Raw genomic sequence first — 97,174 nt, 5'->3', positions numbered from 1 at the left:
GGGTCGAACCGATCTCACGCGGCATCCGGCGTGAACTGTCTTCTGGGGGAAGCGACTCAGCCGAGGCGCTGCTTCAGTGCCTCGAACTCGTCACGGATACCCGACGGCACCTTCTCGCCGAGGAACTCGAACCACTCCTCGATGAGGGGAAGTTCCTGCTTCCACTCCTCGACGTCGACTTTCAGTGCCTCGTCGACATCGGCGGTCTCGACGTCGAGTCCGTCGAGGGTCAGGTCGGCGGCGGTCGGCACGTAGCCGATCGGCGTGGACTGCGCGTCAGCCTTGTGCTCGATACGGTCCACGATCCACTTCAGGACGCGCGAGTTCTCGCCGAAACCGGGCCACAGGAAGCGGCCGTCTTCGCCGCGACGGAACCAGTTCACGTAGAAGATCTTCGGGAGCTTGGTCTCGTCGGCGTTCTTACCCAGGTTGATCCAGTGGTTCAGGTAATCGCCGGCGTTGTAGCCGAGGAACGGCAGCATCGCCATCGGGTCGCGGCGGACGGTTCCGACCGTGCCTTCGGCGGCAGCGGTCTGCTCCGACGACAGGGTCGCGCCGAGGAAGGTGCCGTGCTGCCAGTCGAAGGACTCGCTCACCAGCGGAACGGTCGTCTTGCGACGTCCACCGAACAGGATCGCGGAGATCGGCACACCCTGCGGGTCGTCCCACTCCGGGGCGAGGATCGGGCACTGCGACATCGGGGTGCAGTACCGCGAGTTCGGGTGCGCGGCCTTGGTGCCGGACTCGGGCGTCCAGTCGTTGCCGAGCCAGTCGGTCAGGTGCGACGGGGTCTCGCCGCCGATGCCCTCCCACCAGATGTCGCCGTCGTCGGTCTTGGCAACGTTGGTGTAGATGGTGTTGCCGGCCTCGATGGTGGCCATCGCGTTGGGGTTGGAGTCGGCGCTCGTACCCGGTGCGACACCGAAGAAACCGAACTCGGGGTTCACCGCGTAGAGGCGGCCGTCTTCGCCGAAGCGCATCCAGGCGATGTCGTCGCCGAGGGTCTCGGCGCGCCAGCCCGGAATGGTCGGCTGGATCATCGCGAGGTTTGTCTTACCGCATGCCGACGGGAAGGCCGCGGCCACGTAGTAAGGCTTGTTCTCAGGGGAGATCAGCTTGAGGATGAGCATGTGCTCGGCGAGCCAGCCCTCGTCGTGGGCCATGGCCGACGCGATGCGCAGCGAGTAGCACTTCTTACCGAGGAGCGCATTGCCGCCGTAGCCGGAACCGAAGCTCCAGATCTCGCGGGTTTCCGGGAAGTGGGTGATGTACTTCGTGTCGTTGCACGGCCACGCGACATCCTGCTGACCGGCTTCGAGGGGCGCACCGACGGAGTGCAGCGCCTTCACGAAGGGGCGGTCGGTGCCCAGCTTCTCGAGGGCGGCGGTGCCCATGCGGGTCATGATCCGCATGGAGACGACGACGTACTCCGAGTCCGTGAGCTCGACGCCGAGCTTCGGGTCGTCGGCACCGAGCGGACCCATGCAGAAGGGCACCACGAAGAGCGTGCGTCCGCGCATGCAGCCGCGGTACAGCTCCGTCATGAGGGCGCGCATCTCGTCCGGCGCCATCCAGTTGTTCGTGGGGCCAGCGCCGATCTCGTCCTCGGTGCAGATGTAGGTGCGGGACTCGACACGCGCCACATCCGACGGGTCGGAGTTGGCGAGGAACGAGTTCGGCTTCTTCTCGTCGTTGAGACGGGTGAACGTTCCCGCCTCGACCAGTTGAGCGGTCAGCCGGTCCCATTCCTCGTCGGATCCGTCGGCCCACACGACGCGATCGGGCTGGGTGAGCTCGGCAACCTCCTGGACCCAGGCAAGCAGCTCGGCATGCTGGGTCGGGAGCTTGTCGTCGGTACCGTTCAAACCGGGAATGGTCGCTGAGGTCATCAAACTCTCCTGGGGTGTGCCCGGAACCGGATCCCTCCCCCGACCTGCGCCGATGACGCAGGGACAGTGGCAGACCCGGGCTTTTCCCCTCTCGGCAGGGGTACCACCAGCTTCATCCGTGGCCGGACGGCGAAGCGGGCGCCGGAAGTCCTATTCGTAGAGGCTAACTGTGGATGTCCTACCGGTAACACTCGGGGCCGGTCGGAAATGTCACATGAACGATTCAGAGAGCGCGCAGAATACCTTCACCTACCCCCCACGTACAGACGGTGGCGCTCACTCGCCACCGTTTTCGTGATCCACATCGCCTTCCAGATTACCGTGGTCGACGCGTGTCCAGCGTGTTGTTCCGTCGAGGTCGCGGTGTAACTCCCACACGCCGTAGTCGCCGTCGTCCTCCACAGCGGTGAGCCTGTCGGTGTGCCCGTCGAGGTCGGTATCGGTGGCGACGATCAGAGCTCCACCTGCGGACAGGCCGCTGTCGAACACCTCGCTGCCGAAGATCACCGTGTCGTAGATTCCGTCCCCGTCCAGATCCGCGGCGGGTTCCGTTCCGTCTGCCCAGACGGACGCGGCCACCGGGTCGAACACGTCGGTCCTCGGCCCACTCGGGCTGTCGTCACCCGGAAACGTTTCCATCATCCGATCGATCCCCCATCCCCGGCACGGTCGCTCCCGGCCGATTCGCCGTTCGATCGGTTCGACGCACCGGACGCCCTCCCGGTTCCCTGGGCTGCCCGAGCGCCGCGAGGTCCCGCTCGCACGCCGCAATTCGCGCGCGCCTTTCGCCGGTGAGCCGTCCTATCTCCTCGTCGAGCGCGGAGACGCGTTCCCGCCGTCGGCTCGTCTGTGCGTCGTGTGCGCTCCGAGCCGCCGAAAGGACGCGTGACTCCACCTCGTAAGTGCACGCGCGCACCCATGCCTCGAGGTCGGCACGGGCGGTCGCCAGCTCTTCACCGACCCAGCGCCGCACGCGTTCGCGGTGCGCGATCCGGCGCCGCGCGTGAACGAGCCACCATCCCGCCGGGACTGCACCGCCGAGAGCGACGGCCACCACCGCCACGCCGGGGATCTCACCGAACGGGGTGACGAGCAGCCGCCCGAGGCCCGCACCGGCCGATGCGCCGACCACCAGTGTCAGCCGGTCCTCGAAGGTGCGCGCGGGCTCCGGCAGCGGTGAACGTGTCCACTCGGGCGGTCTTCCGTCGCTGTCGTGCAGCGCCGCGCCGGCCCGTGAGGCGAGAGCGGCGGCGAGGCGGGCGCGCACTCCCTCGAGGTGTGCGTCCAGTGCACCGGCCACGTCGTCGGCGGGCCGTCCGGTGTCGTCGAGCACATCACGGATCGACGCGGCCACTCCCCGGATCTCCTTTGCGACGTCCTGGAGTAGTTCGACCCGCACGCGCTGGAGGTCCGGTGGGGCCGCGGGCATGGGTGTCAGCGCCAGTCGTTGCCGCTCGGCGCGGAGACCGGCTGTGTCGTCACCGGCACGCAGCGCGTCCACCTCGTCGTAGATCATGCGGCGGGTCTGGGACACGACAGCTCCGCGCGCACGTCGCGGGTCGCTCGCGGAATCGACCGCTGCGGCGAGCACATCGCGTAGCTCGACGATTCCGGTTTCCAGCAACAGCACCGAACCCGCGTCGCCGCCGACCTCCCGTGCGCGGCGCGACATCTCCGCCGACACCGGGAGGACGGTGACGCGCGGGAGGTACGTCGCGTGCCGGTGCAACAGGGCGACATCGCGGTCGCGCACCGTGCGCCACCCCGGATACCGGTCCGTACCGGTCAGGGCGCACACCACCTCGGTCGCGTCGGCGGCGGCGTCGGCGATCATCTCCAGTTCGGTGCGCCCGATCACCGCCGACGCGTCGAACGCCACCAGCACCACCGACGCCGGCCCGTCGCGGACCACGTCCACACCGCCGAGCCGGCCGAGTTCACCGCACAGTGCTCCGACTCCCGAGCCCGCGAGACCCACGACGCGCACGGCCCGCGACGAAGGTTCGTGGAGCCGCGCCCAGCCCCGGGGGTTCCAGCGGCGCACCACATCGTCGGCACCGGTCGTCATGAGACCCGGCGCGAGAGGTTCGCCGCGTCGAGTGCCGCCTCGATCAGGTCGCGGGCGGCGGGTGTGGCGGCGATCCCCGCGACCATCCGCACAAGGTGCTCGTCGCGGAGACGAGAGGCCGCGGCCAGTCGTGCGGCAATCGCGTCGGTGAGCGCGGGATCACCGACGGCGAACGCCCCGAGGCCGAGTGTCGCGGCGATCGGATCGACATGTTCGACCGTGCCGCCGGCGACCACCACGACGACACGTCGTGCGTCGATGTGAGACAGAGCGGACCGGTCGGCGGGATGCACGGACGCGGGATCGAGCCGGACCGGCACGGCGTAGACGACGACGTCCCCGTCGAACACGGGATCGGCTGTGTCCGGCACGTCGACGGCCACACTCTCGACCTCGACGGTGCCGTCGGCACCGGCCGAGGCCCGGACGGCGTCCCGTACGGACCGGAATCCGGTGCCGACTCGTCCGGCAACCTGGATCCGCAGCGGTGCGGCGCGGTCGCGCACCACGGCGTGCAGAGCGCGGCCGGCGACACTGTCGACGCGCTCCACGTCTCCTGCGAGCCGGTGCCAGAGGTCCCCCGTCATCGACATCCCCCGATCGTCGGCGCGGATTGTGTCAGAAGACACCCTGTCGTGCAGGGGTAACACTCGACGCAATTCTGAGAATGTGAGGGGATCTCGGTGGGAAGAAAAGCGACCGCGGGCCGGAAAACTGTGCAAAATCCCGGGTAAACGAGGCTCAGACCCTGAAAATCCCGGTGCAAGCCTGAGAAAACACTGTGGTCCCTTCCGTCACTCCTGCCACCCACTCGCCGGATACGTGACAATGGTCGGGTGAACGACGCCGATCAAGACACGACCGAGCTGCTCGACGAGCAGCCCACCCGCGGGAATCGCCTCTACCCGAGGGTGACGAGCTTCCGGTCCCGACGGGGAGCGTTGACCGAACCCCAGCAGCTGACGTGGGACCGGCTCTGGCCCCAGCTCGGCCGGGACGTCGGCGACGACCAGCTCGACATCGACGCGTGGTTCGGGCGTTCGGCACCCGTGGTGCTCGAGATCGGATCCGGAACGGGAACCGCCGCCGTCTCGATGGCGCGGGCCGAACCCGACGTGAATCTGATCGCCGTCGAGGTCTACCGGCCCGGCCTCGCCCAGACACTGCAGCGCATCGAGCGCACCCTCGACACCGACTCCCCGGTCACGAACCTGCGCATCCTGCGCGGCGACGCCGTGGAGGTGCTCGAGAAGATGGTTGCTCCCGGATCGCTGACCGGGGTGCGGGTCTTCTTTCCGGACCCGTGGCCCAAGGCCCGGCACCACAAGCGCCGGCTGCTGCAGGCCCCCACCTTCTCCCTGATCGCCGATCGCCTCGTGCCCGGCGGTGTGCTGCATGTCGCCACCGACCACGCCGAATACGCCGAAGCGATCCGGGAAACCGGAGACGCCGAGCCGCTGCTGAAGCCCCTGTCGGGGGAGTCGCCGATCAGCCTCGAGCGACCCGTGACCAAGTTCGAGGGGAAGGCCCACCAGGTGGGCAGCACCATCGCCGAAATGGTCTGGGGGAAGATCGGAGCATGAGCGTCCACGAAGAGCTGTCCGATACGACCGACCCCACCGCCATCGACAGCGGGCCTGTCGGCGGCAGCGACCAGCCCGGTCGTGTCCTTCTCGTGTGGGATGCTCCCAACCTCGATATGGGTCTCGGCGCCATCCTCGGCGGCCGGCCCACCGCCGCATACCGTCCCCGGTTCGACGCACTCGGCCGCTGGCTTCTCGGCCGCACCGCCGATCTGTCCCGCCGGACCGGTACTCCGCTCGAACCCGAGGCGACGGTCTTCACCAACATCGCCCCGGGCAGCGCCGACGTGGTGCGCCCGTGGGTGGAAGCCCTGCGCAATGTGGGCTTCGCGGTGTTCGCCAAGCCCAAGATCGACGAGGACAGCGACGTCGACTCCGATATGCTCGAGCACATCGAGTTGCGCCGGCGTGGCGGCCTTGCCGGCGTCATGGTGGCGTCGGCGGACGGGCAGGCGTTCCGCGAACCTCTCGAAGAGCTCGCAGCTGCGGGCATCGCGGTGCAGGTGCTGGGTTTCCGCGAGCACGCCAGCTGGGCGGTCACGTCCGAGATCCTCGACTTCGTCGATCTCGAGGACATCCCCGGGGTGTTCCGTGAACCGCTGCCCCGCGTCAGCCTGGAATCGCTGCCCGACGAAGGAGCCTGGCTGCAGCCGTTCCGACCGCTGTCCGCCCTCCTCGTGGGGCGCAAGAGCGTCGCCGAATAGGAGATCTAGTGTTCGACCGTTGGGGAACGCTCGTCTATCGCGCGCGCTTCACCGTCATTGCGGTGATGGTGGCGGCGCTGCTCGGGCTCGCCGGGTACGGACTGAGCCTGAACGACCATCTCAGCCAGAGCGGCTGGGACGATCCCGGCTCACAGTCCGTCGCCGCGGCGAAGCTGGCAGACGGCACGTTCGGCCGCGACACCAACGGTGACGTGCTGGTTCTGTACACGGCGCCCGAGGGCAAGACCGTCGACGACCCGGAGTTCGCCGCGAAGGTCACCGACAACCTCAACGCTCTGGTTTCCGAAAATCCCGAACACATTCTCAAGATCAACGGTGCGTACTGGCCCACCGAGACCGCGCCGTCGCTGCCGAGCCTGGCCGACGAGTCACGTCAGCACGCCCTCGCGTCGGTCGCCATCGCCGGCGCGAACGACACGGAGCTGACCGGGAACTTCCGCGACATCAAGGACAAGTTCTACATCGACGGTGTCGACGTCCAGCTCGCCGGTCTGCAGCCCATCTCCGGCGCGCTCAACGACACGATGGCCAACGACATCAAGCGCATGGAGATCCTGGCGATCCCGGCCGTCGGCATCCTCCTGTTCTTCGTGTTCGGTGGCGTCATCGCGGCAGCGCTGCCGCTGATCACCGGTGGTCTGACGATCGTCGCCGCGAACGGCGTCGTGCGGCTGATCACCAATTTCACCGAGGTCAACTCGTTCGTCGCGCCCGTCGTCTCGCTGATCGGACTGGGTCTGGCGATCGACTACGGCCTGTTCATGGTGTCCCGTTTCCGAGAAGAACTGGCCGAGGGCTACGACACCCCCGCGGCCGTCCGGCGCACCGTCATGACGGCCGGGCGCACCGTCATCTTCTCCGCGACGATGGTGGTCACCAGCCTCGGCGGCCTGCTCCTCTTCCCACAGGGCTTCCTCAAATCCGTCTCCTATGGCGCGATCGCTGCGATTTCTCTCGCCGCCTTGCTGTCGGTGACGGTGCTGCCCGCCATTCTCGGCATCCTCGGCAAGCGCATCGACAAGTTCGGCATGAAGAAGTTCGGCCAGATCCAGTCGAACGAACAGGTCGAGAACAGTTACATCGGTCGGCTCACCCGCTGGGTCATGCTCAATCCGATGAAGGTGACCATCCCGACGGTCATCGGCCTGTTGCTGCTCATCACGCCGCTGACCGGCATCAAGTTCGGCGGCATCAACGAGACCTACCTGCCACCCGACCACCCGACCCGCGTCGCGCAGGAACAGTTCGACGAGTTGTTCCCGGGACAGCGTGCCGAACCCGTCCGACTGGTGATCCAGGGCGCCCAGGGCGGCGACCTGAACAAGATCATGGAGACGGCGAACGCCGCACCGGGTCTCGTCGAGGACTTCACGATCACGGGCCCGGCCAAGGACGGCGTGCGCGTCTTGAAGGCCGGTCTGACGGACCGCAACGAGACCGCTCCGACCATCGACTACCTGCATTCCGCGGAGTGGCCAGAGGGCGTCGAAGTGCTCGTCGGCGGTACGCCGGCAATCGAGCAGGATTCGATCGCCGCCCTCCTCGACACGCTGCCGCTGATGGTGCTGGTCGTGGTGTCGCTGACGATCATTCTCATGTTCCTGGCCTTCGGATCGCTGGTGTTGCCGATCAAGGCCGTCCTCATGAGCGCGTTGGGTCTCGGCTCGACACTCGGCATCCTCACCTGGATCTTCATCAACGGCAACGGCGCAGAGCTACTCAATTTCACGCCGGGACCGATCATGTCTCCGGTGCTCGTGCTGATCATCGCGATCGTGTACGGGCTGTCCACCGACTACGAAGTCTTCCTGCTCTCCCGGATGGTCGAAGCCCGGGCACAGGGCGCGAGCACCACCGAATCCATCCGCGTGGGCACGTCGCACACCGGCCGCATCATCACCGCCGCCGCGCTGATCCTGATCGTGGTCACCGGTGCGTTCGCGTTCTCGGAACTGGTGATGATGAAGTACATCGCCTACGGCATGATCGCCGCTCTCGTCATCGACGCGACGGTCATCCGTATGTTCCTGGTACCGGCAGTGATGAAGTTGCTCGGCGACGACTGCTGGTGGGCACCTGCGTGGATGAAGCGGATCCAGGAGAAGGCCGGCCTCGCCGAACCGATTCTCGCCGACGAACTGATGCCCGAGGACGTGCCCGAACTCATCACCGTCGGCATGTTCGGTCCCGCGACCGTCTCGGCCACCGGTTCACATCGTTTCCCGGCAGGGATGTTCGGCGACGCAACCGACCTCACTCAGCCGCTGCCCAAGATCGCGGCGCCGCGACCGGCGTCCGAGCAGCGCAAGTTCCGCGATCTCACGCCGCAGCCGCGTCGCCAGGGTCCCGGGCGTCCGGTTCCCCGTCCCCCGGCCCAGCGGCCACGTCCGGATCAGCAGCGGGCAGGCGACCCACGTCACCGGGCTGTCGACGGCCGTCCGATGCCGCGCGCAGGTGAGCCGGCGGCTCCGGGCCACGGCTCCCCGCAGCAACTGCCGCCGCAGCGTCGGCCGCAGGGCCCGGCCGGCGTGGGCGACGAACGTCAGGGTCCGCCGCTGCCCCCTCGGCGCCCCCGGGCGCCGCAGGGCCAGGTTCCGGATCAGCTTCCGCCGATGCCGCAGCGACGGGGCGCAGACACGCCTCCCGTCGACCCGGCGCAGGCACAGCCGCCGCAGGGCCGGCCTACGGCAGCGTCCCAGCCGCCCACGGCGGCCATGCCCCCGCTCCCCAGGCGCCGACGGGGCGACGTTCCCCCGCCGCTGCCGCAGAACTTCGTGCGGCCGTCCGCCACGAACCCGGATCCGGCCGGCAACCCGCCGGTGAACGGTGGTGCCGAGGGAACGCGACAGGACGGAGAGCCGTCGACGGGTCCCGGGCGGGCACGCGATCCGCAGGCGATCGAGAGCTGGCTGTCGCAGCTGCGCCGAGCTGCTCCCGGGTCGGGACAGCACGCGCATCGCCCGCCGGAAACCGGACCGCGGCCGCAAGCCGGTCCGCGGCCGGAGCCGGGTTCCCGCCCACCGGCGGGGCTGTTTCCGCAGGCCGAACCGCGCCCACCGGCGGGACAGCAGCCGCAGGGCGGACCGCGCCCACCGGCGGGACAGCACCCGCAGCCCCGGCCGCGTCCGCGGGCGGGGCAGTACCCGCAGCAGCCGCCGAACCCGCAGCAGCGCCCGCAACCCGGGCAGTATTCGCAGCAGTCACCTCAGCGGCCGGTGCCACGGAACGGTGCCACGGAACGGTCGCCCGAGGCGCCCACCGATTCGGAGCCCGATTACGCGGACGATCCGAACGATCCGCACCGTCGGCGGCACGGCACCGACACCGGCGGGTCGATCAGTGTGAGTGAACTGATCGCGCGCCGGCAGCAGCCCTGAGCCGGACGGACGGAACGGCGGTGCGGGCGGGTTCTACGCGCCGTTGATGAACTTGCGCAGCCGCATGCCGAACGGGTGCGTGACGTTGAGGTTGCCGCAGAAGATCTTCCCGACCACGACGACGTGCAACGGGCCGAACGGCGCGCCGCCGCGCACTTTCGTGGTGGCGCTCGACGCGACGGTTTCGACACCGTTGATATCGGCGGTGGCTTCGGCGGGCAGCAGGATCGAGATCGAACTGAACGAGTCGTTCACCTCGATTCGCACGACCTGCGTCTGCATCACCGCCTCGGTGAAGTCCAGGTTGACCGAGGACGCGAACGTATCGAGCCGGAGAACCGGCGCGACCTCCCACCGGCCCTTGCGGGTCAGGGACGACAAACGTCCCTTGAGCACGAGCGGACCACCCGGCCCGGTCGCCGGGTACGCGGGGGCGGCGGCGGTCGCCTGCTGCTGGGGCAGGAACGCCGGTGCGGCCTGCGGGAGGTACTCGGGCCGCATCTGGATGCCGGGCAGGTCCACGAGAACCTGATTGAGATCACCACGCGTTTTCGCTGCCAGGACGGTGTCCATCCGTTCGGTGAACTCGCCGAGCGAGAGCATTCCCTGTCCGACGGCTCGCTGGAGAAGCTCGCCCACATGTTCACGTTCCGCGTCCGAAACGCGCAGATCCTTCGGGTCCATACGTACAGAATAGGATCTGTGACACTCTTCGTCCCGACCGGAAGCGCGCGGCCTCCTGCCGGATCGCGGAACCGCAAGTGCCGCCGCGCCGAGCGACTTCTCACCTCTCAGTGGTGCCGAAGGTGACCACGACGCGCTGTGACCGTCCATACAGTGGTTTGATCTGAAGTCGTGCTGAGGTCCTATCGAGCCGTCGCCGCGACACTGCGTAGTCGCTGGCCGCTCTATATGGCCTCGATGGGCGCCTCCAACCTGTTCGGCGCCATGCTGGTGTTCGCCTTCGTGCGCTACGGCGTTCCGTTCGCGGACGACGACTTCGACACCGTCGACCGGGTTCAGAACTTCACCGTGTTCGCGGTGTACCTCGTCTTCGCCGGCATCGTGAGTCTCACCGCTGCGGCGCTGATGCTTCGTTCGGTGGTGCGCTGGCAACTCCGCGGTGGCCCGCCCACCCGGTCCGAGCAGATGGCGGCACTGCACGCGCCGTTGCGTCAGGCGATCGTGCACCTCGGACTGTGGTTGCTCGGCGGCGTCTTGTTCGTGTTCCTCACCGCCGGGGAGACGCCTTCCCTCGCCGTCGCGGTCGCGATCACCGTGGCGATGGCCGCGACGAGCACGTTCGGGTTCACCTACATGCTCGGCGAGCGGATTCTGCGCCCCGTCGCGGCCCGTGCACTGAGCGAAGGCAACTTCGATCGCACCATGGCTCCGGGCGTCGGCACCCGTCTCGCGATGACGTGGGGACTGGGCACCTTGATGCCCGTCGCGGGGATCGTCCTGCTGTGCGTCACCCAGATCACCACCGACTCCGCGTTCTCGTCCGACGCACTCGCCTACGCGGTACTCGCGCTTGCGGTCACGTCCATCCTGCTGGCCCTCGTGCTGTCGTTGCTGACCTCGGCGCAGATCTCGGACCCGATCAAGCAGTTGCGCTGGGCGATCGAACGCGTGCAGCGCGGCGCGTCGGCCGTGCAGGTGGAGGTGTTCGACGGCAGCGAGATCGGACGCCTGCAAGTGGGCTTCAACCGGATGATGGCGGAGGCCGACGAGCGCCGCCGGCTCCGCGAGTTGTTCGGTCAGCACGTCGGTGAAGACGTGGCCCGGCGGGCACTGCAGTACGGCACCGAACTCGGCGGTGAGACCCGCTACGTGGCCGTGCTGTTCGTGGACATGGTGGGGTCGACCGCCACCGCGGCCGAGCGTCCTCCCAACGAGGTCGTCGATCTCCTCAACGAGTTCTTCCGGGTCGTGGTGGAGGTCGTCGATCGGCACCACGGCTTCGTCAACAAGTTCATGGGCGACGCCGCCCTGGTGATTTTCGGGGCGCCTCTCGACCGGCCCGATGCACCCACCGCTGCGCTGGGTGCAGCACGCGAACTGCGCTTCGCGCTCGACGACATCACCGGTCTCGACGTCGGTATCGGTGTCTCGGCCGGACTCGCGGTGGCAGGAAACATCGGCGCAGCCGAACGCTTCGAATACACCGTCATCGGCGACCCGGTCAACGAGGCGTCGCGCCTGACGGAACTGGCCAAGCTCCGTCCGAGCCGCGTTCTCGCGTCGTCGAGCGCACTCTATTTCGCCGACGACGACGAGCGTGGGCACTGGGAACTCGGCGACGAGGTGCAGCTTCGCGGGCGGCGCAGGGTCACGCAGCTCGCCTCGCCCGTCCATTATCCGAGCGGGCCGCGTCCGGGTGACGACTCCGCGGATCGGGTGGGTTAGCACAGGGAGGTACGTCACGGGCGGACGCTAATTGCGGCACCTACATACCTGCGTCGGTTACGGTGAATGGCGTGGCGCAGCCGCAGGACGACCTCTCTGGCCCCGACGCCACACCGCGCCGGGGCCGTTTCCTGTGGATCAAATGGCTGGTCGCGGCGGCTCTGATCGCGTTGCTCACCGCCGAAGCCATCTACCTGTGGCCCACGATGAGCGATTCCTGGAAAGCGCTCACCGGCATCCACTGGGGCTGGTTCGCAGCGTGTGTCGCCGCTCAGATGATCTCCCTGAGCGGTTTCGCGGGAGTCCAGCAGCAGCTGTTGCACGCCGGCGGTGTGCGAGTAGGTCACTTCCGCTCGGCATCCGTGATCTACGGCAGTACCGCCATGGCGGTCACGCTGCCGGCAGGCCCGGTGTTCTCGACCGCGTTCACCTACAGGCAGACCCGCAAGTGGGGCGCGACCCCCGTGGTGGCGTCCTGGCAGCTCGCGGTATCCGGCGTCATCGCGGCGGCCACGCTGGCCTCCGTCGGGGTCGCGGGAGCGTTCGCGGTGGGCACGCGGATCAGTCCGGTGACGCTGGTCCTGTCGCTGGCGGGCCTCATCGCCATGTTCTACGGGCTGCGGTATGTCGCCCGTAACCCGTCGTCGATCGAGGCAGCCGGCACCTGGGTGCTCACCCGTGTCAACAGGGTGTCCGGAAAGCCCGCGGATACCGGCTTCGGCCTCTTCGATCGGGTGCTCGCCCAACTCGAGGCTGTCGAACTCGCGCGACGCGACGCAGTCGCGGCGATCGCGTGGTCGGCCGTGCACCGGGTCTTCGATGTCGCATGCCTCGGTCTCGCGTGCTGGGCGGTGGGAGGTTCCCCGTCGCTCGCAGGTCTGTGCATCGCGTTCGCCGCTGCCAAGGCGGTGGGCAGCGTGCCGTTGGCGCCCGGCGGGCTGGGGTTCGTCGACGGCACACTGATCGCCACGCTCACCGCGGCGGGTCTGACCGCTCCCCAGTCGCTGGCCGCGGTGTTCGTGTACCGCGCGGTGAGTTTCGGTTTCGTCGCGCTCACCGGCTGGGGCACGATCGCGGCGATGTACCGCGGGGGCAACGCGGGTGAGGACATCGACCCTGCCGCCGAACGTGAGGAACAGGATCGCAGCGCCGTCGCGCGGCGGCGTAAGCCTGCGGACACCTCGGACAACACCGACCTTCTGTGATCTGCGCCACCAAGTAGTTGCGCGCGCAACAAAGTCGTGTCATGGTTGTCGCATCAAGTTGAAGTTTCAATAATCTACGAGGAGACAACGCGATGACGACCGCCACCACCACCTTTCCCGGCCTCACCACAGGGATCTGGGCCCTCGATCCGGTCCACTCCAACGTCGGCTTCACCGTCCGGCACCTCATGGTGAGCAAGGTGCGCGGAAGCTTCGAGAGCTTCTCCGGCGCGATCACCGTCGCCGAGGACGGCACCGCATCGGTTCGCGCCGACATCGACGTCGCGTCGATCAGCACCAAGAACGCCGATCGCGACGCCCACATCCGGTCGGCCGACTTCTTCGACGCCGAGCAGTTCCCCGTCGCGACCTTCGTCTCCACCGGTGTCCGCGCGGACGGCGACGACTACATCGTCGACGGCGACTTCACGCTCCGCGGCGTCACCAAGCCGGTCGAGCTGCGCCTCGAGTACAACGGCGTCAACGCCGGAATGGGCAACGGCCCGGTCGCCGGGTTCGACGCCACGACCGTGATCAACCGCAAGGACTTCGGCATCTCCATCGACATGCCGCTCGAGGGCGGCGGCGCCGTCGTCGGCGACAAGATCACTCTCCACCTCGAGATCGAGGCCGGCCTGCAGGCCTGATCCCCCCGACATCTCCCGCGCCATCGCCCTCGGGCGTCCCTCCGCACGGAGGGGCGCCCGTCGGTGCATTCGGACACGTTCGCCACGGCGCTACCCTGAAGCCGTGAAAAAGTACGCCCCCGCGCTGGTTGCCGACGTGGTCCTGATCCTCGTGTTCGCAGCCCTCGGCCGATCCAGCCACGAAGAAGTCCTCGATCTCGTCGGCCTGGCACGCACCGCGTGGCCGTTCCTCGGCGGGCTGACCGTCGGCTGGTTCCTCGTCGCGTGGCTCTACCGCGACAAGTTCGACGCGTTCGCCGCAGCACCCACCGGCCTTCTCGTCTGGGTGAGCACGCTTGTCGGCGGCATGCTGCTCCGCGCGGCGACCGGTCAGGGAACCGCCACCGCCTTCATTCTCGTCGCCACCGGCTTCCTCGGCGTGACTCTGATCGGCTGGCGACTTCTCGCCCGTGTGGTCCGACGGTCCGATTCTCGGGTCGCGTGAGAACAACCACTGTGTGATTTTTCGAGATCGATTGGCTCGAGGGTGTCCCACGGTGAAACAGTGGATATATGACTGACACCGCTTCAGTGCCGGAGTCGCGATCCGATACGAGGTTTTTCGGCCAGCCTCTGGCGCTGGCCAACCTGTTCGGCGTCGAGATGTGGGAGCGATTCTCCTTCTACGGCATGCAGGGCATCCTCATCTACTACCTGTACTACTCGGTTGCCGAGGGTGGTCTGGGGATCAGCAATGCCGCCGCAACCTCGATCGTCGGCGCGTACGGCGGCACGGTCTATCTGTCGACGATCCTCGGGGGATGGATCGCCGACCGTCTCCTCGGCTCCGAACGGACACTGTTCTACAGCGCGATCCTGATCATGTTCGGCCACATCGCGCTCGCGCTGCTGCCGGGCTTCATCGGTGTCGGCGTGGGCCTCATCCTCGTGGCCGTGGGCAGTGGCGGACTCAAAGCGACCGCAACCTCGATCGTCGGTGACCTCTACGACGAGAAGGACCAGCGCCGCGACGCCGGATTCTCCATCTTCTACATGGGCATCAACATCGGCGCCCTCGTCGGTCCGCTGCTCACGGGGTTCCTGCAGGTCCGGTACGGGTTCCACTGGGGATTCGGACTCGCCGCGATCGGCATGTTCCTCGGCCTGTTGCAGTACACGCTCTACCGCAAGCACCTCGGTGACATCGGCAAGGTTCCGCCGAACCCGTTGCCGGCGGAAAGCCGGATGCGTGTCGGCGGAATCGCACTGGCCGCGCTCGTTCTGGTCGTGATCCTCGCCTCCACCGGCATCATCTCCGCGAACAGTCTGTCCGACATCGTCGTCACCCTGACGGTCATCGCGGCAATCACCTACTTCGTGGTCATCCTCTCGAGCAAGAACATCACCTCGGTCGAACGCAGCCGGGTGCTGTCCTTCATCCCGATGTTCGTGGCGAGCGCCGTGTTCTGGTCGCTGTTCCAGCAGCAGTTCACGATGGTCGCGGTGTACGCCGATACCCGCCTGAACCGCGACCTGTTCGGGTGGGAGTTCCCGCCCTCGTGGGTGCAGTCCATCAACCCGGTGTTCATCATCGCGTTCGCCGGTGTCTTCGCGGCTGTGTGGACCAAGCTCGGGCCGCGCCAGCCGTCGTCGCCGATCAAGTTCGCTGCCGGCACGATCATCATGGGCATCGCGTTCCTGTGCTTCATCCCGATGGCGGGTGGCGGTGCCAACAGCGCCCCGCTGCTCGGCCTGGTCGGCATCCTGCTGCTCTTCACCTTTGCCGAGTTGCTGCTGTCGCCGGTCGGCCTGTCGCTGACCACGAAGCTCGCCCCGAAGAGCTTCCATACACAGATGGTCGCGTTGTTCTATCTGTCGGTCGCCCTCGGCAGCGCGATGGCCGGCACGCTGGCGGGTTTCTACGACGAGACCAACGAAGTGCCGTACTACCTGTGGATCGGCGGCGCCTCGATCGCGGTCGGCGTTGTCCTTGCCGTGGGTTCGCCCTGGATCAAGAAGCTGATGCACGGCGTGAACTGAGTGCCGCCCGGAGGTCTCGCCGCGTTGCCACGGACGCGGTTCACGTGAGCGCGAGCCACGCGGCGAGACCGAATCCTGCCGTCGCGACACCTACGCGAAGCGCGGTCGGCGGGATCCGCGCGACCAGTGGGGGTCCGCACCAGCCGCCGGCGAACGCGCCGAGAGCCATCGCGAGGGCCGCCGGCCAGTGCACCGGCCCGAACACGGCGAATCCGATCGCGGCGACGAGGTTCGCGGTACCCAGCAGATAACTCTTGAGGATGCTGGCCCGCCATATGCTCTCGGACGTACAGATCAAGGTCACGGCCAGAATCATGACGCCGGCGCCCGCACCGAAGTAGCCGCCGTACACGGCCACGACGAACAACGCAGCGGCGTACGCACGCGGCAGGTCGCGGCCGCGCGCCAAAGCGCGGATACGGGGCTGAAGCAGCAATGCGAGAGAGGCGAGTGCCACCAGATACGGCACGACCGCCTCGAACGAACCGGCCGGTGCGACGAGCAGCACCCCGGCTCCGATGGCGCCGCCCAACGCGGCGTAGGCCGTCCACCTCCACACCCGCGGCCCGGTATCGACGACTTCACGAACGGAGTTGGTGAGCGCTCCGACGCCGACGCCGACCATCGCGACCGTGTTCGTCACGTTCGCCGCGACCGGCGGCAAACCGACGGCGAGCAGTGCCGGATACGACACCAATGATGCGAGCCCCGAGACGAATCCGACCACTCCCGCGAAGAAACCCGCAACCACGAGCAGCAGCAGTTCCAGGACCGTCACGATCGCCGAACCTACCGCCTGCCGCCCCCGGGCGCCCGGACCGGCGTTTCGCCGGGCGAGGTCAGAAAGCCTCGTCGGGCTGCGCGAGTTTGCTGAGGAATGTATCCGCGACCGTGATCGCCCGGTCTCCTCCGTCGGCGTCGGCGACGAATACCGCGAAGGCGATATCGCCGCTGTAACCGTAGAACCACCGGTCGTCCCCGCTCGCGGCGGCGACTCCCGACAGTCCCGCGTGCTTACGCAGGAAGGACGCTGGTCCCTTCTGTACGTTGTCGGCCATCATGCCGCGCAGGGCGTCGACGACGTGCGGGGGCAACGCGTCGACCGGGTCGTTGATCGTCGCGGGCTGACCCTGCACGATCGACGGCGCCACAGCCTCGCCGCGCGCAACGGAGGCGGCCAGAACAGCTGCTCCGAGGGGGCTGATCAGCGCGTCGTCGTTGCCGGATCCGGCGAACTGCACCACTCCGGAGCGCGTATTGCCGATCTGGCTGGTCTCGAAATCGAAGCCGGGCACGGTGACGTCGAGGCCGAGTCCGAGCCGGCGGGCCGTCTCTGCGAGATCTTCCGAGCTCACATCGGCGCCGTCGATGCCCTTGTCGAGTCCGGCGGCCAACCGGACCGGGTCGAGCGTGCCTCCGGCCGGGTACATGCCGTGGGTCGCGACCGGACCGAGTTCCATCGCCCAGTTGTTCACGTCGGCGGCAAGGACGCCGCCCGTGGACGGCTGGATCGCGACGAGCGCGGTGGGCGTTCCCGTGGTGACCACCGCTTCCTTCGCGGCAAGCTGCACCTTCGAGTCCACCATGGCATTGAGGTCCGGGGGCGGCGGCCCCTGGAAGCCCGCAACCTGGATCGGACCTTCCTCGGGATCTTCGAGGGTGACCGCCCAACCCGCGGTACGGTCGCGTTCGAGTTGCCACGCCGAGCGAAGCGTATCGAGCAACGGCGTGGAGATCCGTCGGTCGGCGCTGATCAGCGTGGGAGTCTGGATCACTTCGACACCGGGGATCGACTCGATGTCGCTCCCGAGGAACTGATAGTCCTGGTCCCGCAGTTTGACGGCGGTGATCCGGTTGCCGGGGTCGTTCGCGAGCCGGTCCTGCATCAGTTGCGCGGTGATGACCGGAGCGACAGGTGCGAGCACCTCGGCCAGCCGGGTCGTGGTCGCGCCGGGGTCGGGCATGGCGGCGGGATCGAGCACGACGGCGTTGATCGTCTGTTCCTCCATGAGGAGGCGGCCCGTGCGGTCGAAGATCTTCGGGGGCGCGGCGTCGGTGCGGACGTGGTGAACGGTTCGTCCGCCGCCGAGGTCGGGCACGATGATGTCCGGGTCCCACGACACTCGCCAGCCCACGCCGAGTTTCCTGACCGCACCGTCGACCTGGTAGCCCCAGTCCATGCCCTCGCCGAAATTCCAGGCGGCGGAGAGCGTGAAATACCCGGACTCACTGTTCAGTTCGACGAATTGCGAGACCTCGTAGTCGACCGTGCCGTCGGACAGGCCGTCGAACATCTGCCCGATGGTGCTTTCTGCTGCGCTGGGGTACGACGTGAGCGAGGCCGCTGAGGCAGGGTCACGGGCGTCGAGAGCGGCGACGAAATCGTCGACCAGGCCACGCGCGTCGGTCCGTGAGCCGTTGACCACGAAGGCAGTGACCGCCACGGCGACAACCAGAACGACGACCGCTGTGAGGGCGAGCACGCGCATCCGCCCCCTGCGCCGCCACTCACGAAATCCCATGACAACCAACCTTCACTTCAGCCACAGGAGGAACAAGCACGGCGTGCCTACGAACGAATCACAATTACGCCACACGTCCGATTACCCCCTCAACCACCTGCCGGCGGCTTCGACTGCGGGAGCCGAACCGTTCGCCCCTGCCACGAACACTGCGAAGGCCAGATTATCGCGTGATCCGATGAACCATCCGTGCGCCCCGTCGTTTTCACCGTACTCTGCGGTCCCGGTCTTACCCGTCAGATCGGGGATGTCTCGCAACATACTTGCTGTACCGCCGGTTATCGTCTCGCGCATCATGGTTCGCAGCGCAGCGGTCACTTCGGCCGGTGCCGGAGCGATTTCCTCGTCCACGGTCGTCGCACTCCCCTCGACGAGTACCGGCAGCGGAGCGCTCCCGTTCGCCACGGCCGCCGCGACGAGGGCCATGCCGAAGGGTGTCGCGGTGACCTGTCCCTGTCCGATCGCCGATTCGACGAGGGCTGCGGGAGTGTCCGTTTCCGGTACCGATCCGGTGACGGTCACAAGTCCGGGCGTGACATAGTCGGCGCCGAGCCCGAACTGACGAGCCGCGTCCGTCAGTGCGGTCGGAGGCAGGTTCACGGCGAGCTGTCCCATCGTGGTGTTGCACGAGAACGCGAACGCTGTGTGCAACGGCACCGCCCCCAGATCGAAGCTCTCGTCGTTCGGGATCGTGCGGTCCTCGATCGTCGCCACTCCGGGACACGGCAGGACCGTGTCCGGGTCCGCGAGCCCGGCCTGAAGCGCAGCCGAGGTGGTGACGACCTTGAAGGTCGAGCCCGGCGGATACAGGCCGGTGAGCGCGAGCGGACCTTCGCGGTCGGCGGCGGCGTTCTGCGCGATCGTGCGCACTGCGCCCGTCGAGGGCTCGATGCCGACGATCACCGCGGGAGTGTCGAGGGAGGCGAGCGCAGCTTCCGCCCCGATCTGCAATTGCGGATCGATCGTGGTGGACAGGTCGGGCGCCTCGGGCCCTGTCTCGCCGGCCACCTGCTGCGCGGTCCCGTCCGGCTCGACCCGCTGGACCACCCACCCCGCGGATTCGGCCTGTCCCTGTTCCCACAACTCCACCAGGCCGGACCACACCGGCGAGGCCAGCGCCCGGTCTGCGACCAGCAATCTCGATTGCGGAACGAGCGTGACGCCGGGCAGGGCGGTCAGCTGCTGCTCGATCGGAGCCAGGTCGTCCTCGCGCAGCGAGATCGCGGTCAGCGACTGTCCGGGCGCTTTCGCCCGATCGGCGGCGAGAGACTCTGCGGTGATCGTCGGGGCAACGGGCGCGAGCAGCGGTGCGACTGCCGCGGGGTCGGCGTTCGCATCGAGATTTACCAGCGTGACGACCTGCTCGCTGAACAGGGTGCCGCCCGCCCGGTCGTAGATCGTCGGCGGCGCACCCGCGGTGGTCACCAGACGCACTGCTGCCCCGTCCGCGAGTTCCGGGGAGAGCACAGCCGGATCCCAGCGCACTCTCCACGAGTCGGAGTCCTCCACAGCCGACCCCGTCGTCCGGTACGCCCAGTCGCGTCCCTCCCCGAAATTCCACGAGACATCGAGGTCGAAGGTGTTGCCGTCGCCCGTGCCCGCAACGCCGACCACCGGATCGCTGGTGCCGAGGCCGTCGAACATGCCGGTGATCGCGGCGGCCGCGGCCTGCGGGTCGGTGGTGAGCGCGGCCGCTGCCTGCACATCGCCCGCGTCGAGCGCGGATGCGAACTCCGCGGCCACCGTCTCGGGCTGGTCCGGCCCCAACAAGCCGCATCCGGCTGTCACGAGCACGAGGATCGGTGCCACGCCTGCGGAAACCCACTGCCGTCGAATACGCACGACGTCGATCATGCCCAAATTCTCGACGACGTGCCGGACAGTGCGCGCCGCCGGGAGCGTCGGGGAGGTGTCGATATTCGGTTGCACGACCGTCGCCACACGACCTACCGTGGTACTCGGCCCTGTCACCGAACGAGTGGAGAACTGCGTTGCTCCGGTAGTGGTTGTCGACCACGCGGCACACCCGCGATCGATCCACCTCTCAGGAGCACTCATGTCTTCCCTCTCGGGCATCACGCTGTCCGGCCTCACGTACGACCATCCCGACGGCACCCGCGTCTTCGAGAACCTCGACGCGACTTTCACACTCGGGCGCACCGGTCTCGTCGGGCGCAACGGAACCGGGAAAAGCACACTTCTCCGTCTCGTCGCCGGGCACCTCCGGCCGCGGAGCGGTGCGCTGACCGTCCGGGGCCGAGTCGCCTTTCTCCAGCAGGACGTCACGCTCGATCCGTCGGTAACCGTCGCGGCGGTACTCGGGTTGGACGAGATTCGAAGGGCCCTGCGGCGAATCGAATCCGGCGTCGGAGACGCCGGCGACTTCGGCATCGTGGGCGACCGCTGGGACATCGAGGAGCGCGCGCTCGCACTCGTGCACCGGCTCGGTCTGGAACGAATCGTGCACGACGAAGGCGACTTCGACCGCACCGTGGGTGGCCTCTCCGGGGGAGAAACGATGCTGCTCGCCTTCACGGCACGGTTGCTCGACGAACCGGACGTGCTGTTGCTCGACGAACCCACCAACAATCTCGACGCGGAGGGACGCGCGCGACTGCAGGAGGCCCTCGACCGTTTCGCCGGCACCGTCGTCGTCGCCGGTCACGACCGCGACCTCCTCGACCGGATGGACACGATCGCCGAACTCCGCGACGGGCAACTCCGGCTGTTCGGTTGCCGATACAGCGAATACGAGCAGATCGTCGCTGCGGAACAGGAGGCGGCGCGTGCCGCCGTGCGCGACGCGCGCAACGACGTCCGGCGTCAAACACGAGATCTCGCAGCCGCGCAGGCGACCCTCGCGCAACGACAACGGTACGGACGCAAGATGTTCGAGCAGAAACGCGAACCGAAGATCATCATGGGTGCGCGTAAACGGCAGGCTCAGGAATCGGCGGGACGGTACCGCCGTGAACACGAGGCGAATCTCGACTCCGCGCGAGCGCACCTCGCACACGCGCAGGACGCCGTGCGCGACGACCGGGAGATTCGTGTCGACCTTCCGGAAACCACCGTGCATCCGGGTAGTCGCGTGGTGGAAGGGCCACTCGAGATCGTCGGACCGGAACGTATCGCTCTCGGCGGCCCCAACGGTTCCGGCAAGACGACACTGCTCGACCGCATCGTCGAGGCCGGCCCTCTTGTGCCGTTCGCGCTGCTCCCCCAGCGACTCGACATCTTCGACGACACGCTGTCGGTGGTGGAGAACGCAGAACAGCGGGCACCTCATCTGCCTCCACAGGAGATCAGGGCGCGACTGGCCCGGTTCCTGTTCCGGGGCAGCGACGGCGACGTGCCGGTCGGTGCGCTGTCGGGCGGAGAACGGCTGCGGGCCGCATTCGCGATCGTCCTCGCGGCAGATCCGCCGCCCCGCCTGCTGCTGCTCGACGAGCCGACCAACAACCTGGATCTGCCGAGCCTCGATCATCTGACGCAGGCGCTGCACGGATTCGCGGGCGCGCTCGTGGTCGTCTCGCACGACAAGCGGTTCCTCGACGACATCGGGATCACCCGGTCGGTCACACTGGGCACATGAGTGTCACGACCAACCCCGCCGACGGAATCCGTCTCTCGTACTCCATTGCCGGCTCGGACGAGAAGAACGCTCCCGATGTGATGCTCGTGCACGGGAGCGCGCTGTCCTCCTCGGTGTGGCGAGGTTTCGGCTACGTGCGCGCGCTCGGCGACCGGTACCGCCTGATCCTTCCGGACCTGCGTGGACACGGCCGCAGCGACACCCCGCACGAGCCCGACGCGTACGCGATGGATCGCATCGTCGGTGATCTGCTGGCCGTGCTCGACGCCGCGGACGTCGAGCGCGTGCACTACGTCGGGTACTCGTTCGGCGCGAGGGCGGGGCTGGCGCTGGCCCTGGCCGCTCCGGACCGGGTCGCCGGCCTGGTCCTGCTCGGCGGCAGCGCACGACCACAGCGCGGGGCGATGGACGCGATGTTCTTTCGCGGCTGCGTCGACGTGCTCGAGCGCGACGGCATGGAGGGTTTCGTCCGCGAGTGGGAACGACAGCGGCAGGAACCGGTGGACGCGGCCACGCGGGCGGCGTTCCTCGCGAACGACCCACTCGCGCTGGCCGCGTACTTCCGGCGCTCCGACCTCGAGCCCGGGATCGACGACGAGGCCCTCGCGGCACTCGATGTTCCGACGATCGCGGTCGCCGGGTCCGAGGACCACATGCGCGTGGACGACACCCGCGCGATATCGCGCTCGATCCCGGGCGCGCGTCTGGCCGTGCTGCGTGGGTTCGACCACGCGACGACGGTGGCGGCGCTACCGGAGGTTCTCTCCGTCATCGAGCCGTTTCTCGAGGCCCGGACCGTGCGCTGACCGGGCCTCGCGCTCAGCTCACGGCTGCGGGACGACGGGCAGCCATTGCTTCGCAGATGAGCGCCTTGACCGCGCGTTTCATCACTTCGACGGCGTCGGGCACGGGTAGACGCAGCACGTCGCGGAGCGAAACCCACATCGGCCACGTCGTGCTGATCGCGATCGAACTCTCGATCTGGCAGCGCACTTCGCTTCCCACACCGTCGAGTTCCCGCGCGAACAACACTTGCGCTTCGAACGCCGCCCGCTCGAAGTAGCGCAGACGATTGTGCTGGAGTTCCCGCGAGAACGGCGCCCGAATCTCCGACGATCGGGCGAACGGCGCAATGAATTCGAGCAGTTCGGCCCGCTGGCGGCAATACGCATCGATCCGCTCGGAGAGTGGCAACGACGGATCCACGGGCTCGTACGCGTCGTCCTGGCGCCGTAAGAGTTCGGCGCCGGTCGCCTCGAACAGCTTCTCGAGATCTCCGAAATGACCCCACAGGGACCGCAACGACACACCTGCGCGCGCCGCGATCTGCGCTCCTGTGGGTTTGAGTTCACCGGCACGGATCAACGCAATATGCGCGTCGATCACGGCCTGCCGCGTGCGTTCGGCACGCGCCGACCGCCCGTCGACATGGCCTGGTGGCCTGATTCCGGTGTCCATATCGTACGCGTACATCGCTCCCCCGATTTCCGCTCGATAACTATGTACCGGCCACTCCCCTCGTCGGTGGCCGGATTGTTGTAGTGCCGAGAATAGACGACACGCCGGGCGAATTTGAGAATGCCCGACGTGTCGTTATCGAAACCAGCGAAATTACCTGGACAGCAATCCCTTCGCGATGTGCGTCACCTGAATCTCGTTGCTCCCCGCGTAGATCATCAGTGATTTCGCATCGCGGGCGAGCTGCTCCACGCGGTACTCGGCCATATAGCCGTTTCCGCCGAACAACTGCACCGCCTCCATCGCGACATCGGTCGCGGCGCGCGACGAGTAGAGCTTCATCGCCGATGCCTCGGACAGGCTCACAGGCTTCCCGGCCTCTGCGCGTTCGATGGCACTGAACACCATGTTCTGCACGTTCACCCGCGCGATCTCCATCTCCGCGAGCTTGAGCTGGATCAGCTGGAACCGGCCGATTTCGCTGCCCCAGAGCTTGCGCGACTTGGAGTACTCGACACACAGCTTCAGGCACTGCTCGATGATGCCCAGCGACAGGTACGCGATCCCGATGCGTTCTGCCGCGAACGATTCCTTCGCGCTGTCCTTGCCGTCGCTCTTGCCGCTGTCCTCGGTCTCCCCGAGGAGTCGGTCCCGGGTGATGCGCACATTGTCGAAGAACAATTCGCCGGTGGGCGAGGAGTTCATGCCCATCTTCTTGAACGGCGGGCTCTGGGTGAGCCCCTCCATTCCCTTGTCGAGCACGAACGCGAGCACTTTGCGATCGCGCCGGTCGACGGAGGGGTTTCCTTCGTCGAGCTTCGCGTAGACGATGATGACGTCGGCGTACGGCCCGTTGGTGATGAACGTCTTCTGTCCGTTGAGGATGTAGTCGTCACCGTCCCGGCGGACCGTGGTCTTCATTCCGCCGAAGGCGTCCGAGCCGGAATCGGGTTCGGTGATCGCCCACGCGCCGACCTTCTCGAAGGTCACGAGTTCGGGCAGCCACCGCTTCTTCTGTGCGAGCGTTCCGCGGCTGCGAATCGTACCGGCGGTAAGACCCAGGCTGACACCGAGAGACGCCACGAGACCGAGACTGACCCCCGCGATCTCGATGTTGAGCAATGCCGCCATTCCGGGAGAACCGCCCATGCCGCCCGATCCGGACGACTTCTCACCCGATTCTTCCTTCGCGAGTGCCCGTTCGAGCGATTCCCGAGCCATCTCGTCGATGCCGAACGTCGAGTACAACTTGCGAATGATGTCGTAGGGCGGCAACTCACCCGACTCGAGCCTGTCGACATGCGGACGGAGTTCCTTCTCGATGAATCCGCGCAGTGCATCGCGGAACATGAGGTCTGTATCTGACCACTCGTACATCTCCGAAATATAGAACACGTTCCGGTTTCTGTATATGCTCCGCATCGTCGGCAGCCTCTCCGAAACCCACCCGGACGGCGGGTAGCCGGGGTTACTGTTTCGTCCCGAACACGCTGCCGGGGAGGTCTCGAAGTGGATGTCGTGGCACTTCACATGAGCGACGGATTGATCGATCCGCGCGCCTCCGTCTTGTTCTATGTCGTGGCAGCGATCGGTGTGTGCCTTGCCGCCTGGTGCGCACGCAGCGATCTCCACGTGCGGACAGTGCCCTTCGCCGCGCTGGTCACGGCGCTGATCTTCGCTCTGCACACGGTTGCCGTCCCGATCCTGCCCGGCGTGAGCGGGTACGTCGTCGGGGCGGCGATCGCCGCCATCCTGCTCGGCCCCTTCGTCGGCGCCCTGAGTATGGCCATCGTGCTCACCGTGCAGGCGTTCGTCTTCGCGGACGGTGGGCTTTCCGCACTCGGTGCGAACGTCACCAACATGGCGCTCGCCGCGGTCGCCGCCGGATTCGTGGTCGCGGTGGCCGCGCGGGCACTTCTTGTGCGTCGCGAGGTTCGCTCGCCGCTCCTGACGCCGGCGCTCGTGTCCCTCGCCGCAGGATTCGTCTCCGTGTTCGCCGCGACCGCAAGTTTCGTCGTCGAATACGCGCTGGGAGGAGCCACCGCCACGCCCGTGGAGAACGTGGCGTACCTGTTCGCGGTGCACATCCCGGTCGCGCTCGTCGACGGGTTGGTGACTGCCCTCGTGGTCGTCGCCGTGACCCTGGTCCACCCGGCGTCCGTCTTCCTGTTGCGAGACCAGTCCCTAGCGGCCCGCCCCGCCGCACATCCGCGCGGGGTGTTGCTCGCCGGGCTGGCATTCGCAGCACTGGTGATCGCGGGCCTCGTCTCCCCGCTCGGTGCGTCCGGGCCCGATGCACTGGAAGCGGCGACTCTGCGGGGGTGCACACGGGGCCCGGACACCGATACCGGCGAATGCATGGCACGCCGGGTCGAAGAACACCGCTTCGCCGGGAGTGCGCTCGCCGGGTACACGGTCGGCGATCGGCCCGGATCCGCCGGCGTCGCGGCACTGATCGGGACTCTGGGCACCTTCGTCGTCGCGGGTGTCTGTTTCCGGGTCCTCGCGCCGCGGGAGGAAAAGCGCACCATGGCAAGTGCTGCGTGAGCGACTGCCCCTACCCGGGTTCCGGGGTCAGCACGAACACGGGCAGCGTCCGGTCGGTCCGGCGCGCGTACAGGTCGTAGTTGGGCCACGTCTTCAGCAACTCGGGCCACAACCGTTCGCGCTCTTCACCTTCGGCGACCCGCACCGACACCGGAGTCCGGTGACCCTCGAACAGCACGACCGCCTCGTCTGCCTCGCTCAGATTCAGCGCCCAGACCGGAGGCTTGGGGTGGCCCCAGTTCGAGCCGACGACGAGCCAGCCGCCGTCGTGCGGCACGCACAGCAGCGGAGTGGTGTGTGGCTCACCGGTTTTCCGTCCCCGCACCGTCAGCGCCAGCGACGGCAAGTCCGCGATCTTCAGGAGCGTGAACTTTCCACGGGTGACGCGCTGAATCGTCTTGTCCACGGCAATGATCGGGCGTGAGTAGTTCGGGAGCCAGGGCAGCGCACCGATCCGGATGGCGACCGGACGGAAGGGATTCACGGCGCTACCCTTCCCAGCCGGCCAGCACGGTACGTGCGGCGGTGACGACGGCCAGTGGCTGATCGATCATGGGATGGTGGCCCGCCGCAGGAAGTTCGACCATGAGAGTGTCCGGGCCGAGTTGCCGGCGGATCTTCGCAGCGAGCGCGTCGTCGACGATGCCGTGCTCGCTCCGGAAATAGGCCAGCCGCGATCGGGGCGTCATGTTCTCGAGGCTGCCGCGTCCCTCGCGACCCATCCGGAGATTGTCGAACTTCCACGACCACCCGCCTTCGACCTGCTTCAAGGATTCGCGAGCGATGTGTTCCAGGACGAAAGGCTCGGCTGTGTCCTGCGGTGGGACGAGGCGGAACCGCGCCACCGCCGCCTCCACCGACGGATACACCTTCGGCGGACCGGCATTCGCGGCGATCTTGGCTCGCATCTCGAGTTCTTCGGGAGTCATGTCGCGGATCGGGGAATCGAGGATGATCACACCCCCGAGCCGGTCGCCGTGGAAATGCGCGGTCGCGAAGGACACGATCCCGCCCATGCTGTGCCCGAGCAGCACCGGGCGTCCGGTTATCCCCCCTGCTGCCGCTGCGGCAAGCACCTCTGCGGACCACGCCTCCAGAGAGTAGTGCTCACGGTGGGTGCTGTCCCCGTGTCCGCTGAGATCGAGCGCGACCACTCGGCGTCCCCGGGCCAGTTGCGGTCCGATGTGGTCCCACCAGCCGGAATGCGCCATGCCGCCGTGCACGAGCACCACACCGGGGCCCCCCGCTTCACCCCACGCGCGATAGGCGATGGTCGCACCGTCGACATCGACGGTGCCCTTGTCGACGGGTGTCGCGAGAGCGTCGACAAACCAACCGGGAGCAGCTTCGTTATCGATCATCGTCCGAACTTATGCGAGATGTGACGCCGGTGAGCATTCGGGCCAGCATTTCGATTCGCGGATCCTCCAGTTCGGGCTGGGGATGCACGATCGACGACACCGCCTCGCCGTCGAACATGTGCACGAGCGAGAACAGGACCAGATCGAACTGCGCAGGCGGCAACCGATCTGCGACCGGCAGCGACCTGCCGAAGTCGGCGATCTGCGCGTGGTAGCGGGCGGCCATCGGAGAGAGGTGATCACGCAGTGCCGGATCGGTGCGGGCCGCGCCGAGAAGTTCGTACCACGCGGAATTCATCGGCGCCCGGCATGCGCGGCGCAACAACAGCAGGCAGGTACGCACCACGTCGACGGTGGTATCGGCACCGCTGCGTTCCTCGAGGCGGCCGAGCACCGCGAGTCCCGCCCGGAAGTTCACGAACTGGCGTTCGCTCACCTCTTCGGCAGCCGCGACCATCAGGTCGAGGCGCGTGGGGAAGTGCCGGAAAACCCCGCCCGACGACACTCCCGAACGACGGCACACCTCCCCGATGGTCGTGGAGGTGTAACCGCGTTCGGCGAGTGAGGCGATCGTCGCGTCGAGGATCCGGCCGATCGTTTCCTCGCGTCGTTCCTTCTGGGTGCGCCGGGGCAGACGCTCACCGTGCAGGACGGGCACTCCTACCCCACCGACGCCTCCGTCGTCCGTACCGGTGCGGGACCGCGCTCCTCCACACCCGCCTTCAGGAAGCGGCCGGTGCCGACGGTGCGCCCGTATCCGTCCACGAACTGCCCGTCACGGAAGACGACCTTGCCCGCCACAGCGGTCGCGGTGACCGCCCGGTCGTTGCGGTTGACCATCCGCCGCAGTCCGCCGAATTGTTCCAGCGGCGCTTCGTGATACCGGTCCGTGTCCTCGTCGAGGCCGGCGGGATCGATGACGACGAAGTCGGCACGGTCGCCGATCCGCAGATGTCCGGCGTCGATCCCGTAGAAGTCCGCGAGTTCTCCGGTGAGCTTGTGGACAGCGGTGTGCAAGGGCAACACCGGCTTTCCGCGTTGCTCACCTTCGTGGATTCGTCGCAGCAGGCAGATGCCGAAGTTGTAGAACGCCATGTTGCGCAGGTGTGCACCGGCGTCGGAGAAACCGAGGGTGATGCCTTCCGTCCGGATGAGCCGGTCGGCCACCGCGGGTCGATCGTTGGCGATCACGGTGTGCCAGCGGAATTCCCGGCCGTATTCCACGACGAGGTCGAGGAACGTGTCCACCGGGTGGAGCTTCCGTTCCCGCGCGACGTCACCGATGGACCGGCCGACGAGCGACTCGTCGGGGCATTCCACGATGCGGGTGTCGTCGAAGTCCCGGTGCCAGACCCTCGGCGAGAACTTCTTCTCGAAATCACGACGGAACCAGCGGCGATAGGCCTCGTCGCGCAGCAGGTCGTTGCGCCCCATCTCCTCCTGGAGATGCAGTGCCGCCCGCCCCGAACCGAACTCCTCGAATACGACGAGATCGATCCCGTCGGAATAGACCTCGAAGGTCGTCGGCAGGTGCTGCCAGCGGAACGCGCCCTTACCGATCTTGTTGGCCGCGTACGCGATCGGGCCGAAGATTCGATTGACCCACCGCTCCGCCTTGGTGTCGGCCGCTGCGAGGACGGAGGTCTTCATCGGCTTGCGCCCGAGTCCGGTGCTCGCCGCCGCGAAGAACGCCACGTCGTACTTCGTGTTGAGATTGGGGACGGCCTGCAGCACACGTCCACGCCTGCGCAGGATCCTGTGCAGGCGACGGAATTCCGACCACGAGGCATGCGTCGAGGGCAATGTGCGGGAGCGGTAGCGGTCGCCGTCCATCTTGTCCCACGGATTCGTCATCGTGGAGACGCCGAGGAAACCCGCGTCCAGAGCCTCCGATACCCGCGCGTCGATCGCGGCGAGTTCGTCGCGGGTCGGCCGATTGGCACCGTCCGTCGAACGCCCCAGACCCATCACCGAGGCACGGATGTCCGAGTGTCCGACGAATGCGGTGATGTTGGGGCCGAGCGGCAGTTCGTTGAGGGTATCGATGTACTCACGCGGCGAGTTCCACGTCTTGGAGCGCTCGAGTGCCGCGAGCACGTGTTCGCGGGGCAGCGCCTCCACGCGGCTGAACAGGTCGGCGGCGTCGACGGGCGGAACGTACACCGTGGAGATCGAGCAGTTTCCCATCAGCACCGTGGTGACGCCGTGTCGCACCGACTCGGGCAGACCCGGGCCGACGAGCACCTCGGCGTCGTAGTGCGTGTGCGTGTCGACGAAGCCCGGCATGACCCAGCGGCCGGCCGCCTCGACCACCTCGGTGCCGGCCCCGACGGGCAGGTCGTCCGACGTCACCGCAGCGACGACACCATCTCGGATACCGAGGTTGCGGACGGCTCCGGGCGAACCCGTTCCGTCGAACCACAGGCCGCCGCGCACGACGACATCGAAATCCTCGTTCTTGTGATCCACACCACTCATGCGGCCGAGTGTAACCCCAAATAGAGGTTGCGCACTCTCCAAATCCCGATGTGCTCCCCCGGGACCCCACTCACCCCCGATAGGCTGCGGAAATGACCTCGTTCCCCGACCTCGACGCGACTCCGGTTCTCGTCGTCGATACCGATGTCCTCGACCGCAACGTCACGCGGATGGCGCAGTCGGCCGACGCGCGCGGGCTTCACCTGCGACCGCACGTCAAGACACACAAGTGCGTCGAGATCGCTCGGCGTCAGCTCGCCGCGGGTGCCTGTGGGCTGACGGTGGCGACGGTGTCCGAGGCCGAGGTATTCGCGGACGCGGGTGCCGACGACCTCTTCGTGGCGTACCCCTTGTGGGTGGACGCCGCCCGCGGCGCGCGGCTTCGGGCACTCGCCGCACGCGTCCGGCTCACGGTCGGGGTCGAGTCCACCGCCGGCGTCCGGGCACTCGCGGCGCATGCCGGCACCGGCGTCGGCGTGCTCGTCGAGATCGACAGCGGGCATCACCGCACCGGAGTTCCTCCCGAGCGGGCCGGCGCCGTCGCCGCGTCCGCCCGCGACGAAGGCCTCGAGGTACACGGCGTCTTCACCTTTCCCGGTCACTCGTATGGTCCGGGCGTTCCGCCGGTGGCCGCCGCCGAAGAATCGGTTGCGCTCGCGGCCGCGGCCGCCTCGCTGCGCGCAGTGGGCATCGAACCGGCGGTGATCAGCGGCGGCTCCTCACCCACGGTGATGATCGAGGCCCCGACCGAAGCCACGGAATTGCGGCCGGGCGTATACGTCTTCGGCGATGCGCAGCAACTCGAACTCGAGGCGATCACCGAGCAAGACCTCGCGCTCACCGCGCTCGCGACGGTGGTCTCGGCACGCGGCGATGTCGTGGTCCTCGACGCCGGGAGCAAGATTCTCGGTGCCGACCGGGCGTCGTGGGCAACCGGATACGGCCGTATTCTGGGGACGCCCGATGCCCGGATCGTCGCGCTGTCCGAACACCACGCCACCGTGCAGTGGCCGGGTCACACCTCCCCGCCCGCGCTCGGTGAGCGGGTGCGAGTGGTGCCGAACCACGCATGCAACGCCGTGAACCTGGTCGACGAGTTGGTGGCGGTCTCCGGCGACGCGGTGGTCGGCAGGTGGCCGGTCGCAGCGCGGGGATGCACCACCTGACCCGTCCGCCGTTCACCGTTACGCTCCGTGGATGCCACCACTGAATCCCGACTTGAGCGGACGGGTCTTCCCTGCGACGTCGTATCTCGTCGGACGCGAGAAAACCCGCGAGTTCGCTCGTGCCGTGCGATCGAAGAACCCGATCCACCACGATGTCGATGCCGCTCGTGCCGCAGGTTTCGCGGACGTCGTCGCACCGACCACCTTCACCACCGTCGTCCAGAGCCCGGCGGTTGTGCAACTTCTGGAAACTCCGGGCACCGGCCTCGAGCTACATCGGACGGTGCACGGCTCGGAGAAGATCGAGTATCACCGCCCGATCGTCGCCGGCGACGAGCTGGCCACCACACTCACCATCACCGACGTCACCGAACGCGCCGGCAGTTCCATCCTCGCCACGGTGTGCGAGATCCGGGATACCGCCGGGGATCCGGTCGCCACGATCACATCGACACTGCTGCACCGGGGAGACGACGCATGACGCGGAGCACGGCACCACGTTTCGACGATCTCGAACTCGGGGCGATCGTCGCGAAGTCGGACCTGAAGGTGACTCGGGCGGATCTGGTTCGCTACGCGGGCGCGTCGGGCGACTTCAACCCGATCCACTTCGACGACGCGGTCGCCGCCGGGGAAGGCCTGCCCGGCGTGCTGTGCCAGGGAATGCTGACAGCGGCACTGGGACTGCAGGCCGTCGTCGACTGGGCCGGGGATCCGACCTCGGTGATCTCGTACGAAGCGCGCTTCACGCGGCCGGTCGTCGTCGACCCGCTGGACGGGGCCGACCTGTCGATCTCCGCGAAGGTCGCCCGCCTCGACGACGTGGAGCGTGTGGCACGCGTCGACATCACCGTGTCGGCAGCGGGCCGGACGGTCCTCGGGAAGACGCAAGCCCGCATCCGTTTCTCGTCCTGACCCGGCAGAATCGCGCGCGCCGCGAGAGGATGTACGACGTGACCAGAACTCTCCTGGCTCGGCTCGCCGTCACCGCTGTGGCGGTGCCCCTCGTGGCGTGCGCGTCGCCGTCCACTCCCGCGATCGACGAGGAACCCACCCGGGCGAGCACCGCCACGGCCGAGTCGCCGGCACCCGACGCGGGCGACCCGCGTGTCACCGGAACCGTCGCATCCGGGCTCGAGACTCCGTGGGGGATCGCGTTCCTGCCCGGCGGTTCCGCGCTGGTGACCGAACGGGACTCGGGGCGGGTACTCGATATCGCCCCCGACGGCACCGTCCGCGAGGTGGGCCGCATCGGCGATGTGGTCGCGCAGGGTGAATCGGGGTTGCTCGGCATCGCGGTCTCCCCAACCTTCGACGCCGACGGCCTCGTCTTCCTGTACGCGACGACCGGCGCGGACAACCGCATCCTGCGCGCCGTCTACGACGGCACGGCCCTGTCGGAACCGTCCGTGATCGTCGACGGCATTCCCGCGGCCCGGATCCACGACGGCGGACGGCTGGTCTTCGGTCCGGACGGCATGTTGTACGCCGCGACGGGTGAAGCCGGTGACGCCGAACTCGCTCAGGACCCCGCGTCGCTCGGCGGCAAGATCCTCAGGATCACGCCGGACGGCGCGCCCGCTCCGGGCAACCCCGATCCCGCATCGCCGGTCTATTCGCTCGGCCACCGCAACGTGCAAGGACTCGCGTTCGACGGACCGGGCCGCCTGTGGGCGTCGGAGTTCGGCCAGAACGACGTCGACGAGCTGAATCTCGTCACGCCCGGAGCGAACTACGGCTGGCCCGACGTGGAAGGGACCGGCGGCGCTCCGGAGTTCGTCGACCCCGTCACGACCTGGCCGGTATCCGACGCCTCCCCGTCCGGGCTCACCTTCGCCGACGACCGGCTCTGGATGGCAGCCCTCCGCGGAGAAAGACTGTGGAGCATCACGATCCGGCCGGACGACACGGTGGACGCGCGGGAATTCTTCGTCGGCGAGTACGGACGGCTCAGGACCGTCGCCGCCGCGCCGGACGGTTCGCTGTGGTTGACCACCTCGAACCGCGACGGCCGCGGGCAGCCCGGCGACGACGACGATCGCATCCTGCGCGTCGAAATATCCTGAGACGGATCAGGGAACGAGTACGACGACCGTTTCGGCGACCAGCGCCGGCTTGGTTCCGCCCTCGACCTCGACGGTGTAGTTCACCACCAGATTCGCGCCTTTCGCGGTGCGTTCGAGCGACGTGAACTCGGCGCCGGCACGAATCCTCGAACCGACGGGCACCGGAGCGGGGAAACGCACCTTGTTCGCGCCGTAATTGATCTTCATCGTCACGCCGTCGAGTGAGAAGATCTTCGCGCCGAGGACCGGCAGCAGCGACAAGGTCAGATACCCGTGTGCGATCGTCGTGCCGTACGGGCCGTTCTTCGCCTTGTCCGGATCGACGTGGATCCACTGGTGATCACCGGTGGCGTCGGCGAACAGGTTCACGCGCTCCTGGGTGATCTCCATCCACTCACTGTGGCCGAGGTCCTCCCCGACCGCCTTCTCGACCTCATCGATTCCGTGGAAAACTCGCATTTGTGCTCCTGTTCGGGTAGTTGTGGCGGTCAATGCCCGGTCCGCCTGAGGGTGACGCGATACGTGTAGTGCTCCGGCAGAAAGTAACTCACCGACAGCTCCGCCGGTAGTCCCTCGGCGTTCGAGTACAGGCGGTCCACTCTCAGCAGCGGATGCCCTACCGCACAGTTCAACTCGGCCGCGACCTGCTCGGATGCCGATGCCACGGTGATCGACTGTGCGGCTTCGACGATCGGGCTGTCGAGATGAGGCTCGAGCAGGCCGATCACGGTGTTACGGCTCGACGCGCCCGCCCGCAACGCCGGTGCGTCCAGCACGTGCGCCGCGATCTCGTCGGGGAGATGAATGGTGGTGAGCACGAAAGGGGTGGCCCCGTGCACCCGCCGGAGCACGACCGAGTAGAGCAGATCGGTGTCGAGCCGCAACCGGCTCGCCGCATCGATGTCGACTCCCCTGTGTAGCGGGGTGACGATCTCCATGACGGTGTCGGCGGACAACGCGAGGAGGTCCTCGATCGACCCGAGTTGCCGCCGGTAACGCCTGCCCGACTCGTCCGCGAACGTGCCACGCCCCGGGACGCGGTAGACGATGCCGTCCGCCACGAGATCCTGGAACGCACGCCGAACCGTCTGCCTGCTCACCCGGTGCTGCTCGGCCAATTCGGCTTCGGTAGGCAGGCGCGTCCCGTTGCTGTACCGGCCGGCTTCCACCTCGTCCCGTAGCCGACGGGCGAGCTGCGCGTAGGCCGGTTCCGTCCCTCGTGCTCTGCCGTCCATGACCGCCGATCCCGGTGGTACCGGTCAGATTCCGCCGCGGGCCACGAGTTGGCTCGCGATCACGTTGCGCTGGATCTCGTTGGTCCCCTCACCGACGATCATCAGGGGTGCGTCACGGAAGTAGCGTTCGACGTCGTACTCGGTCGAGTACCCGTAACCCCCGTGGATGCGCACCGCGTTCAGGGCGATCTCCATCGCAATCTCCGAGCAGTACAGCTTCGCCATGCCTGCTTCCATGTCGCATCGTTCGCCGCTGTCGTACTTTTCCGCCGCATAGCGGGTGAGTTGCCGAGCTGCGGTCAGTTTGGTGGCCATGTCGGCGAGGTAGTTGCCGATCGACTGGTGTTTCCAGATGGGCACCCCGAAGCTCTCGCGATGTTGCGCATAGGCCAGCGAATCCTCGAGTGCCGCGGCCGCAACACCGAGCGCGCGGGAGGCGACCTGCAGACGGCCGGTCTCGAGGCCCTTCATCATGTGTCCGAAACCTTTGCCCGGGTCGCCTCCGAGGATCGCCTCGGCCGGAATCCGGTAGTTGTCGAAGCTCAGTTCGCACGACTCGACGCCCTTGTAGCCGAGTTTCGGCAGATCCCGTGAGACCGTCAGGCCGGGGCCGTGTTCGACGAGAACGACGGAGATGCCCTTGTGCCGCGGGGTGGCCTGCGGATCGGTCTTGCACAACAGCGCGATCAGCCCCGCACGTCGCGCATTGGTGATCCAGGTCTTCGCGCCGTTGATCACCAGATCGTCGCCGTCGCGCTTCGCGGTGGTCGTCATCGCCTGGAGGTCGGAGCCACCGCCCGGTTCGGTGAGCGCCATCGTCGCGCGGATCTCTCCGGTGGCAAGCTTGGGCAGGTACCTGCGCTTCTGCTCCTCGGTGCCGTACAGCGCAAGCAGTTTCGCCACGACCGTGTGGCCGCCCATCGCGCCCGCAAGACTCATCCAGCCGCGCGAGAGTTCCTCGGTCACCTGCACGTAGCAGGGCATCGACACCGGGGATCCGCCGTACTCCTCGGGTACCGCGAGGCCGTAGATGCCGATCTGCTTCATCTGCTCGATCCAGCGTTCCGGGTACTCGTTGGCGTGCTCGACTTCCTGCACGGTGGGCTTGACCTCGCGGTCGACGAAGTCGCGGACCGTCTCGATCAGAAAAGTCTCTTCGTCGTTCAGAGTGCTCACGCGGATCCTTCGATCGGTGCCGGGTGGCGACCCGACCAAACTTTGTACGGCCATTTTGTTGACCACGCGTAGCCGTGTCAATGCCTGCCCCTTCGAATCCGCCCGAAATTCCAGAGTTTTCAGCAATACGTGTGGCTGCATCTGCCTATAACTCTGGCGCAGCACCCCACAATGGCCGTACATTCACCGCGTTCCCCGCTGTCCCGAAATCCACGAGGTTCTCCGTGACGTCCGAGCCACACTCTTCCGGCGGCGAGCAGCGCCCGTCGCACCCTGTCGAAAGCCGGAGCCTGACATGACCACGAATCCCGTTTCTGTCGGCGGCCCATATTTCGACGAACTCACCGTCGGCCGCGTCTTCGACACCGCACCCGCAGTCACCCTCACCGACGGACTCGCGGCGACCCACCAAGCGATCCTCGGCGACCGGTTCCGTCTTCCCCTCGACCGGCACCTCTCGACCGCGGTCGCGGGCGGCGCTCTCGCACACGCCGGTTTCGTCACCGACATCGCGATCGGCCAGTCGACGCTGGTGACGCACCACGTCAAGGCCAACCTGTTCTACCGAGGATTGCGTTTCCACCGATTCCCCTTCATCGGCGACACGCTCTACACGACCACCGAAGTAGTGGGCCTGAAAGAGAATTCGGCGAAGCCGGGTCGTCGACCCACCGGCCTGGCGGCGCTGCGCGTGAACACCGTGGACCAGGACGGCAGGACAGTGCTCGATTTCTACCGATGTGCGATGCTGCCGTTGAGCGAGACTCCAGATCCCGGCCGGATCGTCCACGCGGAAGACCTGTCCGTAATCGGACCTCGGGACCAGCCGATCTGGTCCTCACCCGGCAACTGGGACCTCGATCTGTATCGGAGTCGAGTTCCCGGAACCCATTTCGATCCCGCGCTCGCCGGCGCCGTGCTGCGATCGAGTGGAGACGTCGTGTCCGGTGCACCCGAACTCGCGCGCCTGAGCCTGAATATCGCTGCGACACACCATGACGAGCGTGTCGGGTCGGCGGGGCGACTGGTGTACGGCGGGCACACGATCGGGATCGCACTGTCCCAGGCGACGCGTGCACTGCCGAATATGGTGACCGTGCTCGGGTGGCGGTCGTGCGACCACACCGGTCCCGTGCACGAGGGCGACACCCTCACCAGCGACCTGCACGTCGAGTCCGCCGAACCGCTCCCACAGGGCGGAGGTGTGCTCGCACTGCGGTCTCTCGTGTACGCACAACGTGCGACCACCGAGCCGGCGCCCGTCCTGGATTGGCGTTTCACCGTCCTTATGGCCTGACCGGTCACGGAGGGGTCAGTCGGCGCGGATCTCGTCGATCAAGCCCCACGCCAACGCGCGATCCGCGTCCAGCGGCAGCGCCGTGACGAACAGATGCATCGCGCGCCACCGCCCGATGCGACGGGGAATGCTCACCGTGCCGCCTGCTCCAGGGATCAGCCCCATCGACACTTCGGGAAGCCGGAACACCGTCGCCGGATGGGCCACCACTCTGCCCGCGAACGCCGGAATCTCGATGCCGGCACCGACGCAGTGACCGTGCAGACGCACCTCGATCCGGTCTGCGAGCTGCGCGACGACTCGTCCCGCGCCCCCGCGGGTACGGATCAGGTGCGCGGTCGCCGCGTCAGGGGTGCGCCCGAACTCGTCGAGGTCTCCGCCCGCGCAGAACGACGGTCCCGCGCCGTCGAGGACGACACGCTCGATGCTCTCGTCCATCAGCGGCAACCGGAGCGCGTCGACCAATGCGTCGCGCAACTGCGTCCCGTACGCGTTGCGCCGTTCCGGGCGATTGAGCGTCACGTGCAGCGTCACGCCGTCGCGCACGAGGAGCACGGGATCCCCGGACGCGGGCGGGGGCAGCGGGCGGAGTCCCCGGTCGTCGAGCCACCGGGCGAACTCGGGTCCGCTCTGCAGCGTGGAATATCCCAGTGACTCGACATCGAGCGCGCCGGATACCGCAAGGGTGTCGGCGGTGCGCAACACCTGCCGCAACACCAGCGCCGCGAGCGGATTGTCTGTCACGGCGTCGAGCACGGTTGCGGCGCTCGCGCCGGGATCGGGCGTGCCGACCACCGTCGTCGTGACCGGATCGGGGCCGGTGGCATATGTGAGGTCGAGCGCGCCGAGCAATGGGGACAAGGCGCCGGAATCGAGCGGCACCGTCGCCCGGCCGACCAGCAGTCGATCGGACATCGCGGCCCGGTGAGCCGCCCGCTCGAGCACCGACGCGGGGACATCGTCGAGGTCGACGATCAGCATCGGACGGTCGGCCGCGCCCCCGTCCGCGAAGAAAGGCTCGTCGGCTGCCCCGTCCGCGAGATCGGCAACGGAAATCGTGACGGCTGTCGTCGGGTCCATATGTTGTGCCTTCACGCTCGACTCCGGCCCCCTCGCGTTGGAATGTAGCATCACGCTCATGTCCTCCTCTTCCGCCGGCGACCCGGTCAGGGACTGGGCGGAGAGCGGAATTGCTTCTCTCACGGGGAGAGTCGACGGCCCTCCTTTGATCCCACCGGGCCGGGCGGCAACCACGGCGAGGGAACTGACGGCACGGATCGCGTCCGCGACCGCCGGTTCGGTACAACTCGACGGCGCCCACCTGCTGTCCGAGCGTGCCGCATTCACCGGCGCCCGCAGGGCCGGCGCCACGTCGGTGGGCGGCGCGTGCCGACTGTTGCCCACCGCAGACGGGTGGGCAGCGGTGTCGTGCGCACGTCCCGGCGACCCCCTGCTCCTGGGCGCCCTCGTCGGCGCCGACGTGGCCGACGACCCGTGGCCCGCCGTCACGGCCTGGGTCGCCGGCCACACCGGCGCCGAACTCGCCGACCGCGCGGAACTGCTCGGCATCGCCGCCGGACCGGTGACGCCGCCCACCGGTACGCCGCCCGTACCACTGGAACCACGGCAGGTCGACGGACTGCTCGTCGTCGATTTCAGCGCTCTGTGGGCCGGTCCGCTGTGCGCTCACGTGCTGGGACTGGCGGGGGCGCGCGTCGTGAAGGTCGAGACGCCCGACCGGCCCGACGGAGCACGACGCGGCAACTCCGAGTTCTATCGCTTGCTGCACGGCGGCCACGAGTCGGTGGTGCTGGACCCGTCCGACGACCGGCAACGCCGGGAACTGGCCGCCCTGGTCGATGCTGCGGACATCGTCGTCGAGGCGTCGCGTCCCCGCGCCCTCGCCGGTTTCGGGCTCGACGCCGAAACAGTGGTGGCGCGCGGCGGCACGTGGGTGTCGATCACCGCGCACGGTCGCGGGTCGATGCGCGTCGGCTTCGGTGACGATGTCGCCGGAAGCGCCGGATTGCTCGCCCACGACGCGCACGGTCCGGTCTTCGTGGGCGATGCGCTGGCCGATCCCCTCACCGGCCTGACCGCCGCAACCCTTGCACTGTCGGCCCCCGCAGACGGGTCCGGTGTGCTGTGGGACGTGTCGATGTCGGCCGTCGTCGCGGCGACTCTGAACGCATCGCATTCTCCTGCACCGCAGGCATATCGGCGCGGCGGCCGGTGGTGGGTGGACACGGGTCCGGCCCCCGTGGAGATCGTCCCGCCGCGCCCACGCGAACCGCACGGGGAAGCCGCTCGCTCGGGACGGGACACCGCACAGCTACTGGGCGAACTGGGGATCCGGCGATGACGCCGCTGATGCTGCGCGATGTCGAACTCGGCGGCGTTCCCGGTTCGGCAGTGGTGATCCGGGACGGGGTGATCGCCGAGGTGGGGGTCGGACTCGAACCGACCGGGAACATCGACGTGATCGACGGCGCCGGCGGAGCACTCGTACCGGGCCTGCACGACCACCACATCCACCTGCACGCAACGGCTGCCGAACGGTCGTCGGTGCGCTGCGGACCCCCGCATGTTCGTACCCCCGACGACCTCGCACGAGTGCTGCGGACGGCACCGGGTGACTCGGTCCGTGGAGTCGGATACTTCGAATCCGTAGCGGGGGAGCTCGATTCCGAGGCTCTCGACCGGATGCACGCGCGGCGCCCTGTGCGGGTGCAGCATCGCAGCGGCGCGCTCTGGGTCCTGAACTCCGCGGCCGCGGCGCTCGCCGGACTCGACGCCGCCGACCATCCCGGCGTCGAACGGTACGGCGACGGGCGCCCGACGGGACGCGTGTGGCGGGCCGATACGTGGCTACGCGACCGGTTGCCGCCGACCGCGCCGCCCCCGCTCGACGCGATCGGCGCTCAGCTCGCGGCGTACGGGATCACCGGTCTCACCGACGCGACACCGGACCTGTCACCGAGTTCGCTCGCGGCTCTGGTGGACGCGCACGGAGGCGGTGCGCTCCCCCAGCGCCTGCATCTTCTCGGTGCACCGGCCGGATTCGTCTCCCCCAGCGGCACTCTGAGCTCCGGTCCCTACAAGATCGTGCTCGCCGACTCCGGGCTCCCCGACCTCGACGTGCTCGCCGAGACGATCCGGGACGTGCACGCCGCCGGGCGCGCGGTCGCGGTGCACTGTGTGAGCAGAGAAGCGTTCGCAATCCTGCTCGCCGCCTTCGCCGAGGTGGGTGCCCGTCCCGGCGACCGGATCGAGCACGGTGCTCTCATACCCCCCGAATCGATCGACGATCTGCGCCGGCTCGGCCTGCGGGTCGTGTCGCAGCCCGGGTTCCTCTCCGATCGTGGCGACAGCTACCTGCGCGACGTGGATCCCCGGGACCGCGGCGACCTGTATCGATGCCGCAGCCTGCTCGACGGGGGCGTACCTCTCGCGCTGTCGAGCGACGCCCCGTACGGGCCGCTCGACCCGTGGGCCATCATCGCAGCCGCCACGACACGGACGACGGAGTCGGGTGCGGTCCTCGGCCACTCCGAGATTCTCGATCCTTCCCAGGCGCTCGCCGGGTTCCTCTCGGCCGCAGACGATCCGGGCGGGAAGCCGAGGACGATCCGGGTCGGGCAACCCGGAGATCTGGTGCTCCTCCACGCTCCTCTCGCCGACGTTCTCGCAGCGCCGTCGTCATCAGCGGTGCGCACCACCGTCATCGGCGGCCGTGTCGTGCACGGATGATGCCGGAAGGCGCGGGGAGTCGTCAGGTCGTCAGGACACGGTCCAGGTGTGGGGACCGTCGAGGAGTTGCTGGAGGTCTGCCGGCGCTTCGGCTTTCGCCCGCGCCACCTGGTCGCGCGCACCGTCGTCGTATGCCGGCCGCTGTCCTGCTCGCACGATTCCGGTGACCGTGTACTCGAGGTTCTGGTCCGACAGTCGCGACAGGGCGTAGGCGTACTCGAGGTCCTCGGTGTGCGCATCGTGGACCACGATGTCGCCGGGGTCCACGTCGGCGCGCTGCGCCACCCGCAGACCGAAACCGCGGCGCACGACGCACAGTTCGTCGTCGGTTCCGAAGATGATCGGCTCGCCGTGCCGCACGTGGATCAACCGGGAGCCGGCGCCGTCCTTCCGGAGCACGTCGAACGAACCGTCGTTGAAGATCGGGCAGTCCTGCAAAATCTCGACGAACGCCGCGCCGCGGTGATGCGCCGCGGCGCGCAGCACCTCCGTCAATCCCTCCCGGTCCGAATCCAGCGCGCGGGCAACGAAACTCGCGTCCGCTCCGAGTGCCAGCGACATCGTGTTGAACGGGGCGTCGACCGAGCCCATCGGTGTGGACTTGGTGACCTTGCCGACCTCGGAGGTCGGTGAGTACTGCCCCTTGGTCAGTCCGTAGATCCTGTTGTTGAACAACAGGATCCGCATGTTCACATTGCGGCGTAGCGCGTGGATCAGGTGGTTGCCGCCGATCGACAGCGCGTCGCCGTCACCGGTGACCACCCACACCGACAGGTCGGGCCGGGTGACGGCCAGTCCGGTGGCCAGTGTCGGCGCGCGGCCGTGGATGGAATGCACGCCGTAGGTGTCGAGGTAGTACGGGAACCTCGACGAACATCCGATACCCGACACGAAGACGATGTTCTCCCTCGCGAGCCCCAACTGCGGCAGCATGCTGCGCACGGTCGCGAGGATGACGTAGTCGCCGCATCCGGGACACCACCGGACCTCCTGGTCGGTGGTGAAGTCCTTCGCCTTCTGTGGCACGTCGGTGCGGGGTACATGGGCGAGGCCACTGAGACCCAGATCCCTGCCGACCGCGCCGGTCTCGTGGGCCGTGCCGTTGTGCATCGTTCCCGTCATCTGTCGGATCTCCGATCTTCGGTGGCGCGTCAGCGTGTCACGGCTGCCGCCACCGCGGCTGGGGTCTTTGCGGATTCGGCGCTGCGCAGTCCGTCCTCGAACTCGTCGAGCAGCGCCTCGTGGAGTTCGTCGGCGAGGAACGCCATGCCGGCAACTTTGGTCACCGGCTGGATGTCCGCGTCGTACCGTGCCCGAAGCAACATGGACAGCTGACCGAGGTTCATCTCCGGTACCAGTACCCGCCGGTACCGGGCGAGCACGTCACCGAGGTTCGCGGGCATCGGGTTGAGATGACGAAGGTGTGCCCGCGCGACCGGACGGCCCCCGCGACGTGCCCGGCGGACGGCCTCCCCGATAGGTCCGTACGACGAACCCCAGCCGAGGACCAGGATGTCCGCGTCGTCACCAGGATCGTCGACCTCGAGATCGGGTACGGCGATACCCGCGATGCGGGCGACCCGAACCCGGGTCATCAGTTCGTGATTGGTGTGGTGGTACGAGATGTCGCCGGTGCCGTTGGCCTTCTCGAGACCGCCGATGCGGTGTTCCCGCCCCGGGGTACCCGGGATCGCCCAGTCTCGGGCAAGCGTCTCCGGATCCCGCGCGTAGGGCAGATGACCGGGGCCTTCCTCCCCCGGCGGTGTCGCAAATCCGGGTTCGATCGCGGGGAGGTCCGCGGCGTCGGGAATGCGCCACGGCTCGGACCCGTTCGCGATGGCGCCGTCGGACAGCAGCAGCACCGGTGTCCGGTAGGTGACGGCGATGCGCGCCGCTTCCCGTGCCGCCTCGAAGCAGTCGGACGGGGACTGCGGCGCAACGACGGCGACCGGAGATTCCCCGTTGCGGCCGAAGAGCGCCTGGAGCAGGTCGGCCTGCTCGGTCTTGGTGGGCAGGCCCGTCGAGGGTCCACCGCGCTGCACGTCGATGACGATCAACGGCAGTTCGGTCATCACGGCCAGTCCGATGGCTTCCGACTTCAGAGCAAGACCCGGTCCCGACGTACTCGTCACCCCGAGGGAACCGCCGTACGACGCACCGATCGCAGCACCGATCCCCGCGATCTCGTCCTCGGCCTGGAAGGTGTGCACGCCGAACCGCTTGAGTTTGCTCAGTTCGTGCAGGATGTCGGACGCCGGGGTGATCGGATAGGTCCCGAGGAACACGTCCATCCCCGCGGACCGTCCGGCCGAGACGAGGCCATACGCAAGCGCGGTGTTTCCGGTGATCTGCCGGTATCGCCCGGGCGGTAACGCGGCTTTGCCCACCTCGTAGGTGGTGGCGAACGCCTCGGTGGTCTCGCCGTAGTTCCATCCCGCGCGCAGCGCCAGGACGTTGGCCTGCGCGATGTCCGGCTTCGCGGCGAACTTGCGCTCGAGGAAGTCCTCGACGGGGGCCAGTGGACGCCCGTACATCCACGACAACACTCCGAGCGCGAACATGTTCTTGGCGCGGTGGGCGTCCTTCTTCCCCACACCGGACGGCTCGACCGCGCCCGCGGTGAGGGTGCTCATGGGGATCGCGTGAACCACGAACGGCTCGACGAGGTCGGTCTCGAGCGGGTTGCCGTCGTAGCCGACCTTGCTCAGATTGCGCCTGGTGAACTCGTCGCTGTTGACGATCAGGATCCCACCCGCAGGCAGGTCGCCGAGGTTGGACTTCAGGGCAGCCGGATTCATCGCGACGAGCACGTCGGGCCGGTCCCCCGCGGTGAGGACGTCGTAGTCGGCGATCTGGATCTGGAAGCTCGAGACGCCGTGCAGTGTGCCCTGGGGTGCGCGAATCTCGGCGGGGAAGTTGGGCTGGGTGGCGAGGTCGTTGCCGAACGCGGCGGCCTCGGCGGTGAATCTGTCACCGGCGAGTTGCATCCCGTCGCCGGAGTCACCCGCTATGCGGATGACGACTTGTTCCAACTTCCTCGCGGTCGGTCTCGACGTCATACGGTCGGCTCCTTCTTCCCCCGGCATGCGCTGGGGGTCGGGTGTGCTCCATGGTCGTCCTCCGGCGCATTTCCGCAACCCGTTCCCGGAACTTTCTCGTCCGTGCCGCCCCGAACCGCCGTCGGCCGACCGCGCGGCTCAGCCGAGCGTGGTATCGGCGACGAAGCGCAGGACCTGCGGCCAGGAGAGCGCGTAGGCGTCCGCATTGACCTGATTGCCGTGCCGTGACCGCACGCTGAAGCCGTGCTCCGCACCGGGATAGACATGGATGATGGTTGCCCCGGTTCGGCGCTGCTGGAGCGCCTGCTGCAGGTCGCGGAAGATCTCTGCGGACATCACGGTGTCGGCGCCGGCGTGCAGCACCATGACCGGCGCGGTGATCGTCGAGGCCTGGTCGACCGCATCGAGGGTGTGGTTCGGCGGAGCCGAGTCCCAGATGGAGGGGTGGTACGCGACCACAGCGGCGGGCCGCTCGTCGCGTGCGGCGAGGAGCAGCGCGAGGCGTCCCCCGAGGCACCACCCGATCACGCCGATCTTCGACACGCCCAGCTCGTCGACGGCATAGTCCAGCAGCGTTCCCATCTCGGCGAGGGACGCCTCGTCGTCGAGTCGGCCCATCATCTCGGCGAGCCGGTCGTGCGGGGTGTCGTCGGCGCTCGGCCCGTGCCACGGGTCCCACACGAGCGCCGTGGCCCCGGCGCGCGCGATGTCCTCGGCGTATTCGCGGACCTGGGCGCCGATACCGGTGATCATCGGCAGGAGCAGCATCGCGCCGGTGCTGCCTCCGGCGGGACGGGCCAGGTAGGCGCGCAGTTCTCCGACGTGGAGGAAGTTCGCTTCGATGTCGGTCACGGATGGGTCCCTTCGTGGCGGTCGGGCCGGAACTCCGGCCCGTGACGATCTTCGTACGGGGGCCGGGCCGATGCCGATCCCATTCGCCGAAAAAACTTGGAGAATTCCATTTCCGTTTGCGATAGTGTGGCTCTCATCACCTCGGCGACCGATGCCGAGAGTACTTCGGAGCCTCATGGCAACCGAGCGAACCTGTCAGGAAGGGGCGGTGGCATGACTCGCACCGTATTGGTCAGTGGCGGCACCGGCGGTCTCGGAGCAGCCGTGACGAAACACCTGCTCGATACCGGGTGGCGAGTGGTGGTGCCCTGGCTCGTGCGCGAAGAACTCAGCCGCGTCGGTACCCACCCCAACCTGCATCTCGTGCAGGCGAACCTCACCGACGACCAGCAACTCGAAGATGCGCTGGCGGTGGCCGGGGAAGATCCGGACGCGCCGCTGTTCGGCGTCGTCAACCTCGTCGGTGGATTCGCCTCGGGTCCGAAGGTCCACGAGACCCCCATCGAGGTCCTCGACTCCCAGCTCGACCTCAACCTGCGGACCGCGTACGCCGTCAGCCAGGCAGCGCTGCCCCACCTGATCCGTCGCGGCGGTGGATCGATCGTCTGCATCTCCACCGCCGCGACGCGCAGCCCGTTCCCGGGCGGCGCTTCCTACATCGCGTCGAAGGCCGCCGTCTCCGCTCTCGTCGAGACGATGGCACTCGAGTACCGCGAAGACCACATCCGGGTCAACGCCTTGCTGCCCGTCGTGATCGACACACCCGCCAACCGCGCCGCGATGCCCGACGCCGATACCAGCAAGTGGTCGCAGCCGGCCGACGTCGCCAAGGTGATCGAGTTCCTGATCTCCGACGCGGGTTCGCCCGTCACGGGTGCGCTGATCCCCGTCACGAACGTCGGCTGACCGCGCTCAGCCCGTGACGCGTGCCGCGCACCGGCATCGACCGACATTGCGGTTCCGGTGATGCGGGCGCACTCACCTCGGCCGCGAGGAGCAGCATCGCTTATCGCGTTTCGTTGCCACCCGTACGTCGACCGTTCGTTGCACGCGACCGGACGAACCGGGCACACGACTCGATCGATGCGACTGAGACGCTGTGACCGGGATAAACCAGCGGCCATGTGTGCCCCTGATCCGCTACTACTTCCAGTGTGCAGGTGACGTTCGCGTTCGCGAGCGATTCGGCCAGCCCGAGCGCATCACCGACCAGTGCCTCGTTGCCGCCGACCTGGATCAGGGTGGGTGGGAAACCGGTGTGGTCGGCCAGCAACGGCGAGACCAGCGGGTCGCTGGCGGGGGCGCCCTGCAGATAGTCGTCCCGCGCCGACGCCGCCGTCGCCAACGGGAAGAAGACGTCGGGTGCCGTTTCGTAGAACGGTGACGAGCAGTGCAGGTCGAGCCAGGGCGACAGCAGCATCAACCCGTCGGGGCGGCGCACGTCGCTCGTCCTCGACGCGACGATCACCGCGGCGGCGAGACCGGCGCCCGCCGAGTCACCGCCGAGGATGATCGGTCCCTCCGCGGCGGATGCGAGCTGCTCGTAGACCGCGAGGGCATCACGCAGTCCGGCCGGGAACGGATTCTCCGGTGCGAGCCGGTAGCGCGGCAGGACAACCGTCGCCTCGGCGCCCACCGCCAGCGCCGCAGCATAGGCGTTGTATGCCTCCGGACTACCCATCCGGTAGCCGCCCCCGTGCAGGTAGAGGATGGTGGCCCGGTCACCGGCCCGAATGGTCCGGCACGGCACACCCGCGAAGTCCGCGTCGCCCGCCGCGACCCCCAGCGCGGGGTCGATCTCGGTCGCGGCGAACTTCGTGCGGCGTTCCCGCAATCCCGGACTCGCCGGTGTGCCCGTCCGTTCCGCGGGCAGCGACTTGTGCACTGTCGTCGGCATATCGTCTCCCAATGCTGATTACGAAGTGATGCTCACGAGCGGGCGGGCTCGACGAGCCTGCCCGGATGGCGAGTGGCAATCGTCCGACGGATGCCTTCACGCCAATCCACCGTGCACGGCCCGGTAATGGATGCGCGCCGCGTCGTGTCCGCGATCGATCCGCGCAGCGTCCCCTCGATAGGGACCACGTCGACGGTCTGGTCGAGGCCCATCAGCTCACCGGCATACGCCGCCCACTCCTGGACACTGACCGGATGGTCGCCGCCCCAGTTGACGATGAGTGCCGGCGTGGACGCTGCTTCGAGGAGGGCGCCGACCTGCATGTTGATGTCGTCTTCGTAGATCGGGCTGTACATGCACGGATCCCATCGCGTGGTGATCGACCGGCCTTCGACGAGGGCGTCGATGTGCATAGCAGGCAGTCCACCGTTGGGACCGTACGAGGCGTTCATCCGAGCGATCGTGACCGGAATGCCGAAGGCGCGGGCGGCGAACCGAGCGGTGGCTTCCTGGCTGATCTTCGACATCGAGTAGGTCGGGGTGTGGGTGCTGTTGCACTCTCCCAGTGGCGACTGCTCGGTGAACACGTACATGGGGTCGTCCTGCGGGCGGTAGACCGAATGGGTCGACATCACGAGGGCACCCTTGGCGGATCGGCAGTGCTGCAAGAGAAGCCCGGTGCCTTCCGCGTTGGCGCGGATCGCGGCGTCGTAGTCCCATCCCGGAGCCAGACTCGCCGCCAGGTGTACGACGTACGTGAAATCCGTCGGGACACCGTCGAAGTCGCCGCTGCCGAGATCACACGCGACCGGGACTATTCCCGCTTCGCTCACCCGCTGCCGGGCATCGGGGCGGCTGTACCGCGCCAGCCCCCACACCTCGTTCTCTGCCGCCAGCATCCGTGCGATCGGGAAAGCGATCTGACCGGTCACCCCGGTCACCAGAATCTTCTCGCCGCTCAACACGGGCATCACCACAGTTCGTCGGTGTACTTGTCCGTACCGATCTCGGTCGGGATGAACGGTGAGGCGAAGGTGACGCGACCCGCGCCCGAGCTCTCGATGTTCGCGGCGTAGTCGACGATGTGCTGCCAGCTCTCGGCGGGATCGCCCTCGAGGAAGCACATCTGAAGGATGCGCTCGGTGGATCCGCCGTCGTTGCCCATCTTCATCGGCACGTTGTGATCGGCGGGCCAGGGCTTCATCCGCCAGTTGCTCACGAGATCGACGGTGCCGGTGGCGAGGAGCTTTTCGACCGGGCCGCTGTTGATGATGTCGAGGGCCGCATCGCGGACAACGCCCTCGGCCGGCTCGATCATGACGGTGACGAGTCCGCGGTAGTTGTGGTCGAGCGCGAGCTCGAGAGGAACGCCGTCCTCGTGTGCCGAGATGTTCGAGTCCGGCAGATACTGGCCGGTGTGCACGTGCTCACGCTCGGCGAAACCGCGTCCGGCAGCGTACAACTCGCCTACCTGGGTACGCGCCCAGGCTTCGGCTTCCTCGATCTCCGGTTCGTGCACCCAGTAGATCGCGAGGTACGAGCCGTCCTCGGTCTTGGTCGCGACCGGGCCGGTCTCCGGGAAGCGCAGGTCCTTGAGCCACTTCGGCGCCACCCAGCGGCTACCGGCGAACCAGCCGGGACCGATCATGCAACCCGAGTAGCGGTGGTCGCGCTCGTACCAGCGGTTGTATGCGACCTCGTGACCGCGCGCCGGGTCCACCATGGTGAACAGAGCTTGGCCGAGTCTCACCGGAGTCAACGTCATTACTCTCTCCTTCGTTTTCTGGCACGGACACGCGCGCAGCCGTTACATCGGCTGCGCGCGGTCCCGGAACAATTCCTGTGGGCGGTCCGGGTGAGTCAGCGAGTTGCGGCGATGCCGTCGAACTCGTCGTCCTCACGCCACTTGCGGAGAAGGTCGAAGTACTCGTAGCCCGGTCCGTACAAGCCGCCGACGAGCGTGCTGCGCTTGTCGTCGACGCGGCCCTCGTTGTTGTAGTGGCCCGGGGTGCACGAGGTGTTCCAGTCGCGCCGCATTTCCGCGTGCTCGGCGATGGTCGCGTTCCATCCGGCTTCCGCCTCGGCGGTGGGTTCGATTGCCCGGATGCCCTCGTTCAGGCACTTGCCGACCATGTAGACCATGTGCCGGGCCTGGTTGTCGATGAGGTTCGAGATGTTCGATACCTGCGTCGACTGGGTGAAGCCCAGGAAGAACAGGTTCGGGAAGTCCTTGCTGAGGAAGCCGTGGTAGGTGCTGACGCCCTCGGCGAACTTCTTCGACAGCCGGTTGCCGTTGCGGCCCAGCACGTCGTAACCCGCCTTGTCGGTCCAGGTGCGTCCCTGCTGGAAGCCGGTCGCGTAGATGATGAGGTCGACTTCGTACTCTCGGTCACCGACGACGATGCCCTTCTCGGTGATCCGGTCGATCGGTGTGGTGGACGTGTCGACGATGTCGACGGACTCCTTGTTGAAGGCAGGCAGGAAGTCGTCGCTGAAGCCGGGCCGCTTGCACATGGTGCGGTAGTAGGTCTTGAGCTTGTCGGCCTTGGCCGGGTCGGTGATGATGGCGTCGACGCGGTCTCGCAGCATCTCGTTCCACTCGTAGTCCGAGCGCTCCATCGCGTCCATGTACTGCTCGAGGGTCGGTTCCGCGCCGCCGGCCCCGTAGATCGCGCGCATTTGGTACTTCGCGAACTTGATCCAACCGTCGTCGACATCGCAGTCGGCGGTGGCACGATCCATCGCGCACTTGTCGAAGGATGCGCGGCGCTCACGATGCCACCCTTCGGGCAGGGACTTGAACCATTCGACATCGGTCGGAGCGTTCTCGCGGGGCGCAATCTGAGTAGGCGTGCGCTGGAAGACGACCAGCGACTTCGCATACTCGGCGAGCTGCGGAATAGCCTGCACGCCTGTGGCACCGGTTCCGATGATGGCCACACGCTTGTCGTGCAACCCGGTCAGATTCCCGGTGATGTCACCGCCCGTGTACTCATAGTCCCAGCGGCTCGTGTGGAAGCTGTGGCCGGCGAACTTCTCGAGCCCCGGGATGCCGGGCAGCTGGGGGCGGCTGAACAGACCGCTCTGGGTCGAGACGAACCGGGCACGGAACACATCGCCGCCGTCGGTGCGTACCGTCCACCGCGCCGAGTCTTCGTCCCACTCCATCTCGGTGACCCGCGTCTGGAACAGGGCGTGCTCGTACAGGCCGAACTGCGAGCAGAGGGACTGGGTGTAGGCGAAGATCTCGCTGCCGCGGGTGTACCGCTCCGTCGGGATGTAACCGGTCTCTTCGAGGTACGGCAGGTAGATGTACGACTCGATGTCGCAGCGCACACCCGGGTAACGGTTCCAGTACCAAGTACCGCCGAAATCGCTTGCGACATCGAGTATCTTGAAGTTCGTGACACCGACCTTCTTGAGCTCGATGCCGGTACTGATACCCATGAAGCCGGCGCCGATGACGAGCATGTCGAGATCAGCGGTCTCAGGGGGTGCGGTGCGGGGGCCGTCCGCGTGTGGATCGGCGTCGAACGAGGCGAACTTGCCGTCGAAATCGATGGCCTGGAAGGTGTCGGCACCGGTGTTCGGCAGGCGCTTGTCGCGCTCTTCCGCGTATTTCTGGCGGAACCATTCGAGGTCGTCGACCTTGCGCTGGGGTTCCCAGAGGTGTGGATCGCGTGCTGTCTTGTCGGGGGCGGTCATGAAAGTCCTTTGGTCGTCACTGCGTCGGCATGTGCGATCCGGCGACGGTGGGATCGGTCGCCGTGACGCACTCAGCGATCTATCGGGGGAAGCTGTAATCCGGCGCAGGTCCCGTCACCAGGGGGTGCCGGCGGGGATGTGCATGAGCTCGACTCGGTTACCGTCGGGGTCGGCCACGAACACGAACTGCGGGGCGGTCGGATCGCCCGCACCTGCGCGGGTCTGCGGCACCAGGACGCCGCCGAATTCACACAGCGCGTCGGCTGCGGCGTCGATGTCCTCGGCGAAGAACGACAGGTGGGTCACGCCCAGATGGTTGCGGCGGGTGGGCGGGGTCCCGATCACGCCGGGCTGCCGGTAGGAGAGCAGCTCGATGCGCAGGCCGTCCTTCTCCAAGAAAGACGAGGTGAGGCTGCACGGCGCGTCGACCTCGGGGATCTGCTCGTCGATGTCGTATTCCATGATCTTGACGAAACCCAGTCCGTCGCAGTAGAAGCGAAGACTCTTGGCGAGGTCGGAAACACACAGTCCGACGTGGGAGGTGCGGTACGTGTGCACGGCCGCCTCGGTTTTCTCGGTCATCCGGAGGTCCTTGTCGTGTGAGAGGTTCGTCAGCCGACGGCGACCGGGGTTACCGGGCTCGCGGTGGCGCCCGTGATCTTCAATGCGCCGATGGTCAGCAGGAACTCGTAGCACCGGTCGGCTGCCAGTTCTGCAAGGTTCATGTTCTCGACCAGGTAGATACCGTGCTCGACGAGCAGGATGATGTGCCCGCCGAGGTAAACGTTCTGATCGAACGGGATGGGTTCGATTGCGGCGTTGTCGGAGCCGACCAGCGCAACGTCCTTCTCCGCGAGGAAGGCGGCCGCTTCGAGACCGATGCCCGGTTGCGGCATCATCTCGCCCTGGTTGGCCAAGTAGTCCTCGAGCCATCCCGTACGGATGAGTACCAGGTCGCCCGTCTGCAGTTCGATACCCTGCTCGTCCAGTGCCTTCTGCAGATCGGCCACGGTGATGACGTAGCCCGGTTCGAGCAGGTCGACACCCTTGGAGGCTGCGACGTCGATGAGGACGCCGCGGCCGGCGATTCCGCCGACCTTGTCGATGCTGCACTTGGCGGCGCCCGAGTACGGGGTGACCTGGTCGGCGGGGTAGCCGTTATAGATCTTGTTGTCTGCGTACACGTGACACAGTGCGTCCATGTGCGTCGAGGTGTGCGACGGCATGACGAGTTGGTCCTCGTTGGCGCCGACTCCGGGCGCGCCACCGTTGGCGCGGGCCATCGCCTCGTCCTGATGATTGGTCAGGGTGAGTCGCTGTGGGATGCCGCGGTATTCGAGGTTCGGCACCCCGGACCGCTGGATCGGAATGCTGAGACTGTAGGTCTTGCCCGTCTTGGGAAGCCTGAGGGCGGCGAGGACCCGCTCCGGCGTGAGGTGATTGAGAGCGCCCAACTCATCCGACTCGCCCCAACGGCCCCAGTTCGACTTACGCGTGCTCAACATCGACTCCTCAACATCGTGTCCTCGTAGCGAGGTTCGGGGTGGTTGTCGGTCGGTTTCGGGGACATGCCGGACAGCGAGTGCGAATCGAATCCGTGAGCCACGACATTTACCGTCCGCCTTGTGACCGGACTCACTGTAGCCATCGGCTACGTTCGCGTCAACATCCTGGTTTCGATTCGGTTCCACTCGATTCTGCTCACACAGGCATTCCGGCCCGTATCGAAAATCCGCGAAATAGCGACGGCGGGTGAATGTTTAAGTGTCGTCTCCACGGAGCCGGGAAGCTCCCATTGGCAATTCCGGATCCGCGTGAGCAGCCGGATGCAGACCGGCAGAGCTCGACGTCGACCGCAGCGTCAACCAGTCGGGAGACGGAAGATCCGTTCCCCGGATGAAGACGGATTCCGATCCGTGGGCGAGGTCATGTTCGTGCCCGAAGACCGAACACCATCCCGCCGCAACTCCGTTGTCCTGCTTCTTTTTTCATCGTTCCCCCCCACGCCCCTGTCACCGCGTGAGCGAACGAAACGTACTACTGCGCTTCGGTGAAGTCGAAGTGCGACTCGTCCGGGCTCTTGCACAGTTCGTAGTACTGCTCACCGTTCCACGGTGCATTCATCTGCAGCCGGCCGAACTCGTTGACGTAGTAGTTCTTCTCCATCGCAGAGTTCGGCATGAGGTAGATGAGTTTCTTGGCTTCCTCGTGCAACTGCTCGTTGTACTCGTCGAAGGCGTCCCTGCGGATGACCATCGACTTCCGGCCCTTCTCGAGCATGCCGACGATGCATTCGGCGATGTAGCGAGTCCAGATCTCGAACCACGTGGGCAGTCCCGCTCCGCTCGCCACCGGCTGCGAGTTGGGGCCGTACAGCATGAACATGTTGGGGAATCCGGGCACGGTCATGCCGAGATGCGCCTGAGCGCCCTGCGCGGTCCAGACGTCCTCGAGGCTTGCTCCGCCGAGGCCGTAGTACTGCGTCGGCCAGATGTACTTTTCGGTCTGGAAGCCGACCGCAGCGATGACCAGATCCGTCTCGCGGGTCTCCCCCTCGGTGGTGACGATCGCGGTATCGGTCATCCGCTCGATCGGCGTCGTGACGAGTTCGACATTGTTCCTCGTCAACGAGGCGTACCAGTTGTTGTCGACCACCGGGCGCCGCGTCATCGGCGGGTAGTCCGGGACAAGCTTGTCGATGAGGTCCTGGCGGCCGTCGACCTGGTTCGAGATGTAGGCGATAAGCATCTCGCGCAGCATGTCGTTGCGCTCGCTGATGTGACCGCCCCCGGCGATCCACTCCTCGTCGGGCATGAGCACATTACGCAGATCGATCGTGCTCAGTCCGGCAACGTACTTGTTCCAGTTCCAGTAGAAGGGCATGTTCTGGATCAGCCACTGCAGTTCATCGGCGATCGGCACGCCGTAGTTGGTGCGCGGCGAGATCCACTGCGGCGTCCGCTGGTACACCACTACCGAGTCGGCCTTCTCGGCCACCTTCGACAGGAGCTGGACTCCGGTTGATCCGTTACCGATGACGGCGACCTTCTTGCCGGCGTACTCGACATCCTCGCTCCACTGGGCGGTGTGCACAATCCGGCCGGTGAATCCGGAAACACCCTCCACCGACAGCTCACGCGGTGTCGCGAAGACACCGCTCGCGGCGACCACCACGTTCGCTTCGACCTCCGCGACCGAGTCCTCGCCCCGCACGGTCATCGTCCAGCACTGGGTGGTTTCGTCGAAACGGGCTTCCTGAACGTCGGCGTCGAACCGGATATGTTCGTAGACGCCATATTTGCGCGCTACGTGGTCGATGTACTCTCGGACATCCGACTGCCGGCCGAAGTACTCGGTCCACGGATACTTCTTTTCGAACGCGTACTCGTAGGTGAAGCTCAGCGTGTCGACACGGACGTCCGGGTAGGTGTTGATGCTCCACACCCCGCCGACCTCGGCGCGACGCTCGTAGATCGTGAACGGGATGCCGAGCTGCACGAGCTGCACCCCCATGGCGACACCGGCAAACCCGGCACCGACGATCGCGACGTGGTAACCCTCCGGGATCGTCTTCTCCCCGGTCCACTGTGCCTGGAATGGCATGTCCTCGAAGGCCGGGATGTGGTGGCGCATGATCAGGTCGTCGGGCCCCAGTTCGCGGGCTTCGGCCATCTCGAGCAACTCGACGACTTCGTCGCGCGACGGGATGGGCAGTGCGGGTTCGTAGGGTTCGGTGAGCAGGTAGTCGACGGCTTTCGCTCGGATGAGTGCGACATCGTGGTCGGAGAACACGATGGCGTCCGTCGTCGGGCCGAAGACACGTTCGGGGGTGATCGCGGCGATCTCCGCGTCACGGGTCGCCTGGTACAGCGCCATCCGCAACGCATTCGTGTCGGCGCATTCGACGGCGCGCTCTATGTAGCTACGTCCTGGCATGGTTGTTCCAATTCTCGATTCGGGGGGCACGGGGGGCGTGTCACTCGGCAGCCGCGCCGGACAGGGCCCGCTGGTCGATGACGAATTGCCGGAGATGCTGCTTGCGGATCTTCATCGTCGGTGTCTTCGGCATCTCCGAGACGATCACGACGTCCTCGGGAAACTTCGCGGGCGAGATACCGGCGTCACGGCAGTACGTGCGGAGCGCGTCGACGTCGAGGGCCGCTGCGCCGTCCTGCAGTTGGAGAACTGCACAGATGCGCTCACCCGACCGGTCGTCGGGCAGGCCGATGACGGCGACGTCGGCGACGGCAGAATGGGCCGCGAGGACCTCTTCGATCTCGGTAGGGCTGATCGACTCGCCCTTGCGGATGATCAGGTCCTTCTCCCGGCCGACCAGGACCAGGTGCCCCTCCGGCTCGAGCTTTCCGGTGTCACCTGTGAACATCCAGCCCTCTGCATCGAAGGGACGGATGATCTCGCCGTCGGTGCGGTACTCCTTGAACAGCATCGGGCCGCGCAGCCATACCCTTCCGACCCGGCCGGTGGGCAAGACTTCGTCGTCCTCGGTGCGGATCTGTATCTCGCAACCCAGGACCGGGCGGCCGGAGGTGGTGGCCAGCTGCTCGACGCTGTCGTCCATCCGAGCCGAGGTGATCATCGGACACTCGGTCATGCCGTAGGCATGCAGGATCGGAATGCCCATCTCGGCGAGCACGTCCCGGAACAGACTCTCCGGCATCGGCGCTCCCCCGCCGGTCACCATACGCAGGGTCGGAACCACCGGGTTCCCCGGATTCTTCCGCTGCTCCTCGAGCAGCAGGGCGTAGTGCGGGGTCGATCCGCCGGTGATGGTCACCCCCGTCCGGCGCATCAGCTCCACTGCGGCAGCCGGCGCGTAGACCTCCATGACCACCAACGACATTCCGGTGGCCAGCGAAGCGATCAGCAGATCGGGACCACCGATATGTGCGTACGGGAAGAAGATGGTGCCGGTGTCGTCGGCGGTCGCACCGATCGCATCGGCCAGCGCGACACCGCCGGCGATGAGCGTGCCGTCCGTGTGACAGACGCCCTTGGGTGCCGAGGTAGTACCGGAAGTGGTGTAGATCCAGCGCACCTCGTCGCGGCCGACCGGCGCGGGAGGAAGAGTGGCCGGGTCACCGTCGGGCAGTTCCGAGGAGACAACCATCAGGTTCAGGAGATCACCGCTCGCCGCGCGCAATTCCTCGGCCATGGCCCCGTGGTCGAAACCGCGGAACTCCCCCAGGGTGATGAGCCAATCCGACTCGCACTGGGCGATCATGGCCCCGACCTCACGTGCCCGATAGAGCGGGATGATCGGGTTCTGGGTCACGCCGAGACGCGACAGCGCCAGGCTGAGCACGATGGTCTCGATGCGTGTGGGCAGTTGCCAGCTCACCGTGGAGCGGGGTTCGACCCCGCGGGCCAGCAGGCCGGCCGCGACGCGTTCGGCCATGGAGACGACCTCGGTGAAAGTCATGCGGCGATCGAACTCGTCGATGACGGCGACGGTCTCACCGCTGGTCTCAGCTCGCAGGGCCAGCAGATCCCACAGGGAGACTGCGTCGTTCGGCGCGATGTCCGAGTTCACGACTTCTCCTTATTTGCATCCGACGGAAGGGGACCGGGTGTCAAGAGCGGGTATCCGGTGCGCAGCAGGGCGTTCGCGTGTCCGTGCCAGTGGATGTCGAAGGCCGATTGCAATGCGGCCTGCTGGCCCATGATGTCGAGGGTCTGGTTGACGGCGCGCTTGGCGGTGGCCAGGCCCCACGCATCCATCTCCGCGATCTCGCGCGCCAGTTCCATGGTCTGCGTGCCGAGTTCGTCGAGCGGGACCACCCGGTTCACCATGCCGGCGGCGAACGCTTCGGCCGCGGTGAGCTTCCGGGCCGTGAACAGCATTTCCTTGGCACGACGAGCACCGAGTTCCCAGGTGTGCGCGTGGTATTCGACGCCACCGACACCGAACTTGACCACCGGGTCGCTGAAGTAGGTGTTATCGGCCGCGATGATCAGATCGCACGGCCAGATGACGTTGAGGGCACCGGCGACGCAGGCGCCCTGGACAGCTGCGATCGACGGCTTGGGGACGTCTCGCCACTTGCGAGAAAAGCCGAGATAGTGCTCGGTCTCCCAGCCGTAGGCGCTCTCGAGGGTGGTCTTGCCCTCCTTGAAGTACCCCGGGGCCGGGGTCTTCAGGTCATGGCCTGCGGAGAAGTGATCGCCGTTGGCGCGCACGACGATCACCTTGACCTCGTCGTCGGCGGCGGCCTGCTGCCAGCGGGCGTCGAGGTCACGCAGCAGGGACGCATCCTGGGCGTTGTGCTTGTCCGGTCGATTGAGACTGATGACGGCGACGGCGTCGTCGACCCGGTAGTCGATGTAGCTCATCGGCCGGCCCCTGTGTAGATGTGGTCGAGGGCCGCGACGATGTCGGCGTCGTTGCGTGTGGCCGAGCCGAAGTCGAACTGCCAGCGCTTCGCGGCGTCGGTGAACAGGTGCACATTCGACTCGACCATGTAGCCGATGCCGGCGTGGACCTCGTGCGCCGAGTGGACTATCTCCAGTGCAGCTTTCGCCGCCTGTTTACACATCAGACCGATGTGGGGCTGCGGATCGAGGCCGCTGTCGAGGGCGGCGGCGGCCGCCCGCGTGTGCACCGAGGTGAAGTGCGCAGCGATCGCGATGTCGGTGCACAGGTATTGCACCGCCTGGAATCGGCCGATCGGTCCACCGAACTGGTGTCGTTGCTGCGCGTACAGCACGGTCATGTCCAGCAGTTTCAATCCGGCACCGTAGACCTGCGCGGCGCGCAGCACCGCTCCGCGCTGCGCTGCGACCTCGACGGCGCGGTCGGCGTCGAGGCCGCGGGCCAGCACCGCCGCGTCGGTGACCGGTGTGCTGTCGAACCTCACTGCGAACAAGGGGTGCCCACCCATGTTCGGCATCGCTTCGACACCGGCCACCGAGCTCGGCTGCACCACAGCCACAACGCTTTCCCTACCGGCTGCGTACACGAGGTAACTGTCGGCGCTGTCGGCGTGGTCCACGGCCAACGCGACTCCGTTGAGCACGCCGTTCTCGTACGTCACCGTCGAGCCCCATTCGGGGGACGGGAACACCGGGACCACCACGACCTCGCCGTTGCCGATCCGCTCGGCGAGGCTCGTCGCCTCGTCGGTGCCGATGACCAGTGCGGCGTCGCGGGACATCGTCAACTCGAGCAGCGGGGTGGCGGCCAGCGCCCTGCCCATCTCGACAAAGATGCCGGCGATCGTCGCAAGTGACGGACTGTCGGCGTCGGCGCCGGTCGGATCACCGAGTTGCAGCCAGCCGAGTTCGGCGAACTGCGCGACCTGTTCCACCAACGGAACAGTGTTGGATCGGTCTTCGAGCGGCGAGTACCGCGCGAACACCGACTTGCTCACATCTGCGAGGGCAGTGAAGTCCTCGCCCCATGCCAATTCCATCTTCAGCTCCTATCGGGGCAGGCCGAGGCCCCGCGTCGCGAGCACCATCCGCTTGAGTTGGGACGTTCCTCCGGCGTGGTTGGCAAAGGACTGCCGGTACCACGCCTCAGGCCTTCCACTGAGGGGGGCGTACGCCGACCCCGACTGCAGTTGACTGGTCGGGCCGAGCACTCGGTCGTAGATCTGAGCGAACAGCGGCTCGTACTCCTTGGCCGCGACCTGCTGGACGCCGCCGCCCCAGGGGGTCAGCCGACCGTGGGCATTGTCGCCGATGATCTCGTAGGCGAGCAGGCGCTGGGTCTGGACGATGCCTGCGAGTTCGGCAAGGTCGGCTTGCACGTGCGGGTCGTCGAGCTTGCCCGGGACCGCCTTACAGTGCTCGATGAGATCGCGCAGACGTGCTTCTTGCATCGCGTAGATCGGTTCGACGGTCCCCGAGGCGTAGAAAGCTCGCATGATGTATTGCCAGCCCTTGCCTTCCTCACCGATCAGCGAGGTCTCCGGCACTCGAACGTGATCGAGGTAGGTGCTGGACTGGACGCCACCGCCGTAGTTGCGCATCGGATGGAGGGTTACGCCGGGACTCTTCAGATCGACCACGAAGATGCTGATCGCATCACGCGAGCCGGCGTCGGTCGCCGTGCGGGCAGCCACATACAGTACGTCGGACATCGGCCCCCAGGAAGTGAACGCCTTCTCTCCGGTGATGACCCACTCGTCACCCTCCCGGACGGCTTTCGTCCGTAGGGAGCCGAGATCGGAGCCCGCTCCCGGCTCGGTGAGCCCTTCGGCCCAGAGAGTCCGCATGTTCGCGATGTCCGGCAGGAGACGCTTCTTCTGCTCCTCGGTGCCGCCCACCAGGATCGTGCCCGCGGCGAGGAAGATTCCGACGGAATTGACCATCGGCGCGTCGGCCGCGTACAGCTCCTCGAGGAGGATCTGGTTCGCGATCGGGGGCAGCTCCTTGCCGCCGTACTCCTTCGGCCAGGTCAGACCGATCCACCCTTTGGCGGCGACCTTCTTGCTGAATTCGACGGCGATCGCCCACTGATCGGGTGCATCGTCGAACTCGGGGTTGAAGGCGTGTCCCTGGGGCAGTTCGGCGTCGAGGAACTCCCTGATCTCGGCCCGCCAAGCCTCGTGTTCCGCTGTCAGTGTGGGTCTCATGAGACGTTGTCCGCCTGAAATTCGTCGGTGCCTGCGGTCTGCTCGGCGGCGCCGTAACCGAGGTGGCCCTCGGGGTAGAAGCGGCGAGCCCACTGGCGGATGTCACGGAAGCCTGCCGCCTCTGCGGTCGCCAGGCCCGGCGGCTCGGTGTATCGCTGGTGTTCCCAGATAGCGATGTCGGCCTCGAGCTGGCCGATCGCATTGCGCTGGCGTTTCGTCACTCGTGCGTCGTCCTGGCCGTCCTCCTTGCTCGCCCACGCGGAAAAGCGCACGATCGAACGCTCGTCGTCGACAGGGGTCACCGCGGTCAGGGAGCAGATGGCGCCGACGCCGTCTGCGTACGAGTAGCCCAGTCCCAGACCGAGGAGTGACGCTCTGGTCCGGCCCTCGACGAGTTCGAATTCGCCGTCGGCGCCGCGACGCTTGAAGTGCAGGGCAAGTTCGGTTTTGAAGTCGTACTCACCGAACTCGCGGTGTACCACCGTAGGGATCTCGTCGGCGCGGTGGACGTACTTGAAGTGCGCGAAGTCGACGCCGTTCTCGGCGGCGTACTGCGGGTGGATCGGCAGCGCGGCCGACTCGAAACGGCCGGCCTCCGCCGGCTCGTGGTAATCGTTCGCCGAACCGCAACCCGGAAAAAGGTCGAAGACGCTGGGCACCTCGTACAGCGGTTCGCGGCCGTCGACGTCGTGCCAGATATACATGATCCCGTCGCTTTCGGCCGTAGACCAGGTACCGATCTTGCGGACTCGGTTCGCAGCCTTCTGGTACGGAATGCAGGTGTTGCGGCCTTCCTGGTTCCATTGCCAGCCGTGGAACGGGCATCGGATGTCGTCGCCGGAAACTGTGCCACCGTGGCCCATATGGGCGCCGAGGTGCTCACAGTATGCGTTCAGAACCACCAGGCGGCCGCTCTGGGCACGGTAAGCGACGAGGTCCTGACCGAAGTAGCGCAGCGGCTTCACATCGCCGATCTCGAGGTCGGCGGACCAGCCGATCTGGAACCACCCCGTCGGCTTCATCGATAACGCCATGGGCGACACTTCATCCTCCTGAACTGTTGTAACAGAGGCACTTTCGTCACCTGCGCAGAAGATGCTCCGCGACAGGGGTTTTCACGGGTCGCAATCAACGGGCGTGCGTCCACACGCCCGTTCGCCCGGCGTCCGGCGTCCGGCGAAGACCCTCGTCGGGATGACGGGAGTCACTGCGACCACATTCCGTGACTGGCATCACTGTAGCCATTGGCTACGTGTGCGTCAACAACATGACGCGAGTCAAGGGTTTTCCCAGTTCGGAGCGGATTTCGACTTGTCCCGCAGATATTCCGGGACAGAGCCGAAAGGTGTACGCCGACCAGCGCACGGCCGTCACATTTCGAGCATTCGCCCGGGAAGCTCAGCGCCCCCCCCCCCCCCGAACCGCTCGGCGTCCGCCCACCCGAGAGCTTGACGGGCCGACCCTCCACCCCTAGCATCACCAGCATCGATAGAGGTGCCACCGCAGTGGCCCGGATTCCCACCACCCCTTCATTTCTCGCCCGCACCCGTTGCGTCTCCCCGCCGTGCGAGCGAGTTCTCATCGACAGTGAGGTCGAGAATTGAAAGCGATCGTCTTCGACGGCACCGACAACAAGCTGGTCGACGGTGTCACAGTCCGAGACCCCGGACCCGGCGAGGTTCAGGTGCGCATCGTTGCGAGCGGCCTGTGCCAGAGCGACCTGAGCGTGGTCAACGGCAAGATCCCGTTCCCTGCACCGGTGGTCCTCGGGCACGAAGGTGCAGGTGTCGTCGAGGCCGTCGGGCCGGGCGTGACCGTTCCCGTGATCGGCGACCACGTGGTGCTCTCGACGCTGGCGACGTGCGGCCAGTGTGCCGCGTGCACCTCCGGGCGGCCCACCATGTGCCGCGAATCTTTCGGTAAGACGGCAACCCCCTTCGAATTCGACGGCACACCGGTCCACAACTTCGCAACGCTCTCGACCTTCGCCGAGCAGATCGTCGTCAAGGCCGGACAGGCGATACCTATTCCGAAGGACATTCCGCTGTCCACCGCATGCCTGATCGGTTGCGCGGTGTTGACCGGCGTCGGAGCGGTATTGAACCGGGCACGCGTCAACCCCGGCGAATCGGTGGTGGTGATCGGCGCCGGCGGTATCGGTCTCAACGTCATCCAGGGGGCACGCGTCGCAGGGGCTGCGACGATCGTCGCCATCGACACCAACCCCGACAAGGAGTCGAAGACCAACCTCTTCGGCGCCACCCACTTCATCGATGCGACCGCGGGTGACACCGTCGCCGCCGTCCGTGAACTCACCGACGGCGGGGCTCATCACGTCTTCGACTGCGTCGGCGGCGAGGCAATCACCAGCCAGGCAATGGAAATGCTCGACTGGGGCGGGCAGTTGATCATGCTCGGTGTCGCAGGCCCGGAGGCCAAGCTGTCCGTCCCGGCCGCCACCTTCTACATGGATCGCGCGGTACTGGGCTGCCGCTACGGCTCGTCACGACCGGGCGCGGACATCCCGAAGTACGTGGACCTGTACCGGTCCGGCAGGCTCCTCCTCGACGAACTCGTCACCAAGACCTACGAGCTGGAGGACTTCGAGTCCCTCATGGACGACGCCCGGAGCGGAAAACTCGACCGCGGTGTGCTGCTGATGCCGTCCTGACGGCAACTCCCCTGCGCCGGAACGGGCCGGATGACCTCCGGACCGTCCACCCGTTCCGGCTCCCTCGACGCGCCGAATGTCTCAGGTCTTCGGCCGGGCTGCATAGACGAGGAGCTTGAGCAGTTCGGTGACTTCCTGCCGGAGATCCTCCCGGCTACGCCACCGGTTGTCGGCGAGCTCGATCATGTAAGGCTCGTACAGATCCCACACCGATCCGAAGACACCGAGCAGCGCCGCCACCACGCTCGAATCGAACTCGGCCCGCACGTCCGGCTCGACCGGGTTGTTCCAGAGTGCGTCGATGTGCGGGCGGTAACCATTCGAACGTGCTTGTCCGAGCAGTCGATCCGGCTGGATCCCTTCGGAGATCGACCACATCAGCATCCGCCCGAACTGACCGGAGTCGAGGTCGGCGCCGATGGAGTTATCGATGGCGGCGTACGCGTCCTTCTCCCCGGACAGACGCTCGCCGCCGTAACCGACCAGCAGTTCCATCACCGCCACCAGCAGATTCTCCTTGTTGCGATAGAACCGGTGGATCAGGCCGTACGACACGTCTGCCGCAGCGGCGATCTCCCGTAGCGTCACTTTCGCGGGGCCTTTGCGCGAGAAGAGGTCTGCAGCAGCAAGAAGGATGGCTTCTTGAGCTCCGGATGCCCCTGGGCGGGTCGGCCTCCACTCGGCGACCTTCCTGTCCACGGATTCGTGGTCGGCCCCGCCCTCCAGCGCGGGATTCTCCTCGATCGAGTCCGCTGTGCAGGTACCGGCCAACCGCAATGCATCGTCCTCGGTGTCGGGGTCCAGCAACAGCTCGGCTGGTGTCCGACCGCTTCTCTCCATCTTCGTGATCGCCCACAGCGCGATGGCGGCCGGTTCGATCTCGTCGTCGAAGGCAGCGAGAAACTCGGGAACCTGCGGATAGATTCTGTGATTCGCCGTGTCGAACTGCCACACCGGAAACAGCGTCACTCCGCCACCTGCGTAACCGAGCATCTTCCGATTTCGAACACGCTTGTTGATCGCCTGACGACTGATGCCCAGGAAACTCGCCACCTGCGGTGTGGTCCAGACGTCGTCGGCTAAGGCGGCGGTCTCAGTGAGGTGCTCCATATGGCGCAGACCCTATCATTCTCAGCGACAGGGGGATTCGCGTAGCGACTCCCGGATGTCGGTGCCGGCGGTGGCGACTGTTGCGACGAATCGATGTTGCGACCCCTGAGCACATCTTTGCGGATCTGCTGCGACGTGTCGCCCCATCGATGAGCCGACGATACCCGTCGATCACCTATTGACGCACGCGTGGCCAATGGCTACTGTGACGGCAGTCACTGAATCTGAGCGACCTGCGGGCAATAGCGCGGTACTCATCGAAGGCAATAGAAATGTCGTGCCGGTACCCCTTTCCCTGGCCGCAATCCGGCGAGACCGTCGTCTCGGACCAGTTCGTCGGCAGTGTCGAATTTCTGCAGTTCCCCAGTTCACGGAGGATGAAGTGCCACCCACAACGTTGCCGAGGGAGTCGTCGGGGATGTTCGCCCACACCGAGCGGCCCAGCCTGTCCGCCGCGCGCGACAGCGTTGCCACACGGGATCGTCATGTATAGCGACTCCAGAATTCGGGCGATGGAGGATCGACTGGCGATCCTGGAGTTGGAAGGTCTCTACGCACGCTTCTTCGATGATCACGACGGGGCGGCGTGGGCGGCGCTCTTCACGCCGGACGGGGTTTATCGGTCTCGCGAGAGGAGATCAGACCTTTCGACCGGCACATCCGTCCGCGGCAGGGAATCCCTGCATGCGTTCTGTAACGACGCTCCGTACACCGGTATCCACCTGATGCACCTCCCACAGATCTCCATCGACGGGGATCGAGCCAGGAGCCGAGTTCACATGGAATGGTTCGGTTCGTTCGACACCCCGGGATCATCGTCGAAGCGGTTGGTGGGCTATTACGACGTCGAATACATGCGGGTTGGATCGACCCCGGTCTGGCAGATCTCCGACCGCGTGACCACTACGTTCATGGCCGAATCCCGGATAGTCCACGGCTACGTGTCCGGCAACGGCCTGGACGCGGCCGACACCCGTCGAATGTAAATCGGGAATACACTCCTCCGCTCGTTGCGGAGGCCTCGAGCAGCTGCGCGGTCCGCTCACAAGACCCGGCTGCAACGACTCGGAACCGAACTTCCCCGGTGCACACACCGGAGGACACAACCGAACAGGATCGATATGAACTCACCTGTGAGCGCGCCCTCACGCACCCTGGTGCGCAGGGCGTCGATGGCCGGCTTCTTCGGAACTGCCGTCGAAGCCTACGACTTCATGGTTTTCACCTTCCTCATCGCCTATCTGTCTCCTCTGTTCTTCCCCAGCGACAATCCTGCGGCCGGCATTCTGAGCTCGTTGGTGGTCCTCGGCACCGGATTCCTTGCGCGCCCGATCGGCGGTATCGTTTTCGGCCGGATCGGTGACCGATACGGTCGACGTTTCGCATTGATCGTCACCATATCCGGCATGGGTGGAGCCACAATCCTGATGGGACTGTTGCCGACGCACGCCACCGTCGGAATCCTGGCCCCGGTGCTGCTCGTTCTCACGCGGTTGATGCAGGGCTTCTTCGCCGGCGGCGAACAGATCGGTTCGGCCACATTCGTCACCGAGCACGCGTCTGCCAAGAACTACGGCATCCTGAGCGCGATGACCCCGGTGGGGTTCGCCTTCGGCGGCACCCTTGCCCCATTGGTCGTCGCCCTCACGACCTCGCTGTCCTCGGAGGAATGGATGGCCAACTGGGGCTGGCGCCTTCCCCTTCTCATGTCGCTCCCACTGATGCTGTACGTGCTGTTTCTGCGTGCCCGGCTCGAAGAATCACCCGAGTTCAAGGAACTCGCCGACAAGCACGAGGTGCAGTCCTCACCGCTACGTTCGGTCGTCAAGCGATACCCTGCGACCTTGCTGCGCGTGATCGCCCTGAGCACATCGGTTCTCGCGATCGGCTACGTGGTTCCCGCGTACATGCCGCTGTTCCTGCAGCAGGAGGTCGGTATGGCCCCGGGTACCACAGCTTGGGTGGCCACCGCCGGATCGACGTTTGCCATCGTCGTCGGATTCGCCTCCGGATTCATGATCGACAGAAGCGGCCGGAGGAACACCATGATCCTGGGGTTGGGCATCATCCTCGTGTCGATGTTCCCGATCATGTACCTGATCAAGGCGACCGGCGGCAATCTGTTCGTCACCGCGCTCGGCCACATGCTCCTCGTCGGCCTCGCGGGTGCCTCCGCTGTCCCTGTTTACGCGACACTCACCTCGGCCTTCCCAGCTGCGGTGCGCTACACCGGCGCTGCGATCGGATTCGGTCTCGGTTCGGCTATCGGCGGCGGGGCGGGGCCTTACCTCGCAGGCAAACTCACCGCGCTGACAGGGAACTCGTATGCTGCCTCCATCGTCGTCGGCGCCGCGGCCCTTCTGGGAATCGTGGTGATCGCCACCATGCCGAACAGCAACGGTAACGCCGCGCCCGAAGCAAGTCTCACGACAGGCGCCATCGCTTCCGCCGACTCGGATTCGACCGAAGACTCTTCCCTGTCTCCGAAGATGGCGTGACATGCATCGTTCGCGCCCACCCTCGATCGGAGGACACATGGCTCAGGACTGTTCACCGCCGGGCGATCGCGCCGAACTCGACCGGATCGTCGATTACCGCGGTCGGTTCGACCTCTCCCGACGCAGATACCTTGTGCTCGGTGGCGGGCAAGGAATGGGGCGGCAGGTCTCCCATGCACTCGCTCAAATTGGCGCCACAGTGATTGTCGTCGACCTCGACCGGGACCGTGCCGACCACGTATGCGCAGAGATCGGCCCAGCGGCCACGGCCGAGCAGGTCGATGCCACCGAAGACGCCGACATGGCCGCATTGGCCGAGCGCGCGGGGGAACTCGACGGCGTCGTCGACGTCATCGGTATGGCGAGATACGCGCCCCTGCTCGACATCACCGATGACGACTGGCGGTGGGAAGAGGGCATCGTCCTGCGCCATGCGGTGCTCGCGCTCAGACATTTCGGTGCTCGGTTGCGCGACCGCGGCGAAGGTTCCATAACGTTCGTCTCGTCGGTGTCCGGGCTCGGCAGCTCACCGGTGCACGCTGCCTACGGCGTCTACAAGGCTGCGCTCGGCTCCCTGGTCCGATCCGCGGCAATAGAGCTGGGACCTTCCGGTATTCGCGTCAATGCAGTGGCTCCCGGATTCGTCGTCACACCCAGGATCTCGGCGATCCTCGACTCCGCGGCGCTCGAGAACACCCGCTCACAGATACCACTTCAGCGGTTGACACTGCCGGCCGACGTCGCGAGTGCCCTGACCTTTCTGGTGAGCGACCTCGCCCGGACGATCACCGGCCAGGTGATGGTGGTCGACGGCGGAGCGACGAACAAGTACCCGTACGACATGTCGGGCTTCTGAGTCGGCCCGTGCCCGTTCGAGACTGCTGTGCGACTTTCGGTTGACGAGAAAGTAGCCAGTGGCTACTGTTCCCTCAGTCGCAGTGATCGCCGCCACTTCCAGCCGTTGCCAGTCGAGGTCGACCGGGCGCTCGCCCTATTGCACAAGGAGATGAATCATGTCCTACGCCGTCGATCCCGCGTACCGGCCGATGATGGGATTCCTCCCCGAACTCGACGTCTCCGACGCCGAAAAGGCGCGCGCAGTGATCCTTTCGATGAGGATGAAAGATCCGATGGCAGCCGTACCGGCAGGAATCGTGGTAGACCACCGGTCAATGCCGACAAGCGACGGATCCGAAATCGATCTCGTCGTGTTCCGCCCGGAAGACCCCGTCGGGCAACCACTTCCCTGCATCCTCTACTTCCACGGCGGAGGATTCATCTTCGGCGACGCTGCCACCGATGTCCGGGTTCCGTCGGCACTGGCCGCCGACCTCGACGCGATGGTGGTCTCCGTCAACTATCGACTCGCGCCGGAGCACCCCTTCCCGACACCGTTCGACGACGCCTTCGACGCTCTGAGCTGGATTGCAGGTGACAACGGCCTCGGGATCGACCCGACCCGGATCGTCCTCGCCGGGATCAGCGCGGGTGCCGGACTCGCGGCGGCGGTCGCGCTCAAGGCCCGCGACGTCGGCGGTCCCGCGGTGATCTTCCAAGCCCTGGACTCCCCCGTCCTCGACGACCGCCTGCTCACGACCTCAGCGACCGAGTACATCGATTCCCCGCTGTGGAACCGGGAGAACGGAATCGACAGCTGGCGTCACTATCTCGGGGACCCTGACCGGAGTGTGACGTCTGAATACGCCGCCCCCGCACGGGCGGGCGACCTCAGCGGGTTGCCCCCGGCCTACATTGCGGTCGCCTCCTTCGACCCGCTTCGGGACGAGGGAATCGACTACGCACAGCGGTTGACGCAGGCGGGCGTGCCCACCGAATTGCATCTCTACCCGGGGACCTTCCACGGATCATCGGGAGTGTTCCCACAGGCTGCGATCTCCCAGCGGATCGACGCCGACTACACCGCCGCCATCCGGCGCGCGTTGACCAGCTGAACCACGAGCATCCCGGAATCGGAGAGTCATGTCGCATCGCTTCGAAGGAAAGGTCGCGATCGTCACCGGTGGCGCACGCGGACAGGGCGAACAGATCGTTCGGGCGCTGGCGCGCGAAGGCGGCTCGGTGGTGATCGGCGACGTTCTCGACGACCTGGGACAGACCGTCGCCGACGACGTCGGAGACGCCGTCGTCTACACCCATCTCGACGTGACCGCCCCGGAAGACTGGGCAGGTGCCGTCGCCCTGGCGACCTCGACCTTCGGAGGCCTCGACGTCCTCGTCAACAACGCGGCGATCTACCGCAAGCAGTTGCTCGAGGACGAAACCGTCGTCGACCTCGACAAAGTCCTCGCCGTCAACCTGCACGGGCCGTTCCTCGGCATCCAGGCCGTCGCCCCCGCGATGCGCGCCCGGGGTGGTGGCTCGATCGTGAACGTCTCGTCGCTCGCCGGAACGACGTCCTATGCGGGCCACGGCTCGTACAGCATGTCGAAGTGGGCCCTGCGCGGACTGACGAGGACCGCAGCGATCGAGCTCGAAGCGTCGAAGATTCGGGTGAATGCCGTGCTGCCCGGCAACATTCGGACCGGCATGTCGCCGACCACCGCATCCAGCGATACCCCGACCGGCCTCAAGCGTCAGGCCGACCCGCAGGAGACCGCCAACGTCGTGGTCTTCCTCGCCTCGGACGACGCGTCCTTCGTCAACGGCACCGATGTCGTAGCGGACGGCGGCTCCCTGCTCGGGTAGCGGTCGCCATCCGCGATTCGGTTCCCCTTCTTTCTCATCCGGCCGCAGCGCGTGCCGCTGAGCCAGATTCGATCCTTGGAGGAAACATGTCCACCTCGACCCCGGAAGCCGGCCCTACCGCCGAACACTTCGACGTTGTCGTCATCGGCGCGGGATTCAGCGGAATGTACGCGCTGCATCGTCTCCGCCAGCAGGGCCGTCGAGTCGTCTGTGTGGAAGCGGGCGACGGTGTGGGCGGCACCTGGTACTGGAACCGCTACCCCGGTGCCCGCGTGGACATCGAGAGCATGCAGTACTCGTACTCCTTCGACGAAGAGCTTCAGCAAGAATGGTCGTGGTCGGAACACTTCTCTCCGCAACCGGACTTGGAGGCATACGCCAACCACGTCGCCGACCGCTTCGACCTGCGCGAGGACATACGGTTCGAAACTCGTGTCAACGAGCTGACATTCGACGACACCGTGGACAAATGGACCGTCGGCACCGCTTCCGGCGACCGCTTCGTGGCCACATACGTGATCGCGGCAACCGGCAGCCTCGACGTCTCCAACGTCCCCGACCGGCCCGGTCTGGATCGCTTCCGCGGCCAGGCCTACCACACATCACGATGGCCCAAGGAGGGCGCCGAACTCGCCGGCAAGCGCGTAGGGCTGATCGGCACCGGGTCGACCGGCATCCAGATCACGCCGGAAATCGCCGCGGTCGCCGAGCACCTCACGGCCTTCCAGCGGACCCCGAACTTCAGTCTCCCCGCGCGGAACCGGAGACTGGATCCGGACTACGAGCGGGAGTGGAAGGCCGACTACCCCGAGCGGCGCAAGCAGATCCTGGGCACACACGGCGCGGTGCTGATGAGCAATGCCGCCGAGCAGCGCTCGATCTTCGACTACACCGCGGAAGAACGCGAGGAGGTGATGGAGCGAGCGTGGAACGCCCGGAACGGCCTCGAGTTCATCCGCACGTTCACCGACACCTCCAGCGACCCGAAGGCGAACGAGATACTCGCCGAGTTCGTGCGCAACAAGATCCGGTCCATCGTCCACGACCCGGAGACCGCTGAACTCCTGTGCCCCAAGACATATCCGATCGGTGGCAAGCGGATCTGCATCGACTCCGGCTACTACGAGACGTTCAACCGGGACAACGTGACCCTGGTCGACATACGGACCCACCCCATCGAGGAGGTCACCGAGTCGGGCATTCGCACCACCGAGGCAGAGCATGACCTCGACGTGATCATCTTCGCCACCGGCTTCGACGCGATGACCGGTTCGATGCTGAGGATGGACCCGACCGGAGTCGACGGTGCACGACTCGCCGACCATTGGGCCGACGGACCGAGGACCGTCTTCGGCCTGATGACCGCCGGATTCCCCAACCTGTTCATGGTGCACGGCCCCGGTAGCCCGTCGGTTCTGGCACAGATGATCACCACAGGCGAATGGCAGGTCGACTGGATCCTGCGGACCATCGACCATCTCGACGAGAACGGAATCTCCCGATTCGGTGTCACCCCCGCCCAGGAAAGCGAATGGGCCGGTGAAGTGGACACCGCCGCCTCTCGCACGATGCATGCCCGTACCGACTCCTGGTACACGGGCGCGAACATCCCCGGCAAGCCGCGGGCGCTGCTGATGTACGTGGGCGGTTTCCAGCGGTACTCCGACCTGTGCACCCGCGCCGCGGAAGAAGGATACACGGGATTCGAGATGAAGCAACGCGCACTGACCCTGGGTCCGAACCACCAGACCCCACAGTGAAATTCACGAACGCGACGCAGCAGTCAACGGAGAGCGCAGGCGACCGAAAGTGAGCACCTTGCAGACCGTCGGTGTCGGGTACGAACTGACCGTGACCGAGGTCATCGAAGAGACCCCGGATGCGAAGTCGATCGTACTGCGCAAGCCGGAGAACTCTCGTGACCTGTTCGCGTACCGGCCCGGTCAATTCCTGACCGTCCGGATACCGAGCGACCGCACCGGGCATGTCGCCCGGTCGTATTCGCTGTCGAGCACACCCCACGTCGACGACCAGTTGAAGGTCACCGTCAAACGCACTGCGGACGGGTACGGATCGAATTGGTTGTGCGACAACGTGGAACCGAGGAACTCTCTCATCGTCCTGCCACCCTCGGGCCGCTTCACGCCGACGGACTTCACGAACGACTTCCTACTGTTCGCGGCGGGGAGCGGCATCACGCCGATCATCTCGATCCTGAAGACCGCCCTGCTCGGGTCCGACCGTTCGGTCATGCTGTTCTACGCCAATCGCGACCGCAACTCGGTGATATTCCACAGCGAACTCGACGAGTACGCCGCGAAGTTCCCCGACCGGCTGACGATCCGATACTGGTTCGACGACGTGCACGGCCTCCCTTCCCAGGAAGGGCTCGCGGCACTGGCGTCCGACCACTTGTCTCGAGAAGTATTTGTCTGCGGCCCTGTACCTTTCATGGACAGCGTGGCGGAAAGCATGCGGTCGGCCGGCGTACCGCCGGAGCGTCATCATCAGGAAGTGTTCGTCTCGATCTCGGGCGATCCCTTCGAAGCTCCCCGGCCGATCGTCGACGACAATCCTGCCTCGGCGGTCGAAACAGTCGTACATCTGGACGGCGAGTCACATCGTTTCGAGTGGGCGAGCAGCAACACGCTCGTCGATGTGTTGCTGGACCGTGGTGTCGACGTCCCGTTCTCCTGCCGATCGGGTGAGTGCGGTTCCTGTGCGTGCACAGTGATTTCGGGCAAGGTGGTGATGGAAAATTCGGACATCCTCGACCCGTCCGATGTCGCCGAAGGCTACGTCCTCGGGTGCCAAGCGCGACCCGTCTCGGGCCCCATCGAGATCGAGTTCTGATCCTCGCTCCCACAGATGTTGACGCTACTGCAGCCGACGGCTACGGTGATCCTCATCGCCGCCCGAAGCGAGTGAATACAACCCCTCTCCAACACTTTTCATTGACGCTTCCGCAGCCTGGATGAAGTCCGGGGCGGTCGCTCGCGCTCTGCGCGGCGGCCCGTGCACAGAGAGTCGCAGACCTTCCCAGAAAAGAGACAGCGATTGATTCGGTTGTTCGATACCCATCGGCTCGGTGAACTCGTCCTCGACAATCGCCTCGTGATGGCGCCCATGACACGGGCTCGGTGCGTCGACACCACCCCGACCGCGGACACGGCGGAGTACTACCGCCAGCGAGCGACCGCCGGATTGATCGTTACCGAGGGCACACCCATTTCTCCGGAAGCGCAAGGCTACGTGCATGTTCCGGGTATCTGGTCTCGAGCGCAGGTCGCCGGGTGGCGCATCGTCACGGATAACGTCCACAGCGTGGGTGGGCGTATCTTCGCGCAGCTCTGGCACGTCGGCCGGTTGTCACACACATCCATTCAACCCGGAGGGCAGCAGCCGGTCGGCGCCGGCGCCCACCCGGCCCCGGAGAGCAAGGTTTTCGCCTTCGCCGACGACGGGAACGTAGGCTTCGTCGACGTAAGCGATCCCCGACCGCTGAGCACTCGCGAAGTCGGCCGTGTCGTCGACGACTTCGCGAGGGCGGCAACCAATGCCCGAGTCGCCGGCTTCGACGGAGTCGAGTTGCACGGTGCCAACGGCTACCTGTTCGAGCAGTTCCTCAACCCCGCGACGAACACCCGCTCCGACCGGTACGGCGGCTCACTCACCGAGCGCGCCCGGGTCCTGCTGGAGACGGTCGACGCCGTGACCGACGCAGTCGGCTCCACCCGAGTCGGGATCCGGCTCTCGCCGTTCAGCGAGCTTTTCGACATGCCTCCATACTCCGAGGCGGCAGACACGTACCTGTACCTGGCCTCGGAACTGTCGCGCCGCGAGGTCGCCTACATCCACCTCGTCGACCAGCGCCCCGCAGGCCGTCGCCTTCTCGACACCGACTTCCTCACGACGTTTCGCGCCCGGTTCCGAGGAACCGTCATCCTCGCGGGCGGGATGACCCGGGAATACGCCGAGGACCTGATCGCGCAGGATCTGATCGACCTCGCCGCCTTCGGACAACCGTTCATCGCCAACCCCGACCTCGTCGCACGTCTGCAGAGCGGGTGGCCCCTGACGGCGCCGGACCCGAACACCTACTACGGCGGGGGCGCCGAGGGATACCTCGACTATCCGCGATTCACCCCGGCGCCGGCATGACTCGACAGACCGACCGCACACGCGCCGGCAACGCCAGAAGGGATCTCCATCGATGACCGAAACGCAGACCCCCACCCGTTGGCGTGGCCACGACCTGGGCGCCCGGGTGGTCGGTTACGACGAGCGCGACGCCATCCTGTACGCGCTGGCGGTCGGTGCCCACGCCACCGACCTCGATCTGGTCTTCGAGAATCGGCTCCGCGTCCTGCCCACCTTCGCCTTGACCCTGGCACAGTGGGCACCCGATGCGCTGGGCGCGCTCGGGGCGTTCGATACGAAGACCGCACTTCACGGTTCGCAGACCCTCGACGTGCTCTCTCCCCTGCCCCGCTCCGGCGAGATCACGCTGTCGGCGCGGGTCGGTGAGGTTTGGGACAAGGGGCGTGCTGCGGTCTTCGAGGTGGTGGTCGAAAGCGATTACTTCGTGGCCGTCTGGTCACTGTTCGCGCCGGGCGCGGGCGGATTCGGCGGCGACCGCGGCCCCTCGGCACCGTCCGCGCCCGAGGGGGACCCCACCGCGGTGGGCACGATGACAACCGACACCGATCAAGCCGCCCTCTACCGGCTCACCGGCGACCGGCATCACATCCACATCGATCCGGACGCCGCTGCGCGCATCGGTCAGCCGCGCCCGATCCTGCACGGGATGTGCACGCTCGCGGCGACCACCTTGCCTCTCGCAGACATGCTCGGCGCCCACCCGGCCGACCTGAAGACCCTGTCCGGCCGCTTTGCGGCACCCGTCTTCCCCGGCGACACCGCGCAGATACGTGCCTGGGGCGGCTCCACCGATGCACGCTTCGACGTCACCACCGACGGCGGTGCCGTCCTGACCGGCGGACACGCAACCTTCGCCTGATCACGAGCACAACCACTAGCACCCACGGTGTCGCCAGGCTGTGCAAGACCCTCGCCAACTCATCCGCTGACCACAAAGGGGCCTCGATGTCCGAACTATCCATCCCGACGTACGACCCGGCTACGACCGTCCGATCCCTCGAGGTCGAGATCGACGCGCCCGCGAGTGTCGTCTGGGAGGTCCTCACCGACCTCGACAGCTACCCGCACTGGAATCCGTTCTGCGTCGCGGCGAAATCGACACTGGAACTCGGTGCGGCCGTGGAGATGACGCTGGCCGACTACTCGGGGGCGACGGAAACGTTCCCGTACACCGAATACGTCTGTGCGGTCGTTCCCGAACGCCTGCTGTCGTGGGAACTGCGTCCCACCGAGGTCTCCGTTCAGGCCGCACGACGCGATCAGGTCATCGAACCGATCACCGACAACCGCTGCCGTTACTACTCCACCGACGCCTTCCTCGGCGAGGAAGCGCTTCAGATCATGGCCGACAGCGGTGAGTGGGTGAAGCGCGCGTTCGACGACACCGCTGTCGCGCTGAAGGAGCGCAGCGAGGCGCTCTTCACCGAGCGCCGTCCCGACCCTCGGTCCGCGTAACCCAAACACAGAGCACGCCACAGCACGACCACCCGAGAGGCCGACAGATGGCACACCGCATGCAGGACAAGATCGTCATCATCACCGGGGCCTCTTCCGGCCTCGGCCGAGCAACCGCCGAACTGATGGTCGCGGAAGGCGCTCGTGTGGTTATGGCGGACGTCAACAGAGAGGCGGGCGAGGCGGCAGCGAACGCAATCGGTGCCGACTTCGTCCGGACCGATGTCGCCGACCCTGCCGAGGTCGAGACTCTGGTCACCGAGACCGCCTCCCGGTACGGACGGCTCGACGTGATGTGCAACAACGCCGGCGTCCACGCCGCCGCCTCGCTTCTCGAGACGACGAACGAAGATTTCGAACGCTTGGTGGCCGTGAACTTCGGAGGGGTTTTCTACGGCACGCGAGCGGCAGGCCGCGTGATGGCGGAACAAGGATCCGGCGTCATCGTCAACACCGCCTCGAACGGCGGTTACCTGCCCACCGAAGGCATGGCCGTCTACTGTGGCACGAAGGCGGCAGTGGTCGCGATGTCCAAAGCATGCGCCCTCGAACTCGCACCCAAAGGCGTTCGAGTAAACACGATTTCACCAGGAACGATGCTGAGCGGCATGGTTCCGGACGTGGCGGGCGTCGTCGAGGTCCTCGACAGACTCCAACCCATCGGATACGCCGCGAATCCGTCCCAGATGGCCACGGGAATCGTGTACCTCGCCTCGGACGACGCCAACTATGTCACCGGGCACGATCTGATCGTGGACGGAGGGGCCACCGCAGGCCGAGTCACTGTCGGAATCTGACATAGCCCAGAAGAAATCTCCGAGAAGAACGCGAGTCGACGAGTCGGATCGAGAACAAGGTGGCATCGGTGACGGCCACCGCTGTCGCGGTCGATCGTGGCCGAAGGCGGTCGCGCCGTAAGTCGGCGCCCGGATTTCTCGTCCGGTGGAATGGGACAGGCGGTCGCCGAGACGGCCGGCACCTTCGCTTCCTCGGAATCCTGGTAGACAATGCGGGAATCGCCAATCCGGATCTGATCCAGGGGCACCGGTGCGGAACTCTTCCTATGGCATCGTCCGGTTCGAGGCCGCCAAGGAAGGGTCCCTCCAGGGTCCTTCAGCGCCACCCCCGTCGCTGCGAATGCACGAAGGACGCCGGGGCCGACTCCGCCCCCGAGTTCTTCGGCCGACTCTTCGGTCGCTGACCGACGTAAAGAAGATGGGGCGGCGGCCCTCGCCTCAACGATGCGGGGCCGCCTCACCCACACCCCGAACACACAACACCACCGATGACAGTCCGTGAACCTTCCGGGCGGTCCGGGGCCCGCGAGCTCTCGCCCGAGGCCCATCCCCTTCGCGCTGCTGACCTCGCGCTGCCGACCCCCACGCCCGCCGGGTACCCCCCGGGGCATCATAATTACCCCTGGGGGTATACCCTCGTACCGGCGCCCCCAGTCGATCACCCGAGGACGTCCGCGTCGACCCCCCTGCGAATTTCCCGGGGTGTAGTGCGCTCGGATAAATACCCCCACCCGTATTAGGAGCTCCACAAGATATGAGTAGCAAGCACGTTGCCGACGGCGATCGGTCGCCGGGGACGACGACGCAGAAGCCGGAAACCGCCCCACCGAAGGGGTCGGGCGGTGTGCTGGCACGCATGGGCGCCGTCATGGCCACGCACGCAAAATGGGTTTTCGGCGCGTGGCTGATCGCTCTGATCGCACTCGGGGCCGCCGCCCCCACCGTGTTCAGTTCACTTGCCGGGGCCGGCTGGCAGGCGAACGGTTCGGAATCCGTGCAGGTGCGCGAGCTCGCCGAAGAGCACTTCGGCGGAAACTCCTCCGCCGCGGTCCAGGTGGTCGTGCACTCGGACACCGAGCAGGTATCCGATCCCGCTGTCCAGCACGTCCTCGACGAGGCCACCGCGGTGTTCGCCGACGACCCCCGGTTCGGCGAGGTCATTCCACCCCGACCCGGGATGTCGATCAGCCCCGACGGGCACACCGGCATCCTGATCGCGGGCGCGAACGCGAGCACCGACGAGATGGTCAAGGCCGTCGACGAATTGAAAGCCGAACTCACCGCCCTGTCCGGGGACGGCATCGAGGTCTACCCGACCGGGGCGTCCGCGCTCTGGAGTGACTTCAACGAGGCCAACCACGACGCGATGATCAAGGCGGAGCTGTTCTCCTGGCCCGTGACGCTCGCGATCATGGTGCTCGCGTTCGGTTCCCTCGTCGCCGCCGGACTGCCGCTACTGCTGACCCTGGCCGGGCTCGTCGCCTCGGCGGGTGGACTGGTCCTGCTCAACACGGTCACTCCGATCTCGGTGTGGGCCATGAACTTCGCGATGATGTTCGCCCTCGCGCTCGGCATCGATTACGCCCTGTTCATCGTCGCGCGGTTCCGGGATGCACTGAGCAAGAGCGGAGACCCGCGCGCAGCGGTGGCCGAGACGATGGACACCGCAGGCAAGGCTGTCGTGTTGTCGGGCCTGACGGTACTGGTGAGCCTGTCCGCAGTGCTCCTCGTACCGGCTCCCGCGGTCCGGACGATGGCCGTAGGGATCATGCTTGCGGTGACGTTCGTCCTTGCCGCGACCCTGACGCTGCTCCCTGCGGTGTTGGGAAAGATCGGTGCGAAGGTCAATGCCGGATCGCTCCCGTACGCCAAGCGCCAGCAGCACCGGTCTCCGAAATTCGAGGCATGGGGCAACCTGCTGCACACGCATCCGTGGCCGTTCGCGATCGGGTCGCTTCTTGTGCTGATCGCACTCTCGATTCCGGTACTGGGACTGAAGGTTGCGATGCCCTCGATCCAGGTCGTTCCCACCGACGCGCCCGTCCGCCAGGGCTACGAACTCGTCCAGGCCCAGATGGGCGACGGCGCACCGGGAATGCTCCAGATCATCAGCCCGGCGGCCGACGCCGACTCGGCAGCGGCCACGGCGCGGGCGACCGAAGGCGTCACGATGGTCACCCCACCGATGCCGGCGTTGGACGGTTCCGACTACGTGATGCTGCAGGCCGTCCCGAACGTCGACCCGTCGGACGACGCAATGGGCTCGATCGTGGATCGATTGCGTTCCGACCTGCCGTCGCAGGCCCTGGTCGGCGGCGCGCCCGCGGAGAACCTCGACTTGCAACAGGCGCTCAACGATTACCTCCCCGTGATCGTCGGGGTCATCCTCGCCCTCGGATTCCTGTTGCTGCTGGTCGCACTCCAGGCCCCGCTGATCGCCATCCTGGGCACGATGGTCAGCCTGCTCTCGACCGCGGCCGCGTTCGGCGTTGCCAAGTTGATCTTCCAGGACGGACACGGATCCGGACTCCTCGGCTTCACCACGCAAGGCTTCCTCGACGGCTGGGGGCCCGTGTTCTTCTTCGCGATGATCTTCGCCATCGCGATGGACTACACGGTGTTCCTGCTCTCGACCGCCAAGGAGCACTACGAAGAGTCGGGTGACCCGAAGGTCGCCCAGGTCATGGGACTGGCGCATTCTGGCAGGGTCATCGCTGCCGCGGCGGCGGTCATGGTGGCGGTGTTCTTCACGTTCGCCTTCGCCGAACCGCTGCCGCCGAAGGAGATGGGCATCATCCTCGGCGTCGCCGTCCTGCTCGACGCGGTCCTCATCCGCCTCGTGCTGCTCCCGGTGCTGCTGCGCCTGACCGGCCACGCAGCCTGGTGGTCGCCGGCCTGGCTGCGCCGGATCCTGCCTTCCATCAGTTTCTCGCACAGCTGACCCGAGGTATGGGTGGCGGGACCCTGCCACCCATACCCCGTGGGGTATACCGAGTACAATCGAAAGGGTTGCCATGACAGGAAACGACGAGAACACGAAATGGAACTTCCGGTGAAAACGCTTCCACATCACGACGGTTGGACCGTAGAACGCGTCGTTCCGCTCATGGCCGGCGTCATGGTGCTGCTGAGCGTGGCACTGACACTTGCCCTCTCCCCCTGGTGGCTGATTCTCACCGGATTCGTGGGCGTCAACCTTGTCTTCTACTCCGCCGCCGGGTGGTGCCCCGCCAGCCTGATCATGGAGAAGGCCGGACTGGAGCGGGCGAGCTGCCGCCTCTCGCCGACCGCCACCGGAACCCGCTGATACCGCCCTTCGGGGCGAACGCAGACCGATCATGAATCTCGCACTGTCCACCACACTGCAGACCACGTTCGCGGACGCGGTCGAGAAGACCCGAACCGCGTTGCAGGAACAAGGGTTCGGAGTGCTCACCGAAATCGATATGCAGGCCACCCTGAGGGCCGGGCGACCGCGTCACATCAGCCGACGATCCCCGCGTCGCGCAGTCCCCTGATCTGTTCGTCCGTCAGCCCGAGTCCGGCGAGAACCGTGTCGGTGTGCTGGCCGAGTGCGGGGACCGGGCGCATCGGCAGCTCGACATCCCGGAAGTTCATCGGCGGCAGGAGCCCTCGCACCATGCCCGCCTCGGTTTCCACCTCACGCCATCGATCCCGGGCGGTGACCTGCGGGTGCTCGATGAGTCCGCGGAGGTCCCGCAGCTGGGCCGCGGGAATGCCGGCCGCCGCGAGCTTCTCGTCCAGGTCGGCGCTCGCGAAACAGCTCGTCGCGTCGCCGACCAGCTTGTCGACCTCGTGGCGGCGGCGTACACGTTCGACGTTCGTGGAATACCGCGGATCGTGTGCCAGTTCGGGCATTCCCAGCACCTCGGTCACCAACGTCCGCCACCCGCGGTCGTTCTGCACACCGATGAGGATCTCGCCGTCCGACGTGGGGTACTTGTCGTAAGGGGCGATCGACGTGTGCGCCAGACCCATGCGGGGAACCTGCCGGTCCTGGTACATCTGCAGGTACATCGGGTAGCCCAGCCACTCCGCCGTCGCATCGAACATCGACACGTCGATCGTCGCGCCGACCCCGGTGCGATGCCTGCGCAGCAGAGCCGCCTGGATCGCGGTCAACGCGTACATTCCGGCGGCGATGTCCGAGGTCGGGATTCCCGTCTTCACAGCCGTCTCGGGCGTCCCCGTGATCGAGCACAGGCCGGTCTCCGATTGGACCAGCAGGTCATAGGCCTTGCGGTCGCGCATCGGCCCCTCGGCGCCGTACCCGGACATGTTCACCACGACCAGTTCCGGGTGGCCGGCCCGGAGCATGTCGGCGCCGAGTCCGAGACGTTCGGCGGCGCCGGGCGCGAGATTCTGGAGGAACACGTCCGCACCGGCGATCAGTGACGTGACGGCGTCGATACCGGCCGGGGACTTCAGATCCACCGCGAACGACTCCTTGCCGCGGTTGAGCCAGACGAAATGCGCGGCGAGGCCTAGCACCGCACTGTCGTAGTCGCGCGCGAAATCGCCGTCGCCCACCCGTTCGACCTTCACCACCCGGGCGCCCAGATCCGCCAGGTGCCGGGTAGCGAGAGGTGCCGCGACGGCCTGCTCGAGGCTCACCACCGTCAGCCCTTCGAGCGGCAGTTCGGCCGCTGCCCCCGTGTGTGACGGGTCCGGTCGATTCTTCGTCACGGGGACGTCCTTTCGTGGGGCCACGCGTCAGCCGGTGGGACCGTCGGTGACGAGCGGCCAGAGTTCGTCCGAGCCGACCGCAGTGCACAGGATCTCCGCGTCCCAGGACGCCACCGTTCCGAACTCACTGCGCCAGGAGAGGATTCGGTTTGCGTGGCGGTGCAGTTCGTGCTCCATCGTGAAGCCGATCGCGCCCAGAGCCTGATGCGCGTTCTGCACGATCACCGCTGCCGCGTGTCCGCTGCACGACGCCGCGGCAGCAATGGCGAACCGGGTCCGGGCGCTGTCGAATCCGTGGTCGACCACAGCGTCGACAGCGGCATCGGTGGCGGCACGGGCGAGCGCTGATTCCGCGGCGAGGTCGGCGACCAGCGCCTGGACCGCCTGGAACTTTCCGATGGCGCGGCCGAATTGCACGCGCGCGCTGGTGTGCTCGACGACGAGTTCGAGGATTCTGTCCATCGCACCGACCGACGCGAGGACCCGGATGAGTGCGCCTCGATACCGGAACTCCTCGACGAGTGTCCGGGGTACCTCGATACCGGACAACTCGGAGGTCTCCACCTGGATGTGGTCGCGTGGTTCGCTCGCCAGGTTCACCGATTCGGTCAGTTCGAGGTCAGCGCGGGCAACCTCCGCGACCCGCCAGGACGCGTCGGCGTCCGGCCACAGTACGACGACCGTGTCGGCGAACCGTGCCCACGGCACGTGCCGGGCGCTCCCGTTCTCGTCGAGTACGGCTGCCGTGCGGACCGCCGGACCGACACCGAGACCGGCCTGTTCGAGCAACCACCCTGCGAGCAAGTCGTTCTCTCCCACCGGTACCGCGGCCGCGGAAGCACCCGCGGCACCGAGAAGCAGCGCCGCCTCGGCCCAGCCCGCGCCGCTGCCACCGTCGGTTTCGCTCCCGGTCAATCGGTCGAGACCGAGTTCGCCGAGGGTCTGCCACAGCGGGCGGTCGAATTCGACGACCTCTCCGATGCGGTGGTCGTCCCCGGCGGTGAACACCTCGGAGAGCATCTGCGCGAAATCGCGCAATTCGGGGGACTCCGTCATCGCATTCCCAATCCTCGTGCGATGACCCCGCGCAGGATCTCGCTGGTTCCGCCGCGCAGCGTGAAGCCCGGCCGTTGCATGACGCCGGCCCGGACGAGCCGGCGGAGCTGGTCGTCGGATGCGGTGTAGCCCGCGATCTCGTCGGCGAGGTCGGCGAGATCTCCCTCCGTCTTGGTACCCAGCACCTTGACCACCGACGCCGCGAGTTCCGCATTCTCACCACGCTCGAGTGATTCCGACACCGCGGTGGACATGTGGTGCAGGCCCACCATGCGCGCGATCGTGGCACCGATCCTGGTGTCGGGCTCGAGAACACAGTCGGCAACGGACCGTACGAGACCGTCCAGCACACCGAAGGTGGACAGGAACCGTTCCGGCCCGCTCCGTTCGTACCCGAGTTCGCTCGTCACCTGTTCCCAGCCTGCGCCGACCGTCCCGAGCACGAGATCGTCGGGGACGAAGACGTCGTCGAGGAGCACCTCGTTGAAGTGGTGGTCGCCGGACATCGACATGATCGGCCGGATCGTCACGCCGGGGGAGTCGAGCAGGACGATGAACTGGCTCAGACCGTCGTGGCGGTGGGCAGGGTCGAGCGGGGCGGAGCGCGCCAGCGCGAAGAACGCATCGGCGTGGTGGGCGCCCGAGGTCCACAGTTTGGTTCCGCTGAGCTTCCAGCCGCCGTCGACCTGCGTCGCTTTCGTCTTGACACCGGCGAGGTCGGAACCCGAGTCGGGCTCGGACATGCCGATGGCCCAGCAGATCTCACCCGCTGCGATCCCGGGGAGAAACCGCTGCTTCTGTTCCTCCGTGCCGTATTTCAGCAACGACGGCGCCGCCTGGCGGTCGGCCACCCAGTGCGCCGCCACCGGAGCACCGACCGCAAGAAGTTCCTCCGTGACGACGAACCGCTCCATGAACGTCCGGCCGTGGCCCCCGTACTCGACCGGAATGGTCATGCCGACCCATCCCTGCGCGGCAAGGCTGCGGGAGAACTCGGTGTTCCACCGCGTCAGCCACGTGTCGACACCGGGCGTGAACGTCCCCGCGTCGACCTGTTCCTTCAGGAACGCCCGGACGCGTGCGCGCAGTTCGGACAGTGCGGCATCCTCGGGTCCGGATTTCGGCACCAATCGTGTGCTCATCGTCCATCTCTTCCATTGCTCGCCGGCACCGGAACACCGCCCGGGCACAGCAGATTCAAGGACAGTTCCGCGTATCGTTCCGCGATCACCTGCGGTGTATCCGGACCTGTGGGGTCGTACCAGTTCGCGATCGCGGACGTCATCGCCAGGATCGACCGGCGGCAGTCGTCGGGGTAGCGGGTCGTGAACACACCCTCCTCGATTCCGGCGTCGATGATGTCCCGGATCCGGCGTCGCCCGGCCCGTCGTCGTTCCTCGTACAGTCGCGCGCCTTCCGGTTCGAGGTTACGCACCTCGGTGGCGATCATCCGGGCATGATCGGGAAACTGCGTACGGAACGCGACGTTACCCCGCACGAAAGCGCGCAGTTGCTCTGTCGCATCGTCACCGGACTCGGCGAGTTCGGCATCGCACACGGCGTCGTACGTGTCCACACCGTCCATCAGCGTGGCGAGAAGCAACTCCTGTTTGTTCTTGTAGTGGTAGTACAGCGCCGACAGGCTGACACCGGCCTCGTGCGCGATCGTGCGAATCGACGACGAGCCGTACCCGTTCCGAACGAACTCCCTCCGGCCGGCTTCGATGAATATCCGTTGCTTCGCCGACGGTGCTCTCACGACGGGACCCCGGAGTCGCCGTACCTCGCGATGAGGTCGCGGAGTTCACCTTTGACCATCTTTCCGGTCGGTGTGCGCGGAAGCCCGCCCACGACGCGAACCTGCCTCGGGCACTTGAAGCGAGACAATCGTTCCCGGCAGAACTCGAGGATCTCGCGCTCCGGATCGTCACTGTCCACCACGTCCGAAAGCTGCACGAACGCCTCGACGCGCTCGCCGAGATCGGCATCGGGCACGCCTACGACCGCGACGTCGTGAACGAGGGGGTGCAGCGCCAGAACGCTCTCGACTTCCTGCGGATAGATATTGACGCCGCCCGAGATGATCGTGAAGTTCTCCCGACCGGTGAGGAACAGGACATCGTCGTCGTCCAGGTATCCGAGATCACCTGTTGTAAACCAGGATTCCCGGAACGGGTGTCGGGCGGACGCGGTCTTGACCGGGTCTTTGTGGTATTCGAAGGAGAAGTCCCGGCGCTCGAAGTACACCGTCCCGATCTCTCCTGCCGGGAGCACCCGACCGGCTTCGTCGCAGATCCGGGCGAGGCCCAGAGTGCCCGGTCCCCCGGTCCGGCCGACACATCCGGGTTTACGGAGCCACTCCTGCGGGGTGACCACCGTACTGCCGATCGCCTCGGTCGCGGAATAGTACTCGTACACGATCTCACCCCACCACCGCATGAGTTCCTGTTTGACCTCGACCGGGCACGGCGCCGCGGAGTGGAGCGCATACCGCATCGACGACAGGTCGTACCGGTCACGCACCTCGCGTGGGAGTTTCAGCAACCGCACGAAATGAGTGGGAACCCATTGACTGTGGGTGACTCGATAGCGCTCGATGCAGTCGAGTGCGAGTTCCGGTTCGAACCGTTCCATGAGCACTACGGTCCCCCCGAGCGCCTGGGTCGACACGCTGTAGCGCAAGGGTGCCGAGTGGTAGATCGGCGCAGGCGAGAGGTACACCGAGTCTTCGCCGAAGCCGAAGCCGCGCACCGTCTTCAGGAGCGGCGGACCGGGCTCGTCCTCGATCCGGGCGCCGGTGAGCGGAGGCTTGATTCCCTTCGGCCTCCCGGTGGTACCCGAGGAATACAGCATGTCGCTGCCACGCGGCTGATCCGCCGGTGGTTCGGTGGGCAATCCCGCAATTTCGTCCTCGTACACGAGGTGCCCCGTGATCGGACCGGAGAAGGCGAGCCGGTGCGCCACTTTGGGCGTGAGCGCGACGATCTCTTCGGCGAGTGGTGCGAGTGGCGCCGAGACCGCCAGTACCGTTGCGTCACAGTCGTCGACGATGTACCCGGCCTCCGCGGCGGACAGATGCGAGTTGACGAACGTGATGTATGCCCCGGATCGCAATGCTCCCCAGTACAGTTCGAATACCGAGGCGTCGTTGACCGACAACACGGCGATATGATCGCCGGCTCCGACACCGTGGGCGCGGAGCCAATGCGCGAACCGGACCGATGAGTCCTCGAGCTGACGGTAGGTGATCGTCCGGCCCGTCGCGACCTCGTGCACGGCGGGCCGATCCGGTTCCGCGGCTGCGTATCGGCCCGGATACATCCCTAGAGCCCCAGATCCTTCGAGATGATCGTCTTCATCACTTCGCTGGTGCCGCCGTAGATTCGGGTGACGCGGGTGTCCGCGTACAGGCGGGCGATGGGGTACTCGGTGATGTACCCGTAGCCGCCGTGCAATTGGAGACACTTGTCGATCACGCGCCCGGCGACCTCGGTGCAGAACAGTTTTGCACGAGCGGCATCGGCGACGCTCAGTTCCTTGCGGTCGAGAAGTTCGAGACAGTGGTCGACGTAGACGCGGGCGGCCTGGGTCTCCGCGGAGCACTCGGCGAGGACGAATTTGGTGTTCTGGAACGCGGCGACCGGCTTCCCGAAAACTTTGCGGTCCCTGGTGTACGCGAGTGCGTGCGCAATCGCGGCTTCGGCGAAGCCGACCTGGTTGAGCGCGATACTCAATCGCTCCTGCGGCAGGTTGTGGGTGAGGTATCCGAAGCCGGCACCCTCCTCGCCGAGAAGGTTTTCGGCGGGAACGCGAACGTCGTTGTACGACAGTTCGGCCGTGTCCTGCTGGTGCAGGCCGATCTTGTCGAGTTTGCGCCCGACGGAGAATCCTTCGGTGTCGGTGGGCACGGCGATGATCGACAGTCCCCCTCGACGGTTCTCCGGGTCGAACGGCGAAGTCCGGCACACCGTGAGGATCAGGTCGGCCGTCACCCCGCCCGTGATGAAGGTCTTCGCTCCGTTGACGATGTAGTGCGAGCCGTCGTCCGACAACTTTGCGGTGGTCGCGATGTTGGCGAGGTCGGAACCGGTACCCGGTTCGGTCATTGCGATGGCCGTCATGATCGAGCCGTCCGCGAAGCCCGGAAGCCAGCGCTTCTTCTGCTCCTCGGTGGCGTATTCGAGCAGGTACGGCAGGATCAGGCACGCATGAACGGTGTACGAGCCGAACGAGACTCCGGCGCGGGCCACCTCTTCGAACACGATGGTGTTGTAGACGAAGCTCGATTCTCCGCCCCCACCGAACTCCTCGGGTACCTGGATGCCCAGAACGCCGAGTTCACCGAGCCGGGTGAAGAATTCGCGCGGGGGACGTCCGAGTTCGTCCCACTCCTCGCGGTGCGGAACGACTTCCTTTTCGATGAAGTCCCGCAACATCTTCCGGAATTGCTCGTGCTCTTCGGTCATGATCGTGCGTTGCATGGTGCGTCCTTCGAACGGCGCTGAGGCGGGTCAGTTACCCGTGAAGTTGCCCGGGCGGCGTTCGAGGAACGCGGAGAGGGCCTCACGGTGGTCTTGGGTGTGGTGTGACAGTGCTTGCAGGGAGGCAGAGAGTTCGAGCAGGGTATCGAGGTCCACGCGCTGGCCCTCGCGGAGAAGCTTTTTCGTCATGCGCAGCGCGTTCGGCGGATTGACCGCGACCCGAGCGGCCAGTGCGTTCGCCGCCCCGAGCAGTTCTTCGGGTTCGACGACCTGCGACACCATGCCCCATTCGAGTGCGGTCGCGGCGTCCACGCGATCTCCGGTGAACGCCATTTCGGCGGCGCGGGCAGCACCGACCGCGCGGGGCAGCAGCCACGCGCCGCCGTCACCGGGGATGATGCCGAGCTTGACGAAACTTTCGGCGAAGAACGCCTTCGTGGAGGCAATTCGCATGTCGCACATCATCGCCAGGTCGCACCCCGCGCCGACGGCCGGGCCGTTGACGGCAGCGATGATCGGTACCTCGCAGTGGTAGATCGCTTTGGGCAGCCGCTGGATGCCGCGGCGGTAGCCCTCCCGGAGCGCGTGCGGCGCGCCCGCGAACATTCCGGCGCGCTCGTCCATGTCCTTGACGTTGCCGCCGGCGGAGAAGGCGCTTCCGGCACCGGTGAGGACCACCACGCGGGTCTCGATGTCGTTGTTCGCTTCGTCGACCAGATTCACGAGGCGCTCGACGACGTCGTCTCCCGAGATCGGGTTGCGGGCATCGGGAAGGTTGATCGTCCACGTGACGACGTTTCCGTTGCGCTCACTGAGTACGACGTCCTGCGCTGTCGTCATAGGGGTCGTGGTCCTTCCGTCGCCGAGGTGGCCCGAACCGTGATTTGGTCGAACGATCGTTAAACTACGGACACGGCACGCGACTGTAAAGGCCCCGAGCGGTGTCCGGTCAGTCGGGCAGGCTCATGCCCGATTCGGCAATTCGTATGCGAACCTCGTCGGGGAAGACGTTGCGGAACACGAACGGATCCCGGCCCAGGACCCATCCGGGCGCGAGCGCCGTGGCGTACCGCTCGAAGTACCCGAGTTGTTTTCCGAAGAGGACGAGTTCCTCGGGGCTCGAGGTGTTCCATTTGCGGCCGAGCGACACGAGAGCGCCTATCAACTCGCTCAGACGCAACTCCCCCATGTCCCGGCCGAGCAGCGGCCCGAAGGTGTCGGCCACTTGCCGGCCCACCTCCACATCGTCGAGGTCGAGATCCGCCGCGACACCCAGCGCCCGCACACTGCGGGCCACCTCGGTGAAATCTCCCTCGAGCAGTGCGGCCCGGAACAGCGAGCGGAGCAACTCGCGCCATTTCTCGGGCAACTCGCCGACGATCCCGAAGTCGAGCAGTGCGACCCGGCCGTCGTCGAGGAGCCAGAGATTTCCCGCGTGCACGTCCCCGTGGAAAGGCCCGTGGCACAGCACCGCCTCGATCCACACCTTCACTCCCCGTCGCACGAGCAGCGCGGTGTCGATACCGTCCTGCCCCGGGACGACACGGTCGAGCGGTCGGCCGCTGAGCCGTTCCATGCAGATCACACGCGGGCCGCACCAGTCCCAGTACACCTCGGGGACCGTCACGAATCTGTTGTCGCCGAAGGCCGCGATGTTGCGCCGGAACCGGTCCTGCCGGTCCGCCTCGACCGTGGCGTTGAGTTCGGTCATGGTCGCGTTGTAGAGGTCGCGGATGATCGCGGGGGTGTTCGCGATGCGAAAGAACTCGAATACCTGCAACATTCGTGCGCCGACATACGCGGCACGGAGGTCGACGAGCATACGATGCGCGATCCCCGGTCGCTGCACCTTCACCACAGCACGTCGTCCGTCGCGCAGCACGCAGCCGTGTACCTGCGCGACGGAAGCCGCGGCGAGCGGCACGTCCTCGAACGACAGGAACATCTCGTCGATCGGGTGGCCGAGATCCGCTTCGATGACCGCGCGCGCTTCGGCGGACGGAAAGGTGGGGACGTCGTCCAGCATCCGCAGGCAGGCATCCGCGAGAGCGACCGGGAACAGCCCCGGCGACGAGGCGACCAGCTGGCCGAGCTTCACGAAAGTGGGCCCGAGGTGCTCGAACGCGTCGACCGTTCCGTGCGCGGCAGCAGCGACAACGCCGCGGCCACGCGGACGGACAACCCAGCGCAGTACCGCCCACAGCACGAACGTCACGAGAACGACGCCCACCACCACGGCGCGGCCGAGTTCGGCGAGCCCGAATCGGTCGAGCGGCGGCCGGTCCACCCGCAGGGCCTCGGGTGACGGGCCGCCCGAACACGGCCCCACGGGTCCGCGAGGCGAGGGGTGCGCCTCCCCCACGGTCACCTCCGATGCCTGGTCGCGCAGTGTGTGATCCTGCACCGCGTGCCCCCACTCCTTCACCGACGCGCGCACCCGACGGCGCGGCTGTGAGCACGGTACCCGGAGAGGTGCCCAGGATCGAGAGGCACGAACGCTCGAACGTGAGTTCTCGGGGTATTTCTCAGGGTATTTCTCAGGGTGTTCTGTGTCGGTACCCACGACTACCCTTTGACGGGTAGTCGTTCGGGCCGACGAATCGGAGTGGGTGCGGTATGGCAGAACAACTTCTCCCCGGTCCCCCCGGCGCTGTCGCCGACGAGACCGATTTCATGGGGCTGGCCGAGCCGTTCCGGCGCGAGCTTCTCGCCCATTGTTACCGCATGAGCGGGTCGCTCCACGATGCCGAAGACCTCGTGCAGGAAACGTATCTCCGAGCATGGCGCGGGTACGACAATTTCGGCGGTCGCTCGTCGCTGCGCACATGGTTGCACCGCATCGCGACCAACGTCTGTCTCACTGCGCTCGAGGGTCGGAAACGCCGTCCGCTGCCCACCGGTCTCGGTGCGCCCAGTTCCGACCCCGCAGACGATCTCGTGGTCCGCCAAGAGGTTCCCTGGCTCGAACCCATCCCCGGCACCTACACCGACGACGGGCGGACCGACGATCCGTCCGATCCGGCAACGATCGTCGCGTCGCGCGATTCGATCCGGCTCGCCTTCGTCGCGGCGCTGCAGCATCTGTCCGCACGGCAACGCGCGGTGCTCCTGCTGCGCGATGTCCTGCAGTGGCGCGCGGCCGAGGTTGCCACGGCGCTCGACACGTCGACAGCCGCGGTCAACAGTCTGCTCCAGCGTGCCCGCGCGCAGTTGAAAGATGCTCAGGTCACGTCCGATCGGCCGACCGAACCCGAGAGCGCGGAGGCCAAGGCCCTCGTGGAGCGGTGGGTCGAAGGGTTCGAGAAGTACGACATCGACTCGCTCGTCGACATGCTCACGAAGGACGCGATCTGGGAGATGCCGCCGTTCGACGGCTGGTACCAGGGCGCCGACGCCATCGTCACCCTCATCAAGCTCAATTGTCCGGCGAAGGGCCCCGGCGACCAGGTCATGCTGCCCACAACCGCAAACGGTCAGCCTGCGCTCGGGCTCTACATGCGCGGGGAGGACGGCGTGCACCGCCCTTTTCAGCTCCAGGTTCTCGACATTGTCGGCGGGAAAGTCGCGCATGCCACGGCCTTCTTCGCCGATGACACCACCGCCCTGTTTGCCCGGTTCGGCCTGCCGGCGTTCCCGACGACCCGAAGCTGAGACACATTTCCGCACCGTGCCCCGACCGCGCGCAGCGGCTACCCGAGACACCCGGTGATCGGTGCCCCTGATAGAGAAGGGGACATGATCACCGACGCGGCGCCGTTCCCGCTCGACCGACCCACCACGTTCACAGGCATCGGCCTGTCGATCACAGGCGACAACGAGATAGCGGTATCGCAGCCCGTCGGTCCCCGCTACCTCGACCACCGTGGACAGACGACCATCGGCTCGGTCGGTGTGCTCACCGACGTGTCCGTGGGTGCGGCTGTCGCAGTCGCGCGGTTGCACGCCACCGGTGAACGACCACAGTCCGTGATGTCCCAGATCACCGCGTCGACGGCCCACCCGTTCCCCGTCACGGGGGCAGTCTCGGGACGTGGCCGCAGCGTCTACTTCGACGACACCACCGGACTGGCAGAAGCGACCCTGTTCGACGACGACGGCAACCCCGTGATGCACCTGACCGGACGGTCGATCGTGGTGGGACGCGCACCGTCCGACGCACTTCGCGCGCCGGATGTCACTCACGCCGCTGCCACCGGCACCGAGCCCGGGCCGTGCGCGGACCCCGGCGTACTCGCCGAACTGGGTGGTCTCGAGATCGTCGCCGGTATCGCCGCGGAGACCGTGCCCCGTGGCCCGTTGGCGGAACTACTGGGACTGACCCTCACCGCCGTCGAGCACGGCACGGTGCAGGGCGAGATCGTCCCGCTCGCATGGATGGCCAATCCGATCGCCTCCGTCCACGGCGGCGTGCTCATGTCGATGGCGGAGATCGTGTCCGGTCTGGCCGCACAGACCCTCACCGGCGTCGGCGGCCGATACCGGCTTCTCCAGATCAGTGCCGACTATCTGCGTTCCCCTGCCGCACCGGGCCCTGCCGTGCAGATCAAGTCGGAGGTAACCCGCGCCGGGCGCCGCCTCGCCTCGATCGAGACGGTGATCTGCGGTGCGGACGGCACCGTGTATGTGCGTGCCCGCGCGAACGCTCAGCTCTTCCCCGGCGTCTAGGCGGTACGGCGTCGCCAGGACCGGGACCGTGTGATCACCCGGCTCGGCGTGCCGCCGCCACGGCTGTCGCGCCGAGGCGGGGGAAACGCCCGTCGGAGATTGTCGTGAACGTGTTACCCAGCCGATTCGTGACGAACGCGACCGACAGTCCCGTCTCGGGATCGGCGAAGGCCCCGGACCCGCCGAAGCCGTAGTGACCCACGGATCGGAGCGGCTGATGCCTCGAGGCAACCCAGCCCGGGTGATACCCGAGACGCCAGTTGGCCCGGATTCCGAGTACGTAATCGCGGCCTCGGGTCTGAACCTCGGTCAACTGCCGGACGGTGTCTTCCTCCAGGAAGCGGACATCGTCGATCGCCCCGCCGCAGGCGATGGCCGCGTACATCCGGGCCAGCGCCCGGGCGGTGAAAACGCCGTTCCAGCCCGGCATCACGGAATCGTGCGCCCGGGGGCTTCGCATCAACTCGTCGAATCCCTCGGCCATGCCGGCCTCGGCGATTCCACGCAGACCGGGTGTCCTGGCGAGTACCGCGCCTGCGGTGGCCCACGGGGCGGGCAGAAAATTGATCTTGGGGAAGACTCGCGCGATGCGATGACGCTGGTCCTGCGGCACCCGGTACCAGAACTCATCCATTCCGAGCGGCTCGGCAATTTCGGTGCGGACGAGTTCCTCGAACGATTTCCCGGACGCGCGCGCCGCTACCTCCGCAACGAGGTTTCCGTAGGTGACGGCGTGATAGCCGGGTCCGGCCAATCGACGCGCGTCCGGCGGCGCGGCGGCGAGCGCGGCAGCGACGGCCTCGGAGTCGAGCAACCCGAAGCGCCCCGGAACGAGTCCCCGCGCCTTGTGCAGCCCGGCGCGGTGGGACATCAGCTCACGAACGGTGATGGCGTCCTTGCCTGCGGCGGCGAACTCCGGCCAATACTGCGCCACGGGGCTGTCGTACTTGACGAGCCCTCGCTCGGCGAGGCGGTGGAGAACCGTGCTGGCGACTCCCTTCCCCGTCGAGAAGGACAGCACCACCGTGTCCCGTTTCCACCGCTTGTCGCGGGCGGCCCACCCGGCCCAGATGTCGAGAACGCATTCGCCGTGCAGGTAACACGTCAGTGCACCGCCACCTTGACCGGGCGAAAAGAACATCCGGAAGAACTGATCCGCGACCGGCATGAAGCGCGGGTCGACCACCATCTGCGTGGCCGGTATGTCGTTCTCGGTCATGCCACCCGTGCTCCTAGCGCTACCGTCGCGAACCGCTGTCCCCCGCACGATCGTAGGAGCCGCGCACCACGGGCGTGGAGGTTCTCCGCGTTCGGGTGGGCGTCTGCACCTCCCGGGGAATCGGTGTAAGGATGGAGCCCATGACCATCGCGCCACATTCGGAGATCCGCTCCGGCATCGATCTCGAACATGTCGACGAGCACGTCCGGCCCCAGGACGACCTGTTCGAGCACGTCAGCGGGCGATGGCTCGCCGAACACGAGATTCCGGCCGATCGCGCTCTCGACGGCGCGTTCCGCACGCTCGCCGACAAAGCCGAGGTCGACGTCCGGTCGATCATCGAGGAGGCTGCGGCGTCGAGCGCCGAACCCGGCACCGATGCGCAGAAGATCGGTGACCTGTTTGCGAGTTTCATGGATATCGATTCGATCGAGGCCGCGGGCATGGCTCCGATCTCCGCGGAACTGGCTGCGATCGCGGGCGCGCCCGATCGCGCTGCACTCGCGTCGGTCCTCGGCGAACTTCAGCGAGTCGGTGTCAGCGGGGCGCTCGCGCACTACGTGGACACCGACTCGAAGAACTCGCAGCGTTATCTGATCCACGTCGCGCAGGGCGGACTCGGCCTTCCCGACGAGTCGTACTACCGGGAGGAGCGGTACGCCGCCATCCGCGACTCGTACACCGGGCACATCGGCCGTATGTTCACCCTCGCCGGCCTCGACCACGACCCTGCGCGGGTGGTCGCTCTGGAGACCGCGCTTGCTGCCGGGCACTGGGATGTCGTCACACGCCGCGACGCCGACCTGACCTACAACCTGGTCACGCTCGAATCGTTGATCGCCGATCTGCCCGGGTTCGAGTGGACGGACTGGATCACGGCCACCGGTGCGACCGCCGGGCAATGGTCCGAGATCGTCGTGCGGCAGCCCAGTTTCCTCGAGGTGTTCACGCAGTTGTGGACCGACCAGTCGCTCGACGACTGGAAGGCGTGGGCGGCATGGCGGGTGCTTCGGGCACGTGCCCCGTACCTTTTCTCGGCAATCGTCGACGAGAACTTCGCGTTCTACGGACGCGAACTCACCGGCGCTCAGGAGATCCGCGCTCGGTGGAAGCGCGGCGTGTCGCTGGTGCAGGACCTGCTCGGTGAGGCCGTCGGCAAGATCTACGTCGAGCGGCATTTCCCTGCCGAGGCGAAGACCCGGATGCAGGTGCTCGTCGACAACCTCACAGAGGCGTACCGGCAGAGCATCACCGACCTCGAGTGGATGAGCCCGGAGACCCGCCGGGCGGCACTGCGCAAGCTCGACAAGTTCACCCCCAAGGTCGGGTATCCGGACAGGTGGCGGGACTATTCGGCGGTGTCCATCGCTGCCGACGACCTCGTCGGCAACTACCGCAGCGGGTATGCCGCGGAGTACGACCGCGATCTCGCCAAGCTCGGCGGTCCGGTCGATCGTGACGAGTGGTTCATGACCCCGCAGACGGTCAATGCCTACTACAACCCGGGAATGAACGAGATCGTCTTCCCGGCAGCGATTCTGCAGCCCCCGTTCTTCGATCTCCACGCCGACGACGCCGCGAACTACGGCGGGATCGGTGCGGTGATCGGGCACGAGATCGGACACGGATTCGACGACCAGGGTGCCAAGTACGACGGGGACGGAAACCTCGAGAATTGGTGGACCGACTCGGATCGTGAGGAATTCGGTAAGCGCACCGCACAACTGATCGCGCAGTACGACACGTTCGAGCCGAAGGCATTGCCCGGACATCACGTCAACGGGAAGTTCACGATCGGCGAGAACATCGGCGATCTCGGCGGCCTCTCGATCGCCCTGAAGGCGTACGCGATCGCACTCGACGGCCGCCCTGCGCCCGTCATCGACGGGCTGACCGGACTGCAGCGCGTGTTCTTCGGCTGGGCTCAGGTGTGGCGCACCAAGGTCCGCGACGAAGAGGCGCTCCGCCGACTCGCCGTCGATCCGCATTCGCCGCCCGAGTTCCGGTGCAACGGGGTCGTCCGGAACATCGACGAGTTCTACCGGGCGTTCGACGTGCGGGAAGGCGACGGCCTCTACCTCGACCCGTCGGAGCGCGTGAAAATCTGGTGATCGATACGCGAAAGCCCCCATGTTCTTTCCGAACATGGGGGCTTTCGTGGTGTCGTCAGCCGAGGTGCGAGCTGGGCACCGGGACGCCGCGCGCGTGGAACCACGGGATGGGGTCGGTCTTGACGCCGTTGGGCAGCCACACTTCGTAGTGGAGGTGCGGTCCGGTGGACTGGCCGCGGTTACCCATCGTCGCGATCACGTCGCCGGCACGCACGTGCTGACCGACCGAGACCAGGGACTGGTCGATGTGCCCGAACACTCCGATCGTTCCGTCGTCCTGAGCGATGCGAACCCACAGTCCGAATCCCGTGGCCGGGCCGGTCTCGATCACGACACCGTCGGTCACCGACACGATGGGGGTACCGATCGAGTTGGCGATGTCGATGCCGTTGTGGTTGGTGCCCCACCGCGCGCCGAAGCCGGAGGTGAGAGTGCCCGCGGCGGGGAACGCCAGTGCGGGGCGACGCGCAGCCTCTTCGCGTGCGGCCTGTTCGGCTGCCTCGCGGGCGAGCCGATCGGCTTCCTCGTGCGCGATACGATCGGCCTCGGCCTGCAGGGCGGCGGCTTCGTCGGCGATCCGCTGTGCGTCACGCTCCGACGCACGCCGCAACTTCTCGGCGTAGTCGGTGGACTCGAACCCGGGGACAGTCAGGACCTGGGGTGCGGTGGACAGTGCCGTCGTCGCGATGCCCGTCCATGCCGGGCCGGTCTCCAGGCGGGACGGTCCGCCCGCAGCGTTCGCCGCTGTGGTTCCGCCGGCGGTGACGGCACCGGTCACGAGGACCACGGCTGCCCAACGGCCGACACGTGCGGCCGTGGTGAGGCCGTGGGATGCACGGGTGGCGTGGTCGAGGTGTTCCGAAGTGTGTGACAAAGCTGCGATCCCTCTTGGTCGTCCCCTGATAACGAACTGATTACGAGATCATCACGATAGCGCCGATTTTACGGATTTCCGGCGCGGCGTCTTGACACGATCGTTGTAAAAAGTGGCTCAGGTTACGAAAAAGAGATCTCTCCAGTCACACAAACCTCAGTCGGTTCGCGAGGTCTCGGAGGTTTCGGCCGAAAAGTGACCGAGGTCACGCGTCCAACAGGTTTCAGCGCGCCCGATTCATCACTTTTTCGGCTGCTTCCCAGTGCGCGTCGGCTACCCACAGGCGAGCGAAGGCGTCGACGGCTTCGGCCGGAGTCGCCCCGTTCATCACTCGTTTGATCGACGCGGACGAGTCGTTGGCGAGCGCGCGGCCGAGCGCGCGCCACCCTTCGTCGAACGTCTCGCGCGGGAGGACACGATCGACGAGTCCCACTCGCTCGGCTTCTTCGGCACGGAGGATGGTGCCGGAACCCGCCAGCATCAGAGCCCTGCCCCTGCCCACGAGCGACGCGAGCCGTTCTGCCCCACCCCACGCGGGCATGATCGCGAGCGTGGACTGATTGAACCCGATCCTGATGTCGTCGGCGGCGACCCGGATATCCGCGGCCACCGCGACCTCGGCACCCCCGCCGAGCGCATGCCCGTTCAGTGCCGCAACGACGGGCGCGGGGAACTCCGCGATCCGATCACAGATCGCCCGCATCTGGCGCGCCATCTCGGCGGCCTCCTCATGGGTGCGCAGTTTTGCCAGTTCCTTGAGATCACCGCCCGATACGAAAGCCTTGTCGCCCGCACCTCGGATGACCAGCGCACGCGCGCCGGCAGCGGCGTCGAGAACCTTCTCGAGCTGGTCCATGGTCTCGGGCGCAATCGCGTTGCGGGCGTGGGGGCGATCGATCGTGACAATCGCCAGTCCGTCTTCGAGTTCGAGATCGACCATAGCTCTGTTCTCCAAATTGATATTGGAATTCTGGAAATCGGAGAATAACATGCTCGCATATGACCGAAGCCGACTCCGAGCGCTGCGACGCACGGCAGAGCGGTCTCACCCCTTGACCTTGGAGCTCCCACGATGCGGCAGTTGCCCCCCGAATTGGTCGAACGCTACGAGCACGAAGGGTGGTGGACACGCGAGACCATCGGCGACATGCTGGCTCGTGGCCTGAAGGCCGCCCCGGACATCGAGTTCCGGGTCCACTCCGACGTGCGGCCCTGGTCGGGAACAGTCGGTGAGGTCGAAATCGTCGCGCGTCGTCTCGCTGCAGGCCTGCGCCGGCGCGGCGTCGGCCCCGGTGACGTGGTGGCGTTCCAGTTGCCGAACTGGATGGAAGCGGCCGCCGTCTTCTGGGCGACGTCCTTCCTCGGCGCGACCGTGGTGCCGATCGTGCACTTCTACGGCCGCAAGGAACTCGGGTTCATCCTGCGCGAGTCCTCGCCCAAGGTCTTCGTGTGCGCCGAGCGGTTCGGGTACACCGAGTACCAGCCCGACCTCTGCGCCGACATCCCGATCGTCGGCGTGGTCGGGCGCGATTTCGACGACCTGCTCGACGCCGAACCCTTCGAAGGCGTTCTCCCCACCGACCCCGCGGCGCCGGCACTGCTCGCCTTCACCTCCGGCACCACGAGTGATCCCAAAGGCGTGGTCCACAGCCACCGCACCCTCGGATTCGAGACGCGGCAACTCGCCGCCCGCTATCCCGCCGACCGGGGCACGCAGCTCACAGGCGCACCGGTGGGGCACTTCATCGGCATGGTCAATGCCTTCCTGATCCCTCTGCTCGACAACTCCCCCATCAACCTGCTCGACGTGTGGAACCCCGCTCGCGCAATCGAACTCATGGAGAGCGACGGCCTGGTCATCGGCGGCGGCGCGACCTATTTCGTCACCAGCCTCCTCGATCACCCGGACTTCGATCCCGGCCGGCACCTGAAGTACATGAAGTACGCCGGTCTCGGCGGCTCGACAGTTCCGGCCGCGGTGACCCGCCGGCTCGACTCGCTCGGGATCACCGTGTTCCGGGCGTACGGGAGCACCGAGCATCCGTCGATCACGAGTTCGCTGGTGACCCATCCCGTCGACAAGCGGCTCTTCACCGACGGCTGCGTCTCACCGGGAGTCGAGATCCGCCTCACCGAGGACGGCGAGATCCTGAGCCGCGGACCGGATCTCTGCATGGGCTACACCGACCCCGAACTCACTGCCCGCATGTTCGACGAGGACGGGTGGTACCACACGGGCGACATCGGGGTGCTGGACGACGACGGCTTCCTGACGATCACCGACCGTAAGGCCGACTTCATCATCCGGGGCGGCGAGAACATCAGCGCCCTCGAGGTGGAAGAAGTACTGCTCACGCTTCCGTCGGTTGCGGAGGCCGCGGTCGTCTCCGCCCCCGACGAGCGCCTGGGTGAACATGCTGCGGCCGTACTGAGGCTTCATCCGGGGCACGCGATGCCCACGCTCGACGAGTTGCGCGAACACTTCCGGGCCTCGGGTATCGCGAAGCAGAAGTGGCCCGAGGAACTGCACGAAGTGACGGAGTTCCCCCGCACCGCGAGCGGCAAGATCCAGAAGTTCCGGGTGCGCGGGGATATTGCGGCCTCCCGCGGAAGAGAATAGTATTCTCACAACAGGAGAAGGAGGATCTATGTCACCGAAAGAATTGCCGTATCCGCTGTTCGATGCGGACAACCACCTGTACGAGACCGAGGAAGCCCTCACCAAGTTCCTCCCGGAGAAGTACAAGGGCGCCATCAAGTACGTGCAGGTCGACGGCCGCACGAAGATCGCGATCCGCAATCAGATCAGCGAGTACATCCCCAACCCCACCTTCGAGGTGGTCGCTCGTCCCGGAGCGATGGAGGACTACTTCAAGAACGGCAATCCCGAGGGCAAGAGCAAGCGGGAGATCTTCGGCAAGCCGATGAAGTCGATCGACGCCTTCCGTGAACCCGCTGCGCGTCTCGAGCTCATGGACGAACTCCAGATCGACCGCACTCTGATGTTCCCGACGCTGGCCAGCCTCGTCGAAGAGCGCATGCGCGACAACCCCGAGCTGATCCACGCGGTCGTCCACTCACTCAACCAGTGGCTGTACGAGACCTGGGGATTCAACTACAAGGACCGCATCTTCACCGTCCCGGTCATCAGCCTGCCGATCGTCGACAAGGCGATCGAAGAGCTCGAGTGGTGTGTCGAGCGCGGCGCGAAGGCGATCCTCGTCCGGCCCGCACCGGTTCCCGGCTACAAGGGTCCGCGCTCGTTCGCGCTCCCGGAGTTCGATCCGTTCTGGAAGCGCGTCGTCGAACTCGACGTCCTGGTCACCCAGCACTCGTCCGACAGTGGCTACGCACGGTACAACCAGGAATGGGACGGCACGGGCGAAGAAATGCTCCCGTTCGTCACGAACGCGTTCCGCATGGTCAGCGAATGGCGTCCGATTCAGGATGCCGTGGCGTCGTGGGTCTGCCACGGTGCACTGTTCCGATTCCCCGAGCTGCGGATCGCAGTCATCGAGAACGGCGCGTCCTGGCTGCCGCACGTGCTGCAGACCCTCGCCGACGTCTACAAGAAGGCCCCCGAGGGCTTCGGCATGCAGGACCCGGTCGCAGCGATCAAGAAGAGCATCCACGTCAGCCCGTTCTGGGAAGAGGACTTCAGCAAGCTGACGGCCCTCATCGGTGCCGAGCGCGTGCTCTTCGGGTCCGACTACCCCCACCCCGAGGGACTGGCCGAGCCGACCAGCTACATCGACCACATCCAGCATCTTCCCCTCGAGGATCAGAAGCTGGTCATGGGTGGCAATCTCGCGAGGCTGCTGAAGGTATGACCTGGCGGACCATCCCCGAGATGGTCCTCAGCACGGACGACCGCTTCGGCGGTTCCGAAGCGGGCGGGGGCGGGGGCCGCCGGCGCAACATCACCCAGCTCAACCCCCGCCAACGCCCGGCCGCCGGAGCAATAGCCCCCGCCGGCCAAG

General features: G+C 66.6%; 83 protein-coding genes and 1 pseudogene. 39 read left to right on the top strand and 45 right to left on the bottom strand.

Annotation, left to right across the window (positions count from 1 at the left end; all coding sequences use genetic code 11):
• Positions 1–56: 56 nt before the first annotated feature.
• The 4 genes from ACFWBU_RS10620 to ACFWBU_RS10605 all read right to left on the bottom strand — a co-directional run bounded on the left by ACFWBU_RS10620 (position 57) and on the right by ACFWBU_RS10605 (position 4,544).
• Positions 57–1,889, bottom strand: a complete 1,833-nt coding sequence (locus tag ACFWBU_RS10620) for a phosphoenolpyruvate carboxykinase (GTP) (protein ID WP_169651479.1) — start codon at positions 1,887–1,889, stop codon at positions 57–59.
• A 276-nt stretch (positions 1,890–2,165) separates the two neighbouring features.
• The gene (locus tag ACFWBU_RS10615; RefSeq protein ID WP_169622130.1) at positions 2,166–2,480 is read right to left on the bottom strand and encodes a DUF6802 family protein; all 315 of its coding nucleotides are present in this window, start codon (positions 2,478–2,480) and stop codon (positions 2,166–2,168) included.
• Positions 2,481–2,508: 28 nt separating this feature from the next.
• Complete coding sequence (locus tag ACFWBU_RS10610) at positions 2,509–3,957, bottom strand: hypothetical protein (RefSeq protein WP_378528210.1); 1,449 nt, start codon at positions 3,955–3,957, stop codon at positions 2,509–2,511.
• A complete protein-coding gene (locus ACFWBU_RS10605) occupies positions 3,954–4,544 on the bottom strand; it encodes a hypothetical protein (RefSeq protein WP_378528209.1) in 591 nt (196 codons plus the stop codon). Before ACFWBU_RS10605 ends, ACFWBU_RS10610 begins: the two co-directional genes overlap by 4 nt.
• A 213-nt stretch (positions 4,545–4,757) precedes the next feature.
• Here ACFWBU_RS10605 and trmB point away from each other — a divergent pair, with 213 nt between their 5' ends.
• Genes trmB through ACFWBU_RS10590 form a run of 3 tightly spaced genes read left to right on the top strand, consistent with a single transcriptional unit; the run spans position 4,758 to position 9,642 of the window.
• Entirely contained in the window at positions 4,758–5,540 is a 783-nt protein-coding gene (trmB, locus tag ACFWBU_RS10600) for a tRNA (guanosine(46)-N7)-methyltransferase TrmB (protein ID WP_206037209.1), read from the top strand.
• Positions 5,537–6,244, top strand: coding sequence for an NYN domain-containing protein (locus ACFWBU_RS10595; RefSeq protein WP_169622127.1), 708 nt, complete (start codon positions 5,537–5,539; stop codon positions 6,242–6,244). Before trmB ends, ACFWBU_RS10595 begins: the two co-directional genes overlap by 4 nt.
• An 8-nt stretch (positions 6,245–6,252) precedes the next feature.
• Positions 6,253–9,642 (top strand): MMPL family transporter, encoded by a 3,390-nt coding sequence (locus ACFWBU_RS10590; RefSeq protein WP_378528208.1) that lies wholly within the window; start codon positions 6,253–6,255, stop codon positions 9,640–9,642.
• A 33-nt stretch (positions 9,643–9,675) separates the two neighbouring features.
• Here ACFWBU_RS10590 and ACFWBU_RS10585 read toward each other — a convergent pair whose 3' ends face one another.
• Positions 9,676–10,326, bottom strand: a complete 651-nt coding sequence (locus ACFWBU_RS10585) for a DUF1707 domain-containing protein (protein WP_169622125.1) — start codon at positions 10,324–10,326, stop codon at positions 9,676–9,678.
• Between the two features lie 228 nt (positions 10,327–10,554).
• Here ACFWBU_RS10585 and ACFWBU_RS10580 point away from each other — a divergent pair, with 228 nt between their 5' ends.
• The 5 genes from ACFWBU_RS10580 (at position 10,555) to ACFWBU_RS10560 (ending at position 15,922) form a co-directional block, all read left to right on the top strand.
• A complete protein-coding gene (locus ACFWBU_RS10580) occupies positions 10,555–12,051 on the top strand; it encodes an adenylate/guanylate cyclase domain-containing protein (RefSeq protein ID WP_169622199.1) in 1,497 nt (498 codons plus the stop codon).
• A 71-nt stretch (positions 12,052–12,122) separates the two neighbouring features.
• Complete coding sequence (locus tag ACFWBU_RS10575) at positions 12,123–13,256, top strand: YbhN family protein (RefSeq protein WP_378528207.1); 1,134 nt, start codon at positions 12,123–12,125, stop codon at positions 13,254–13,256.
• 92 nt (positions 13,257–13,348) lie between these two features.
• Positions 13,349–13,903: a YceI family protein gene (locus ACFWBU_RS10570; protein WP_169622123.1), complete on the top strand. Its 555-nt coding sequence runs from the start codon at positions 13,349–13,351 to the stop codon at positions 13,901–13,903.
• Positions 13,904–14,006: 103 nt separating this feature from the next.
• Positions 14,007–14,387 (top strand): DUF3054 domain-containing protein, encoded by a 381-nt coding sequence (locus ACFWBU_RS10565; protein ID WP_169622122.1) that lies wholly within the window; start codon positions 14,007–14,009, stop codon positions 14,385–14,387.
• Positions 14,388–14,455: 68 nt separating this feature from the next.
• Positions 14,456–15,922, top strand: coding sequence for a peptide MFS transporter (locus tag ACFWBU_RS10560; protein WP_378528206.1), 1,467 nt, complete (start codon positions 14,456–14,458; stop codon positions 15,920–15,922).
• A gap of 40 nt (positions 15,923–15,962) precedes the next feature.
• Here ACFWBU_RS10560 and ACFWBU_RS10555 read toward each other — a convergent pair whose 3' ends face one another.
• The 3 genes from ACFWBU_RS10555 to ACFWBU_RS10545 all read right to left on the bottom strand — a co-directional run bounded on the left by ACFWBU_RS10555 (position 15,963) and on the right by ACFWBU_RS10545 (position 20,298).
• The gene (locus tag ACFWBU_RS10555) at positions 15,963–16,700 is read right to left on the bottom strand and encodes a sulfite exporter TauE/SafE family protein (protein WP_378528205.1); all 738 of its coding nucleotides are present in this window, start codon (positions 16,698–16,700) and stop codon (positions 15,963–15,965) included.
• A 61-nt stretch (positions 16,701–16,761) separates the two neighbouring features.
• Positions 16,762–18,411 (bottom strand): NTF2-like N-terminal transpeptidase domain-containing protein, encoded by a 1,650-nt coding sequence (locus ACFWBU_RS10550; protein WP_378528212.1) that lies wholly within the window; start codon positions 18,409–18,411, stop codon positions 16,762–16,764.
• 114 nt (positions 18,412–18,525) lie between these two features.
• Positions 18,526–20,298 carry a penicillin-binding transpeptidase domain-containing protein gene (locus ACFWBU_RS10545; protein WP_378528211.1) on the bottom strand — a complete coding sequence of 591 codons (1,773 nt, stop codon included), beginning with the start codon at positions 20,296–20,298 and terminating at the stop codon, positions 18,526–18,528.
• Positions 20,299–20,500: 202 nt separating this feature from the next.
• Between ACFWBU_RS10545 and ACFWBU_RS10540 the strand changes: the two genes are divergently transcribed.
• Together ACFWBU_RS10540 and ACFWBU_RS10535 are read left to right on the top strand one after the other, a co-directional pair.
• The gene (locus tag ACFWBU_RS10540; RefSeq protein WP_378528204.1) at positions 20,501–22,039 is read left to right on the top strand and encodes an ABC-F family ATP-binding cassette domain-containing protein; all 1,539 of its coding nucleotides are present in this window, start codon (positions 20,501–20,503) and stop codon (positions 22,037–22,039) included.
• The gene (locus ACFWBU_RS10535; protein ID WP_169651486.1) at positions 22,036–22,845 is read left to right on the top strand and encodes an alpha/beta fold hydrolase; all 810 of its coding nucleotides are present in this window, start codon (positions 22,036–22,038) and stop codon (positions 22,843–22,845) included. The genes ACFWBU_RS10540 and ACFWBU_RS10535 overlap by 4 nt, the downstream gene beginning before the upstream one ends.
• Before the next feature lie 13 nt (positions 22,846–22,858).
• Here ACFWBU_RS10535 and ACFWBU_RS10530 read toward each other — a convergent pair whose 3' ends face one another.
• Positions 22,859–23,512, bottom strand: a complete 654-nt coding sequence (locus ACFWBU_RS10530; RefSeq protein WP_240952511.1) for a TetR family transcriptional regulator — start codon at positions 23,510–23,512, stop codon at positions 22,859–22,861.
• Between the two features lie 138 nt (positions 23,513–23,650).
• Positions 23,651–24,874 (bottom strand): acyl-CoA dehydrogenase family protein, encoded by a 1,224-nt coding sequence (locus tag ACFWBU_RS10525; protein ID WP_378528203.1) that lies wholly within the window; start codon positions 24,872–24,874, stop codon positions 23,651–23,653.
• Between the two features lie 153 nt (positions 24,875–25,027).
• Between ACFWBU_RS10525 and ACFWBU_RS10520 the strand changes: the two genes are divergently transcribed.
• Positions 25,028–26,044, top strand: a complete 1,017-nt coding sequence (locus ACFWBU_RS10520; RefSeq protein ID WP_378528202.1) for an energy-coupling factor ABC transporter permease — start codon at positions 25,028–25,030, stop codon at positions 26,042–26,044.
• A gap of 10 nt (positions 26,045–26,054) precedes the next feature.
• On the opposite strand, the gene ACFWBU_RS10515 is transcribed toward ACFWBU_RS10520, so the two are convergent.
• Genes ACFWBU_RS10515 through ACFWBU_RS10500 form a run of 4 tightly spaced genes read right to left on the bottom strand, consistent with a single transcriptional unit; the run spans position 26,055 to position 29,883 of the window.
• The gene (locus tag ACFWBU_RS10515; protein ID WP_169622114.1) at positions 26,055–26,528 is read right to left on the bottom strand and encodes a nitroreductase family deazaflavin-dependent oxidoreductase; all 474 of its coding nucleotides are present in this window, start codon (positions 26,526–26,528) and stop codon (positions 26,055–26,057) included.
• A gap of 4 nt (positions 26,529–26,532) precedes the next feature.
• Positions 26,533–27,405 carry an alpha/beta fold hydrolase gene (locus ACFWBU_RS10510; RefSeq protein ID WP_378528201.1) on the bottom strand — a complete coding sequence of 291 codons (873 nt, stop codon included), beginning with the start codon at positions 27,403–27,405 and terminating at the stop codon, positions 26,533–26,535.
• A complete protein-coding gene (locus ACFWBU_RS10505; protein ID WP_296550731.1) occupies positions 27,395–28,063 on the bottom strand; it encodes a TetR/AcrR family transcriptional regulator in 669 nt (222 codons plus the stop codon). The genes ACFWBU_RS10510 and ACFWBU_RS10505 overlap by 11 nt, the downstream gene beginning before the upstream one ends.
• A gap of 2 nt (positions 28,064–28,065) precedes the next feature.
• Positions 28,066–29,883 (bottom strand): amidohydrolase family protein, encoded by a 1,818-nt coding sequence (locus ACFWBU_RS10500; RefSeq protein WP_169622112.1) that lies wholly within the window; start codon positions 29,881–29,883, stop codon positions 28,066–28,068.
• 92 nt (positions 29,884–29,975) lie between these two features.
• Between ACFWBU_RS10500 and ACFWBU_RS10495 the strand changes: the two genes are divergently transcribed.
• Genes ACFWBU_RS10495 through ACFWBU_RS10480 form a run of 4 tightly spaced genes read left to right on the top strand, consistent with a single transcriptional unit; the run spans position 29,976 to position 33,115 of the window.
• Positions 29,976–31,049, top strand: a complete 1,074-nt coding sequence (locus ACFWBU_RS10495; RefSeq protein ID WP_169622111.1) for an alanine racemase — start codon at positions 29,976–29,978, stop codon at positions 31,047–31,049.
• A 31-nt stretch (positions 31,050–31,080) separates the two neighbouring features.
• A complete protein-coding gene (locus ACFWBU_RS10490; protein ID WP_169622110.1) occupies positions 31,081–31,530 on the top strand; it encodes a MaoC family dehydratase N-terminal domain-containing protein in 450 nt (149 codons plus the stop codon).
• Positions 31,527–31,964: a MaoC/PaaZ C-terminal domain-containing protein gene (locus ACFWBU_RS10485; RefSeq protein ID WP_169651492.1), complete on the top strand. Its 438-nt coding sequence runs from the start codon at positions 31,527–31,529 to the stop codon at positions 31,962–31,964. The genes ACFWBU_RS10490 and ACFWBU_RS10485 overlap by 4 nt, the downstream gene beginning before the upstream one ends.
• 38 nt (positions 31,965–32,002) lie before the next feature.
• Positions 32,003–33,115 carry a PQQ-dependent sugar dehydrogenase gene (locus tag ACFWBU_RS10480; protein WP_378528200.1) on the top strand — a complete coding sequence of 371 codons (1,113 nt, stop codon included), beginning with the start codon at positions 32,003–32,005 and terminating at the stop codon, positions 33,113–33,115.
• Between the two features lie 6 nt (positions 33,116–33,121).
• Here the strand turns inward: ACFWBU_RS10480 and ACFWBU_RS10475 are convergent, their stop codons facing one another.
• From ACFWBU_RS10475 to ACFWBU_RS10465, 3 genes are read right to left on the bottom strand one after another with little or no spacing between them, the layout of a single operon-like run.
• Positions 33,122–33,574 (bottom strand): MaoC family dehydratase, encoded by a 453-nt coding sequence (locus ACFWBU_RS10475; protein WP_296550728.1) that lies wholly within the window; start codon positions 33,572–33,574, stop codon positions 33,122–33,124.
• 29 nt (positions 33,575–33,603) lie between these two features.
• Positions 33,604–34,350 carry a GntR family transcriptional regulator gene (locus ACFWBU_RS10470; protein ID WP_378528199.1) on the bottom strand — a complete coding sequence of 249 codons (747 nt, stop codon included), beginning with the start codon at positions 34,348–34,350 and terminating at the stop codon, positions 33,604–33,606.
• Between the two features lie 24 nt (positions 34,351–34,374).
• The gene (locus ACFWBU_RS10465; protein WP_169622105.1) at positions 34,375–35,526 is read right to left on the bottom strand and encodes an acyl-CoA dehydrogenase family protein; all 1,152 of its coding nucleotides are present in this window, start codon (positions 35,524–35,526) and stop codon (positions 34,375–34,377) included.
• Positions 35,527–35,821: 295 nt separating this feature from the next.
• Here ACFWBU_RS10465 and ACFWBU_RS10460 point away from each other — a divergent pair, with 295 nt between their 5' ends.
• Positions 35,822–36,823, top strand: a complete 1,002-nt coding sequence (locus ACFWBU_RS10460; RefSeq protein WP_169622104.1) for a MaoC family dehydratase — start codon at positions 35,822–35,824, stop codon at positions 36,821–36,823.
• Between the two features lie 15 nt (positions 36,824–36,838).
• On the opposite strand, the gene ACFWBU_RS10455 is transcribed toward ACFWBU_RS10460, so the two are convergent.
• Positions 36,839–37,903, bottom strand: coding sequence for an enoyl-CoA hydratase/isomerase family protein (locus ACFWBU_RS10455; RefSeq protein ID WP_169622195.1), 1,065 nt, complete (start codon positions 37,901–37,903; stop codon positions 36,839–36,841).
• A 58-nt stretch (positions 37,904–37,961) separates the two neighbouring features.
• Between ACFWBU_RS10455 and ACFWBU_RS10450 the strand changes: the two genes are divergently transcribed.
• On the top strand, positions 37,962–39,185 hold the full coding sequence (locus tag ACFWBU_RS10450) for a CoA transferase (protein WP_169651497.1): 1,224 nt from the start codon (positions 37,962–37,964) through the stop codon (positions 39,183–39,185).
• Entirely contained in the window at positions 39,182–40,573 is a 1,392-nt protein-coding gene (locus ACFWBU_RS10445) for an amidohydrolase family protein (RefSeq protein WP_378528198.1), read from the top strand. The genes ACFWBU_RS10450 and ACFWBU_RS10445 overlap by 4 nt, the downstream gene beginning before the upstream one ends.
• Positions 40,574–40,603: 30 nt before the next feature.
• Here ACFWBU_RS10445 and ACFWBU_RS10440 read toward each other — a convergent pair whose 3' ends face one another.
• The 3 genes from ACFWBU_RS10440 to ACFWBU_RS10430 form a co-directional block, all read right to left on the bottom strand.
• The gene (locus tag ACFWBU_RS10440; RefSeq protein WP_378528197.1) at positions 40,604–41,695 is read right to left on the bottom strand and encodes a 2-oxoacid:ferredoxin oxidoreductase subunit beta; all 1,092 of its coding nucleotides are present in this window, start codon (positions 41,693–41,695) and stop codon (positions 40,604–40,606) included.
• Positions 41,696–41,724: 29 nt separating this feature from the next.
• Positions 41,725–43,632 (bottom strand): 2-oxoacid:acceptor oxidoreductase subunit alpha, encoded by a 1,908-nt coding sequence (locus ACFWBU_RS10435; RefSeq protein WP_378528196.1) that lies wholly within the window; start codon positions 43,630–43,632, stop codon positions 41,725–41,727.
• Positions 43,633–43,770: 138 nt separating this feature from the next.
• Positions 43,771–44,484: an alpha/beta fold hydrolase gene (locus tag ACFWBU_RS10430; RefSeq protein WP_346765189.1), complete on the bottom strand. Its 714-nt coding sequence runs from the start codon at positions 44,482–44,484 to the stop codon at positions 43,771–43,773.
• A 213-nt stretch (positions 44,485–44,697) separates the two neighbouring features.
• Between ACFWBU_RS10430 and ACFWBU_RS10425 the strand changes: the two genes are divergently transcribed.
• Positions 44,698–45,390: an SDR family NAD(P)-dependent oxidoreductase gene (locus tag ACFWBU_RS10425; protein ID WP_169622098.1), complete on the top strand. Its 693-nt coding sequence runs from the start codon at positions 44,698–44,700 to the stop codon at positions 45,388–45,390.
• Between the two features lie 100 nt (positions 45,391–45,490).
• On the opposite strand, the gene ACFWBU_RS10420 is transcribed toward ACFWBU_RS10425, so the two are convergent.
• The 12 genes from ACFWBU_RS10420 to ACFWBU_RS10365 all read right to left on the bottom strand — a co-directional run bounded on the left by ACFWBU_RS10420 (position 45,491) and on the right by ACFWBU_RS10365 (position 59,717).
• The gene (locus ACFWBU_RS10420; RefSeq protein ID WP_378528195.1) at positions 45,491–46,381 is read right to left on the bottom strand and encodes an alpha/beta hydrolase; all 891 of its coding nucleotides are present in this window, start codon (positions 46,379–46,381) and stop codon (positions 45,491–45,493) included.
• 32 nt (positions 46,382–46,413) lie between these two features.
• The gene (locus ACFWBU_RS10415; protein ID WP_206038470.1) at positions 46,414–47,352 is read right to left on the bottom strand and encodes an NAD(P)-dependent oxidoreductase; all 939 of its coding nucleotides are present in this window, start codon (positions 47,350–47,352) and stop codon (positions 46,414–46,416) included.
• Positions 47,352–48,146 (bottom strand): hypothetical protein, encoded by a 795-nt coding sequence (locus tag ACFWBU_RS10410; RefSeq protein ID WP_378528194.1) that lies wholly within the window; start codon positions 48,144–48,146, stop codon positions 47,352–47,354. The genes ACFWBU_RS10415 and ACFWBU_RS10410 overlap by 1 nt, the downstream gene beginning before the upstream one ends.
• Positions 48,147–48,241: 95 nt before the next feature.
• Positions 48,242–50,086, bottom strand: a complete 1,845-nt coding sequence (locus ACFWBU_RS10405) for a flavin-containing monooxygenase (RefSeq protein ID WP_378528193.1) — start codon at positions 50,084–50,086, stop codon at positions 48,242–48,244.
• A 114-nt stretch (positions 50,087–50,200) separates the two neighbouring features.
• Complete coding sequence (locus tag ACFWBU_RS10400; protein ID WP_378528192.1) at positions 50,201–50,668, bottom strand: VOC family protein; 468 nt, start codon at positions 50,666–50,668, stop codon at positions 50,201–50,203.
• A 29-nt stretch (positions 50,669–50,697) separates the two neighbouring features.
• A complete protein-coding gene (locus ACFWBU_RS10395; protein ID WP_378528191.1) occupies positions 50,698–51,591 on the bottom strand; it encodes a cyclase family protein in 894 nt (297 codons plus the stop codon).
• A gap of 532 nt (positions 51,592–52,123) precedes the next feature.
• A complete protein-coding gene (locus ACFWBU_RS10390; protein ID WP_169622092.1) occupies positions 52,124–54,022 on the bottom strand; it encodes an NAD(P)/FAD-dependent oxidoreductase in 1,899 nt (632 codons plus the stop codon).
• Between the two features lie 40 nt (positions 54,023–54,062).
• Positions 54,063–55,637: a class I adenylate-forming enzyme family protein gene (locus ACFWBU_RS10385; RefSeq protein ID WP_378528190.1), complete on the bottom strand. Its 1,575-nt coding sequence runs from the start codon at positions 55,635–55,637 to the stop codon at positions 54,063–54,065.
• Positions 55,634–56,437, bottom strand: a complete 804-nt coding sequence (locus ACFWBU_RS10380) for an enoyl-CoA hydratase (RefSeq protein ID WP_169622090.1) — start codon at positions 56,435–56,437, stop codon at positions 55,634–55,636. The genes ACFWBU_RS10385 and ACFWBU_RS10380 overlap by 4 nt, the downstream gene beginning before the upstream one ends.
• Positions 56,434–57,516 carry an acyl-CoA dehydrogenase family protein gene (locus ACFWBU_RS10375; protein ID WP_378528189.1) on the bottom strand — a complete coding sequence of 361 codons (1,083 nt, stop codon included), beginning with the start codon at positions 57,514–57,516 and terminating at the stop codon, positions 56,434–56,436. The genes ACFWBU_RS10380 and ACFWBU_RS10375 overlap by 4 nt, the downstream gene beginning before the upstream one ends.
• A 9-nt stretch (positions 57,517–57,525) precedes the next feature.
• The gene (locus ACFWBU_RS10370; protein WP_169622088.1) at positions 57,526–58,683 is read right to left on the bottom strand and encodes an acyl-CoA dehydrogenase family protein; all 1,158 of its coding nucleotides are present in this window, start codon (positions 58,681–58,683) and stop codon (positions 57,526–57,528) included.
• Entirely contained in the window at positions 58,680–59,717 is a 1,038-nt protein-coding gene (locus ACFWBU_RS10365) for a Rieske 2Fe-2S domain-containing protein (protein ID WP_206037179.1), read from the bottom strand. The genes ACFWBU_RS10370 and ACFWBU_RS10365 overlap by 4 nt, the downstream gene beginning before the upstream one ends.
• A 566-nt stretch (positions 59,718–60,283) precedes the next feature.
• Here ACFWBU_RS10365 and ACFWBU_RS10360 point away from each other — a divergent pair.
• Complete coding sequence (locus ACFWBU_RS10360; RefSeq protein ID WP_169622086.1) at positions 60,284–61,354, top strand: Zn-dependent alcohol dehydrogenase; 1,071 nt, start codon at positions 60,284–60,286, stop codon at positions 61,352–61,354.
• 81 nt (positions 61,355–61,435) lie between these two features.
• Here ACFWBU_RS10360 and ACFWBU_RS10355 read toward each other — a convergent pair whose 3' ends face one another.
• Positions 61,436–62,464 carry a TetR/AcrR family transcriptional regulator gene (locus ACFWBU_RS10355; protein ID WP_169651508.1) on the bottom strand — a complete coding sequence of 343 codons (1,029 nt, stop codon included), beginning with the start codon at positions 62,462–62,464 and terminating at the stop codon, positions 61,436–61,438.
• 272 nt (positions 62,465–62,736) lie between these two features.
• Between ACFWBU_RS10355 and ACFWBU_RS10350 the strand changes: the two genes are divergently transcribed.
• The 14 genes and pseudogenes from ACFWBU_RS10350 to ACFWBU_RS10285 form a co-directional block, all read left to right on the top strand.
• Positions 62,737–63,450, top strand: coding sequence for a nuclear transport factor 2 family protein (locus ACFWBU_RS10350; RefSeq protein ID WP_378528188.1), 714 nt, complete (start codon positions 62,737–62,739; stop codon positions 63,448–63,450).
• 135 nt (positions 63,451–63,585) lie between these two features.
• Positions 63,586–64,962: an MFS transporter gene (locus ACFWBU_RS10345; protein ID WP_378528187.1), complete on the top strand. Its 1,377-nt coding sequence runs from the start codon at positions 63,586–63,588 to the stop codon at positions 64,960–64,962.
• Positions 64,963–64,999: 37 nt separating this feature from the next.
• Positions 65,000–65,818, top strand: coding sequence for an SDR family NAD(P)-dependent oxidoreductase (locus ACFWBU_RS10340; RefSeq protein ID WP_169622082.1), 819 nt, complete (start codon positions 65,000–65,002; stop codon positions 65,816–65,818).
• A 157-nt stretch (positions 65,819–65,975) separates the two neighbouring features.
• Positions 65,976–66,914, top strand: a complete 939-nt coding sequence (locus ACFWBU_RS10335) for an alpha/beta hydrolase (RefSeq protein ID WP_378528186.1) — start codon at positions 65,976–65,978, stop codon at positions 66,912–66,914.
• Positions 66,915–66,942: 28 nt separating this feature from the next.
• On the top strand, positions 66,943–67,668 hold the full coding sequence (locus tag ACFWBU_RS10330) for an SDR family NAD(P)-dependent oxidoreductase (RefSeq protein WP_169622080.1): 726 nt from the start codon (positions 66,943–66,945) through the stop codon (positions 67,666–67,668).
• Positions 67,669–67,754: 86 nt separating this feature from the next.
• Positions 67,755–69,428, top strand: a complete 1,674-nt coding sequence (locus ACFWBU_RS10325; RefSeq protein WP_378528185.1) for a flavin-containing monooxygenase — start codon at positions 67,755–67,757, stop codon at positions 69,426–69,428.
• Positions 69,429–69,477: 49 nt separating this feature from the next.
• Positions 69,478–70,521 carry a 2Fe-2S iron-sulfur cluster-binding protein gene (locus tag ACFWBU_RS10320; RefSeq protein ID WP_378528184.1) on the top strand — a complete coding sequence of 348 codons (1,044 nt, stop codon included), beginning with the start codon at positions 69,478–69,480 and terminating at the stop codon, positions 70,519–70,521.
• 204 nt (positions 70,522–70,725) lie between these two features.
• Positions 70,726–71,829: an alkene reductase gene (locus ACFWBU_RS10315; protein WP_240952509.1), complete on the top strand. Its 1,104-nt coding sequence runs from the start codon at positions 70,726–70,728 to the stop codon at positions 71,827–71,829.
• A 52-nt stretch (positions 71,830–71,881) separates the two neighbouring features.
• Positions 71,882–72,688, top strand: a complete 807-nt coding sequence (locus ACFWBU_RS10310) for a MaoC/PaaZ C-terminal domain-containing protein (protein ID WP_378528183.1) — start codon at positions 71,882–71,884, stop codon at positions 72,686–72,688.
• Positions 72,689–72,774: 86 nt separating this feature from the next.
• The gene (locus ACFWBU_RS10305; protein ID WP_169622076.1) at positions 72,775–73,284 is read left to right on the top strand and encodes an SRPBCC domain-containing protein; all 510 of its coding nucleotides are present in this window, start codon (positions 72,775–72,777) and stop codon (positions 73,282–73,284) included.
• 47 nt (positions 73,285–73,331) lie between these two features.
• Positions 73,332–74,081 (top strand): glucose 1-dehydrogenase, encoded by a 750-nt coding sequence (locus ACFWBU_RS10300; protein WP_240952505.1) that lies wholly within the window; start codon positions 73,332–73,334, stop codon positions 74,079–74,081.
• Between the two features lie 754 nt (positions 74,082–74,835).
• Positions 74,836–77,022, top strand: coding sequence for an MMPL family transporter (locus ACFWBU_RS10295; RefSeq protein WP_378528182.1), 2,187 nt, complete (start codon positions 74,836–74,838; stop codon positions 77,020–77,022).
• A gap of 111 nt (positions 77,023–77,133) precedes the next feature.
• On the top strand, positions 77,134–77,388 hold the full coding sequence (locus ACFWBU_RS10290) for a DUF2892 domain-containing protein (protein ID WP_346765185.1): 255 nt from the start codon (positions 77,134–77,136) through the stop codon (positions 77,386–77,388).
• A gap of 31 nt (positions 77,389–77,419) precedes the next feature.
• Positions 77,420–77,548: pseudogene (locus ACFWBU_RS10285) on the top strand (ABC transporter); the annotation flags it as partial.
• A gap of 16 nt (positions 77,549–77,564) precedes the next feature.
• Here ACFWBU_RS10285 and ACFWBU_RS10280 read toward each other — a convergent pair.
• The 8 genes from ACFWBU_RS10280 to ACFWBU_RS10245 form a co-directional block, all read right to left on the bottom strand.
• Positions 77,565–78,788 carry a CaiB/BaiF CoA transferase family protein gene (locus tag ACFWBU_RS10280; protein ID WP_378528181.1) on the bottom strand — a complete coding sequence of 408 codons (1,224 nt, stop codon included), beginning with the start codon at positions 78,786–78,788 and terminating at the stop codon, positions 77,565–77,567.
• A gap of 27 nt (positions 78,789–78,815) precedes the next feature.
• Positions 78,816–79,844 (bottom strand): acyl-CoA dehydrogenase family protein, encoded by a 1,029-nt coding sequence (locus tag ACFWBU_RS10275; protein ID WP_378528180.1) that lies wholly within the window; start codon positions 79,842–79,844, stop codon positions 78,816–78,818.
• Positions 79,841–80,986 carry an acyl-CoA dehydrogenase family protein gene (locus ACFWBU_RS10270; RefSeq protein WP_378528179.1) on the bottom strand — a complete coding sequence of 382 codons (1,146 nt, stop codon included), beginning with the start codon at positions 80,984–80,986 and terminating at the stop codon, positions 79,841–79,843. The genes ACFWBU_RS10275 and ACFWBU_RS10270 overlap by 4 nt, the downstream gene beginning before the upstream one ends.
• Positions 80,983–81,603 carry a TetR/AcrR family transcriptional regulator gene (locus tag ACFWBU_RS10265; protein WP_169651520.1) on the bottom strand — a complete coding sequence of 207 codons (621 nt, stop codon included), beginning with the start codon at positions 81,601–81,603 and terminating at the stop codon, positions 80,983–80,985. Before ACFWBU_RS10265 ends, ACFWBU_RS10270 begins: the two co-directional genes overlap by 4 nt.
• Positions 81,600–83,165 carry an AMP-binding protein gene (locus tag ACFWBU_RS10260; protein ID WP_169622069.1) on the bottom strand — a complete coding sequence of 522 codons (1,566 nt, stop codon included), beginning with the start codon at positions 83,163–83,165 and terminating at the stop codon, positions 81,600–81,602. Before ACFWBU_RS10260 ends, ACFWBU_RS10265 begins: the two co-directional genes overlap by 4 nt.
• A 2-nt stretch (positions 83,166–83,167) precedes the next feature.
• Positions 83,168–84,325: an acyl-CoA dehydrogenase family protein gene (locus ACFWBU_RS10255; RefSeq protein ID WP_378528178.1), complete on the bottom strand. Its 1,158-nt coding sequence runs from the start codon at positions 84,323–84,325 to the stop codon at positions 83,168–83,170.
• Between the two features lie 30 nt (positions 84,326–84,355).
• Positions 84,356–85,165, bottom strand: coding sequence for a crotonase/enoyl-CoA hydratase family protein (locus ACFWBU_RS10250; protein ID WP_169622067.1), 810 nt, complete (start codon positions 85,163–85,165; stop codon positions 84,356–84,358).
• Between the two features lie 109 nt (positions 85,166–85,274).
• Positions 85,275–86,693 (bottom strand): AarF/ABC1/UbiB kinase family protein, encoded by a 1,419-nt coding sequence (locus ACFWBU_RS10245; RefSeq protein WP_296550748.1) that lies wholly within the window; start codon positions 86,691–86,693, stop codon positions 85,275–85,277.
• A 248-nt stretch (positions 86,694–86,941) separates the two neighbouring features.
• Between ACFWBU_RS10245 and ACFWBU_RS10240 the strand changes: the two genes are divergently transcribed.
• Positions 86,942–87,976: a sigma-70 family RNA polymerase sigma factor gene (locus ACFWBU_RS10240; RefSeq protein ID WP_169622065.1), complete on the top strand. Its 1,035-nt coding sequence runs from the start codon at positions 86,942–86,944 to the stop codon at positions 87,974–87,976.
• Between the two features lie 84 nt (positions 87,977–88,060).
• Positions 88,061–88,990: a PaaI family thioesterase gene (locus ACFWBU_RS10235; RefSeq protein ID WP_169622064.1), complete on the top strand. Its 930-nt coding sequence runs from the start codon at positions 88,061–88,063 to the stop codon at positions 88,988–88,990.
• Between the two features lie 34 nt (positions 88,991–89,024).
• On the opposite strand, the gene ACFWBU_RS10230 is transcribed toward ACFWBU_RS10235, so the two are convergent.
• Entirely contained in the window at positions 89,025–90,209 is a 1,185-nt protein-coding gene (locus ACFWBU_RS10230; protein WP_169622063.1) for a serine hydrolase domain-containing protein, read from the bottom strand.
• 140 nt (positions 90,210–90,349) lie between these two features.
• On the opposite strand from ACFWBU_RS10230, the gene ACFWBU_RS10225 reads away from it, so the two are divergent.
• The gene (locus ACFWBU_RS10225) at positions 90,350–92,320 is read left to right on the top strand and encodes a M13 family metallopeptidase (protein ID WP_378528177.1); all 1,971 of its coding nucleotides are present in this window, start codon (positions 90,350–90,352) and stop codon (positions 92,318–92,320) included.
• A 55-nt stretch (positions 92,321–92,375) separates the two neighbouring features.
• On the opposite strand, the gene ACFWBU_RS10220 is transcribed toward ACFWBU_RS10225, so the two are convergent.
• Both ACFWBU_RS10220 and ACFWBU_RS10215 read right to left on the bottom strand, forming a co-directional pair.
• Positions 92,376–93,107 (bottom strand): M23 family metallopeptidase, encoded by a 732-nt coding sequence (locus tag ACFWBU_RS10220; RefSeq protein ID WP_296550747.1) that lies wholly within the window; start codon positions 93,105–93,107, stop codon positions 92,376–92,378.
• Between the two features lie 310 nt (positions 93,108–93,417).
• Positions 93,418–94,134, bottom strand: a complete 717-nt coding sequence (locus ACFWBU_RS10215; RefSeq protein ID WP_169622060.1) for an enoyl-CoA hydratase/isomerase family protein — start codon at positions 94,132–94,134, stop codon at positions 93,418–93,420.
• A 132-nt stretch (positions 94,135–94,266) separates the two neighbouring features.
• Here ACFWBU_RS10215 and ACFWBU_RS10210 point away from each other — a divergent pair, with 132 nt between their 5' ends.
• A complete protein-coding gene (locus ACFWBU_RS10210) occupies positions 94,267–95,814 on the top strand; it encodes an AMP-binding protein (protein ID WP_169622059.1) in 1,548 nt (515 codons plus the stop codon).
• A 28-nt stretch (positions 95,815–95,842) separates the two neighbouring features.
• Positions 95,843–97,024, top strand: a complete 1,182-nt coding sequence (locus ACFWBU_RS10205) for an amidohydrolase family protein (protein WP_169622058.1) — start codon at positions 95,843–95,845, stop codon at positions 97,022–97,024.
• Positions 97,025–97,174: the final 150 nt, after the last annotated feature.

This window comes from Rhodococcus sp. NPDC060084 (assembly GCF_042730335.1).
Lineage (GTDB): Bacteria > Actinomycetota > Actinomycetes > Mycobacteriales > Mycobacteriaceae > Rhodococcus.
This window is presented reverse-complemented; position numbering and strand designations above follow the sequence as displayed.

What these genes read in the sequence shown, in the direction of transcription:
- ACFWBU_RS10620 (WP_169651479.1), bottom strand. Translation starts at nt 1,889, where the DNA reads ATGACCTCAGCGACCATTCCCGGTTTGAACGGTACCGACGACAAGCTC.
- ACFWBU_RS10455 (WP_169622195.1), bottom strand. Translation starts at nt 37,903, where the DNA reads ATGGACCCGACGACAGCCGTCACGATTTCCGTTGCCGATCTCGCGGAC.
- ACFWBU_RS10380 (WP_169622090.1), bottom strand. Translation starts at nt 56,437, where the DNA reads ATGAGCTACATCGACTACCGGGTCGACGACGCCGTCGCCGTCATCAGT.
- ACFWBU_RS10240 (WP_169622065.1), top strand. Translation starts at nt 86,942, where the DNA reads ATGGCAGAACAACTTCTCCCCGGTCCCCCCGGCGCTGTCGCCGACGAG.
- ACFWBU_RS10225 (WP_378528177.1), top strand. Translation starts at nt 90,350, where the DNA reads ATGACCATCGCGCCACATTCGGAGATCCGCTCCGGCATCGATCTCGAA.
- ACFWBU_RS10250 (WP_169622067.1), bottom strand. Translation starts at nt 85,165, where the DNA reads ATGACGACAGCGCAGGACGTCGTACTCAGTGAGCGCAACGGAAACGTC.
- ACFWBU_RS10335 (WP_378528186.1), top strand. Translation starts at nt 65,976, where the DNA reads ATGTCCTACGCCGTCGATCCCGCGTACCGGCCGATGATGGGATTCCTC.
- ACFWBU_RS10390 (WP_169622092.1), bottom strand. Translation starts at nt 54,022, where the DNA reads ATGCCAGGACGTAGCTACATAGAGCGCGCCGTCGAATGCGCCGACACG.
- ACFWBU_RS10520 (WP_378528202.1), top strand. Translation starts at nt 25,028, where the DNA reads ATGAGCGACGGATTGATCGATCCGCGCGCCTCCGTCTTGTTCTATGTC.
- ACFWBU_RS10405 (WP_378528193.1), bottom strand. Translation starts at nt 50,086, where the DNA reads ATGACCGCCCCCGACAAGACAGCACGCGATCCACACCTCTGGGAACCC.
- ACFWBU_RS10375 (WP_378528189.1), bottom strand. Translation starts at nt 57,516, where the DNA reads ATGGAATTGGCATGGGGCGAGGACTTCACTGCCCTCGCAGATGTGAGC.
- ACFWBU_RS10215 (WP_169622060.1), bottom strand. Translation starts at nt 94,134, where the DNA reads ATGGTCGATCTCGAACTCGAAGACGGACTGGCGATTGTCACGATCGAT.
- ACFWBU_RS10295 (WP_378528182.1), top strand. Translation starts at nt 74,836, where the DNA reads ATGAGTAGCAAGCACGTTGCCGACGGCGATCGGTCGCCGGGGACGACG.
- ACFWBU_RS10535 (WP_169651486.1), top strand. Translation starts at nt 22,036, where the DNA reads ATGAGTGTCACGACCAACCCCGCCGACGGAATCCGTCTCTCGTACTCC.
- ACFWBU_RS10605 (WP_378528209.1), bottom strand. Translation starts at nt 4,544, where the DNA reads ATGACGGGGGACCTCTGGCACCGGCTCGCAGGAGACGTGGAGCGCGTC.
- ACFWBU_RS10440 (WP_378528197.1), bottom strand. Translation starts at nt 41,695, where the DNA reads ATGACGGGAACGATGCACAACGGCACGGCCCACGAGACCGGCGCGGTC.
- ACFWBU_RS10230 (WP_169622063.1), bottom strand. Translation starts at nt 90,209, where the DNA reads ATGACCGAGAACGACATACCGGCCACGCAGATGGTGGTCGACCCGCGC.
- ACFWBU_RS10595 (WP_169622127.1), top strand. Translation starts at nt 5,537, where the DNA reads ATGAGCGTCCACGAAGAGCTGTCCGATACGACCGACCCCACCGCCATC.
- ACFWBU_RS10435 (WP_378528196.1), bottom strand. Translation starts at nt 43,632, where the DNA reads ATGACGTCGAGACCGACCGCGAGGAAGTTGGAACAAGTCGTCATCCGC.
- ACFWBU_RS10210 (WP_169622059.1), top strand. Translation starts at nt 94,267, where the DNA reads ATGCGGCAGTTGCCCCCCGAATTGGTCGAACGCTACGAGCACGAAGGG.
- ACFWBU_RS10460 (WP_169622104.1), top strand. Translation starts at nt 35,822, where the DNA reads ATGACCACGAATCCCGTTTCTGTCGGCGGCCCATATTTCGACGAACTC.
- ACFWBU_RS10340 (WP_169622082.1), top strand. Translation starts at nt 65,000, where the DNA reads ATGGCTCAGGACTGTTCACCGCCGGGCGATCGCGCCGAACTCGACCGG.
- ACFWBU_RS10530 (WP_240952511.1), bottom strand. Translation starts at nt 23,512, where the DNA reads ATGTACGCGTACGATATGGACACCGGAATCAGGCCACCAGGCCATGTC.
- ACFWBU_RS10415 (WP_206038470.1), bottom strand. Translation starts at nt 47,352, where the DNA reads ATGCCCGTGTTGAGCGGCGAGAAGATTCTGGTGACCGGGGTGACCGGT.
- ACFWBU_RS10445 (WP_378528198.1), top strand. Translation starts at nt 39,182, where the DNA reads ATGACGCCGCTGATGCTGCGCGATGTCGAACTCGGCGGCGTTCCCGGT.
- ACFWBU_RS10330 (WP_169622080.1), top strand. Translation starts at nt 66,943, where the DNA reads ATGTCGCATCGCTTCGAAGGAAAGGTCGCGATCGTCACCGGTGGCGCA.
- ACFWBU_RS10580 (WP_169622199.1), top strand. Translation starts at nt 10,555, where the DNA reads ATGGCCTCGATGGGCGCCTCCAACCTGTTCGGCGCCATGCTGGTGTTC.
- ACFWBU_RS10370 (WP_169622088.1), bottom strand. Translation starts at nt 58,683, where the DNA reads ATGAGACCCACACTGACAGCGGAACACGAGGCTTGGCGGGCCGAGATC.
- ACFWBU_RS10475 (WP_296550728.1), bottom strand. Translation starts at nt 33,574, where the DNA reads ATGCGAGTTTTCCACGGAATCGATGAGGTCGAGAAGGCGGTCGGGGAG.
- ACFWBU_RS10585 (WP_169622125.1), bottom strand. Translation starts at nt 10,326, where the DNA reads ATGGACCCGAAGGATCTGCGCGTTTCGGACGCGGAACGTGAACATGTG.
- ACFWBU_RS10470 (WP_378528199.1), bottom strand. Translation starts at nt 34,350, where the DNA reads ATGGACGGCAGAGCACGAGGGACGGAACCGGCCTACGCGCAGCTCGCC.
- ACFWBU_RS10275 (WP_378528180.1), bottom strand. Translation starts at nt 79,844, where the DNA reads ATGACGGAGTCCCCCGAATTGCGCGATTTCGCGCAGATGCTCTCCGAG.
- ACFWBU_RS10500 (WP_169622112.1), bottom strand. Translation starts at nt 29,883, where the DNA reads ATGAGTGGTGTGGATCACAAGAACGAGGATTTCGATGTCGTCGTGCGC.
- ACFWBU_RS10400 (WP_378528192.1), bottom strand. Translation starts at nt 50,668, where the DNA reads ATGACCGAGAAAACCGAGGCGGCCGTGCACACGTACCGCACCTCCCAC.
- ACFWBU_RS10560 (WP_378528206.1), top strand. Translation starts at nt 14,456, where the DNA reads ATGACTGACACCGCTTCAGTGCCGGAGTCGCGATCCGATACGAGGTTT.
- ACFWBU_RS10365 (WP_206037179.1), bottom strand. Translation starts at nt 59,717, where the DNA reads ATGGCGTTATCGATGAAGCCGACGGGGTGGTTCCAGATCGGCTGGTCC.
- ACFWBU_RS10260 (WP_169622069.1), bottom strand. Translation starts at nt 83,165, where the DNA reads ATGTATCCGGGCCGATACGCAGCCGCGGAACCGGATCGGCCCGCCGTG.
- ACFWBU_RS10525 (WP_378528203.1), bottom strand. Translation starts at nt 24,874, where the DNA reads ATGTACGAGTGGTCAGATACAGACCTCATGTTCCGCGATGCACTGCGC.
- ACFWBU_RS10410 (WP_378528194.1), bottom strand. Translation starts at nt 48,146, where the DNA reads ATGACGTTGACTCCGGTGAGACTCGGCCAAGCTCTGTTCACCATGGTG.
- ACFWBU_RS10355 (WP_169651508.1), bottom strand. Translation starts at nt 62,464, where the DNA reads ATGGAGCACCTCACTGAGACCGCCGCCTTAGCCGACGACGTCTGGACC.
- ACFWBU_RS10310 (WP_378528183.1), top strand. Translation starts at nt 71,882, where the DNA reads ATGACCGAAACGCAGACCCCCACCCGTTGGCGTGGCCACGACCTGGGC.
- ACFWBU_RS10550 (WP_378528212.1), bottom strand. Translation starts at nt 18,411, where the DNA reads ATGCGCGTGCTCGCCCTCACAGCGGTCGTCGTTCTGGTTGTCGCCGTG.
- ACFWBU_RS10350 (WP_378528188.1), top strand. Translation starts at nt 62,737, where the DNA reads ATGTCGTGCCGGTACCCCTTTCCCTGGCCGCAATCCGGCGAGACCGTC.
- ACFWBU_RS10485 (WP_169651492.1), top strand. Translation starts at nt 31,527, where the DNA reads ATGACGCGGAGCACGGCACCACGTTTCGACGATCTCGAACTCGGGGCG.
- ACFWBU_RS10325 (WP_378528185.1), top strand. Translation starts at nt 67,755, where the DNA reads ATGTCCACCTCGACCCCGGAAGCCGGCCCTACCGCCGAACACTTCGAC.
- ACFWBU_RS10570 (WP_169622123.1), top strand. Translation starts at nt 13,349, where the DNA reads ATGACGACCGCCACCACCACCTTTCCCGGCCTCACCACAGGGATCTGG.
- ACFWBU_RS10450 (WP_169651497.1), top strand. Translation starts at nt 37,962, where the DNA reads ATGTCCTCCTCTTCCGCCGGCGACCCGGTCAGGGACTGGGCGGAGAGC.
- ACFWBU_RS10300 (WP_240952505.1), top strand. Translation starts at nt 73,332, where the DNA reads ATGGCACACCGCATGCAGGACAAGATCGTCATCATCACCGGGGCCTCT.
- ACFWBU_RS10510 (WP_378528201.1), bottom strand. Translation starts at nt 27,405, where the DNA reads ATGATCGATAACGAAGCTGCTCCCGGTTGGTTTGTCGACGCTCTCGCG.
- ACFWBU_RS10235 (WP_169622064.1), top strand. Translation starts at nt 88,061, where the DNA reads ATGATCACCGACGCGGCGCCGTTCCCGCTCGACCGACCCACCACGTTC.
- ACFWBU_RS10345 (WP_378528187.1), top strand. Translation starts at nt 63,586, where the DNA reads ATGAACTCACCTGTGAGCGCGCCCTCACGCACCCTGGTGCGCAGGGCG.
- ACFWBU_RS10540 (WP_378528204.1), top strand. Translation starts at nt 20,501, where the DNA reads ATGTCTTCCCTCTCGGGCATCACGCTGTCCGGCCTCACGTACGACCAT.
- ACFWBU_RS10395 (WP_378528191.1), bottom strand. Translation starts at nt 51,591, where the DNA reads ATGTTGAGCACGCGTAAGTCGAACTGGGGCCGTTGGGGCGAGTCGGAT.
- ACFWBU_RS10270 (WP_378528179.1), bottom strand. Translation starts at nt 80,986, where the DNA reads ATGAGCACACGATTGGTGCCGAAATCCGGACCCGAGGATGCCGCACTG.
- ACFWBU_RS10425 (WP_169622098.1), top strand. Translation starts at nt 44,698, where the DNA reads ATGACTCGCACCGTATTGGTCAGTGGCGGCACCGGCGGTCTCGGAGCA.
- ACFWBU_RS10490 (WP_169622110.1), top strand. Translation starts at nt 31,081, where the DNA reads ATGCCACCACTGAATCCCGACTTGAGCGGACGGGTCTTCCCTGCGACG.
- ACFWBU_RS10420 (WP_378528195.1), bottom strand. Translation starts at nt 46,381, where the DNA reads ATGCCGACGACAGTGCACAAGTCGCTGCCCGCGGAACGGACGGGCACA.
- ACFWBU_RS10610 (WP_378528210.1), bottom strand. Translation starts at nt 3,957, where the DNA reads ATGACGACCGGTGCCGACGATGTGGTGCGCCGCTGGAACCCCCGGGGC.
- ACFWBU_RS10305 (WP_169622076.1), top strand. Translation starts at nt 72,775, where the DNA reads ATGTCCGAACTATCCATCCCGACGTACGACCCGGCTACGACCGTCCGA.
- ACFWBU_RS10255 (WP_378528178.1), bottom strand. Translation starts at nt 84,325, where the DNA reads ATGCAACGCACGATCATGACCGAAGAGCACGAGCAATTCCGGAAGATG.
- ACFWBU_RS10495 (WP_169622111.1), top strand. Translation starts at nt 29,976, where the DNA reads ATGACCTCGTTCCCCGACCTCGACGCGACTCCGGTTCTCGTCGTCGAT.
- ACFWBU_RS10205 (WP_169622058.1), top strand. Translation starts at nt 95,843, where the DNA reads ATGTCACCGAAAGAATTGCCGTATCCGCTGTTCGATGCGGACAACCAC.
- ACFWBU_RS10545 (WP_378528211.1), bottom strand. Translation starts at nt 20,298, where the DNA reads ATGATCGACGTCGTGCGTATTCGACGGCAGTGGGTTTCCGCAGGCGTG.